General features: G+C 71.4%; 100 protein-coding genes (2 of these 100 running past the window's edge). 51 read left to right on the top strand and 49 right to left on the bottom strand.

Annotated features, from left to right (window positions below; genetic code table 11):
- On the bottom strand, positions 1-2238 hold the 5' portion of the coding sequence (locus BUR99_RS07875) for an ATP-binding cassette domain-containing protein (RefSeq protein WP_074259816.1). 90 nt of this gene lie to the left of the window's left edge; only the first 2238 of its 2328 coding nucleotides appear in the window; it begins with the start codon at positions 2236-2238; its stop codon lies off the left edge, out of view.
- Positions 2239-2359: 121 nt separating this feature from the next.
- Here BUR99_RS07875 and BUR99_RS07870 point away from each other — a divergent pair, with 121 nt between their 5' ends.
- The 3 genes from BUR99_RS07870 to BUR99_RS07860 all read left to right on the top strand — a co-directional run bounded on the left by BUR99_RS07870 (position 2360) and on the right by BUR99_RS07860 (position 5497).
- Positions 2360-3934, top strand: coding sequence for a molybdopterin-dependent oxidoreductase (locus BUR99_RS07870; RefSeq protein ID WP_074259815.1), 1575 nt, complete (start codon positions 2360-2362; stop codon positions 3932-3934).
- Positions 3935-4104: 170 nt separating this feature from the next.
- Entirely contained in the window at positions 4105-4449 is a 345-nt protein-coding gene (locus tag BUR99_RS07865; RefSeq protein WP_074259814.1) for a PadR family transcriptional regulator, read from the top strand.
- A 1-nt stretch (position 4450) separates the two neighbouring features.
- Positions 4451-5497, top strand: a complete 1047-nt coding sequence (locus tag BUR99_RS07860; RefSeq protein ID WP_074259813.1) for a hypothetical protein — start codon at positions 4451-4453, stop codon at positions 5495-5497.
- A gap of 35 nt (positions 5498-5532) precedes the next feature.
- Here BUR99_RS07860 and BUR99_RS07855 read toward each other — a convergent pair whose 3' ends face one another.
- Genes BUR99_RS07855 through BUR99_RS07845 form a run of 3 tightly spaced genes read right to left on the bottom strand, consistent with a single transcriptional unit; the run spans position 5533 to position 8770 of the window.
- Positions 5533-5904, bottom strand: coding sequence for an HNH endonuclease (locus tag BUR99_RS07855; RefSeq protein ID WP_084183811.1), 372 nt, complete (start codon positions 5902-5904; stop codon positions 5533-5535).
- A gap of 50 nt (positions 5905-5954) precedes the next feature.
- Complete coding sequence (locus BUR99_RS07850; protein ID WP_074259812.1) at positions 5955-7739, bottom strand: amidase; 1785 nt, start codon at positions 7737-7739, stop codon at positions 5955-5957.
- The gene (locus BUR99_RS07845) at positions 7736-8770 is read right to left on the bottom strand and encodes an agmatine deiminase family protein (RefSeq protein ID WP_074260292.1); all 1035 of its coding nucleotides are present in this window, start codon (positions 8768-8770) and stop codon (positions 7736-7738) included. Before BUR99_RS07845 ends, BUR99_RS07850 begins: the two co-directional genes overlap by 4 nt.
- A gap of 112 nt (positions 8771-8882) precedes the next feature.
- Here BUR99_RS07845 and BUR99_RS07840 point away from each other — a divergent pair, with 112 nt between their 5' ends.
- Positions 8883-9521: a TetR/AcrR family transcriptional regulator gene (locus BUR99_RS07840; RefSeq protein WP_074259811.1), complete on the top strand. Its 639-nt coding sequence runs from the start codon at positions 8883-8885 to the stop codon at positions 9519-9521.
- Positions 9522-9673: 152 nt separating this feature from the next.
- Entirely contained in the window at positions 9674-13267 is a 3594-nt protein-coding gene (locus tag BUR99_RS07835; RefSeq protein WP_074259810.1) for a TM0106 family RecB-like putative nuclease, read from the top strand.
- A 112-nt stretch (positions 13268-13379) separates the two neighbouring features.
- Here the strand turns inward: BUR99_RS07835 and BUR99_RS07830 are convergent, their stop codons facing one another.
- Positions 13380-13856, bottom strand: a complete 477-nt coding sequence (locus tag BUR99_RS07830; protein WP_234980788.1) for a PPOX class F420-dependent oxidoreductase — start codon at positions 13854-13856, stop codon at positions 13380-13382.
- A gap of 45 nt (positions 13857-13901) precedes the next feature.
- The gene (locus BUR99_RS07825; RefSeq protein ID WP_074259809.1) at positions 13902-14333 is read right to left on the bottom strand and encodes a YdeI/OmpD-associated family protein; all 432 of its coding nucleotides are present in this window, start codon (positions 14331-14333) and stop codon (positions 13902-13904) included.
- A 69-nt stretch (positions 14334-14402) separates the two neighbouring features.
- Between BUR99_RS07825 and BUR99_RS07820 the strand changes: the two genes are divergently transcribed.
- Positions 14403-14678, top strand: a complete 276-nt coding sequence (locus BUR99_RS07820; RefSeq protein WP_074259808.1) for a glutaredoxin family protein — start codon at positions 14403-14405, stop codon at positions 14676-14678.
- Positions 14679-14832: 154 nt separating this feature from the next.
- Positions 14833-15444 (top strand): hypothetical protein, encoded by a 612-nt coding sequence (locus BUR99_RS07815; protein WP_074259807.1) that lies wholly within the window; start codon positions 14833-14835, stop codon positions 15442-15444.
- Here BUR99_RS07815 and BUR99_RS07810 read toward each other — a convergent pair.
- Positions 15387-16388: an LLM class F420-dependent oxidoreductase gene (locus BUR99_RS07810; RefSeq protein ID WP_074259806.1), complete on the bottom strand. Its 1002-nt coding sequence runs from the start codon at positions 16386-16388 to the stop codon at positions 15387-15389. The two genes, BUR99_RS07815 and BUR99_RS07810, sit on opposite strands and share 58 nt — an antisense overlap.
- A 134-nt stretch (positions 16389-16522) precedes the next feature.
- On the opposite strand from BUR99_RS07810, the gene BUR99_RS07805 reads away from it, so the two are divergent.
- The gene (locus BUR99_RS07805; RefSeq protein ID WP_074259805.1) at positions 16523-16870 is read left to right on the top strand and encodes a hypothetical protein; all 348 of its coding nucleotides are present in this window, start codon (positions 16523-16525) and stop codon (positions 16868-16870) included.
- 85 nt (positions 16871-16955) lie between these two features.
- On the opposite strand, the gene BUR99_RS07800 is transcribed toward BUR99_RS07805, so the two are convergent.
- A complete protein-coding gene (locus BUR99_RS07800) occupies positions 16956-18140 on the bottom strand; it encodes a baeRF11 domain-containing protein (protein ID WP_074259804.1) in 1185 nt (394 codons plus the stop codon).
- Positions 18141-18244: 104 nt separating this feature from the next.
- Positions 18245-19687, bottom strand: a complete 1443-nt coding sequence (locus tag BUR99_RS07795; protein WP_234980787.1) for an FAD-binding oxidoreductase — start codon at positions 19685-19687, stop codon at positions 18245-18247.
- 301 nt (positions 19688-19988) lie between these two features.
- Between BUR99_RS07795 and BUR99_RS07790 the strand changes: the two genes are divergently transcribed.
- Both BUR99_RS07790 and BUR99_RS07785 read left to right on the top strand, forming a co-directional pair.
- Complete coding sequence (locus tag BUR99_RS07790) at positions 19989-21059, top strand: LLM class flavin-dependent oxidoreductase (protein ID WP_074259803.1); 1071 nt, start codon at positions 19989-19991, stop codon at positions 21057-21059.
- A 162-nt stretch (positions 21060-21221) separates the two neighbouring features.
- Entirely contained in the window at positions 21222-22979 is a 1758-nt protein-coding gene (locus BUR99_RS07785) for a PHP domain-containing protein (protein ID WP_074259802.1), read from the top strand.
- Positions 22980-23040: 61 nt separating this feature from the next.
- On the opposite strand, the gene BUR99_RS07780 is transcribed toward BUR99_RS07785, so the two are convergent.
- Positions 23041-23280 (bottom strand): PLDc N-terminal domain-containing protein, encoded by a 240-nt coding sequence (locus BUR99_RS07780; protein ID WP_074259801.1) that lies wholly within the window; start codon positions 23278-23280, stop codon positions 23041-23043.
- 221 nt (positions 23281-23501) lie between these two features.
- Between BUR99_RS07780 and BUR99_RS07775 the strand changes: the two genes are divergently transcribed.
- Positions 23502-25871 carry an arylsulfatase gene (locus BUR99_RS07775; protein WP_074259800.1) on the top strand — a complete coding sequence of 790 codons (2370 nt, stop codon included), beginning with the start codon at positions 23502-23504 and terminating at the stop codon, positions 25869-25871.
- Positions 25872-26044: 173 nt separating this feature from the next.
- Here BUR99_RS07775 and BUR99_RS07770 read toward each other — a convergent pair whose 3' ends face one another.
- Complete coding sequence (locus BUR99_RS07770; protein ID WP_074259799.1) at positions 26045-26461, bottom strand: hypothetical protein; 417 nt, start codon at positions 26459-26461, stop codon at positions 26045-26047.
- Positions 26462-26672: 211 nt separating this feature from the next.
- Here BUR99_RS07770 and BUR99_RS07765 point away from each other — a divergent pair, with 211 nt between their 5' ends.
- The 3 genes from BUR99_RS07765 to BUR99_RS07755 all read left to right on the top strand — a co-directional run bounded on the left by BUR99_RS07765 (position 26673) and on the right by BUR99_RS07755 (position 32035).
- Complete coding sequence (locus BUR99_RS07765; RefSeq protein WP_074259798.1) at positions 26673-28463, top strand: ABC transporter ATP-binding protein; 1791 nt, start codon at positions 26673-26675, stop codon at positions 28461-28463.
- A complete protein-coding gene (locus tag BUR99_RS07760) occupies positions 28460-29356 on the top strand; it encodes an energy-coupling factor transporter transmembrane component T (protein WP_234980786.1) in 897 nt (298 codons plus the stop codon). The genes BUR99_RS07765 and BUR99_RS07760 overlap by 4 nt, the downstream gene beginning before the upstream one ends.
- A gap of 198 nt (positions 29357-29554) precedes the next feature.
- Positions 29555-32035, top strand: a complete 2481-nt coding sequence (locus tag BUR99_RS07755) for an N-acetylmuramoyl-L-alanine amidase (RefSeq protein ID WP_159440963.1) — start codon at positions 29555-29557, stop codon at positions 32033-32035.
- Between the two features lie 67 nt (positions 32036-32102).
- Here the strand turns inward: BUR99_RS07755 and BUR99_RS07750 are convergent, their stop codons facing one another.
- A complete protein-coding gene (locus BUR99_RS07750) occupies positions 32103-33065 on the bottom strand; it encodes an FKBP-type peptidyl-prolyl cis-trans isomerase (RefSeq protein ID WP_074259796.1) in 963 nt (320 codons plus the stop codon).
- Positions 33066-33244: 179 nt separating this feature from the next.
- Between BUR99_RS07750 and BUR99_RS07745 the strand changes: the two genes are divergently transcribed.
- From BUR99_RS07745 to BUR99_RS07735, 3 genes are all read left to right on the top strand, one after another.
- Positions 33245-34060 (top strand): class I SAM-dependent methyltransferase, encoded by an 816-nt coding sequence (locus tag BUR99_RS07745; RefSeq protein WP_074259795.1) that lies wholly within the window; start codon positions 33245-33247, stop codon positions 34058-34060.
- Positions 34061-34130: 70 nt separating this feature from the next.
- Positions 34131-34949: an alpha/beta fold hydrolase gene (locus BUR99_RS07740; RefSeq protein WP_074260288.1), complete on the top strand. Its 819-nt coding sequence runs from the start codon at positions 34131-34133 to the stop codon at positions 34947-34949.
- A 4-nt stretch (positions 34950-34953) separates the two neighbouring features.
- Positions 34954-35730 (top strand): helix-turn-helix domain-containing protein, encoded by a 777-nt coding sequence (locus BUR99_RS07735; protein ID WP_074259794.1) that lies wholly within the window; start codon positions 34954-34956, stop codon positions 35728-35730.
- Between the two features lie 4 nt (positions 35731-35734).
- Here the strand turns inward: BUR99_RS07735 and BUR99_RS07730 are convergent, their stop codons facing one another.
- A complete protein-coding gene (locus tag BUR99_RS07730) occupies positions 35735-36577 on the bottom strand; it encodes a sulfurtransferase (RefSeq protein ID WP_074259793.1) in 843 nt (280 codons plus the stop codon).
- A 244-nt stretch (positions 36578-36821) separates the two neighbouring features.
- On the opposite strand from BUR99_RS07730, the gene BUR99_RS07725 reads away from it, so the two are divergent.
- The 5 genes from BUR99_RS07725 to BUR99_RS07705 are packed head-to-tail and all read left to right on the top strand — an operon-like array spanning position 36822 to position 42703.
- A complete protein-coding gene (locus tag BUR99_RS07725; protein WP_074259792.1) occupies positions 36822-38012 on the top strand; it encodes an ABC transporter substrate-binding protein in 1191 nt (396 codons plus the stop codon).
- 10 nt (positions 38013-38022) lie between these two features.
- Positions 38023-38892 carry a branched-chain amino acid ABC transporter permease gene (locus BUR99_RS07720; protein WP_074259791.1) on the top strand — a complete coding sequence of 290 codons (870 nt, stop codon included), beginning with the start codon at positions 38023-38025 and terminating at the stop codon, positions 38890-38892.
- 1 nt (position 38893) lies between these two features.
- Positions 38894-40894, top strand: coding sequence for a branched-chain amino acid ABC transporter ATP-binding protein/permease (locus BUR99_RS07715; RefSeq protein WP_074259790.1), 2001 nt, complete (start codon positions 38894-38896; stop codon positions 40892-40894).
- Positions 40891-41595, top strand: a complete 705-nt coding sequence (locus BUR99_RS07710; protein ID WP_074259789.1) for an ABC transporter ATP-binding protein — start codon at positions 40891-40893, stop codon at positions 41593-41595. Before BUR99_RS07715 ends, BUR99_RS07710 begins: the two co-directional genes overlap by 4 nt.
- Before the next feature lie 40 nt (positions 41596-41635).
- Positions 41636-42703 (top strand): hypothetical protein, encoded by a 1068-nt coding sequence (locus tag BUR99_RS07705; RefSeq protein ID WP_074259788.1) that lies wholly within the window; start codon positions 41636-41638, stop codon positions 42701-42703.
- A 24-nt stretch (positions 42704-42727) separates the two neighbouring features.
- Here the strand turns inward: BUR99_RS07705 and BUR99_RS07700 are convergent, their stop codons facing one another.
- Positions 42728-43336, bottom strand: a complete 609-nt coding sequence (locus BUR99_RS07700; RefSeq protein WP_074260287.1) for an ankyrin repeat domain-containing protein — start codon at positions 43334-43336, stop codon at positions 42728-42730.
- A gap of 389 nt (positions 43337-43725) precedes the next feature.
- Here BUR99_RS07700 and BUR99_RS07695 point away from each other — a divergent pair, with 389 nt between their 5' ends.
- From BUR99_RS07695 to mnhG, 6 genes are read left to right on the top strand one after another with little or no spacing between them, the layout of a single operon-like run.
- Positions 43726-46776 carry a Na+/H+ antiporter subunit A gene (locus BUR99_RS07695; protein ID WP_074259787.1) on the top strand — a complete coding sequence of 1017 codons (3051 nt, stop codon included), beginning with the start codon at positions 43726-43728 and terminating at the stop codon, positions 46774-46776.
- Entirely contained in the window at positions 46773-47279 is a 507-nt protein-coding gene (locus BUR99_RS07690) for a Na(+)/H(+) antiporter subunit C (RefSeq protein WP_074259786.1), read from the top strand. The genes BUR99_RS07695 and BUR99_RS07690 overlap by 4 nt, the downstream gene beginning before the upstream one ends.
- Complete coding sequence (locus BUR99_RS07685) at positions 47276-48856, top strand: Na+/H+ antiporter subunit D (RefSeq protein WP_074259785.1); 1581 nt, start codon at positions 47276-47278, stop codon at positions 48854-48856. The genes BUR99_RS07690 and BUR99_RS07685 overlap by 4 nt, the downstream gene beginning before the upstream one ends.
- Positions 48853-49455 carry a Na+/H+ antiporter subunit E gene (locus BUR99_RS07680; RefSeq protein ID WP_074259784.1) on the top strand — a complete coding sequence of 201 codons (603 nt, stop codon included), beginning with the start codon at positions 48853-48855 and terminating at the stop codon, positions 49453-49455. The genes BUR99_RS07685 and BUR99_RS07680 overlap by 4 nt, the downstream gene beginning before the upstream one ends.
- On the top strand, positions 49452-49724 hold the full coding sequence (locus BUR99_RS07675; protein WP_084183902.1) for an MrpF/PhaF family protein: 273 nt from the start codon (positions 49452-49454) through the stop codon (positions 49722-49724). The genes BUR99_RS07680 and BUR99_RS07675 overlap by 4 nt, the downstream gene beginning before the upstream one ends.
- On the top strand, positions 49721-50074 hold the full coding sequence (gene mnhG, locus BUR99_RS07670; protein ID WP_074259783.1) for a monovalent cation/H(+) antiporter subunit G: 354 nt from the start codon (positions 49721-49723) through the stop codon (positions 50072-50074). Before BUR99_RS07675 ends, mnhG begins: the two co-directional genes overlap by 4 nt.
- Before the next feature lie 127 nt (positions 50075-50201).
- Here mnhG and BUR99_RS07665 read toward each other — a convergent pair whose 3' ends face one another.
- Positions 50202-53417, bottom strand: coding sequence for an NPCBM/NEW2 domain-containing protein (locus BUR99_RS07665; protein ID WP_074259782.1), 3216 nt, complete (start codon positions 53415-53417; stop codon positions 50202-50204).
- Positions 53418-53664: 247 nt separating this feature from the next.
- On the opposite strand from BUR99_RS07665, the gene BUR99_RS07660 reads away from it, so the two are divergent.
- On the top strand, positions 53665-54801 hold the full coding sequence (locus BUR99_RS07660; RefSeq protein ID WP_074259781.1) for a hypothetical protein: 1137 nt from the start codon (positions 53665-53667) through the stop codon (positions 54799-54801).
- A 26-nt stretch (positions 54802-54827) separates the two neighbouring features.
- On the opposite strand, the gene BUR99_RS07655 is transcribed toward BUR99_RS07660, so the two are convergent.
- Genes BUR99_RS07655 through paaA form a run of 6 tightly spaced genes read right to left on the bottom strand, consistent with a single transcriptional unit; the run spans position 54828 to position 59621 of the window.
- Positions 54828-55613, bottom strand: coding sequence for an enoyl-CoA hydratase/isomerase family protein (locus tag BUR99_RS07655; RefSeq protein ID WP_074259780.1), 786 nt, complete (start codon positions 55611-55613; stop codon positions 54828-54830).
- 49 nt (positions 55614-55662) lie between these two features.
- Positions 55663-56880 (bottom strand): 1,2-phenylacetyl-CoA epoxidase subunit PaaE, encoded by a 1218-nt coding sequence (gene paaE / locus BUR99_RS07650; protein ID WP_084183804.1) that lies wholly within the window; start codon positions 56878-56880, stop codon positions 55663-55665.
- Positions 56880-57380: a 1,2-phenylacetyl-CoA epoxidase subunit PaaD gene (gene paaD, locus BUR99_RS07645; protein ID WP_074260283.1), complete on the bottom strand. Its 501-nt coding sequence runs from the start codon at positions 57378-57380 to the stop codon at positions 56880-56882. Before paaD ends, paaE begins: the two co-directional genes overlap by 1 nt.
- A gap of 53 nt (positions 57381-57433) precedes the next feature.
- Complete coding sequence (gene paaC, locus BUR99_RS07640) at positions 57434-58321, bottom strand: 1,2-phenylacetyl-CoA epoxidase subunit PaaC (protein ID WP_074260284.1); 888 nt, start codon at positions 58319-58321, stop codon at positions 57434-57436.
- A gap of 5 nt (positions 58322-58326) precedes the next feature.
- Entirely contained in the window at positions 58327-58632 is a 306-nt protein-coding gene (paaB, locus tag BUR99_RS07635; protein ID WP_056011764.1) for a 1,2-phenylacetyl-CoA epoxidase subunit PaaB, read from the bottom strand.
- Entirely contained in the window at positions 58632-59621 is a 990-nt protein-coding gene (gene paaA / locus BUR99_RS07630; protein WP_074259779.1) for a 1,2-phenylacetyl-CoA epoxidase subunit PaaA, read from the bottom strand. The genes paaB and paaA overlap by 1 nt, the downstream gene beginning before the upstream one ends.
- A gap of 117 nt (positions 59622-59738) precedes the next feature.
- On the opposite strand from paaA, the gene paaI reads away from it, so the two are divergent.
- The 3 genes from paaI (at position 59739) to BUR99_RS07615 (ending at position 62226) form a co-directional block, all read left to right on the top strand.
- Positions 59739-60149 carry a hydroxyphenylacetyl-CoA thioesterase PaaI gene (paaI, locus tag BUR99_RS07625; protein ID WP_074259778.1) on the top strand — a complete coding sequence of 137 codons (411 nt, stop codon included), beginning with the start codon at positions 59739-59741 and terminating at the stop codon, positions 60147-60149.
- Positions 60150-60247: 98 nt separating this feature from the next.
- Entirely contained in the window at positions 60248-61513 is a 1266-nt protein-coding gene (gene paaK / locus BUR99_RS07620; RefSeq protein WP_084183900.1) for a phenylacetate--CoA ligase PaaK, read from the top strand.
- 83 nt (positions 61514-61596) lie between these two features.
- Entirely contained in the window at positions 61597-62226 is a 630-nt protein-coding gene (locus BUR99_RS07615; RefSeq protein WP_143231535.1) for a TetR/AcrR family transcriptional regulator, read from the top strand.
- 7 nt (positions 62227-62233) lie between these two features.
- On the opposite strand, the gene BUR99_RS19925 is transcribed toward BUR99_RS07615, so the two are convergent.
- Positions 62234-62614: a hypothetical protein gene (locus BUR99_RS19925; RefSeq protein WP_143231534.1), complete on the bottom strand. Its 381-nt coding sequence runs from the start codon at positions 62612-62614 to the stop codon at positions 62234-62236.
- Between the two features lie 430 nt (positions 62615-63044).
- On the opposite strand from BUR99_RS19925, the gene BUR99_RS07605 reads away from it, so the two are divergent.
- A complete protein-coding gene (locus tag BUR99_RS07605; protein WP_074259775.1) occupies positions 63045-65171 on the top strand; it encodes a RecQ family ATP-dependent DNA helicase in 2127 nt (708 codons plus the stop codon).
- A 21-nt stretch (positions 65172-65192) separates the two neighbouring features.
- Here BUR99_RS07605 and BUR99_RS07600 read toward each other — a convergent pair whose 3' ends face one another.
- From BUR99_RS07600 to BUR99_RS19920, 8 genes are all read right to left on the bottom strand, one after another.
- The gene (locus BUR99_RS07600; protein WP_074259774.1) at positions 65193-65537 is read right to left on the bottom strand and encodes a hypothetical protein; all 345 of its coding nucleotides are present in this window, start codon (positions 65535-65537) and stop codon (positions 65193-65195) included.
- Positions 65538-65679: 142 nt separating this feature from the next.
- On the bottom strand, positions 65680-67770 hold the full coding sequence (gene paaZ / locus BUR99_RS07595) for a phenylacetic acid degradation bifunctional protein PaaZ (protein ID WP_074259773.1): 2091 nt from the start codon (positions 67768-67770) through the stop codon (positions 65680-65682).
- Between the two features lie 11 nt (positions 67771-67781).
- Positions 67782-68651: a 3-hydroxyacyl-CoA dehydrogenase family protein gene (locus tag BUR99_RS07590; RefSeq protein WP_074259772.1), complete on the bottom strand. Its 870-nt coding sequence runs from the start codon at positions 68649-68651 to the stop codon at positions 67782-67784.
- Complete coding sequence (locus tag BUR99_RS07585; protein ID WP_084183801.1) at positions 68648-69472, bottom strand: enoyl-CoA hydratase/isomerase family protein; 825 nt, start codon at positions 69470-69472, stop codon at positions 68648-68650. Before BUR99_RS07585 ends, BUR99_RS07590 begins: the two co-directional genes overlap by 4 nt.
- Positions 69472-70668, bottom strand: a complete 1197-nt coding sequence (locus tag BUR99_RS07580) for an acetyl-CoA C-acyltransferase (protein ID WP_074259771.1) — start codon at positions 70666-70668, stop codon at positions 69472-69474. The genes BUR99_RS07585 and BUR99_RS07580 overlap by 1 nt, the downstream gene beginning before the upstream one ends.
- A 137-nt stretch (positions 70669-70805) precedes the next feature.
- Positions 70806-71888 carry a hypothetical protein gene (locus BUR99_RS07575; RefSeq protein WP_074259770.1) on the bottom strand — a complete coding sequence of 361 codons (1083 nt, stop codon included), beginning with the start codon at positions 71886-71888 and terminating at the stop codon, positions 70806-70808.
- Between the two features lie 110 nt (positions 71889-71998).
- Positions 71999-74458, bottom strand: a complete 2460-nt coding sequence (locus tag BUR99_RS07570) for a DEAD/DEAH box helicase (RefSeq protein ID WP_074259769.1) — start codon at positions 74456-74458, stop codon at positions 71999-72001.
- A gap of 246 nt (positions 74459-74704) precedes the next feature.
- The gene (locus BUR99_RS19920; RefSeq protein WP_143231533.1) at positions 74705-75421 is read right to left on the bottom strand and encodes a collagen-like triple helix repeat-containing protein; all 717 of its coding nucleotides are present in this window, start codon (positions 75419-75421) and stop codon (positions 74705-74707) included.
- A 163-nt stretch (positions 75422-75584) separates the two neighbouring features.
- Between BUR99_RS19920 and BUR99_RS07560 the strand changes: the two genes are divergently transcribed.
- From BUR99_RS07560 to BUR99_RS07535, 6 genes are all read left to right on the top strand, one after another.
- Positions 75585-76100: a GNAT family N-acetyltransferase gene (locus BUR99_RS07560; protein ID WP_074259767.1), complete on the top strand. Its 516-nt coding sequence runs from the start codon at positions 75585-75587 to the stop codon at positions 76098-76100.
- 31 nt (positions 76101-76131) lie between these two features.
- On the top strand, positions 76132-77148 hold the full coding sequence (locus tag BUR99_RS07555) for an alpha/beta hydrolase (RefSeq protein WP_143231532.1): 1017 nt from the start codon (positions 76132-76134) through the stop codon (positions 77146-77148).
- A 111-nt stretch (positions 77149-77259) separates the two neighbouring features.
- Positions 77260-78351, top strand: coding sequence for a YihY/virulence factor BrkB family protein (locus BUR99_RS07550; protein WP_074259765.1), 1092 nt, complete (start codon positions 77260-77262; stop codon positions 78349-78351).
- Positions 78352-78433: 82 nt separating this feature from the next.
- A complete protein-coding gene (locus BUR99_RS07545) occupies positions 78434-79753 on the top strand; it encodes a sensor histidine kinase (RefSeq protein ID WP_143231531.1) in 1320 nt (439 codons plus the stop codon).
- Positions 79750-80421 (top strand): response regulator, encoded by a 672-nt coding sequence (locus BUR99_RS07540; protein ID WP_074259764.1) that lies wholly within the window; start codon positions 79750-79752, stop codon positions 80419-80421. The genes BUR99_RS07545 and BUR99_RS07540 overlap by 4 nt, the downstream gene beginning before the upstream one ends.
- A gap of 107 nt (positions 80422-80528) precedes the next feature.
- On the top strand, positions 80529-81959 hold the full coding sequence (locus tag BUR99_RS07535) for an acyltransferase family protein (RefSeq protein ID WP_159440962.1): 1431 nt from the start codon (positions 80529-80531) through the stop codon (positions 81957-81959).
- On the opposite strand, the gene BUR99_RS07530 is transcribed toward BUR99_RS07535, so the two are convergent.
- Complete coding sequence (locus BUR99_RS07530) at positions 81899-82696, bottom strand: ABC transporter permease (RefSeq protein ID WP_074259762.1); 798 nt, start codon at positions 82694-82696, stop codon at positions 81899-81901. The two genes, BUR99_RS07535 and BUR99_RS07530, sit on opposite strands and share 61 nt — an antisense overlap.
- Positions 82693-83442: an ABC transporter ATP-binding protein gene (locus BUR99_RS07525; RefSeq protein ID WP_074259761.1), complete on the bottom strand. Its 750-nt coding sequence runs from the start codon at positions 83440-83442 to the stop codon at positions 82693-82695. Before BUR99_RS07525 ends, BUR99_RS07530 begins: the two co-directional genes overlap by 4 nt.
- 80 nt (positions 83443-83522) lie before the next feature.
- Here BUR99_RS07525 and BUR99_RS07520 point away from each other — a divergent pair, with 80 nt between their 5' ends.
- Entirely contained in the window at positions 83523-84068 is a 546-nt protein-coding gene (locus BUR99_RS07520; protein WP_074259760.1) for a helix-turn-helix domain-containing protein, read from the top strand.
- Between the two features lie 30 nt (positions 84069-84098).
- Here BUR99_RS07520 and BUR99_RS07515 read toward each other — a convergent pair whose 3' ends face one another.
- Positions 84099-85166 (bottom strand): YeiH family protein, encoded by a 1068-nt coding sequence (locus BUR99_RS07515; protein ID WP_084183797.1) that lies wholly within the window; start codon positions 85164-85166, stop codon positions 84099-84101.
- 70 nt (positions 85167-85236) lie between these two features.
- Here BUR99_RS07515 and BUR99_RS07510 point away from each other — a divergent pair, with 70 nt between their 5' ends.
- The 3 genes from BUR99_RS07510 to BUR99_RS07500 all read left to right on the top strand — a co-directional run bounded on the left by BUR99_RS07510 (position 85237) and on the right by BUR99_RS07500 (position 88149).
- Entirely contained in the window at positions 85237-86172 is a 936-nt protein-coding gene (locus BUR99_RS07510) for a LysR family transcriptional regulator (protein ID WP_074259758.1), read from the top strand.
- 124 nt (positions 86173-86296) lie between these two features.
- Positions 86297-87637 carry a MinD/ParA family ATP-binding protein gene (locus BUR99_RS07505; protein WP_234980785.1) on the top strand — a complete coding sequence of 447 codons (1341 nt, stop codon included), beginning with the start codon at positions 86297-86299 and terminating at the stop codon, positions 87635-87637.
- Positions 87638-87672: 35 nt separating this feature from the next.
- Positions 87673-88149, top strand: a complete 477-nt coding sequence (locus BUR99_RS07500) for an ASCH domain-containing protein (protein ID WP_327077886.1) — start codon at positions 87673-87675, stop codon at positions 88147-88149.
- Positions 88150-88189: 40 nt separating this feature from the next.
- Here BUR99_RS07500 and BUR99_RS07495 read toward each other — a convergent pair whose 3' ends face one another.
- Positions 88190-88786 carry a DUF1349 domain-containing protein gene (locus BUR99_RS07495; protein WP_074259757.1) on the bottom strand — a complete coding sequence of 199 codons (597 nt, stop codon included), beginning with the start codon at positions 88784-88786 and terminating at the stop codon, positions 88190-88192.
- A gap of 213 nt (positions 88787-88999) precedes the next feature.
- Here BUR99_RS07495 and BUR99_RS07490 point away from each other — a divergent pair, with 213 nt between their 5' ends.
- A complete protein-coding gene (locus tag BUR99_RS07490; protein WP_074259756.1) occupies positions 89000-89599 on the top strand; it encodes an antibiotic biosynthesis monooxygenase in 600 nt (199 codons plus the stop codon).
- A 32-nt stretch (positions 89600-89631) separates the two neighbouring features.
- On the opposite strand, the gene BUR99_RS07485 is transcribed toward BUR99_RS07490, so the two are convergent.
- Both BUR99_RS07485 and BUR99_RS07480 read right to left on the bottom strand, forming a co-directional pair.
- Positions 89632-90282: a DedA family protein gene (locus tag BUR99_RS07485; protein WP_074259755.1), complete on the bottom strand. Its 651-nt coding sequence runs from the start codon at positions 90280-90282 to the stop codon at positions 89632-89634.
- 97 nt (positions 90283-90379) lie between these two features.
- The gene (locus BUR99_RS07480; protein ID WP_074260277.1) at positions 90380-91141 is read right to left on the bottom strand and encodes an IclR family transcriptional regulator; all 762 of its coding nucleotides are present in this window, start codon (positions 91139-91141) and stop codon (positions 90380-90382) included.
- A 194-nt stretch (positions 91142-91335) separates the two neighbouring features.
- Here BUR99_RS07480 and hutH point away from each other — a divergent pair, with 194 nt between their 5' ends.
- The 4 genes from hutH to hutI all read left to right on the top strand — a co-directional run bounded on the left by hutH (position 91336) and on the right by hutI (position 97659).
- Entirely contained in the window at positions 91336-92925 is a 1590-nt protein-coding gene (gene hutH, locus BUR99_RS07475) for a histidine ammonia-lyase (RefSeq protein WP_074259754.1), read from the top strand.
- Between the two features lie 133 nt (positions 92926-93058).
- On the top strand, positions 93059-94558 hold the full coding sequence (locus BUR99_RS19585) for a M23 family metallopeptidase (protein WP_143231530.1): 1500 nt from the start codon (positions 93059-93061) through the stop codon (positions 94556-94558).
- A 126-nt stretch (positions 94559-94684) separates the two neighbouring features.
- Positions 94685-96364: a urocanate hydratase gene (hutU, locus tag BUR99_RS07460; RefSeq protein ID WP_074259753.1), complete on the top strand. Its 1680-nt coding sequence runs from the start codon at positions 94685-94687 to the stop codon at positions 96362-96364.
- Positions 96361-97659 carry an imidazolonepropionase gene (hutI, locus tag BUR99_RS07455; protein WP_234980784.1) on the top strand — a complete coding sequence of 433 codons (1299 nt, stop codon included), beginning with the start codon at positions 96361-96363 and terminating at the stop codon, positions 97657-97659. Before hutU ends, hutI begins: the two co-directional genes overlap by 4 nt.
- A gap of 25 nt (positions 97660-97684) precedes the next feature.
- Here the strand turns inward: hutI and BUR99_RS07450 are convergent, their stop codons facing one another.
- The 7 genes from BUR99_RS07450 to BUR99_RS07420 form a co-directional block, all read right to left on the bottom strand.
- Positions 97685-97942 (bottom strand): DUF6510 family protein, encoded by a 258-nt coding sequence (locus BUR99_RS07450; protein ID WP_074259752.1) that lies wholly within the window; start codon positions 97940-97942, stop codon positions 97685-97687.
- Positions 97942-98757 carry a ferredoxin reductase gene (locus BUR99_RS07445; protein ID WP_327077885.1) on the bottom strand — a complete coding sequence of 272 codons (816 nt, stop codon included), beginning with the start codon at positions 98755-98757 and terminating at the stop codon, positions 97942-97944. The genes BUR99_RS07450 and BUR99_RS07445 overlap by 1 nt, the downstream gene beginning before the upstream one ends.
- Positions 98754-99344, bottom strand: coding sequence for a sulfite oxidase-like oxidoreductase (locus tag BUR99_RS07440; RefSeq protein ID WP_074259751.1), 591 nt, complete (start codon positions 99342-99344; stop codon positions 98754-98756). The genes BUR99_RS07445 and BUR99_RS07440 overlap by 4 nt, the downstream gene beginning before the upstream one ends.
- A 49-nt stretch (positions 99345-99393) precedes the next feature.
- The gene (locus BUR99_RS07435; RefSeq protein WP_074259750.1) at positions 99394-99954 is read right to left on the bottom strand and encodes a SixA phosphatase family protein; all 561 of its coding nucleotides are present in this window, start codon (positions 99952-99954) and stop codon (positions 99394-99396) included.
- Between the two features lie 191 nt (positions 99955-100145).
- Positions 100146-100637, bottom strand: coding sequence for a SixA phosphatase family protein (locus BUR99_RS07430; RefSeq protein ID WP_074259749.1), 492 nt, complete (start codon positions 100635-100637; stop codon positions 100146-100148).
- 47 nt (positions 100638-100684) lie between these two features.
- Entirely contained in the window at positions 100685-101617 is a 933-nt protein-coding gene (locus BUR99_RS07425) for an arginase family protein (protein ID WP_074259748.1), read from the bottom strand.
- Positions 101618-101698: 81 nt separating this feature from the next.
- Positions 101699-102697 (bottom strand): NAD-dependent epimerase/dehydratase family protein, encoded by a 999-nt coding sequence (locus tag BUR99_RS07420; protein ID WP_074259747.1) that lies wholly within the window; start codon positions 102695-102697, stop codon positions 101699-101701.
- 194 nt (positions 102698-102891) lie between these two features.
- Here BUR99_RS07420 and BUR99_RS07415 point away from each other — a divergent pair, with 194 nt between their 5' ends.
- Positions 102892-105207, top strand: a complete 2316-nt coding sequence (locus BUR99_RS07415; RefSeq protein ID WP_084183787.1) for a heavy metal translocating P-type ATPase — start codon at positions 102892-102894, stop codon at positions 105205-105207.
- Positions 105208-105264: 57 nt separating this feature from the next.
- On the opposite strand, the gene BUR99_RS19910 is transcribed toward BUR99_RS07415, so the two are convergent.
- The 5 genes from BUR99_RS19910 to BUR99_RS07385 all read right to left on the bottom strand — a co-directional run bounded on the left by BUR99_RS19910 (position 105265) and on the right by BUR99_RS07385 (position 109822).
- Positions 105265-105942, bottom strand: coding sequence for a DUF6226 family protein (locus BUR99_RS19910; RefSeq protein WP_143231529.1), 678 nt, complete (start codon positions 105940-105942; stop codon positions 105265-105267).
- Positions 105861-106607, bottom strand: coding sequence for a hypothetical protein (locus BUR99_RS07400; RefSeq protein ID WP_143231528.1), 747 nt, complete (start codon positions 106605-106607; stop codon positions 105861-105863). Before BUR99_RS07400 ends, BUR99_RS19910 begins: the two co-directional genes overlap by 82 nt.
- Positions 106608-106799: 192 nt before the next feature.
- On the bottom strand, positions 106800-108683 hold the full coding sequence (locus tag BUR99_RS07395; RefSeq protein ID WP_200802702.1) for a glycoside hydrolase family 15 protein: 1884 nt from the start codon (positions 108681-108683) through the stop codon (positions 106800-106802).
- Between the two features lie 156 nt (positions 108684-108839).
- A complete protein-coding gene (locus BUR99_RS07390; RefSeq protein ID WP_084183785.1) occupies positions 108840-109487 on the bottom strand; it encodes a DUF305 domain-containing protein in 648 nt (215 codons plus the stop codon).
- Complete coding sequence (locus tag BUR99_RS07385; RefSeq protein ID WP_074259742.1) at positions 109484-109822, bottom strand: heavy-metal-associated domain-containing protein; 339 nt, start codon at positions 109820-109822, stop codon at positions 109484-109486. Before BUR99_RS07385 ends, BUR99_RS07390 begins: the two co-directional genes overlap by 4 nt.
- 181 nt (positions 109823-110003) lie before the next feature.
- Here BUR99_RS07385 and BUR99_RS07380 point away from each other — a divergent pair, with 181 nt between their 5' ends.
- A complete protein-coding gene (locus BUR99_RS07380; protein WP_074259741.1) occupies positions 110004-110435 on the top strand; it encodes a YciI family protein in 432 nt (143 codons plus the stop codon).
- A 9-nt stretch (positions 110436-110444) separates the two neighbouring features.
- The gene (locus tag BUR99_RS07375) at positions 110445-111776 is read left to right on the top strand and encodes an RNA polymerase sigma factor (RefSeq protein ID WP_074259740.1); all 1332 of its coding nucleotides are present in this window, start codon (positions 110445-110447) and stop codon (positions 111774-111776) included.
- A 42-nt stretch (positions 111777-111818) separates the two neighbouring features.
- Here BUR99_RS07375 and BUR99_RS07370 read toward each other — a convergent pair whose 3' ends face one another.
- On the bottom strand, positions 111819-114016 hold the 3' portion of the coding sequence (locus tag BUR99_RS07370; protein WP_074259739.1) for an efflux RND transporter permease subunit. 1366 nt of this gene lie beyond the right edge of the window; only the last 2198 of its 3564 coding nucleotides appear in the window; its start codon lies off the right edge, out of view — the gene reads right to left on this strand; it ends in the stop codon at positions 111819-111821.

Here is a 114016-nt window from a genome sequence, read left to right as displayed (position 1 = left end):
GAACACGATGCGACCGCCGTCGCGCCCCGCGCCCGGACCGAGGTCGATGATCCAGTCGGCGTGCGCCATGACGGCCTGGTGGTGCTCGATGACGATGACCGAGTTGCCGTCGTCGACGAGCCGGTCGAGCAGCGCGAGCAGCCTGTCGACATCGGCGAGGTGCAGGCCGGTGGTCGGCTCGTCGAGCACGTAGACCGAGCCCGACTTCGCCATGCTGATCGCGAGCTTCAGTCGCTGGCGCTCGCCGCCCGAGAGGGTGTTGAGCGCCTGGCCGAGCCCGAGGTAGCCGAGCCCGACGTCGGAGAGGCGCTGCAGGATCGCACGAGCCGGCTTCTCGGTGAGGTACTCGAGCGCGGCGTCGACCGAGAGCGCGAGCACCTCGGCGATGTTCAGTCCGTTGAGGCGGTACTCGAGCACCTCGGCGGTGAACCGCTTGCCGCCGCACTCCTCGCACACGCTCGAGACCGTCGACATCGGCCCGAGCTCGACGAAGACGAGCCCGATGCCCTTGCAGTTCGGGCAGGCGCCCGCGGAGTTCGCGCTGAAGAGCGCGGGCTTCACGCCGTTCTCCTTCGCGAACGCCTTGCGGATCGTGTCGAGGAGGCCCGTGTAGGTCGCCGGGTTCGATCGGATCGAGCCGCGGATCGGCGACTGGTCGACGACGACCACCTGATCGTGCTTCGGCACGTTGCCGTGGATGAGCGACGACTTGCCCGAACCGGCGACGCCGGTGACGACGGTGAGCACGCCGAGCGGGATGTCGACGTCGACGCCGGTGAGGTTGTGCTGGGTGGCGCCGCGGATCTCGAGCGCGCTCGAAGCAGTGCGCACCTCGTCGCGGAGCTTCGCCCGGTGGTCGAGGTGCCGGCCGGTGAGCGTGTCGGAGGCGCGCAGGCCAGGAAGGTCGCCTTCGAAGCAGATCTGGCCGCCGCGCGAACCCGCACCCGGGCCGAGGTCGACGATGTGGTCGGCGATCTCGATGACCTCGGGCTTGTGCTCGACGACGAGCACGGTGTTGCCCTTGTCGCGCAACTGCAGCAGCAGCCGGTTCATGCGCTGGATGTCGTGCGGGTGCAGACCCACCGTCGGCTCGTCGAACACGTACGTGACATCGGTGAGCGACGACCCGATGTGGCGGATCATCTTGACGCGCTGGGCCTCGCCGCCCGAGAGGGTGCCCGAGGCGCGGTCGAGGCTGAGGTAACCGAGGCCGATGTCGACGAAGGAGTCGACGTTCTGCCGCAGGTTGCCGATGAGCGGCCCAACGCTCGGGTCGTCGATGTCGGCGAGCCAGCCCGCGAGGTCGGAGATCTGCATCGACGAGGCATCCGCGATGTTGATGCCCTTGATCTTCGACGAGAGGGCCTCTCGGTTGAGTCGCGCGCCGCCGCACTCGGGGCAGGCCGTGAAGGTCACCGCGCGGTCGACGAACGCGCGGATGTGCGGCTGCATTGCATCGCGGTCTTTGGAGAGGAGGCTCTTCTGCAGCTTCGGCACGAGGCCCTCGTAGGTCATGTTGATGCTCTGCACCTTGACCTTCGTCGACTCCTTGTAGAGGAAGTCGTGCAGCTCGGCCTCGGTGTAGTCGCGGATCTTCTTGTCGGGGTCGAGGAAGCCCGACTCGGTGAAGATGCGCACCATCCAGCCGTCGGCCGTGTAGCCGGGGATCGTGATGGCGCCCTCGGCGAGCGACTTGTCGCGGTCGAAGAGCTCGTCGAGGTCGAGGTCGTTGACCTCGCCGGTGCCCTCGCACCGCGGGCACATGCCCGCCGGCACGTTGAAGCTGAAGTGGAAGCTCGGGCCGACGTAGGGCTGGCCGAGCCGGGAGAACAGGATTCGGAGCAGCGCATAGGCGTCGGTCGCGGTGCCGACGGTCGATCGGGAGTTCGCGCCCATGCGCTCCTGGTCGACGATGATCGCCGCGGAGACGTTGCGCAGGCTGTCGACCTCGGGCCGCGGCTGCGTGGTCATGAACGACTGGATGAACGTGGAGTACGTCTCGTTGATGAGCCGCTGCGACTCGGCCGCGATGGTGCCGAAGACGAGGCTCGACTTGCCGGAGCCCGAGACCCCCGTGAAGACGCTGAGCCGGCGCTTCGGAATGTCGAGCGAGATGCCCTTCAGGTTGTTCTCGTGCGCCCCGCGCACCTCGATGACGTCGTGCGCATCGGCGATGTGCCGGTCGGCGCCGCGCTCGTCGGCACGGCGCTCGCTGATGGTCTGATCGGTCGCGGTCATTCGGCTGCTCCCCTCGTCGCGGGCGCCCGCCCGCGACTCACGATTCTGACATGTGGCGGTGACATCCGGCAGGGCGGATGTCTCGCAGGTCGCAGCGGCCCGACGAGCGTACGCTGTGCGCATGCCCGAGACGCGCGGCCCCGCCAGAGGATGGGTGCTGCCCGCCGCGGCGGGCGTGGCATCCGTCGCCCTCGGGCTCGGCGTGGGCCAACTGGTCGCGGCCGTCGTGGCACCCGCTTCGAGTCCCGTCGTGGTCGTCGGCTCGTTGCTCATCGATCTCGCGCCACCTTGGGCGAAGGACACCGCGATCGCGCTCTTCGGCACCGCCGACAAGGCCGCCCTGCTCGTGGGCATCGGGCTCGTGCTGCTCGCCGTCGCCGGCGCGGCCGGGGTGCTCGAGGCACGGCGACCGCCGTGGGGCATGGTCGTGGTCGGCGCCGTCGGCGTCGTCGGCGCGGTCGCCGCAGCGAGCCGGGCGAACGCCTCGATGCTCGCGATCGTGCCCTCGGCGGTGGCGGCGATCACGGCGATGCTCGCACTGACCTTCCTGCTGCGAAAGCTCGCCCCAGCACCCGATGCCACCACCGACGCCACCACCGCACCTGATACGGCACCGACCACGGCATCCGTCGACCGTCGCCGCTTCCTCGGCTGGGCGGGCGGCGCGGTCGCGATCGGGGCGCTCGCCGCCCTCGGGGGCTACGCCCTGCAGGCCGGCGCCCGGGCGATCACCGCCGTACGGGACGCGATCCGGCTGCCGACGGCCGCGACCACGGCGTCGGTGCCCGCCGGCGCCGAGCTCGGCATCGACGGCCTCACTCCGGTCGTCACGCCGAACGCCGAGTTCTACCGCATCGACACCGCCCTCGCCGTTCCTGCGGTCGACCCCGCCGACTGGAGCCTGCGCATCCACGGCCTCGTCGATCGCGAGGTCACGCTGACCTGGGACGAACTCCTCGCCCTCCCCCTCGAAGAGAGCATCACGACCCTCGCGTGCGTCTCGAACGAGGTCGGCGGCACGCTCATCGGCAACGCCCTGTGGCTCGGATACCCGATCCGCGAGCTGCTCGCCCGCGCCGGCCCGTCGGCCGATGCCGACATGGTGCTCTCGCGCAGCATCGACGGGTTCACGGCGTCGACCCCGCTCGAAGTGCTGCAGGACGACCGGAACGCCATCCTCGCCGTCGGCATGAACGGCGAGCCGCTGCCCACCGAGCACGGGTTCCCGGTGCGGATGGTCGTGCCCGGGCTCTACGGCTACGTCTCGGCCACGAAGTGGGTGGTCGACCTCGAGGTGACGCGGTTCGACGCGGCATCCGCGTACTGGACCGATCGCGGCTGGAGCGAGCGCGGACCGATCAAGCTCTCCTCACGCATCGACGTGCCCCGGCAGGGTCAGTCGGTCTCCCCAGGTTCGGCGGTGCTCGCGGGCGTCGCCTGGCATCAACACGTCGGCGTCGCGGGCGTCGAGGTGCGGATCGACGACGGCGAGTGGCGCCCCGCCGAGCTCGCGACGGCGATCAACGACGACACCTGGGTGCAGTGGAAATACGACTGGCCGGATGCCGCGGCGGGCTCGCACTCCGTTCGGGTGCGCGCCCTCGGCGCCGACGGCGAGGTGCAGACCGCCAGTCGGCAGGGCGTCGTGCCCGACGGTGCCACGGGCCTCGACGAGGTCACGGTCGAGGTCCGCTGACCCGCACCGCACCCATCGACCGGACCGTCGAAACGTCGCAGATGGCGAGCCCACGGGCCTGAGGGTCGCCATCTGCGACGTCTCGATGCTCGGTCGCGGTGAGGCACCAGCCCGAAGGAATCGCTCGCGATATCTTGACCTACTGTGTGGGTCTATGTAGTGTGAGCCGCATGGTAGAGGGACGCCCCGAGCAGTCGGGCAAGCTCGAGCAGGATCTGCGCAAGGGCGTGCTCGTGCTCGCGGTGCTCTCGCAGTTGCGCGCGCCGCAGTACGGCTACTCGCTGCGCCAGGCGCTCGCCGAGCGCGGCATGCCGATCGAGGAGGGCACGCTCTATCCGCTGCTCCGCCGCCTCGAGGGGCAGGGGCTGCTCGCCTCCGAGTGGCGCATCGACGACGGGCCGCCCCGTCGCTACTACACGCTGAGCCCAGAAGGGGCCGAGAGCTACCGCGACCTGACCGCGGCATGGGGGTCGCTGACCTCGGTCGTCGGTCGACTGTTGAACGAGGAGAGCTGAGATGGATCCCGACGTCATCATCGAGAGCTACGTGAGCAACGTCGTCAGTCGACTCCCGCGCCGTCAGCGCGCCGATGTCGGCTTCGAACTCCGCTCGCTGCTGCGCGAGGAGCTCGCGGGGCGCGCCGAAGACGCCGGTCGGCCCGCCGACGAGGCCATGGCGATGGCGCTGCTCGGGGACTTCGGCCGCCCGCAGGAGGTCGCCGACCGCTATCGACCGGCGGGTTTCACGATCATCCGTCCCGCCGATGCACCGCAGTTCGCGTGGATCGCGCTCGGCGGCGTCGCACTGCAGTGGGCGATCACGCTCCCCGCCGCCTACCTCGACCCGAGCATCGCGATCTGGGCGGCCTCCGCCGGTGTCGCGGGCGCGTGGTGGGCTCCGCTGCCCGCCTGGTGGCTCACGTGGGGACTCGGCGCCTTCTGGTGGCCGGGCTTCCTGATCACGATCACGATCATCGCGAGCGCGATCCGCCACCGCCGGCGCGGTGAGCAGGAGTCGCCGGCAGGATCGGCCGCGCCCACGGAATGGGCCGCAGAGCCCGCCCCGGCCGCGACGTCGACTGCAGCGCGACGGATCCCCCCGCAGGTACTCGACCGTGACCGCGTCAACCGGCCGGGCCTCGTGCTCGCACTCGCGTTCTGGATGCTCGGCGCCACCGTGCTGATCGCGCTGCCCTGGCTCCCCCAGCTCGCGCCGGACCTGCCGCAGCCGCTGCTCGACGCCTTCGCGTTCGACCCCGAGTTCCTGCAGTGGCGGGCGCCGTGGGTGCTCGTGCTCTGGGCCGTGAGCTTCGCGGTCGTCTTCGCGGAGCTCGTGGCCGGGCGGTCCACCCGTACGACCCGACTCGTCTCCGTCGTAGGCGGTGCCGCCTGGCTGGTGCTGCTGACCTGGTGCCTCGCGGCCGGGCCGATCTTCACGGCACCCGCCACAGACGGCGTGGTGCGCCTCTGCCTCGTGGGCATCATGGTCATCACGGCGATCGACCTCATCGTCACGCTCCGGCGGGGGGTCATGCCGATGCGCGAGCCGGTCGTGGGCGGCTGAGAGCGGCGCACGAGCGGCCCGTGGCGTGCGGGCAGTCAGTCCGCCGCGGCATCCTCTGCAGGGAATTGCAGCGCCAGCGCCGCGCCGACCTCGTAGTGCCGCAACAGGAAGGCGCGCTCGTCGAGCTTCTTGCGCCGCATCCACGACGTGACCTCGTCGTTGGACTTGCTCGCGTTGCACGACCCGCAGGCCGGCACGACGTTGCCGAGCGTGTACCTGCCTCCGCGCGAGATGGGCTGCACGCAGTCGCGTTGCAGCGGCCGATCGCTCGCGCCGCAGTACGCGCACCCCTGCCACTCCGCCGTGAGCGCGGCCCACTGCTCGTCGCTGAGGTCGTGCGTGTGCAGCGCCATGCGACGCTTGCGCCGACGTGCGTAGACCGCCGTCCGGCTCCGACTGACCGCCATGGCGTCAGACTAACCCGGGCTGCGGCGAGCCTCGGCCCGCCGCGCCCGGTTCAGAGGCGCGGCGTGCGCGGCGGCGCGATGCGGCGCGGTGTCGCGGTCGGCAGCGCCTCGAACGCCGCGGCGAGCGCGAGCAGCGCCGAGTCGTCGTAGGCGCGTCCGGCGAAGGTGAGGCCCACCGGCATCCGGATGTCGCGCATGAGCCCCATCGGCACCGTGACGGTCGGGATGCCGAGGTGGCGCGGCACGATGTTGCCGTTCGCGACCCAGACGCCGTTGCGCCAGCCGAGATCGGCGGATGCCTCGTTCACGTCCATGTCGGCGGGGCCGACGTCGGCGACCGCGGGGAAGGCGACGGCGTCGAGGCCGAGGCCGTCCATCCACTGCTCGAGGTCGATGCGACGCGTCGCTTCAAGACCGCGGAGCCCGGCCTCGAGTTCGGGCATGTCGGCGAACGTCGCGCCGGGATTGGCGCGCGCCCATTCGGGGTACTCGGCGATGTCGTCCTCGAAGCCGTCGTACCGGTCGGGCAGTGCGCCCTCGGGCTGCGGGAAGATTCGATCGCCGTCGACGTCGGCGAGCGCATGCAACGAAGGGTCGCCGTTCGCGTCGAGGAAGTCGTTCCACGCCCAGGCCGAGAGGTCGACGATCTCGCGGCGCAGGTACTCGGGGCTGACGAGTCCGCGGGTGTCGATCGTCGGAGCACCGGGCCGGTCGCCCTCGTAGTTCGACACGACGGGGAAGTCGACGAGCACGACCTCGGCGCCGGCGGCCTCGAGATCGCGGCGGGCCGCCTCCCAGAGCTCGATCACCGAGGCGCGGGTTTCGATGCGCTGCCCGGTCGCGCCGCCGATGCCCGGCGTGCGGCCGGGCTCGGCGGTGCCGGCCTCGGGGTCGGCGTTCACGTACATGCGCGGCACGCCGATGCGGGTGCCCGCGAGCGATCGGGAGCCGGTCAGGTCCGCATACGCGACGGGCCGAACCGCGGATGCCGCGGGGATCTCGATCCACGGCTGCACCCGCCAGAAGTCGCCGCGCGGGTCGGCGTCGTCGGCGACGATGACGTCGAGCACCTCGAAGAGGTCGGCCATGGTGCGGGTGTGCGGCACGACGACGTCCATCGTGGGAACGAGCGGCCAGTTTCCCCGCACCGAGATCACGCCGCGCGAGGGCGTGTAGGCGCAGAGCCCGTTGTTCGAGGCGGGCGCGCGGCCCGACGACCAGGTCTCCTCGCCCAGCCCGAAGGCCGCGAACGACGCCGCGGTCGCAGTGCCGGATCCGTTCGAGGAGCCCGAGCCGAAGGCCGCGGTGAGGTACTCGGCGTTGTACGGGCTCTCGGCCCGACCGTAGACGCCGCGCTGCATGCCGCCGTTCGCCATGGGCGGCATGTTCGTGAGGCCGATGAGCACGGCCCCCGCGCCGCGCAGGCGCTCGATCGTGAAGGCGTCGCGCTGGGCGACGAGGTGCTCGAACGCGGGCGAGCCCGCCGCCGCGGTCAGGCCCTCGGCGAGGTAGCTGTCCTTCGCGGTGTACGGGATGCCGTCGAGCGGGCCGAGGGTCTCGCCACGCGCCCGGCGGGCATCGGATGCCTCGGCGTCGGCGCGAGCGCCGGGGTTCATCACGACGAGCGCGTTGAGCGCGGTGGGCGCGCTGTTCCCTGAGCCTGTCGAACTGTTCCCTGAGCCTGTCGAGCTGTTCCCTGAGCCTGTCGAAGGGCGATCGAACGCCGCGATGCGCGCGAGGTAGGCGTCGAGCAGCTCGACCGCCGTGACGCGACCCGACTCGAGCGCGGCACGGAGCTCGGCGATCGAGGCCTCGACGACGTCGAACCCGCTCATCGAGCGACCGCCGGCTGCTGCTGCGTGATGCAGTGGATGCCGCCGCCGCCGGTGAAGACCTGCCGCGCGTCGACCGTCACGGCGCGCCGGCCCGGGTAGGCCGCCTCGAGGATCTCGCGCGCCGCGGCATCCGCTTCGTCGTCGCCGAAGCCGCACGCGATGATGCCGCCGTTCACGACCAGGTGGTTGACGTAGCTGTAGTCGACGAAGCCCTCGTGATCGCGGATGACCGAGGGCGCCGGCAGTTCGGTGACCTCGAGGATGCGGCCCGCGGCATCCGTCGACTCCGCGAGCAGTGCGACGATCTCGCGGGTGACCTCGAAGTCGGGGTGCTCGGGGTCGCGCTGCGAGTGCACGAGCACCTGGCCCGGCGACGTGAGGGTCGCGACGATGTCGACGTGCCCGTTCGTGCCGAGCTCGTCGTAGTCGCGGGTGAGGCCGCGCGGCAGCCACACGGCCTTCGTCGCCCCGATGGTGCGTGCCATCTCGGCCTCGACACGTCGCTTGTCGGCGTAGGGGTTGCGGCGGGGGTCGAGCTGCACGGTCTCGGTGAGGAGCACGGTGCCCTCGCCGTCGACGTGGATGCCGCCGCCCTCGTTCACGAGTGCGCTCGAGACGAGCTCGGCGCCGACGCGATCGGCGATGAATCGGGCGTGCTCGCCCGACTTGTCCCAGCGCGCCCATTCCGGTGCGCCCCAGCCGTTGAAGGTCCAGTCGACCGCGCCGAGCACGCCCGGGCGCTCGTCGTCGACGACGAAGGTGGGGCCGTGGTCGCGCATCCAGAACTCGTCGACCGGGCATTCGACGATCTCGACCTCGGGGTCGAGCAGCCGTCGGGCGTTCTCGAGCTCGCTCGGGTCGACGAGGATCGAGACGGGTTCGAACGCGACGATCGCGTTGGCGACCGCGGCCCAGGCGGCGAAGGTGCGCTCGACGCCTCCGGGGGTCTCGTCGGCGACGTTGTCGGTGACCGGGAACGCCATCCAGGTGCGTTCGTGGGGTGCGGTCTCGGACGGCATGCGCCAGCTCATCGGTTCCTCCGTGCGTCGCGTCGGTGCGTCGGCCGTGCCGAGCGGCATCCGTCGTTCTTATATTGATCAAATGATCAACAACTGACCCGACGGTACATAGACTGGGCGCACCATGTCAAGCACGCCACGCAAGCGCGCCGAGCGCAAGAGCCCGGCAGAGCGCCGAATCGAGATCGCCGCCGCGGCACGGACGCTCGCCCTCGGCGAGGGCCTCGCGGCCGTGACGCTGCGCGCCGTCGCCGCCCGCGCGGGCGTGACGCCGGCCCTCGTCGCGCACTACCAGCCGAGCATGGACGCCCTCATCGCCGAGACGTTCGACGCGATCGTCGCCGTCGAGATCGAGGAGGTCGGCGCGCTCGTCGCCGAACAGTCGACCCCGCCGGAGCGGCTGTCCGCCCTCATCGGCACGTTGCTCGACGGCTCGCGCGAGGACGTCACGGTCGTCTGGGTCGAGGCCTGGGCGCTCGGCCGGCGCAACGAGTCGCTCGCCGCGAGCGTGCGGCACCGCATGGACGCCTGGCAGTCGGTCATCGTGGGCGTCATCGACGACGGCGTCGAGTCCGGCGACTTCGAGCCCGTCGACGCGGCCGCCGCCGCGTGGCAACTGCTCGGCATGATCGACGGCCTGAATGCGCAGGCGCTCGTGCGCTGGGACGGCGCCGGTCGGCGCGACGCGCTGACGACTCGGAGCGTCGAGGGCCTGCTGGGGCTGCGGCCGGGCGTTCTGCAGGTTGAGCCTGTCGAAACCTGAGCCTGTCGAAACCTGAGCCTGTCGAGACCTGAGCCTGTCGAACTCCGGTCTCGACACGCTCGACCCGCAGCATCGATGCACGCTCCTCGACCGCGAACGCTGATGTCGGCGGCCCCGGATAGCGTGGGACCACGACGACCCGAAGGAGCCCGATGTACCTGGTTGACGGTTCGGTCGTCACGAGCGCGAGCGACCTGAAGAAGGCCTCCGAGTGCGAGTTCGCGTTCCTCCGCGCGCTCGACGCGAAGCTCGGCCGCATCGAGAAGGTGCCCGACCCCGAAGACGCGATGCTCGAGCGCTCGGGCCGGCTCGGCGACCAGCACGAACTGCGGGTGCTCGACGACTACCGCGCCGCACTCGGCGACGGCGTCGTCGAGATCGAGCGCCCCGACGTGCGCGACCCCGCCGCGGTCGCCGCCGCCGTCGAGGCGACGCAGGCCGCGTTCGCGGCCGGCGCCCCCGTCGTCTTCCAGGCGACCTTCGCCGACGAGGGCTTCATCGGCTTCGCCGACTTCATCGTGCGCCAGCCCGACGGCCGCTACCTCGTGCAGGACTCGAAGCTCGCCCGCAGGGCGCGGGTCACCGCGCTGCTCCAGCTCGCCGCGTACGCCGAGCAGCTCGAGCGCACCGGCGTGCCGTGCGCCGACACCGTCGAGCTGCTGCTCGGCGACGGCACGACGAGCGTGCACCGTCTCGACGACATCGCCCCCGTCTACCGGCTTCGCCGCGAACGACTCGAGCAGATCGTCGCAGACCGGCTCGCCGAAGACGGCCCCGTCGAGTGGGGCGACCCGCGCTACGCCCTCGACGGGCGCTGCCCCACGTGCGACCTCGAGGTGCAGGCCCACCGCGACGTGCTGCTCGTGGCCGGCCTCCGGGTCACGCAGCGCGCCGCCCTGCACGACGCGGACATCACGACGATCGACGAGCTCGCGGCATCCTTCGGGCCGGTGCCCGGCGTGCTCGACGCGACGATCGAGAACCTGCGGGTGCAGGCGCGACTGCAGCTCGAGGCAGAGTCGGCAGAGCTGGAAGCGGATGCTTCAGGGCTGCGCTCCCCCGACGACCCGCCGCTGCCGCCGCCCGTCGTCGTGCGCGACGCCGCGTCGCTCGCCGCGATCCCCGAGCCTGACGCCGGCGACCTGTTCTTCGACTTCGAGGGCGACCCGCTCTACACCGAGGGCGCGGCCGACGACTGGGGTCTCGACTACCTCTTCGGCATGGTCGACAACGACGAGCAGTTCACGCCGCTCTGGGCGCACTCCTTCGCCGAAGAGCGGGTCGCGCTCGTGCAGTTCCTCGAGCTCGTGAAGCTCCGTCGGGCCGCCCATCCGCACCTGCACATCTACCACTACGCGAGCTACGAGCGCACGCACCTGCTCGCGATGGCCGCGCGACACGGCGTCGGCGAGGCCGCCGTCGACCAGCTGCTCGCCGACGGCGTCTTCGTCGATCTCTACCCGATCGTCAAGCGCGCGGTGCGGGTCGGCAGCCGCTCCTACTCGATCAAGAAGCTCGAGCCGCTCTACATGGGCACCGAGCTGCGCGAGGCCGACGTGAAGTCGGGCGGCGACTCCATTCTCGAGTACGTGCGTGCACGTGAGCTCGCGTCGACCGGTGAGACCGACCCGGTCACGGGGCTCTCCGGTGCGGCGGCCGCTCAGTTCGTGCTCGACGACCTCGCCGACTACAACCGCTACGACTGCGTCTCGACGCTTCGCCTGCGCGACTGGCTGCTCGGGCTCGCGCGCGACGCCGGGGTCGACCCCGTGCCCGAGTCGCTCATCGTCGAGGCGGCCAAGGCCGCGGGCAAGGTCTACGAGCCCACGCCCCTCGCCGTGCACCTGCAGTCGATCGCCGGCCCGCCCGACGACCCCGATCGAGACGCCGACCACACCGCGCTCGCCCTCGCGGCGGCCGCGATCGACTATCACGATCGCGAGGCGAAGAGCTTCTGGTGGTCGCACTACTTCCGCGTCGAGCAGCCCCTCGAGGCGTGGGAGGACCACCGCGACGTGCTCGTCGTCGACCCGGCACGGTCAGCGGTGGTGCAGCGCTGGTACCGCGAAGACCATCACCGCGTCGACCGACGGCATGTGCGTCTGCGCGGCCGCATCGCCCCTGGGTCGAAGTTCAGCGTCGGCGGCGAGCCGATCGCGCTCTACGAGCCGCCGGCGCCGTTCCCGAGCCATTCACTGCGGCCCGGGTCTCGGGCGTGGCACTCGGTGAAGGTGCTCGAGGTGTTCGACGACGGTGTGCTCATCGAGGAGACCGCGGTCGCCGGGGTCGCCTGGCACGAGCTGCCGTTCGCCCTCGCGCCCGGCACACCTCCGCAGGCCGGCCGCCAGCAGGGGGCGATCCTCGAGTGGGCGCAGCACCTCGAACGCGCCTTCCCGCGCTGGCCCGCGAACCCCTCCATCGATGTGCTGCGCCGCATCCCACCGCGCACACGCAGCGGCGCCGGACTCGTACCGCTCGGCGCCGACCACGACTACGTCGCCGCCGTTGCCGCATCGCTCCGCGACCTCGACGACTCGTACCTCGCGGTGCAGGGCCCGCCGGGCACCGGCAAGACCTATCTGGCCTCCCACGTGATCACCGAGCTCGTCGGCCGGCACGCGTGGAAGATCGGCGTCGTCGCCCAGTCGCACGCCGTGGTCGAGAACGTGCTCGACGCCGTCGTGCGGGCGGGTCTCGATCCCGAGCTCGTCGCGAAGGCCCCGAAAGACGCGAAGGAGCCCGGCGACCACGGGTACACCTTCATCCCGAAGAACGGCGTCGCCGAGTACACGGCGGCGCACGAGACCTCCGGATACGTCATCGGCGGCACCGCATGGGACTTCTCGAACGACAACCGGGTGCCGCGCGGCTCACTCGACCTGCTCGTCATCGACGAGGCGGGCCAGTACTCGCTCGCCTCGACCATCGCCTCCGCCGTCGGCGCCCGCAACCTGCTGCTGCTCGGCGACCCCCAGCAGCTGCCGCAGGTGAGTCAGGGCAACCACCCCGAACCCATCGACACCTCGGCGCTCGGCTGGATCACCGATGGCCACGACGTGCTGCCTCCCGAGTTCGGCTACTTCCTCGCCGAGAGCCGGCGCATGCACCCCGCCGTCGCCGAGCCCGTGTCACGGCTCTCCTACGAGGGCGAGCTGCACTCCCATCCGGTGGCCTCGAAGCGTTCGCTCGACGGTGTCGCCCCGGGTCTCACCGCCCTGCCGATCGAGCATTTCGGCAACACGACCTCCTCGCCCGAAGAGGCGCTCGCGGTCGTCGACCTGGCGCGCTCGCTGCTCGGGCGCGACTGGGTCGAAGCGGCTGCCGGGTCGGCGGCGGCTTCGGTCGGGTCGACGCAGGGCGCGGCATCCGCTCGCCCGCTGGGGCAACGCGACCTCATCGTCGTGACGCCCTACAACGCGCAGCTCACCGAGGTGCGCGCCGCGCTCGACGCGGCCGGCCTCACCGAGGTGCCGGTCGGCACGGTCGACAAGTTCCAGGGCCAGGAGGCGGCCGTCGCGATCGTGTCGCTCGCCGCATCCTCGGCGGCGGCCGCGCCGCGCGGCGTCGAGTTCCTGCTGCTGAAGAATCGACTGAACGTGGCGATCTCGCGGGCGAAATGGGCGGCGTACCTGCTCTACTCACCCGGGCTGCTCGACGCCCTGCCGTACACGCCCGATGGAGTCGCGCAGCTCAGCGCGTTCGTGAGGCTCGTCGGCGACCCGGTGCTCGCTCCCGTGCGCGGCTGACGGCGATCCGGTGCTCGCTCCGTGCGCGGCTGACGGCGGCTCGGAGCCGCAGCCCGGCGTGACGTGACGGCTCGGAGCCATGGCCGCGCGTCGCGGCGCTCCGGTGCGTTCCTCAGTCGCCGAAGGCGAGCCGGGTGCCGCCGACCCGGTCGGCCGTGAGCCGCACCACGACCCGTCCCTCGGCGACCGCCTCTGCGAAGAACGCGGCGGGGTCGGCCGGACGCAGCTCCGCAGCGAGCATGCCGAGCAGTTCCCGACCGACGTCGTCGCCCGGCTCCTGGGTCGGTGCCGACACCTCGGCCAGCCCCTCGAGCGTCGCGTACGACCACGGGTCGTCGCCCGAGACGTGCAGCGTCGCTCTGGGATCACGTCGGAGGTGGGTCGCCTTCAGCCGGGTGGCGGTGGTCGAGAAGCGCGCAGTCCGCTCCGACGGGTCCCACGCGTAGAGCATGGTGGCGAGGTGCGGCTGACCGTCGCGCTTGAGCGTGGCGAGCACGCCGAACCGCTGTGCAGCGAGCAGCTCCGATGCCTCGGTCTCGGTGAGGGGGACGGGTCCGGCGTTCGTCGTCATGGTGAGGTGAACCGGCATCGGCGCCCGAGCATTCCGTGTGCGTCAGGCATGCGTCATCGCGCGTCACCCGGTGAGCTTCGCCACGATGCCGTCGATGCGCCGCTGCCGGGTCTCGGCCGCCTTCGCGCCCTCGACCGCGGTGACGTGCGCCTGCTTCGCGCTCGGCGAGAGCGCGTCGAACGCCGCACGCGCGCCGGCCGTCTCGAGTGCGGCGGCGAGATCGTCGGGCACCTCGACCGTGCGCGGCGCCGTGTCGAGCTCGAGGTCGACGACGATCGGGTCGCCGCCGCCGATGCCGGTCGCCGCCCGCTTGTCGGAGCTGAACGAGATCATGAACCGCCCGCCCATCACCGCGACCGTGCTGCGGTACTCGTAGCCGTTCACGTTCACGACGACGGGCGGCTTCTTGCCGGCGCCGAGCGCCTCGATCACCTCGGGCGGCACCTCGATGCCCGTGTTGTTGCCGACCTGGGACATCGTCGTCTCGAATCGCATGCGCCCGAGTCTGCCACTGCCCTGCCGTCCCTGGGAATAACTGACAGGGTACCCACGTAGGTTATTGGTATGACTTCCCCTGCCACTGATCTGAACCCCGCCCGCGTCACGATGTACGGCGCCGAGTGGTGCAGCGACTGCCGCCGCTCGAAGCGACTGCTCGACGCGCGGGGTGTCGACTACGACTACGTCGACCTCGAGACCGTCGCCGACGGCGCCGACCGCGCCAAGGCGATCAGCGGCCGCACGCAGATCCCCGTGGTCGTCTTCCCCGACGGCACGCACTTCACCGAGCCGACCGACGCCGAGCTCTCGGCGAAGCTCGACGAGGCACTCGCCGCGTAAGCAGCGCATGAGCGAACGGGCGCCAGGCGTTCGGATCGCGTAACAAACGGGCTCGGTGCTCGCACCGGGCGTAGAACTGAGTCATGCCTCCGACCACCGACCCGCTCGCGGACCTCGGACACCGAATCAGCGACCCCGCGACGGCGGGCGGCCGATGACGCTCACGCGCATCCTGCCGACGCTGCGGCGTTCGATCCCCGACCCCATCTCGATGGACCGGTGGCCCGAGGCGACCATCGCCTCGACGACCGACCTCTCCGTGGGCGGCGTCTCGCTCCTACGGCTCGCCGAAGTGTGCGGCACGCCGGCGGTGCACCTCGGCCGGGCGGTCGAGCCGGGCACCGGCGGTCGTCTCGCGTCGGCCACACTGCACACGGGTGTCGTCGTGGTGCGGGTGCTCGAGGCATCCGCCCAGCGCGGCCTCGAGCGCGCGATCGTGATCGATGGCGATCTCACGGAGCTCGACCCGGCGTGGGCTGAGGCACGGCTCATCGGGCGCGCCTCGGTGGCACGCGCGGTGCCGACGACGCTGACGGCGCCGAGCGGATGCTCCGCACTCGCGCCGATCGCATTGCCCGGTGACCTCGGCGCCGGCGACCTGCTCGCGCTGCCCTACACGGCCGTCACCGACGACGCGGGCGTCGCCCGGCCCGCGAGCGGATGGCGATCGGTCGCGCAGACGAGCGACCTGGCCCGCGAGGAGTCCGCCTATCGCAGCGCCGGCACGACCTCCGCAGCGAAGAGCTCGAGCCCCGACCGGTCGTAGGCCGCCTCGGGGAAGTAGTGGATCGCGTAGCCGAGACCCAGCTCGCGGCGCTCGGCGAGCTTCGCGGCCACCTGCGACGGCGTTCCGACGGCGGCGTTCGGCGAGTGGTAGTTCTCCGCCATGAGCGTCGCGGCCTTCTCGGCGCCGAGGAACGGGGTCAGCCGCGCCTCGATGACCGCGAGGCGCCGCGCGACATCCGCTTCGTCGACGCCGACGACCGTGTTGAAGTTCGACGACCGGGTGATCGCCTCGAAGTCGGTGCCGAGGTTCTCGCAGTGCGCGCGCAGCACCTCGCTCCGGTGCGTGAACTCCTCGGGCGTGCCGGTGAAGTTCGTGTACGACGCGTACTTCGCCGCGATCTTCAGCGTCACCTTCTCACCGCCGCCGGCGATCCAGAACGGGATGCCGCCCGGCTGCACCGGCTGCGGCTGCACGATCGCACCGTCGACCTGGTAGTACGTGCCGTCGAGCGTCGCCGAACCGGTCGTCCACGCCTGGTGCATGATCTCGACGCCCTCGCGAAGGCGCCCGAGGCGCTCGGGGATCGAGGGGAAGCCGTAGCCGTAGGCGCGCCACTCCTGCTCGTACCAGCCGCCGCCGATGCCCATCTCGAGGCGTCCGCCCGAGACGTGGTCGACCGTCGCGGCGACCTTCGCGAGGTAGGCGGGGTTGCGATAGCTCATGCAGGTGCACATCTGGCCGATGCGAACGCGCGACGTCGAGGCGGCGAACGCGGCCATGAGGCTCCACGCCTCGTGGGTCGCCTCGGTCTGCGAGGGCACCGGAGTGGTGTGGAAGTGGTCGTAGACCCACATCGACTCCCACACCGAGTCGGGCGCATCGGCGTGCTCGGCGAGCGAGTGCATCGTCTGCCAGTGCTGGGCCGGGTCGATGCCGACGAGGTCGTAGCGCCAGCCCTGGGGAACGAACATTCCGAATCGCATGGCTTCCACCATAGGGTCGGCCGGGCCGTCGGCCGAGCCGTGGGCCGAGCTCGCCGATCTCCGTGGGGCCCCCGCCTTCGAACTCAGCGCCAGCACTGAGGCAGGCTCATGTTCCGCCCGCTACGTTCGGACGAATGAACGGACTGCAGCACTGCGAATACTCTGCCGCCGACTTCGAGGCGACCGTCATCGAAACCACCGACACCCGACTCATCCACGTCTCCGGCTACGGACTCTGCGCGAGCAACGGGTGGACCCTCCAACTCGTCGCCGCGAACCCGGGCGTCGTACCCCACCCCGAGAGCCTCTGGCTCGAGATCCGCGAGACCCCGCCGACGAGCGACGCACCCGCCCGAGTGCTCACCGAGACCAGCGTCGAAGCGATGATCGAAGACGCCCACGCGAAGCAGGTCGTCATCCGCTTCCGCTGGCGCGAGGGGTTCGTCCTCCCGCTCCACGAGCGGGTCGGCGCCCTGCGCTGACCGAGCGGATGCCGCGGGAGATCACCCGAGCGGAGCCCCCGGCTCGCGTGATCTCCCGACTCGAGCGGAGACCCCGCTCCCCCGGCTACGCCAGGGCGAACCTCAGCTCGGCCATCGCCGGTCCCGACCAGACCGTGCCGTCGAGGTCGTCGCTGCGCACGGTGACGACCTTGCCGCCCTTCGACATCACGAGCAGCGCGAGCTGCGGCAACAGGTCGCCGGCGTGCGTGCCGTCGCTCAGCTGCTCATCGGCGCCGTGCCCGCTCGCGAACTCGATCGCACCGGACTGCCGGTCGAGCGTGCCGTTGACCGAGGTCGTGAAGTCGAACCAGAAGACCTCGACCGCGCCATCCGCCGCCTCGCGCGCGATCGCGGCGAGGTCGCGTTCGACCCGGCCCGCCGTACCCTCGGTGAGCTGGCGCAGCGCGCCGTCGGCCTCGGCGACGTTCAGCCGCCCGAGCTGCACGCGCAACGCCTCGTCGATCTCGGCGGCGCCGAGGCGATCGGGCGCCCCGGGCACCGCCACGACGCGGCGTCCGTTGCGGATGCGGTCGATGAAGAGGCTGAGCAGGGGTTCGGCGGCGAAGACGAAGAGCGGCACGCGGTCGTCGGGGTCGCGCTGCATGAGCTCGTGCCGCGTGGCGTCGGCGACGCGCTTCGCGTAGAGCTCGAAGAAGGCCTTGCGGCGTTCGTCGCCGCTCACGCCGCGGTCGCCGTGCTTGCCGCCGCGCGGCTTGTCGTCGTTCTCGGGGTCGCGGTTGATGGCGTCGTCGAGGCTCTTGTCGTGCGACTCGTCGACGTCGAGGCGCGCAGCCCGATCGGTCGGAGTCGCATGCCACAGCGACCACTCGTTGGCCGACAGGGTGATCGCGAACGCCTCCTGGTCCTGACTCGGTGCCCGCAGCAGCTGACCGAGGGTGAAGTGCGAGCCGACGTGCACGGCGTCGTCGAGCCGGTTCGGCAGCACGAAGACCTCGCTGAACCCGGGAGCGACGAAGATCGCGATCGACCGGGCGAGTCCGGCCCAGATCTGCTGGTCGCCGATCACGGCGTCGCGCTCGCGGCGGAGCGCCTCGAGCTCGGCGTTCGCGGCGCCCGACGCCTTCACGCGTTCGATCGCCTCGTCGAACGAGCTCTTCACCGCCACTTCGGCGCGCTCGCGCTCGCTCACGACGGGCGAGGTCGACGCGTAGATCGTGATCGACGGATGATGCAGCCCTGCAAGCGCGGTGAAATCGGCTGCGGTGGGCAATGCGTAATGTACGGTCATCGTTCCTCCCCCAAGGTCGTGCGACGACGATGTCGCTCGCACCCCAGCCTATGAAGGCCGGGGCCCGAGCGACAGCCCCCAACTCACCCGATGGGGTGGTTCGATCACCCGATGGGGTGGTTCGAACGAATCACACCAATCGGATCGACGGCCCGCTTGACCGCACGCAACCGCTCGAGATCGTCGCCGAAGAACCGTTCGGCGGGGCGGGCGTGCTCGGCGAAGTTCAGGTAGTCGCTGCCCGCAGCCCACGGCTCGACGGCCGACAGCAGCCGGGCGAGCGACGCGGCGAGCGCCTCGCCGTTGTCGGGCAGAGCGATGCCGACGCCGAACAGCAGGAAGCCGGCATCGAACCCGGCGGTCACGCCCGGCTGCGGCGTGCCATGAACGGATGCCGCGGCGCGCGCGACGCCCGGATCCATCATGCCGCCGAGGTGGCGGATCTCGGCGGAGAGCAGCACCGACGAGGCATCCGGGCCCACCGCGTCGACGAAGGCGCGGATCGCGGCAGGGGTCAGTTCGGCGAGCAGCATGCCGTCGCCGAGGCCGGGGACGGGCTGGGGCGGATCCATGTGCAGCTGCAGCAGCTCGGCCGAGGACTGCGGGTGCACCGTGTCGACCTCGGGCGCGAGGGCGCGGAGCGGTGCGATCAGCTCGTCGACCCGGGCAGGGTCCTCCTGCATCGCGACCTCGACGACGACGAGCGAGCGTCCCGAGAGGAAGGGCGGCAGTTCCGGCATCGGCGGCAGGCGCAGCACGCGGGCGGTCGAGGTGACCGAGGTCGGAATGCCGTCGATCCACTCCGACCAGGCGGTGAACACCTCGGCCGTGCGCTCGATCGGCCAGAGCAGCATGCCGGCGCTCAGCGCGGGCACCTCGAAGAGTCCGAACTCGAGTGCGGTGACGACGCCGAGGTCGCCGCCGCCGCCGCGGAGCGCCCAGAACAGCTCGGCCTCGTGCTCGGCGTCGACCCGGCGCGCCCCGCCGTCGGCCGTGACGACCTCGATCGCGACGACGTGGTTGGCGGCGAGTCCGTGCGAGCGGGCGAGCCAGCTCACCCCGCCGCCGAGCGTGTAGCCGACGACGCCGACGTCGTGGGCGGTTCCGGCGAGCGCGGTGAGCCCGAGCGGCGCGACGGCGGCGACGACATCGCCCCACTGGGCACCTGCCTCGACGCGGGCGATGCGCGACTCCGCGTCGATCTCGACGCCCCGCATCTCGTGGGTGCGCAGCAGGATCACGCCGGCGAGCCCGTCGTTCGCCGCGAGCGGGCCGGCGTTGTGGCCGGTGGCCTGCGGCGCGACGGCGAGGCCGAACTCCGCCGCCGCACGCACGGTGTGCGCGACGTCGTCGGCGGTCGCGGCGACGACGATCGCGGCGGGGTTCTGGTCGACGGCGAGGTTCCAGGCCGAGCGGGCCTCGTCCCACCCGGGGTCGCCGGAGATCAGCACGCGACCGGCGATGCGGTCGTCGAGGAGTGCGAGTGCCTCGCGGAGCGAGAGCGTGGCGGAGTCGGTCGTTGCGGCCGACGGCACGGGGGTGTTCACGGATGCTTCCTTTCGGGATCGTCGCGGGCCCATGCGCGCCCCACGGGGCGGCGCTCCGACGGCCGCACTGGTCTCAGGCGGCGCTCGCAACGAGAACCCATCCAATTTCGGCGTGGTCTCCCCCGCGTCAGTGGTCGCCCTCCGATCGTGTCAGTGGCAGCACCCACCCTCCATGGACCCAGGTCGCCGGTCGCGCAGCTTCAGGGAGCGTCTGCTGGTCGAGCTCGTCGAGACCCGGTTTCGACGAGCTCAACCCGCAGCCACCGGAATACCGCGCACCGCGCCCCGGTTGCCGTGAGGGATGACTTCCTCACCCCGCCTCTCCGTGCTCGACCTCATCCCGGTGCGCACCGGCCAGACGAGCGCAGGTGCGCTCGCGGCATCCGTTCGCCTCGCGCAATTCGCCGATCGCCTCGGCTTCACCCGCTACTGGTTCGCCGAGCACCACAACATGCCGGCCGTCGCCTCGACGACGCCGCCGGTGCTGATCGCGGCGATCGCGGCGAAGACCGAGCGCATCAGGGTCGGCTCGGGCGGCGTCATGCTGCCGAACCACGCCCCGCTCGTCGTCGCCGAGCAGTTCGCGGCGCTCGAGGCGTTCGCCCCGGGCCGCATCGACCTGGGCATCGGCCGTGCCCCCGGCAGCGACCCCGTCATCACCCAGCTGCTGCGCATCTCGGGGCCGACGGCCGACGTCGACCGGTTCCCCGACCACATCGCCGACATCCTCTCGCTGCTCTCCCCCGACGGAGCCTCGCTGCGGCTCACGAGCGGCCGCGAGTACGCGATCACGGCGACTCCAGCGGCGACGGATGTCCCGACGCTCTGGCTGCTCGGATCGAGCGACTACTCGGCGAAGCTCGCCGCGTCGCTCGGCCTGCCGTACGTCTTCGCGAACCACTTCTCGGGCGAGGGCCTCGAGCGGGCGCTCGAGCTCTACCGCACCGAGTACCGGCCGAGCGAGGCGCACCCGGCACCCGAGACGTTCCTCACGGTGAACGCCTCGGTCGCCCCGATCGCCGAAGAGGCACGCGCCCGGGCACTGCCCCAGATGCACTCGATGGCGCGCCTGCGCACCAACCGCCCCATGCGCCCGCTCGAGACGGTCGAGGAGGCGCTCGCCGCCCCCGCCGACTCGGTCGGCGACGAGCTCATCGCGGCCATGGAGCAGCGCTGGATCATCGGTGACCCCGCGGCCGCGGCATCCGAACTGCGCACCCTTGCTGCGCGCCACGGCATCGACGAGATCATGCTCGCGCCCATCGGCGGCAGCTACGACGGCGAAGCCCTCGACGCGACCCCCGGTCGGGAGCAGACGCTCGAGCTGCTCGCGAACGAGCTGCTCGCGAACGACGCCTCCGCTGCGGGCTGACCGGCGCGCCGCGCCGCTCCCTCGCCATGGGTGACACGGCTCCGTTTTCGTTCGCGCGCCGGCCGACCGGGTGCAGCGCTTCGTCAACCGCGCGTTCTCCTGGCAGCCATCTGCCGCTCCTACCGTACGGGCGTCCCCCGACGACTGGAGCAGCGAACGACCATGTGCGACCAACACCCCACTGACTGCACGACCCCCCACGACGCCGACGCCGAGCTCGCGCGACTCGGCTTCTCGCGCCGCGACATGCTGCGCACCGCGGGCATCGTGCTCGCTGCCGGCGCGCTGACCGGTGCGCAGTCCTTCGGTGCGGGAGCGGCCCCCGCAAGCGCCCTGGGAGCGACGCGCGGCGGGTCGGACGACCCCGCGCTCACCTGGCTCGTCGGCGACCACCACGTGCACACGCAGTTCAGCCACGACGCGAAGTACCGCCTCATCCAGCAGCTCGACGCTGCCGAGCGCTACGGCGTCGACTGGCTCGCCTTCACCGAGCACGCGAACTTCTCACACGCGGAGCGGGGCGTGTTCTCGTCGCTCGAGCAGATCCAGCAGGAGCGCGACGCCCGCGAGCTGCTGATCTTCCAGGGCCTCGAGTGGTACATCCCCGCGGCCGAGCACGGCTCGGTGCTCATCGCACCCGGGCTCGACTCCGCCCGCGTGCTGCGCGCGTTCGAGCTGGCGTGGGACGGCAAGCTCAATCGCTGGGAGCGACCGGCGGATGCCGCCCAGCAGGCCGAGTGGGAGCGCCGCGCCGCCGAGGCGATCGCCTGGCTCGGCGCCCAGAAGCGCAGCGGCGTCATCGAGGACGCCGTCGTGCTCGCGAACCATCCCCTGCGACTCGGCATCGACTCTCCGCACGAGCTGCGGGCGTGGCGCGACGCCGATCCAGAGATCATGATCGGCATGGAGGGGGCGCCCGGCGCCCAGGGCTCGGCGATCAGCCAGAACACCCGCGCGGGCGACCAGCGCGGCGAGTACACCAACGCGCCGCGCGCCGACAGCTGGCCCGGGTTCCCGGCCGACGCCTACCGCCCGTACGGCGGCTTCGACTGGGCGACCGCGACGGTCGGCGGCCTGTGGGACGCGATGCTCGCCGAGGGCAAGCCGTTCTGGATCACGTCGAACTCCGACAACCACCTCACCGTCAAGGACACCTGGGTGACCGGCGCCTACCCGGCGGGCGAGCCGTACGCGAGCCTCCCGAACGAGTTCGATCGGTGGGCGGTGCTCGGCAAGCGGCCCGACCCCGTCGACACCGGTGTGCCGCAGGGCGGCAGCGACTTCTGGCCCGGGCAGTTCTCGCGGTTGCACACGGGCGTCACGACCCGGAGCTACACGGGGGTGCTGCAGGCGATGCGCCTCGGCCGGATGTGGGTCGACCACGGCCACCTGCTGAGCGGATTCGACGTGCGCGTGCGCGCGACGATGCCCGGCAAGGGTCGCGGCCGCGGCAACGGTGCCGGCGACGGTTGGGGCAATGCGGCCGGTGTCGGCGCGACGCTCGGCGGCCGGGTCGCGGCCCGTCGCGGGCAGGACGTCGAGGTGACGATCACCGTCACGACGACGCATTACGCGAACGCCGCGGGCATCGTGCCGCAGCTCGCGCACGTCGACCTCGTCGCGGGTCCGGTCACCGGGGCCGCAGCAGACCCCGATGTCGTGCGCGCCCCCGAGACCCGGGTCGTGCGACGGTTCGACACGACGACACGGCGCGGCACGTTCACGCTCACGCACGTGTTCGAGGAGGTCGACCGGCCGTTCTACGTGCGGTTCCGAGGCAGCGATGGCAAGCGCCAGGGCGCCGGGTACCACGGCGCCGCGGTCGACCCCGGCGGCCCGCTGCGCCACGGCGACGGCGAGGGCGACCCGTGGCAGGACACCTGGTTCTACGCGAACCCGGTGTTCGTCGACGTGCGCTGACCCACTGCGAGCGACAGCGGCGGTTCGGCGCCGCTGTCGCTCCCACGTCGCCCGGTTCCCCTCAGGCGAGCATCGGCTGGTCGCCGCCTCGACGCGACGACATGCCGCCGCCGCGCATGATCAGGTACACGATCGAGCCGACGAACGGCATCACGATGAGGAAGGCGACCCAGGCCGCCTTCGCCCAGCCGCTCAAGCTGTGGTCCCGGAAGATGTCGACGATCAGCACGACGAAGATGCACAGGCACGCGATTCCGACGTAGACCCAGAAGAACACGGTCAGGTAGTCCCAGAACGACATGGCCGCTCCCTTCCCGAGGTTTCGGCGGCGGTCGTGGACCGGGGGCCCGTGCCGCATTGCGGTCAGTCTCATGCTGGACGACCCGGTCGACCGATCGCATCACGTGATCTGGGTGATTCGGCGCGAGAGGGCCTTCGGTACGGTGACCGGGTCACGCGGCCTCGTCGTGCGACCTCGACGGCGGCATCGGGATGCCGCATCCGCACGACTTGGGGGAAGTCATGAAGCCAGATCGCCACGCCCGAACGATGCTGCCGATCCCCGACCGGCCGCCGCACGGGCTCACGACCTACGATGCGAAGGATCCGGACACCTCGTATCCGCCGATCGAGCCGCTGATGCCGCCCGACGGCGCACCGAACGTGCTCGTGATCCTCATCGACGACGTCGGCTTCGGCGCGTCGAGCGCGTTCGGCGGCCCGTGCGAGACGCCGAACTTCGAGAAGCTCGCCGCAGGCGGCCTGAAGTACAACCGCTTCCATACGACGGCGCTCTGCGCTCCGACGCGTCAGGCCATGTTGACCGGTCGCAACCATCACTCCGTCGGCATGGGCAGCATCACGGAGACCGCAACGTCGGCGCCCGGCAACAGCTCGCTCCGCCCGAACACCAAGGCGCCGCTCGCCATGACGCTGAAGCTCAACGGCTACTCCACCGCGCAGTTCGGCAAATGCCACGAGGTACCCGTCTGGCAGAGCTCGCCCATCGGACCGTTCGACGCCTGGCCCTCGGCCGGTGGCGGCTTCGAGACGTTCTACGGGTTCATCGGCGGTGAGAACAACCAGTGGGATCCGGCACTGTACAACGGCACCACGCCAGTGGAGCCGCCGAAGACGGCCGAGGAGGGCTACCACCTCACCGAAGACCTCGCCGACCACGCCATCGGCTGGATCCGCACGCAGAAGGCGCTCGCACCCGAGAGGCCCTTCTTCGTCTACTTCGCGCCCGGTGCCACACACGCGCCGCACCACGTGCCGAAGGAATGGCCCGAAAAGTACGCCGGGCGCTTCGCCGACGGTTGGGACGCCCAGCGCGAGACCACCTTCGCGCGCCAGAAGACACTCGGCGTGATCCCGGCCGACGCCGAGCTCACCCCCAGACACGCCGAGATCCCGGCGTGGGACGACATGCCCGACGACCTCAAGCCCGTGCTCGAACGACAGATGGAGGTCTACGCCGGATTCCTCGAGCACACCGACCACCACGTCGGCCGGGTGCTCGACGCGATCGAGGCGCTCGGGGTCATGGACGACACCCTCGTCTACGTGATCATCGGCGACAACGGGGCATCCGCCGAGGGCACCGTCAACGGCGCGTTCAACGAGATGGCGAACTTCAACGGCATGGCCGCCCTCGAGACACCCGAGTTCATGCGCTCGAAGATGGACGAGTTCGGGTCGCCGAGCTCGTACAACCACTACGCGGTCGGCTGGGCCTGGGCGATGGATGCGCCCTTCCAATGGACGAAACAGGTCGCCTCCCACTGGGGCGGCACCCGCAACGGCACGATCGTGCACTGGCCGAACGGCATTTCCGAGGAGGGCGGCCTGCGTTCGCAGTTCACGCACTGCATCGACGTCGCACCCACCATCCTCGAGGCGGCCGGGCTCCCCGAGCCGACCATGGTCAACGGCGTGCTGCAGTCGCCCATGGAGGGCACCTCGATGCTCTACTCCTTCAACGACGCGGATGCCGCGGAGCGCCACGACCTGCAGTACTTCGAGATGTTCGGCAACCGGGGCATCTACCACAAGGGATGGAGCGCGGTCACGAAACACCGCACGCCATGGGAGATGGTCGGCGGCACCGTCCCGGCCTTCGACGACGACGCGTGGGAGCTCTATGACGGCGCCGCGGGCGACTTCAGCCAGGCGCGCGACCTGTCCGCCGAGCACCCCGAGCGCCTCCACGAACTGCAGCGGCTGTGGCTCATCGAGGCGGTCAAGTACAACGTGCTTCCGATCGACGACCGCACCGGCGACCGACTGAACGCCGAGCTCGCCGGCCGGCCGACGCTCATCCGCGGGACGTCGCAGCAGTTCTTCCCGGGCATGGGGCGTCTCTCCGAGAACAGCGTCGTCAGCATCAAGAACAAGTCGTGGTCGGTGACCGCCGAGGTGGACGTGCCCGAGGGCGGCGCAAGCGGGGTGCTGATCGCCCAGGGCGGCCGATTCGGCGGATGGACGTTCTACCTGCACGAGGGGCGCCCGACCTTCTCCTACAACCTGCTCGCCATCTCCTCGTTCGTCACCCGCGCCGGCCACGCCGTTCCGCCCGGCACCCACCAGGTGCGCATGGAGTTCGCCTACGACGGCGGCGGACTCGCCAAGGGCGGGGATGTCACCCTGTACATCGACGGTGACGCAGTCGGCACCGGACGGGTCGAGGCCACCCAAGCCATGATCTTCTCCGCCGATGAGACAACCGACATCGGCTTCGAGTCCGGTACGACCGTCAGCCCCGACTACACGGCCGCCACCAGCCACTTCACCGGGCGCATCTCGTGGGTGCAGATAGATCTCGGCGACGACGACCACGACCACTTCATCGACCCCGATGAGCGCCTGCGGGTCGCCATGGCGCGGCAGTAGTCCCTCGGTTTCGACAGGCTCAACCCGCAGGATTCTGCTGGTCGAGCCTGTCGAGGGTGTCTGTCGGTCGAGCCTGTCGAGGGTGTCTGTCGGTCGAGCCTGTCGAGACCTCGGTTTCGACAGGCTCAACCTGCAGGATTCGAGCTCGGTTTCGACGAGCTCAACCCACAGGACTAGGCCGCGAGGCCGAGCCGGCGCAGGTCGTCGCCCGAGGCGCGGTACTCGTCGCCGTCGGCGATCGTGAGTTCGCGTGGCACGCGCGCGCCGTTCTGCACCTTGGCGTCGCAACCGATGCTCGCGTAGGGGCCGACGACGGCATTGCGTCCGACGACCGCACGGCGACCGATGTGGGCGTTGACGCCCACGACGGCGCGCTCGGCGACGATGGCGTCGCCCTCGACCCAGCCGCCCGGGCCGATCTGGGCGCCGCGCTGCACCTCGGCACCCGAGTCGACATAGGCCGTCGGGTCGACGAACGCGGTCGGGTCGACCTTGGCCGTCGTGGCCACGAGGCCCCGGCCGTTCACGTGCTTGCGGTAGCGACGCAGGATCCCGGCTTCGTCCTCGAACTCGACGTAACTGATGCCCACGTTCTCCTCCTTCCGGGGTGGTGACTCCACACCCGAACACTGGTACAACACCCCAGCTGACCGGGGAATTCCCGGCAGCGGCAACCCTCGAGCGCGCGCACCGGCGCGAACGCAGAATGGGAACATCCAGCGTGCATGGTTAGGCTTTCCTAAGCACTACGGATGCCGCGTCGCGGGCCGTCCGACCACTTCATCTCGCCCAGGCCCAGCCATGCCCCCAGCACCCCTGCTCGACCTCGACCACGTGAGCATCCGCCACGAGGGCGCGGACGTCGCAACCCCCGTCGACGTCTCGTTCCAGGTCGCCCGCGGCGAGGTCGTGCTGATCCTCGGCCCGAGCGGCTGCGGCAAGTCGACGCTGACGCTCGCGCTCGACGGCCTCGTGCCCCACGCCGTGCCCGCCGCCCTCGAGGGCACGGTGCGCGTTGCCGGCCTCGACACGAGCGAGCACCCCGTCGGCGTGCTGAGCGAGCACGTCGCGATGGTGTTCCAGGATCCCGACGCGCAGATCGTCACCGGCACCGTGCTCGACGAGGTGTGCTTCGCGCCCGAGAACCAGCTCGTCGAGGCATCCGAGGTGCTCGAACGCGCCGAGCGCGCACTGAAGCTCGTCGGCCTCTGGGACCGCCGCGCCGAGAACCCCGACACGCTCTCGGGCGGCGGGCGGCAGCGCCTCGCGATCGCGTGCGCGCTCGCGATGGCCGCACCGGTGCTCGTGCTCGACGAGCCGACGGCGAACCTCGACCCCGCCGGCATCGACGAGGTCTACGCGGTGCTCCGCGAGCTCGCAAGCGAACGCGACCACGCGGTCGTGCTGGTCGAGCACAACCTCGACGCGGCCGTCGACCTCGTCGACCGGGTCATCGTGCTCGACGCGAGCGGGCGCCTCGTGATCGACGGCCCCGCCCGCGAGGTCCTGCGCGAGCGCGCCGACGAACTCGTCGCCCTCGGGGTCTGGCTGCCGGTCTCGACGCTCGCGGCGATGCGGCTGCGCGACGCCGGCATCGTGCTCGACCCGCTCCCCTTGACGCCTGCAGAGCTGGCCGAGGCGCTCGACGCGCAGCCCTCGCTCCCGGCCCCGCTCAGCGAATCGTCGCCCGTGCGATCGACCGCGCTGTCACCCCGGCCGACGCTTTCGATCGGTCCGGCGACCGGGTCGACCGGTGCGATCGCCGTCATCGGCGAGACCGCGATCCGGGCCCGCGACCTCTCGGTGCGCCGCGGCGGGCGCCGCGGACCGATCGTCGTCGAGGGCGTCGACCTCGACGTGGCGGCCGGCGACTTCCTCGCGATCGTCGGCACGAACGGCGCGGGCAAGACCTCGCTGCTGCAAGCGCTCGCCGGCGTGATCCCCGCGCCTCGAGACACCGTCGACGTGCTCGGCGTCGACCCGGCACGGTGCGCCGCCCGCGAGCGCGCCCGGCGCATCGGCTTCGTCTTCCAGAACCCCGAGCACCAGTTCATCGCTCCGACGGTCGCGGAGGAACTCGCCCAGGGCCTGCACCTGCAGGGCGTCTCCGAGGCCGACGCCGTACCGCAGGTCGAGGCCATGCTGGCGCGCTTCGGCCTCGAGGCGCTGCGCGACCAGCACCCGTTCCTGCTCTCGGGCGGCCAGAAGCGGCGCCTCTCCGTCGGCACGGCGCTCATCGCCGGCGCACCCGTTCTCGCCCTCGACGAACCGACGTTCGGGCAGGACCGGGCGCGCGCTTCAGAGCTCCTCGACATGCTGCGCGGCCTCAACGACGACGGCACCACCGTGCTCGTCGTCACCCACGACCTGCAGCTCGTCGCCGACTACGCGAGCCACATCGCCGTGATGGACAGCGGTCGCCTCCTCGGTGTCGGCCCCACGGTCGAGGTGCTCGCGGGCCCGCTCGTCGAGCAGGCGGGGCTGCGCCACCCGCCGCTCGCCCGGGCCACGCGCGGTCTCGCGCGGCACGCCGACTGGCATTCGATCACGCGGATGTCGCAGCTGCCCGTCTCCTCGAAGGGCGCGTCGTGAGCGCGGCCGGCGAGGGCGGCGCCGTCACGCCCGAGGTGTCGGCGACGCCTGCCGACGGGAGCGGGGCGCACGCGGCATCCGCTGCGCTCGACCCCTTCGCCGAGCACCGCACGCAGCGCCCGTCACGCTTCCTCTACGCCCTGAACCCGCTCGCGAAGCTCGCCGCACCGGTGCCGGTCATGGTCATCGTGATGTTCAGTCGGGGCATCGCGCTGCCGCTCGCCTTCATCGTGTTCGCGGCGGCGGTGCTGCTCATCGGCGCCCGGCTGTCGGGGCGGGCGATCGCAGCGCTGCTCCTCGGCATCCCGATCGCCGCGCTCGTGCTCGGCGTCACCTTCGGCGTGTGGATCGACCCGTCGAGCGTGGCGGGCCACCCCGCGGCATCCGTCACCCTGATCTCGATCGGGGACTGGGACTTCACGCTCGCCGCCTACCTCGTGGGCTTCGCGACCGGCCTCCGCATCCTCGCGATCCTGCTGCTCTCGCTCATCGCGGGCGTCACGTCGACCGGCACCGAGTTCGTGCGGTCGATGGTGCAGAACCTGCGGGTGCCCTACCGCCTCGGCTACACCGCACTCGCGGCGCTGCGGTTCGTGCCGCGCTTCGGACACGAGCTCGAGATCATCCGGGCCGCCCACCGGGTGCGCGGCACGGATGTCGGGCGCGGGCCGGTCGCGGCCGTGCGACGTGCGGTCGGCTACATCGTGCCGCTGCTCGCCTCGGCGATCCGCCACGCCGAACGCGTCGCCCTCGCGATGGACGCCCGCGCCTTCGGTGCGCACCGCACCCGCACCGAGCGGCACTTCTCGCCGTGGCGAGTGCGCGACACGGTGTTCGTGGCGTGCTTCCTCGCGGTGAGCATCGTCATCGCCGTGCTGACCTGGGGTCGCTGAGCGCTCCGGCGAACGACGAAGGGCTGGACGGCCTGGCCGACAGACCACCGCCACAGTCCTTCAGTGCGCGAATTTACGTTACGTATACGTTTCACCCCTTCCCTTTCCCACGTCGAGAGCATTAGCCTGTGGCGCGGCGACTAAGCCGTCTCATCAACCACTGAAGGGATGTCGAGCGAGTTGATACGAAACGTAATCTTGAAACGAGGTGTCCCGATCGGGGCACTGGCCCTGCTGCTCGCCGTTCCAGCCACCGTCGCGACGAGCGCGGCCGCCGAAACACCGGCCTGCGGCTCAGTGCTCGGTACCGACAGCCTCCCGGCTGCGTTCGCCGCCGCATCGACGACCTTCGACGTGCCCGAGGATCTGCTGGCGGGCCTGTCGTATACGCAGTCCCGATGGGACGGACACGACGGCACCGTCAGCGCCGACGGCGGATACGGCATGTTCAACCTTCTCGACCACGCCCCGACCCTCGAGCGCGGCGGCACCGCGACGGACTCGGAGCGCGAGGGCGCGTCGCCCCTCGACCGCGCCGCGGAGCTGACCGGACTCGACGAATCGCTGATCATGGCCGACGACGCGGCCAACGTGTGCGGTGCGGCCGCCCTGCTCGCCGATTACGCCGGCCCCGAGGCTGACGCCGACGTCCCCGCCTCGTACGCGAGCGCGATCGACCGGTTCAGCGACTCCGACCGGTTCTCGGAGCGCGTCTTCGCGACGATCCGGGCCGGCGCCGAACGCAAGCTCGCCGACGGCACGTCGGTGGCGCTCGCGGCCGACCCGACCCTCGTCCAGACCGCGACCGCCGAGAACGATCCCGGCACCGACTGCCCCGCGGGCCTCGGGTGCGAGTGGATCGAGGCGCCCTACGCGAAGTCCGACCCCGCCGCCCCCGACGACACCGGCTCCTACGGCAACCACGACCTCGCCGACCGCACGGGCGAGGGCGGCCCGACGATCGACTACATCGTGATCCACGGCACCGAAGGCTCGTACTCGACCACCCTCAACCTCGTGCAGGACCCCGACTACCTGGCCTGGAACTACACGCTCCGCTCGTCCGACGGGCACGTGGCGCAGCACCTGGACCCGAAGGACGTCGGCTGGCACGCCGGCAACTGGTACGTGAACATGCACTCGATCGGTCTCGAGCACGAGAGCTACGCCGGCACATCCGGGTGGTTCACCGAGGCGATGTACCAGTCCTCCGCCGCCCTCGTGAAGCACCTCGCGGGCGAGTACGACATCCCGCTCGACCGCGCGCACATCATCGGACACGACCAGATCCCTGGCACGGTCAACGGCAACACCGCGTCGCAGCACTGGGACCCGGGCCCTTACTGGGACTGGGACCACTACTTCGAGCTCCTCGGTGCGCCGCTCGGCGGCGCCGCCACGACCGACGTGCAGGCCGGCGACCTCGTCTCGGTCGTCGCAGGTTCGGCCGACAACGTGCAGACCCTGACCGGGTGCAGCTACCGAGACGCCACGACCGGCGCCGCGACGACCGGCTGCGCGACGGACACCCGGGTCAACTACGTGGATGCGTACGCCGCTCCGAGCACGACCGCGCAAAAGGCGACGGACCCCAACCAGAAGACGAGCGGCTCGCAGCTCGTCTCGAACGTCGCGAGCCGGATCACCTCGGGCGCGCCGCTCGTGGTCGTCGCGACCGACGGTGAATGGGTGCAGGTCTCGTGGGCCGGTGCCGACGTCTGGGTGCGCAACCCGGCAGCCGCCCCGGTGCTGCGTCTGACGACGGCGGCGACGCTGGGCAACGCGGGTGCAGCGCCGGTGTCCGTCTACGGCCGCGCCTACCCCGAGGCCGAGGCCTACGCCGGCACCGACGTCGGCGTGCAGGGCATCTCTGCGCTCGAGGCCACGATCGCCCCAGGTCAGTCGTACGTGGTCGCCGACGACGAGGTCGCCGCCGACTACTACAACGCGCTCACCTTCGACGGGAGCATCCCGGGCGACCGCACCGACGTCGTCGGCACGACCGACTACGACCAGCTGTGGTTCGCGCACCGGTTCGTCTACGCGAAGGCGTCGGAGCTCGCCCTCCGCACGGCCGAGCAGAACCGGAACGCCGTCGAGGGCACCGGGGCGCCGACCGTCTCGGGCTCCGCTCGTGTGGGCTCGCGGATCGAGGCCACGACCGGCACCTGGTCGCGCAGCAGCCTCACCGGCTTCGTCTACCAGTGGCTCGCCGACGGCACGCCGATCGACGGTGCCACGGAGTCCTCGTTGACGCTCACCCCGGCCCTCGTCGGCAGCGACCTCTCGGTGCGCGTCACCACGGCAGACCCCGTGTTCGCCGTCGTGGCGCAGGAGTCGACCGCCACCCGGGTCCAGCCGGGCACGATCGACGAGCTCCTGGCTCCGAAGGTCGCCGGCAGAGCGAGCGTCGGCCGTACCCTGACCGTCGACACCGGCGCCTGGTCGCCTGAGGGCGAGGTCGCCGTGCAGTGGCTCCGCGACGGCGAGCCGGTGCGCGGTGCGACGAAGACCGAATATCGGTTGAACGGCCACGACCTGCGTCACCACGTGTCGGTGCGCATCACGGTCACGGCCCCGGGCTACGCCTCGAAGACGGTCGTCACCGATGCCGTGCGCGTCACCGCGGGCACGGCGCCGCACGGGCACGGCGGACACGGCGGGCACACGCTCGGGTAGCCGAGCGCTCCGGCGAACGACGAAGGGCCGGACGGTCTCCCGTCCGGCCCTTCGTTGCGAGCTGATGCTACTGCGGGGCTTCGGTGCCCTCGATCTCCACGAGGAAGACGAGGGTCTGTCCGCCGAGCTGGTGCGCCGCGGCATCCGTGCCGTACGCGTACTCCGGCGGGATCGTGACGATGAGCTTGGTGCCGACCTTCTGGCCGACGAGGGCGGCGCCGAAGCCCTGGATGACGCCGTCGGTCGTGAACGTCGACGGCGTGCCTCGGGTGTAGCTCTGGTCGAAGATCTCACCGGTCGTCCAGCTGATGCCCTGGTACTGCACGGTGACGCTGTCGCCGGCCTTCACCGTGTCGCCGTCGCCCTCTTCGAGCACCTTCATCTGCAGTTCGGTCGAGGGCTCGGTGTCGGGCAGGGTGACCGTGGGCGGCTCACCCTCGGCGCCGAACTTCACCTCGGGCACGTTCTCGGTCCACTTGCCGGGCTTCAGCGGCTCCTGCACCTCGACGACGTCGATGACGATGACGACCGTCTCGCCGGCCGCGACGCCGATGCTCTCGTTGCCGGTTTCGCCGTAGAGCGTCGCCGCGGGAGCGACGGTCACGGTGCGCGAGCCGACGGGCACGCAGTCGATGCCCGCGAGGAACGACTCGAAGACCTGCTCGTCGCCGACCTTGATCGTGGTCGGCTGCGAGAAGAGCGTCTTGCCGGTCGTGCCCGAGAACGCCGTCACGACGACGTTCATCGGGTCACCCGACGCGGTCTCGTCACCGTCGCCCTCGATGGCGACCGTGCGCTCGAGCTCGTCGGCCTCGAGCGGCATGGTGAACGTGGCGGTCGGCGTTCCGGCGAACTCGCCCTCGACCTTCACGCCGTCGCTGAGCTCTCCGGCCGTGACGTCCATGCACTCCGCAGCCGCGTCGGGCGTCTTCGTCGCTTCGGGCTCCGAGCCGCTGGCACAGCCGACGAGGAGCAGGGCGGTCGCGGAGGCGAGCGCGAGGGGCGCGGCACGGCGCATGGCACGGTTCATGGGAGGACGACTCGTTTCGGTCAGGGTTGGAATCCCTCCAGTCTGCACCGTTCGGCTTTCGATTGGCTGAGTCCATGGTCACGGAATCTGCACGATCCGCGTCGCGCACCCTGCGCGACATAGCAGGGCGAGCCGCCGCAATCCGCGCGATCAGCGCTGATCAGGGCCACAATGGGCGGATGGGGGACAAGTTGGGGGAACCTGATCTCGCTGGAGGATTCGCGGCTGCGGCCGCGGCATCCATCGAGCTCGACGACGCGCTGTGGAATCCGATCTCGACCGCGGCGGTGGCGAGGGCGCATCCGCGGTTCGACGAGCTCGTGCTCGACGCCTGCTGCGGCGACGGCGCATCCGCACTGCCGACGGCCGAGCTCGTCGGACCCGGCGGTGTCGTCGACGCGGTCGACTTCGCCGAACCGCTCGTCGACGCGGCACGCGAGCGAGCGGGCGAGCGGATGCCGCAGCTCCGGCTGCACGTCGCCGACGTCACGACGTGGGAGCCCGCCGGCTACGACCTCGTGCAGTGCGTGCTCGGGGTCTTCCACTTCCCCGACCTCGACGCCGGCACGCGTCACCTGATCGAACGTGCACGGCCGGCCGGACGGGTCGCGATCACCGTGTGGGCGCGCGGCGCGTTCGATCCGCTGCCCGAGCTGCTCGCCGAGGCGCTGCCCGACGGCGGCGCATCGCTCGACGCCGCCGTGCCTCGTGCCGCGGGCCTCGAATCGATCGACACGGCGGGCAGCCTCGCGCAGTGGCTCACGGGGCTCGGCCTCGCGGGCGTGCGGGCGCACGCCGTGCAACGGCACCTCGATCTGACGCCCGAGCTGTTGTGGCCCCTCGTCGAGGGCACCGCGCTGCGATTCATGCTCGGCGGCCTCGGCGCCCCGGCGGTCGAGAAGGTGCGCAAGCGCTTCCTCGCGGCGGTCGAGGCGCGCGACGTGCCCTCCGTCGACGTGACGACGCTCATCGCGATCGGTCAGCGTCCGGCATAGGCGTGTCGATCTCGAACACGTCGAAATCGCGTGTTGACCTTGACCTAAGGTCACGGTGCAGGCTGACGATATGAACACGACGAAGGCAACGACAGCAACCGATTCCGACACGACCTGGACCGGCATGGTGCCGGTCGACGACACGGCCCTGGCGGTTACCGACACCGGTGGATCCGGCATCCCCGTGGTCTACCTGAACGGCTCGTACGCCTCGAAGCGGCACTGGCGGCGCGTCATCGCCGACCTCGGTCCGGGCCTGCGCCACATCACCTTCGACGAGCGGGCGCGCGGCGGGTCGAAGCAGTCCGCCGACTACTCGTTCGAGGCATGCGTGCGCGACATCGACGCCGTCCTCGAGGCGAGGGGTGTCGACCGGCCCCTGCTGGTGGGCTGGTCGTACGGAGCGCTGCTGGGCGTGCACTGGGCCAGCAGGAACCCGGATCGCGCGGTGGGCGTGGTGGGCGTCGACGGCCCCTACCCCGTCGGCTGGACCGACGAGGCCGGCCACGACGAGATCCGGAAGGTGTTCCGCCGGATGAAGCCGATGATGCCGTTGGTTCGCCCGATGGGTCTGGCGGCGCGGTTCTCCGCCGAGACGCATGCGGATCTCGCCATCGAGTCCCACCTGCTGCACGCTGCCGTCGGCCCGATCCTCGACGGCCTGACCGTCCCGGTGCGGTATGTCGTCGCTTCCGGCGAGGCCGTCGGCAGCCGTGACGACCTGCAGGAGCAGATGCGCAAGGCCCTCGACCCGCTGCTGGCCAGCAACCCGAATCTGAAGGTGAGCGCGAAGGTCTCCAGCAACCACGGGAGCATCCTTCGGAAGGACTCCCCCGCCGTCGCCGCAGCCGTGCGCGAGGTCGTCGCCCTCGAGCGGCAGGGTCGTTGACCGCATGATGGGCGGACTCGCGATCGGGCAGGCGGCGGCATACGCCGAGGTCACGGTGAAGACCGTGCGGCACTACCACCGGCTCGGGCTGGTGGACGAACCCCGACGAGACAGCTCCGGGTACCGGCGCTACGGATCGGAGGAGCTGCTGCGGCTGGTCCAGGTTCGGACTCTGGCGACCGCCGGTGTGCCGCTCGCCGAGATCGGTGCGCTGCTCGACGCCGACGCCGGGCAGTTCACGGCCGCCATCGCCGACGTCGAGCGACGGTTGAACGATCGGATCACGGATCTGATCGCCCGTCGCGACACGCTGCACCGGCTCGCCGACGGCGACCGGGCGTTGCTGCCCGATCGCGCGTGCGCGGTGCTCGACATGATGCGCGATCTCGGGTTCGATGCCGAGTACGTCGCCGGTCAACGCGAGGGCCTGGTGCTGGCCCGGGCGCTGCTGCCGGGCGGCTTCGACGGCTTCCTGACCCAGCTCGAACTGCGGCTCGACGACGCCGGCTACGTCGAACTGACGAAGCGCGGCTGGGAGGCGGAGGGATGGGACCAGAACGACCCGCGCATCGAGGAACTCGCGATCGCCACAGCCGACCTCTACCTCGCCAACCCGTCCCTGATGGGGGATCCCGACATCATGCGCGCTTGGATCGAAGCGTCGACCAAGTACGCGCTGATCAACAACCACGGCGAGGTTCAGGCGCCGATCTCGACGAAGCTGACCGCACTGACCGAGGCCAGGCTCCGGGCCGCGGGCGTGCCCGTGCCGCGCGAGTGAACCGCTATTCGACCGGCGAGACTCCCGTGGCGACCGGGCGGGTCTCGTCGTTCGACCACTGGCTCCATGAACCGGGGTAGAGCGCCGCGCCGATGCCGGCGATCGCGAGTGCGGCGACCTCGTGCGCCGCGGTGACACCCGATCCGCAGTACGCGGCGACCGGCACTCCCCCGGTGACGCCGACGCCCGCGAAGTGCTCGCGCAGCTCCTCTGCCGACTTGAATCGGCCGTCGGCGTCGAGGTTCTCGCCGCTCGGCGCCGACCGTGCGCCCGGGATGTGCCCGGCCCGCGGGTCGATCGGTTCGACCTCGCCGCGGTAGCGCGGCGCACCTCGGGCGTCGAGCAGCACGCCCGTGGCCGGGAACGCGGCGGCCTCGTCGATGTCGACCACCGGCATCCCGCCGAAGTGCGCGGTCGCGTCGCCGGGCTCGGGCACGACGTCGCCGGTGTCGAGCGGATGCCCCGCCTCCCGCCATGCGGCCAAGCCGCCGTCGAGCATGCGCACGTCGGCCACCCCGGCATGCCGGAGCAGCCACCACGCCCGTGCGGAGGACTGGTTGCCGAGGTCGTCCATCACGACGACGACGTCGCCGTCGCGCAGGCCCCAGCGTCGCATCGCGCTGGTGAAGGCCCCCTCGGTCGGCAGCGGGTGCCGCCCCTGTCCGGCCAGGTCGTGGTCGGCGAGCTCGGCGTCGAGGTCGACGTACACGGCACCGGGCACGTGGCCTGCACGGTACGCCTCGGTGCCGTCGGGCTCCGCGAGCGACCAGCGCACGTCGAGCACGACGGTGAGCTCCCCCGAGGAGAGACGGGCGGCGAGCTCTTCGGCGGTGATGAGGATCGGCATGACTCCATCCTGCCCCGCCCGCGGCACGCCGACCAACGGGCGAAATGCTCAGCGCTTACGACACGGATGCCGTTCCGCACAGGCGATCTGCCCGCAACATCCGTGCCTGCATTGCAGAACGACGTCTTGCGGATGCCTCCTTACGCACCGTATCTTCGAGGGTGTTGAAATAGTGACCGAATGGTCGGTCATGAATCCCTACTCAATGACGAGAACCCGTGAGGGCTCAAAGGAGAGTTCACCCATGCACCGTGCGCAGCGCCGTCTGCTCCTCCCCGCCGCGGTCGCGGCATCCATCGCACTCGCCCTGACCGGGTGCGGCGCCTCGAACTTCGGTGGCGACTCGGGCGATTCCGCCTCCGAAGAGGGCCCCATCAAGATCGGCGCCGTGCTCGACATCACGGGTGTCGGCGCGAACCTCGGCGTGCCCGAGCAGAACACGCTCAACATGCTCGCCGAACAGCTGAACGCCGAAGGCGGCATCGACGGCCGCGAGGTCGAGCTCATCATCAAGGACAACCAGTCCACCGAAGACGGCGCGGCCAAGGCCACGACCCAGCTCATCGAGAACGACGACGTCGACCTCATCATCGGCTCCTCGCGCACCGGCCCCTCGCTCGCGATGCGCCCGCTCGTCGAGGCCGCACAGGTGCCGACGATCTCGGTCGCCGCGAACGCCGCGATCGTCGACGGCTCCGAGTGGGTCTTCAAGACCGCGCAGAACGACCTCGTCGTGCTCGAGCGCATCCTCGATGACGCCGCTTCGAAGGGCTACACCAAGATCGCGCTCGTGCGCGACGCCACCGGCTTCGGCGAGGGCATCGCCGACATCATCACCGAACTCGGCGAGGAGCGCGGAATCACGCTCACCGCGACCGAGTCGTTCGAGCCCAGCGCGACCGACTTCACCGCGCAGATGACGAACATCCGCGCGGCCGACGCCGACGCAGTCATCATCTGGGGCATCACCCCGTCGGCCGGTCTCGCCCAGGCCGCCTACGTGCAGCTCGGCGTGAACAAGCCGGTCTACCAGTCGCACGGTGTCGCCAACGACGCGTTCTTCGAGGCCGCCGGCCCCGCAGCCGACGGCGTCATCGCCCCGATGGGTCGCCTGCTGGTCGCCGACGAGCTCAGCGACGACGACCCCCAGAAGCCGGTCATCGACCAGTTCATCGCCGACTACACCGAGGAGTTCGGCAGCGCGCCCTCGAGCTTCGCGGGTCACGCCTACGACGCCTGGCTCGTCGGCACGAAGGCCCTCGAGTCCGCAGGCACCGAGCCGCAGGCGCTCCGCGACGCGATCGAGTCGACGGCCGACCTCGTCGGCATCTCGGGCATCTTCACGATGACCCCCGAGAACCACTCGGGCCTCACCGCGGACGCGCTCATCATGGCGCTCGCCGAGGGCGGCCGCTGGACCCTCTACGAAGAGTGAGCGGCATCCGTTGATCGACTTCCTCCAGCTGACGGTGGCAGGGCTCTCACAGGGGTCCGTGTACGCCCTGCTCGCCGTCGGCCTCATCGCCACCTACACGGTGCGGCACGTCGTGAACATCGCCCAGGGCGACTACGCGACGCTGGCCGGCCTCGGCAGCATCTCGCTCGTCACGGCCGGCCTGCCGCTGCCCGTCGCCATCCTCATCGCGCTCATCTCGGTGACGCTCGCCTCGGTGCTCATCGAGCGACTCGTCATCGCGCGCGTGAAGAACCTGACGACGCTCGTCTCGATCATCCTGACCCTCGGCGTCTCGACGCTGCTGCAGGCGATCATGCTCCTCATCTGGGGTGCGGAGGCGAAGCGCCTGCCGGCCTTCCCCGGCAGTGACCTCACCCTCGGGGGCGTCAGCATCCGCTCGCAGGAACTCTGGATGCTCGGCGCCCTCGTGGTGGTCGGCGGCGGCGTGCTGCTCTTCTACGAGAAGACCCGCTGGGGCAAGGCGCTGCGCGCCAGCGCCGAGCAGCCGGTCGCGGCCCGCATCGTCGGCATCTCGCCGGCTGTGGCCTCCGTCATCGCCTTCGCGATCGCCGGATTCGTGGGCGCGACGGCTGGCGTGGTCAGTTCGCCGATCTACCTCTCGATCTGGTCGGGCGGCCTGCTGCTCGGCCTCAAGGGCTTCGTGGCGGCGGTGCTCGGCGGGCTCGTCTCGTTCCGGGCGGCGATCGTCGGCGCGCTGCTGCTCGGCATCATCGAGTCGTACGTCGCCGGCTACGTGGCATCCGGTTGGAAGGACGCGGTCGCGTTCTTCATCCTCATCATCGTGCTGATCATCCGACCGGCCGGCCTCGTGCTGCGCCCGAACGCCGTGAGGGTCTGAGATGTCCTACCTGAACAAGGCCGCCATGCGGTCGAAGACCGGCTTCTGGCCCAACAACCGCGGCACGATCCTCGGCGTCGCGGCGTTCGCGGTGGTCATCGCGATCATCCCGTTCACGGCGAGCTCGTCGATGATGAACATCGCCGTCTTCTCGATGATCTTCGCGCTGCCCGCGATCGGCCTGTCGCTGCTCATGGGCCTCGCCGGCCAGGTGAGCCTCGGCCAGGCGGCGTTCTTCGCGATCGGCGCGTACACGCACGCGATCCTGCTGCAGAAGTTCGAGATGCCCGGCCCCGTCGCCGCGGTCGGCGGGGTCGCCGCGGCGATGCTCGCGGCGCTCCTCATCGGCCTGCCGATGCTGCGCTTGCGCGGCCACTACCTCGCGCTCGCGACGCTCGGGCTCGGCTTCATCGTCATGATCGCCGTGCGCGAGTGGGAGTTCACCGGCCGCACGACGGGCATCTACGGCTACGGCCGGCCCGAGGTCTTCGGAATCCCGATCGACAACAACGGACTCTTCTTCTGGTTCGTCGCGCCGTTCGTGCTCATCGGCCTCGTGCTCGCGCTGAACCTCACCCGTTCGCGGGCGGGCCGGGCGCTCTCGGCGGTCAACGACTCCGAGCTCGCCGCCGAGTCGCTCGGCGTGAACACCTACGCCCTGCGCGTGAAGGTCTTCACCCTCTCGGCGGGCTTCGCGGGCCTCGGCGGCGTCTTCTACGCCTACCAGGTGCAGATCGTCTCACCGCAGGTCGCCGAGTTCCACGTCTCGGTCGAGCTGCTGCTGATGGTCGTGCTCGGCGGTCTCGGCTCGGTCTGGGGCGCCGTCGCCGGCGCGTTCATCGTGGAGCTCCTCTCCGAGGGCCTCCGCGACCTGATCCCCGCCATCATCCCGGGCGCGACGGGCGAGGTGCAGCTCATCGGCTACGGCCTGGTGCTGATCCTCGTGATCATCCTGCTGCCGGGCGGTCTCTACCAGGTCGTGAAATCGGCCTGGGCAGCCATCACGAGACGGCGAGCGGATGCCTCGGCGAAGCGCTCCCCCGTCATCGCCGCCGCCGACGACGACGGCTCGGGCGAGGTGCCCACCCGCGCGTTCGGCGGACTGCCGAGCGAGACCACGGCCGGCGACGGGCTCGACGAGGTCGCGGATGCCGCGGCATCCGATGCCCGGATTCCGACCGTCTCGACGCCGGTGGCCGCCGGCGAGCCGATCCTCGAGGTGTCGGGGCTCACGAAGCGCTATGGCGGCGTGGTCGCCGTCGACGACGTGACGCTCACGGTGCCCGCCGGGCAGATCATGGGCCTCATCGGCCCGAACGGCGCGGGCAAGACGACGTGCTTCAACATGATCACGGGCGCGATCGCGCCGACGTCGGGCACGGTGCGCTTCCTCGGCGAGGAGATCCAGGGCCGCAAGCCGCACGTCGGTGCCGAGGCCGGGCTCACCCGCACGTTCCAGAACCTGCAGGTGTTCTCGTCGACCGACGTCGTCGGCAACGTCTACATGGGTCGCTACCGCAAGGGCCGGGCCGGCATCCTCCGCGGCATGTTCGGGCTCCAGGGCCGCGAGCAGTACGCCCACGAGGAGATCGCCCGCGACATCCTCGACTCGATGCGCCTCGGAGACGTCGCTGGCCTCGCCGCCGGCGACCTGCCGTTCGGCCGTCAGCGCATGATGGAGGTGTGCCGCGCGCTCGCCGCCGAGCCCGCGCTGCTGCTGCTCGACGAGCCCATGGCCGGACTCTCGGGCAGCGAGCGCGAGCTGCTCGCGCAGCTGCTGCGGTCGCTGCGCGACGCCGGTCTCACGATCGTGCTCGTCGAGCACGACGTCGCACAGGTGATGGCGCTCGCCGACTCGGTCGCGGTGCTCGACGACGGCGTGCTCATCGCGCACGGCGACCCCGAGTCGGTGCGCAACGATCCGGCGGTCATCGTCGCCTACCTCGGCACCGATGCCGAAGAGGCCGAGGCCGAGCTCAAGGAACTGGAGGACCAGTCATGACCCTCGCCGTCGAAGGCCTCGACGCGGGCTACGGCAAGCTCGCGATCCTGCACGAGGTGAGCCTCTCGGTCGCACCCGGTGAGATCGTGACCGTCGTCGGCTCGAACGGCGCCGGCAAGACGACGCTCCTGCGTGCGCTCAACGGCCTGATCCGTCCGACCGCCGGCGCCGTGACGATCGACGGCGTCGACATCACGGGCAAGCCGACCGAGAAGATGGCGGCGCTCGGACTCACCCACGTGCCCGAGAACCGCCTGTGCTTCCCGACGCTGTCGGTGCGCGACAACCTCATGCTTGGCGCCTGGAGCCGCGGCGGCAAGGGCGACCTCGCGGCCGTGCTCGAGCTCTTCCCGCGGCTGCAACCACGGCTCGGTCAGGCGGCGGGCACGCTCTCGGGCGGAGAGCAGCAGATGGTCGCGATCGGCCGGGGCCTCATGGCCGCGCCGAAGGCGATCATGCTCGACGAACCGTCGATCGGGCTCGCGCCGAAGGTCGTCGCCGAGATCATGAAGGTGCTCACCGAGCTGCGCGGGCGCGGCATGGCGGTGCTGCTCGTCGAGCAGAACGTGCGCGCCTCGTTCGGCATCGCCGACCGTGCCGTGGTCATGCAGCGCGGCCGCGTCGTGCTCGAGGGCACGCCGGCGGAGCTCGTCGAGCTGCCCGAGGTGCGCAACGCCTACCTCGGCGGCGCGGCGGCGTGACGTCGGCTGAGCGGCACCGCGGCGGTTAGGCTTCCGGGTCATGGGCACACGGACCACGATCCGCATCACCGCGACCGGGATCATCGCCGCGGTCGCGCTCTCGCTGCTGACGGCGTGCTCCTGGGGTCCGGAGAGCGCGGCAGCCGGTGTCCAGCGCGCGCTGTTCGGACTCCCCGGTGTGAAGTTCGCGAGCGCGAGCGTGAACGGCAACGGCGTCACCTCGGATTTCGGATGGGATGCCAGGGTCACCATGGAGCCGAACGCGGAGGACGACCAGTACGTGGAGGTGGTGCGGGTCTGGAATGAGCATTCCGCAGGCGGACGCTCCGAGAACGAGACGACACTCATGGTCGAGGCGATCGGCGAGTACGACCGTGTGCCGAGGTTCGAGATCGGCACGGGCGTCGACGATCGCACCGCCGTCTTCGAAGCCGAGCGGTGGCGAGCGCTCGTCGACGACTTCGAGCGAGTCCACGTCGTGCTCGAGCACGACTGGCGGGCAGACGAGCCCGGGTTCCGGCGGACCGTGCGGGTCGACGGTTCGTACTCCCCCGAGCAGCAGGCCGCGCTCGTCGCCGCGTTCAACGACGAGTACGAGCGCCAGCCTGCTCATGCGGCATCCGAGACGTCGATCGAGCTCCGTCCCGGTGGGACCCTCCCCGGCGGGGCGACCTGGGTCGATCTCCCCATGCCGAACGAGCAGATCGAGCAGGTCGCCGCGTTCCAGGCGCCCTTCGATCGGGCCCGACCCCTGGGCGGATCCGTGTTCAAGTTCGAGTGGCTGACGCCCACGGAACCCTACGACGGCGAGGCGCCCGAACCGCAGGAGCTGACGGTGGCGATCCGTCTCACCGACCTCTCGCCCGACGAACTCGCACCCGGCGAGTGGGAGAGCCGGTTCCGCGAGACGGCGAGGTGGCCCATCATGCTCGACTTCGCAGACGCGGTGCCCGCTGACGCTGTCGGACTGAGTGTCGTGATCGGAGACGCTCGGATCAACGCCTCGGACTGCGCCCCCGACCCCGATGACCCGGTGAGCGCCGGGCTGTGGACCGACTGGCGGAAGCGCGTCGGCATGCCGCCCGATGGGCGCTGCGACACGCCCTGACCGGGCATCCGCCGTTCTGCATGTTCAGCCGAGCAGCGCGACGATCTCGTCGTAGTCCTTCGCTCGGGCGTGCTGAAGCGGGGTGACCCCGTCGCGGTCGGCGATCGAGCGGTCGGCCCCGCCTTCGAGCAGCACGCGCACCGTCTCCTGGTGACGCGGGCCGCCGTCGCCGAGGATGACGGCCTCGAGCAGCGACGTCCAGCCGAGGTTGTTCACGTGGTTCACGTCGATGTCGGTCTGCAGCACGCGCTGCAGGTACTCGACGTGGGCGCGCTCGCCCGCCGGGATGACCGAGATGCCGCCGTAGCGGTTGACGATCGTGAAGTCGGGGTTCGCGGGCAGCAGCACCTCGGCCATCGCGACGCTTCCGGTGACGCCGGTCACGAGCCACGGGGTGTCGTGGCGGTCGTCGAGCGCGTCGGGGTCGGCACCGGCGGCGACGAGCAGCTTCGCCGCCTCGACGTGATCGCCGGTGACGGCGAGCAGCAGCGCCGTGCGCCGTCGCTCGTCTCGGGCCTCGAGGTCGGCTCCCGCGCGGATCGCGAGGTCGACCGTCGCCGTGTCGCCGGCGGATGCCGCACTCAGCAGGGTTCCGTCGGGGTCGGGCAGCTGGGGTGCAGGGGTCTCGGTCATCTGGACATCCTCTCGTGATGGCGGGGTCGGGGGCAGGTCGGTCGCTCGCGACGGCGCGTCGGTCTGCGCGCTGCACCCCGCGACCAGCAGCGAACGCCACGGATCTCGGCACTCATCTCGGGCACCGACGACCTCGAGGTCGTCGGCGAGGCGCGCCACCTCGCGACGACGCCCCTGCGGAGTTTCGGAGCTTTATCGAGCTTTATCGAGATTGCATAAAGGTCTCGAGCTGCCAGCGGTGCACAGATGCCCTCATGCCGCTGAGCGCACGGTGGCAAGCAACGATGTCCCCTTCCCCGCCTCGATTCCGCTCTCGGCATACAACACGCCTCGGGCGCGGAACAGCCTGCCGATAAACTGAGCGAACGGTGCGAGCGCGAGGAGGGTGAATGATCTTCAGCCTCGCCCTGTTCGGTGCGCTCGCCCTCGTCACGCCGCTGCTCACGAAGTGGCTCGGGCGCCGCGTGTTCGCCGTCATCGCGTTGCTGCCCGCCGCGGTCTTCGTACTGCTGCTCACCTGGATGCCCGGCGTGCTCGCCGGCACCCCGGTCGTCGAGATCGTGCCGTGGATCCCGACCCTCGACATCGCGCTCAGCTTCCGTCTCGACGCCCTCGCGCTGCTCCTCGCCCTCATCGTCACGGGTGTCGGCGCCCTCGTGCTGCTGTACTGCATGCACTACTTCGCCGACGACGAGCCCGCACTCGGGCGATTCGCGGCCCTCCTGCTCGCCTTCGCCGGCGTCATGTTCGGCCTCGTCACCGCCGACGACGTGTTCATCCTGTTCACGTTCTGGGAGGCCACGAGCGTGCTCTCGTACCTCCTCATCGGCCACTACACGGGCCGCAAAGAGAGCCGCGGAGCCGCGCTGCAGGCGTTGACCGTCACGACCTTCGGCGGGCTCGCGATGCTCGTCGGCCTCGTCATCCTCGCGGTCGACGGCGGCACGACCTCGCTGTCCGAGCTCGTCGCGCACCCCGTCACCGGCGCGGCCGGCGAGTGGGCGATCGCGCTCGTGCTGCTCGGCGCGATCTCCAAGAGCGCCCTCGTGCCGTTCCACTTCTGGCTGCCGGCCGCGATGGCCGCACCCACGCCGGTGAGCGCCTACCTGCACGCCGCCGCCATGGTGAAGGCGGGCGTGTATCTCGTCGCGCGCCTCGCACCCGGGTACGCCGATCTCGACGTGTGGCATCCGATCGTCATCGGGCTCGGTGCGCTCACGATGCTCGTCGGCGGCTGGCGCGCGCTCCGCCAGTACGACCTGAAGCTCCTGCTCGCCTACGGCACCGTGAGCCAGCTCGGCTTCCTCGTCATGGTCACGGGCTTCGGCACCCGCGACGCCGCACTCGCGGGCGTCACCCTGCTGCTCGCGCACGCCCTGTTCAAGGCGACCCTCTTCCTCGTGGTCGGCATCGTCGACCACGCCGCGGGCACTCGCGACTGGCGCAAGCTCTCGGGCGTCGGCCGACGTATGCCCGTGATCGCGACGATCGGCATCGTCGCCGCGGCATCCATGGCGGGCGTGCCGCCGCTGCTCGGCTTCGTCGCGAAGGAGGCGGTGTTCTCCGCCTTCCTCGAGGCGGTCGCCGCTGGCGACGGATGGGCATGGGTCTCGCTCATCGCGGCCTTCGCCGGTTCGGTGCTGACGGTCGCATACTCGGTGCGCTTCGTCTGGGGCGCCTTCTACTCCAAGAAGGATGTCGCGGACTGCGCGCTGCACGCCCCGAGCCCGGCGATCGCGGTGGCGCCCGGCCTCCTCGCCGCCGCCAGCCTCGTCGCGGCGTTCGCGATCCCGTTCATCGAGCCGCTGCTCGCGGCGTACGCCGACGAACTGCCCGGCAGCCACGACTACCACCTGGCCCTCTGGCACGGCCTCGAGCCCGCCCTCGCGATCTCGGCCGTCGTCTTCGCCCTCGGTGCACTGCTCGTGTGGGGCCGCCAGCGGGTCGCCCGCCTGCAGGCCGCCGTGGCGCCCGTGCTCGACTCCGCCCGCGGCTACCTCGGCATCGTCTCGGTCGTCGACCGGGTCGCCGCGACCGTCACCACCACGATCCAGTCGCGCGGCCTTCCCGGCTACCTCGCGATCATCGTCGCGGTCTTCATCGGCGGTCTCGGCACGCTCTCCATCCTGAACACCTCGTGGCCGAGCGAGATCCGGCTGTGGGACTATCCCGCGCAACCGTTCCTGGCCTTCGTCATGGCAGTCGCCGCGATCGCAGCGGCCACGGTGCGCCAGCGCATGACGGCGGTGCTGCTCGTGAGCGTCACGGGCTACGGGCTCGTGCTGCTCTTCGGCATGTCGGGCGCCCCCGACCTCGCACTCACGCAGGCACTCGTCGAGACGATCGTGCTCGTCGTCTTCGTGCTCGTGCTGCGGCGCCTGCCCAAGCAGATCGCGCAGCGCAATCCGCCGGTGCACAAGCTCGCGCGCGGCATCATCGGCGCCCTCGCCGGCATCGTCATGGGCGTGCTCGGCCTCGTCGCCCTCGGCGCCCGCATCGAGCCGACCATCGCCGAGGGCCTGCCCGCCCTCGCGATCGAAGCGCACGGCAAGAACATCGTGAACGTCATGCTCGTCGACATCCGCGCGTGGGACACCCTCGGCGAGATCTCGGTGCTCGTCGCGGTCGCCACCGGTGTCGCGAGCCTCATCTTCGTCTCGGGCCGCACGGGCGGCGCGCCCCGCCTCGACCACGTCGAGGGACTCGTGAACCGTCGCGACCGACTGCGGCCGGTGCCCGAGCCCGCGTGGTCGATCCGCGCCCCGCGTACGAGCCTCGCCGACACCGCCGGCGAGACGGATGCCGCGGGCGAGGCCGCCGAGACCAGACAGACCTGGCTCCTGGCCGGCCGCACGATCTCGCCGCGCAACCGCTCGATCCTCATCGAGGTGCTCGTGCGCCTGCTCTTCCACCCCGCGATCATCGTGTCGGTGTTCCTCCTCTTCGTCGGGCACAACGCCCCGGGCGGCGGCTTCGCCGGCGGCCTGCTCGCGGGCCTCGCCCTCGTCGCGCGCTACCTCGCCGGTGGCCGGTACGAGCTCGGTGAGGCGGCGCCGGTCGACGCCGGCAGGCTGCTCGGCACGGGCCTGCTGCTCGCCGCGGGCACCGCCGCGGGTTCGCTGCTCTTCGGCGGCCCGGTCTTCGAGTCCGCCTGGTTCGAGACCGAGGTGCCCCTGCTCGGCACGATCTCGATCGGCACCTCGACGCTCTTCGACATCGGCGTCTACCTCGTGGTCGTCGGCCTCGTGCTCGACATCCTGCGTTCGCTCGGCGGCGAGGTCGACCGTCAAGAGGAGCGTCAGACCGCCGACGACGGCGACGGCGACTTCACGACCGGCGACGGCGAGGGCGCTGCCTACCGCGAAGGCGTCGAGCACGCCGACGGCGCCGAGTACAGCGGCGGCGCCCGCCTGCCGAACCCCGAGGAGGCCCGCCGATGACCGCCTCACTGACCCTCGTGGTGCTCATGGCCGTGCTCTTCGGCGCGGGCGTCTCGATCATGCTCGAGCGCAGCCTCACCCGCGTGCTCATCGGCTTCCTGCTCGTCGGCAACGCCGTCAACATCCTCATCTACCTCATGAGCGGGGCGCCGGGGCTCGCGCCCATCCTCGGCGAGGGCGTCGACCCCGACACGATCTCCGATCCCCTTCCGCAAGCCTTCGTGTTGACGGCGATCGTCATCAACCTCGGCATCACGGCGTTCATGCTCGCGCTGATCTACCGTTCGTGGTGGCTCGCGCAGCTCGGCGCGAAGGGCGACCTCGTCGACGACGAGGAGGACATGGTCGAAGACGCCGAGGAGGCGGCCGACCTCATCCGCAGCTCGGCGGCCGACGACCAGGCCATCCAAGACCTCATCGATGCCAGCGACGAGGAGCCCGACGAAGGCCTCGAGCTCGAGGCATCCGCTCGCGACCGAGACGATGAGGAGGGCAGGCCATGACCGCCGTGCTCGTGCCCCTCGTCGTGCTGCTGCCGCTGCTCGGCGCGGCCGGCGCCCTGATCCTCGGCCGCCACCGCCGCGCCCAGATGGCGGTGAGCCTCGGCGTGCTCGCCGCGGTCACCGTGATCGCCGCGGTGCTGCTCGTCTCGGTCGACGCGAACGGCCCGGCCGTCGTCTACGTCGGCGGGTGGGATGCCCCGTGGGGCATCACCCTCGTCGTCGACCGCCTCTCGGCGATCATGCTCGTCATCTCGGCGATCATGCTGCTCGTCGTGCTCGTGTACTCGGTCGGGCAGGGCATCGCCGACCAGCATCGCGAGACGCCGGTGTCGATCTTCCACCCCTCGTACCTGATCCTCTCGGCGGGCGTCTTCAACGCGTTCATCGCGGGCGACCTGTTCAACCTCTACGTCGGCTTCGAGATCCTGCTGTCGGCGAGCTACGTGCTGCTGACGCTCGGCGGCACCGGCGAGCGCATCCGCGCGGGTGTCACGTACATCATCGTGAGCCTCGTCTCGTCGCTGTTCTTCCTGAGCGCGATCGCCCTCGTCTACGGCGCGACCGGCACGGTGAACATCGCGCAGCTCTCGGTGCGCCTCGCCGAGCTGCCCGGCGAGGTGCAGCTCATGCTGCACCTGCTGCTGCTCATCGCGTTCGGCATCAAGGCGGCGGTCTTCCCGCTCTCGTTCTGGCTGCCCGACTCCTACCCGACGGCACCGGCGCCGGTCACCGCCGTGTTCGCCGGCTTGCTCACGAAGGTCGGCGTCTACGCGATCATCCGCACCGAGACGGTGATCTTCACCGAGAGCGACGTCACGGTGCTCCTCATGGTGATCGGCGGGCTCACCATGCTCATCGGCATCCTCGGCGCGCTCACCCAGGCCGACATCAAGCGATTGCTCTCGTTCACGCTCGTGAGCCACATCGGCTACATGATCTTCGGCATCGCGCTCGGCACCCAGCTCGGCTACACGGCGACGATCTACTACGTCGTGCACCACATCACGGTGCAGACGACGCTCTTCCTCACCACCGGTCTCATCGAACGGTTCGGCGGTGCGACCTCCATCAACCGGCTCGCTGGGCTCCTGAAGGCCTCGCCGCTGCTCGGCGTGCTGTTCTTCATCCCTGCCCTGAACCTCGGCGGCATCCCGCCGTTCTCGGGCTTCCTCGGCAAGACCGGGCTGTTCCTCGCGGGCGGTGAGGAGGCCGCGGCCGACCCCGCGAACGCCTGGCTCGTCTGGATCGTGATCGCCGCGGGCGCCATCACCTCACTCATCACGCTCTACGCGCTCACCCGCTTCTGGAACATGGCGTTCTGGCGCGGCCGACGCGAGCTCGAGGGCTACGAGTCGGTGCTGCTCGGTTCGGTGCTCGAGGCCCCAGAGGGCGCCACGGTCACCGCGACCCGCACCACGCCGGTGCTCATGGTCGTCGCGACGAGCGCGCTCGTCATGCTGACGGTCTGCCTCACGGTGTTCGCCGGCCCCCTCTTCGAGCTCACCGGGCGTGCCGCGGCCGATCTGCTCGATGCCGGCGCCTACGTCTCCACCGTCTTCCCTGGAGGCATCCGATGACGCATGCTGCGACGGATGTCTCGCGCTGGCGCTCGGTCTGGCGGCAATTGCCGCTGCTCGTCGCCCTCGTCTTCCTGTGGGTGTTCCTCTGGGATCAGGTGACCGTGCTCACCGTGGTGACCGGCATCCTGCTCGCGATCGGCGTGACCCGGGTGCTCTACCTGCCGCCCGTGCTGCTGAGCGGCCGGTTCAACCCGTGGCGGGGCCTGCTGCTGGGCCTGCGCATGATGTTCGACGTCACCGTCGCCTCGCTGCAGGTCGCAGTGCTCGCGATCGACCCGCGGTGGAAGCCGATGAACTCGATCATCGCCGTGCAGCTGCTGACCCGCTCCGATCTCGTGACCACCCTGACCGCCGAGGCGATCTCGGTCGTGCCGGGCACCGTCGTCGTCGACATCGACCGCGAGCGGGGCCTGCTCTACCTGCACGCCCTCGGCACACGCACCCGGGCCGACATCGATCGGGTGCGTCGCGATGTGCTCGGCACCGAGGAGCGCATCGTGCTCGCCATCGGCACTCACGCGCAGGCCGTCTCGGTGCGCGAGGCCCGTCGCGAACGCCGGGCGCTCCGCTCGCAGACGAAGGGAGCCGGCTCATGACCTTCATGCAGATCGTCAGCCTGCTGGCAGGCATCATGTTCGGCATCGGCGCGCTCGCCGCCGTCTACCGCATCATCCGCGGCCCCTCGATCCTCGATCGGGCCCTCGCGACCGACGTGCTGCTGGCCATCGCGATCTGCGCCCTCGGCGCCGAGATGGCGATCAACAAGCACACCGACACCCTCGTGGTCATGCTCGTGCTCGCGATGTTCGCGGTCGTCGGCTCGATCTCGATCGCGCGGTTCATGGCGAAGCAGGATGCCTCATGAGCGCCGCCGAGATCGCCGTCGGACTCCTCATCCTGGTGAGCGCGTTCCTCTCGATGGCCGCGGGCATCGGCATCGTGCGGTTCCCCGACGTGCTGACCCGACTGCACGCCGCGACGAAGCCGCAGGTGCTCGGGCTCGCGACCGTGCTCGTCGCGATCGTCGTGCAGGTGCCGACCTGGGGTGTGCTCACGACCGTGGTGCTCGTCATGACGTTCCAGCTGCTCACCCAGCCGATGACCGCGCACATGCTCGGCCGCTCGGCCTACCGCAGCGATCACGTGCGCCGCGATCTCCTCATCGAGGACGACCTCGATCGCGACATCGCCGAGCACGACCAGACGGGTCGCTGAGCCGAGCACGATCGCTGCGGGCTCCGCGGCCACTCGCGTGTCGGTCGGCGGGGCGGCGAGACGACGGGGCGGCGGGGCGGCGGGGCGGCGAGCACCGTGTGCCCACCGCCCCGCCGTCCGGGACCCGCTACCCCAGCGAGCGGATGCGGGCGTCTCCCCAGTCGGCGTGATCGCTGTTGTTGCTGCCGTCGGCGTCGGAGGCGCGGAGGGTCAGCTCTCGCACGCCGAGTACGTCGAGCTCGATCGCCTGCACCGGCGAGGTCGCGCGCATGACGCCGCTGTCGTAGACCACGACGCCGTCGGCGAGCACCTGGAACACGATCGAGGCCGGCGACTGCGCGGATGACGCGTCGTCGACGCCCACCATCGCCGAGAACGACGCATCGGTCGGGGCGAGGGCGAACACGATCTCGCTGTTCGCGTGGGCCCCGAGGCCCTTCGCGAAGCTCTGACCCTCGATGCGCAGCGTCCCGCCGCTGACCGAGCGATCTCGGCCGATCGTGCCCCACCCGGTCGTCGCGGAGATCCACTCGCGGTCGCTGAGGTACGAGACCACCTCATCGGGCGAGGTCACCTCGTCGACGGTGGTCGCCTGACCGGTTCCGAGTTCGTTCGCGGCGGCGACCCGATAGCGGTACGGCCCTCCCGAGGCATCCGTGTCGACGAACGAGGAGCCGGCGACGCCCGAGGCGAGCTCGACGAAGTCGTCCGACCCGGCCGGCGCCCGCCAGACGACGCTGCTCACGGCGTCCTCGGCGGGCTCCCACAGCACGACCACCTTGTCGCCCGAGCGGTACGCCTCGACGCCGGCCGGGGCCGCAGGCGCCGCGGTCGGCTTCGTGCGGAACGAGCGCGTCTCGCTCGCTGCGAGGCGCTGCCCGGTGGCGGAATTCACGGCGGTGACCGACCAGAAGTAGCGGAGACCCGGCTGGAGCTCCTGCTTCAGGCGCACGGAGGTGCCGCGGACGGTGCGGTCGGCGACGACCTCGGTCAGTGCGCGGTCGCGAGCCACCACCACCCGGTACTCGTCGGCGTTCCCCGAGCGCTGCCAATCGAGCTTGGGGGTGGTCGCGACGCGCACCGCCTCGTCGGCCGGTGCGGCGAGCCCGAACTCGGCGGGGTGGGTGAGGATGGTGTCGCCGTGCTGCTGCTCGCGGAGCGCTCCCTGCGCCCGGAACTCGACCGACGCGCCGACGGGGAGGTCGACGGTCAGCTCGCTGACCGCGCGGCCGTTGAGGTGTCGCAGCTCGGGCTTCGTCTTCTCGCCGTCCACGACGATCCACTTCCACCCGCCGTCGAATCGCACCGTGGTGGTCAGCGGCTGAGGTCCCTCCTCATGCGTCACGACCGTCGAGGTGCGTCCCTCGTGACGGACGCCGAAGCGGTGCTCGCCGACCGCGACGTGGTCGAGCTCGAGCCACGGCAGCGCCTCGGGCAGGTGCGACTCGACCGCGACCGCGTGCTCGGGCGCGTTCGGGTCGACGCCGGCAAGGCCTTCGACCGTCTGCGACACGAGCGTGAAGCTGGTCTCGGGGTAGTCGCCGTTCACGCCCTGCTGCGAGACCACGTGCGGCTCGTGCAGGTGGGAGACGATGTCCTGCATCCAGGCGTAGGCCTCGGCGTCACGCCCGTACTCGAACAGCGCATCCGGCACGTAGGTGAGCGCCTCGATGTTCTCGGGGCGGTCCTCGGCGAACATCCGGTCGAGATACGGCAGGAATTCGTAGCTGCGCTTGGCATCGGGGTCGATGAGCTTCTTGATCGCCTCGAACGCGCTCGGCTCGCGCCCGAATCCGAGCACGGGCTCGCCTTCGCCGTTGCGCGCTCGCACGTATTCGGCCTGCGCGTCGGTGACGCCCCACTCCTCGTTGAAGTAGCGCTGCAGCTCATCGGCCTTCGTCGTGAACTCGTCGGCGAGGGCCTGCTCGCCCTTGGCGCCTGCCATGGAGGCGAAGGCCCGGTAGGCGGCGTACTGCGAGGCGATGCCGTCGCCCGCCTCGATCGCCTCGACGCCGGGCCGTTCGTCATAGCTCGCTGCGCCGGCGAAGATGCCGCGGCCGGTGCCTTCGGCGACGCCGTTGGGGATGCGCGCATCGTGCAGGGCGACGAAGTCGGTCACCGCCTTCGAGTAGTACTGCCAGAGCACCGGGTCGTCGAGATAGTCGGCATCGCCGGTCCAGCGGTACTGCTCGGCGGCCTCCTCGACGAGCTCGAACACGGCGGGCACCTCGCGCACGAAGTTCTCGTCGCTCTTGTAGTCGATCGTGTACGGGCTGCCGTCGAAGTTGAGCGCCCAGAGCGGGTACCACTTCCGCGATGCGTTCGCGGTGGCCGCGAACGCGGTGAGCATGGACTTGTTCTCGGCTTCGAGGCCGAGCAGGTGGGCGCCGCTCGCCTGGTGCACGAAGTCGCGCGAATAGAACGCGGTGCGGTGGGCGTACCCTGCCCAGTAGGAGGGGATGTAGTCCACCCGGGTCGGGCCGGGGGTGTCGCCGTTCACGTTGATCGGACCGGACTTGCCCGTCTGCACGTGCTGCCGGGCGCGCCACTTCGACCAGTTGAACGCGTCGGTGAGTGCCTGGTCGGCGCTCTGGATGACGATGCCCTTCGGTTCACGCACGACGGTCACGGTCCACCGCGTCTCGGCTCCGTCGCGATCGCGCACGGTGAACTCGACCGGTTCGCGGTAGTCGCGCGGTGCACTCGGGTCGGGGAGCATCCTGGCGCCGTCGGCGAGCTCGACCGTGGCCGCGAGGCTCGTGAGATCGCGGTCGTACGGCACCTGGAGGGAGATGGTCCCGGCCTCCGCGTCGATCGACGTCGGGCCCTGCTGGCCGGCGATCGCGAACGCGTCGACCACGCGGATGTCGCGGGTCATGTTGACGTCGTCGATGTTCGTCCATTCTGTTCCGCCGGTGAAGAACACCTGCACGTCGGCGCCCGCGGGGAGGTCGACGCCGGGCAGGCTGTAGAGACGGTAGCCGGCCGCGCTCGGCAGATCGAGCGAGGCGATCACACCGTTCGCGTCACGCAGCCCGAAGACTCCGCCGGCCCCGCCGGTCGCCACCCACGCCTCGGCGCGGTACTCGCCGTCGGTCGGCACGGCGAGGTCCTGCGAGATCGAGTTCGCGTCCCCGTCGTCGAGATAGGCGAGCGCGGATCCGGAATGCGGGTTGTTCGTCGCGATGCCGGCACCGCCGGCGAACACCCAGGGCGCGGCGCCGAGTTCGAATCCGCCGTTGACGAGCAGTGACGCCTCGGCGGCGGCCGCGGGCGCCGAGCCGAAGGCGATGCCCGCCGCGATCACCGCGCCCGCGGTGATCGCGGCGACGGCGGAACGCACGCCTCCGCGCGCCGCACGATACTCGGTCCCGCTCCGTCGGGATGGACGATGTGGTCGTGCCGGCATGACTCTCCCTCGAGTGATGATCTGCTGATTTCCAACAATATTCTGCAAATTTGCCAAGTTACCGTCGGATGCTAGCAGAGGGCCCGTCCCGAGGGGAAGGTCTCCGAAGCGACCGACAGTGACACCGAACCGCGAACGCCCAAGCCCTCCGGCCGCCCGCCCGCACCGGTACGATCTGCGGATGAGCGAGAGCCGGCCCACGACGACCGCGAGATTCGACCCCGCCCCGCTCCTGGATCCGGTCGATCACTCCGCCGTGCGGGAGTACGAGGTCCGCAACGGCTTCCGGCCGGGCGGCGGCGGCGGCGTCCCGTGGTACGGCGTGCTCCTCGGGCTCGTCCTCGGCGGGTTCGCGGCACTCATCGTCGCCCTGCCGCTTCTCTTCGTCGTGATGCTCGTCGACGGCGTGCTCGAGGCCTCCACCGGCGTCGGGCTCCCCGGCGAAGTGGTCTTCCCGCTGGCCTTCGCCGGTGCCGCGACGATCATCGCGAGCTTCGCCTGGTACGCGGTGAAGTCATCCCGTCTCGAGGGCGAGGCCCGCTTCCGGGTCAGTCGATTCGCCGCCGCGAACGGGCTCGAGTTCGTGCCGCGCATCGCCGAGCCCGCGGCACCCGGCATGATCTTCGAGCACGGCAGCGATCGCGTCGCGAGCGAGATCGTGCGCCTGTCGCAGCCGCGGGCCGTCGAGATCGCGAACTACCGGTACGTGAAGCAGACGACGAAGACGCACGAGACGTTCCGCTGGTCGTACCTCGCGTTCACGCTCGATCGCGCGCTGCCGCACATCGTGCTCGACGCTCGGAGCAACGACTCGAAACTCCTCGGCTCGAATCTGCCGAACGCGCTCGCGACCGCGCAGCAGCTCTCCCTGGAGGGCGACTTCGACCGGCACTTCACGCTGCACTGCCCCGAAGGATACGAAGCCGACGCCCTCTACCTGTTCACACCCGACATCATGGCCCGGTTCATCGACGCCGGCGCCGGTTTCGACGTCGAGATCGTCGACGACCGGCTCTATCTCTACTCGAGCGGATCTCGCGCGTTCTCGAGCGACGACCCGGCGATGTGGGAGTGGGTCTTCTCCACCGTCGACGCACTGAACGCGAAGCTCGAGCGGTGGGAACGCTGGCGCGACGAGCGGCTCGCCGAGCCGAGCTCGGCCGTCGCGCAGCCTCCCGGCCCGCTCCCCGCGATGCCCCGCGGCGTCGCTCCGCAGGGTCGACGGCTGAAGCAGCGCATCCCGCTGCTCGCGTTCCTGCCGGTCGTCGTCATGGCCGGGATCTGGTTCTGCATCCCGCTGCTCGATTCCCTCGGGTGAGGCAGCCGAGAACCCGCCCGCCGGACTCAGCTGCGCCCGCTGAAGACCGGCTTCCGCTTCTCCTGGAACGCGGCGAAGCCCTCGCGGTAGTCGGCGGTGTCGCAGAGCGCGGCCTGCGCGCGGTTCTCCTCGGACATCGACGCCCAGAGCCCGAGCCGGTCGTCGCGGAGCGCCGCGACGAGGCGCTTCGAGGCGACGAACGCCTGGGTGGCCCCGGATGCCGCGGCGCGGGCCGCGGCGCGGGTGGCATCCGTCACCTCGTCGGCGGGGAACACCTGCGAGAACAGGCCCGCCGCGACCGCCTCGGCGCCCGACATGAGCCGGCCGGTGACGATGAGGTCCATGGTGCGATGCGCGCCGAGTCGTTCGACGAAGAGGGTGTGCCCGCCCGAGTCGAGCGTCGCCCCGAGGCTCGCGAACGGCGAGCCGATCTTCGCGGTGTCGGCGACGTAGACGATGTCGGAGGCGATGAGCAGACCGAGGCCCACGCCGAGGCACGCGCCGTGCGCGACCGCGAACGTCGGCACGGCGATGCCGGCCATGCGCTGCAGGAGCGGCTCGACGAGTCCGCCGAGGTAGCCGAGCACGTCGTCCTCGCGGGGGTCGACGCCCGAGATGTCGCGGCCGGCGCAGAACGCGCGCCCCTCGCCGCGCAGCACGAGCGCACGGATGTCGCCGGTCTGCGCCATCCGCTCGGCCTCGGTGTAGGCGGCGGCGAGCTCGCCGATCGCCGCTTCGTCGAGCGCGTTGAGCTTCTCGGGGGCGTTCAGCACGACCTCGGCGACGCCGTCGGCCACGGTGAGTTCGATCATGATGCTCCGTTCCGCAGGTCTCCGTCGACCCGTTCGCAGGGTATCGGCGTCAGACGTCGTAGTCGACGACGACGCGGTCCGACTTGGGGTGCGACTGGCACGTGAGCACGTAGCCGCGTTCGAGCTCGTCGGGCTCGAGGGCGTAGTTCTCGGTCATCGCGACGCTGCCCTCGATCACGCGCGCACGGCAGGTGCCGCACACTCCCCCGGCGCAGGCGAACGGCACGTCGGCCCGCACGCGCAGCGCCGCGTTCAGGATCGACTCGTTGGCGCTCACCGGGCTGTCGACGGTCGACGACAGGCCGTCGAGCGTGAACTCGATCGCGACCGTCGGCTCGCCACGCTCGACCACCACGGGGCGGCCGTGTCGCGGCTCGACCCGGTCGGCGTCGGTCGTGAAGAGCTCGTAGCGCACGTGCTTGGCCGGCACGCCGCGCGCCTCGAGGGTGTCGCGCGCGAGCTGCACGAGCTCGAACGGCCCGCAGAGGAACCACTCGTCGACCGTCTCGGGCCGGATCAGCACATCGAGCATGCGATCGAGCTTCTCGCCGTCGATGCGCCCCGAGAGCAGAGGTGCGGTGCGCTGTTCGCGCGAGAGCACGTGGTGCAGGGCGAGGCGCGACGGGTAGCGGTCCTTCAGCTCGGCGAGCTCCTCGAGGAACATCACGTCGAGCGTCGAACGGTTCGTGTAGACGAGCTCGAACTCGGATGTCGCGGAGCGCGCCAGCACCGTGTGGGCGAGCGCCATGAGCGGGGTGATGCCCGACCCGGCGGCGATGCCGACGATGTGCTTGCCGTCGAGCGCGTCGAGGCTCGAGGTGAAGGTGCCCTGCGGGCTCATCACGTCGAGGGTGTCGCCCGCGACGAGCTCGGTGTTCGCCCACGTCGAGAACTGGCCGCCCAGGTCGCGCTTGATCGCGACCGAGACGCTGCCCCGCACGGGCGGACGGCAGATCGAGTAGCTGCGACGCAGCTCGTGCCCGTCGAAGTCCTTGCGGAGCGCCACGTACTGGCCGGGCAGGTACGTGTAGTCGTCGGCGAGCTCGTCGGGCACGGCGAAGGTGACCTCGACGGCATCGGCCGTCAGCGGGCGCACCTCGGCGACCTCGAGCGAGTGGAAGCGGGCGCGGTGCCGCTTCGCCGCTTCGTTCTTGGACAGGGATTCGCCGCCGACGGTGCTCTGCAGGAACGCCGAGGCGACCGCGGCATCGGGCGTCGCGGCATCGGGCGTCGGGGTCGCCGTCGACCCCAGGTTGCGGGCGGCCATCAGAGCACCTTGAAGTAGTCGAAGGGCTCGAGGCAGTCGCGGCACTCGTAGAGGGCCTTGCACGATGTCGAGCCGAAGCGGGCGAGTTCGCGGGTGTTGAGCGAGTCGCAGCGCGGGCACTTCACGGCGAGCTGCACGCGCACGGGGCCGGCCGGGCGTGCGGCCGCGTTGCCGCTCGGCGCCTGGATGCCGTACCTGCGCAGCTTCTCTTTGCCGGCGTCGCTCATCCAGTCGGTGGTCCACGCGGGGGCGAGCACGAGGTCGACGCGCACGTCGTCGTAGCCGGCGTGCGTGAGCGCGAGCAGCACGTCGTCGCGCATGGCGTCGAGCGCGGGGCATCCGCTGTACGTCGGGGTCAGCTGCACGCGCACGGCTCCGTCGTCGCCGATCTCGACCGACCGCAATACGCCGAGGTCTTCGATCGTGAGCACGGGGATCTCGGGGTCGGTCACGGTCGCTGCGACCGCCCACGCGCGCGCGGCGGCGGGGTCGCTCGGCACCGGCCGGGCGACCGAAGCGACGGATGCCTCGGCGCGCTGCGCCACCGCCGCGGTCACCACGATGCTCCGGGGTGCGCGCGGGCGAGCACCTGCATCTCGGCGAGCAGCGGTCCGATGTGCTCGGTGTGGCTGCCGGCTCGGCCTCCGCCCGAGGCGATGAACGCGGTGCGGCCGGTCGGGCGCTCGAGCACGGCTTCGGCGAAGACCTCGTCGATGACGGCGTCGAACGCCGGGCGCAGGGTCGACGGCAGCACGGCGACGCCCGTCGCGGCGAGCCGCTCGACGAGCGCGTCGTCGACGAACAGCTCGTCGACGTACGGCCAGGTGTCGGCGATCGCGAGGAGCATGCGGCGACGCGACTCCTCGGTGCCGCCCGCGAGGCGCAGCACCCACTGGGTCGCGTGGTCGCGGTGGTAGTCGACCTCCTTCACCGACTTCGCGGCGATCGCCGCGAGCGTCGGGTCGGTCGAGTCCACGAGCCGCGAGTACAGCTCGAACAGGTAGACGGATGCCGCGAGCTGTCGCGCGATCGTGTGGCCGAAGTCGCCGTTCGGCTGCTCGAAGAGCCAGGCGTTGCGGAACTCGGGCTCATCGCGCCAATAGGCGAGGTCGTCTTCGCTGCGGCCGCTCGCAGTGCCGGCGTAGTGCAGCAGCGAACGCGCGTGCCCGATGAGGTCGAGGGCGATGTTGCCGAGCGCGACGTCCTCCTCGAGCTCGGGCGCGCGGGCGATCCACATGCCGAGCTGCTGGGCGAGCACGAGGGCGTCGTCGCCGAGCCGCATCGCGTACTCCGCGGCATCCGCCGAGGCCACCGCGGTGCTGCCGTCGGCCGCGGTGCCCGCGAGCTCGTCGGCGAGCGCGAGGCGATCGACGGAGACGTCGCCGTGGACGTCTTCTGCAGGTTGAGCCGGTCGAAACCCTTCGACGGGCTCAGGGCGCATGCCGCTCACAGGTGCTTCACCCCTTCGCTCTTCGTGTAGTAGACGGCGTGACGGTAGTTCTTGCCGGCGGGGCTCTCGAAGAAGGCGCCCTTCGCGTCGGGGTCGCTCGTCGTGATCGCGTCGGCGGGCACGACCCAGATCGAGATGCCCTCGTTCCGGCGCGTGTAGAGGTCGCGCGCGTTGCGCACGGCCATGTCGGCGTCGGGCGCGTGCAGCGAGCCGACGTGCACGTGGCTCAGGCCGCGGTTGGCGCGCACGAAGACCTCCCAGAGCGGCCAGGCCTCGGTGCCGATCTCACCCGGTGTCGACATCACGCCACCGCCCCTGCTGCGGCGAGCGCGCGCTCGGACTGCTTGCGGGCGTACTCGTGCGCCGCCTCGCGCACCCACGCGCCGTCTTCGTGGGCCTCGCGGCGACGGCGCAGGCGCTCGGCGTTCGCCGGGCCGCGGCCCGCGAGCACCTCGTTGAACTCGGTCCAGTCGATCTCGCTCATGTCGTACTCCCCGGTCTCCTCGTTGAATCGCAGGTTCGGGTCGGGCAGCGTCACGCCCATGACCTCGGCCTGCGGCACGAGCATGCCGACGAAGCGCTGGCGCAGCTCGTCGTTCGAGAAGCGCTTGATGTTCCACGCCATCGACTGCGCCGAGTTCGGCGACTGGTCGTCGGGCGGGCCGAACATCATGAGCGAGGGCCAGTACCAGCGGTTCACCGCGTCCTGCGCCATCTCGCGCTGCGCCTCGGTGCCCTGCATGAGTTCGAGCAGGATCTCGAAGCCCTGCCGCTGGTGGAACGACTCCTCCTTGCAGATGCGCACCATCGCCCGGCCGTACGGGCCGTAGGAGGCGCGGCAGAGCGGCACCTGGTTGCAGATCGCGGCGCCGTCGACGAGCCATCCGATCGCACCCATGTCGGCCCAGGTCGGCGTCGTGTAGTTGAAGATCGAGGAGTAGCGGGCCTTGCCGGCGATGAGCTGCTCGGTCATCTCCTCTCGCGTGATGCCGAGGGTCTGCGCCGCGGAGTAGAGGTAGAGCCCGTGGCCCGCCTCGTCTTGCACCTTCGCCATGAGGATCGCCTTGCGCTTCAGGCTCGGCGCGCGCGTGATCCAGTTCGACTCGGGCTGCATGCCGATGATCTCGGAGTTGGCGTGCTGCGAGATCTGGCGGATGAGCGTCTTGCGGTACGCGTCGGGCATCCAATCGCGCGGCTCGATGCGGGAGTCGGCGGCGATGAGGTCGTTGAACCGGGCCTCCTCCACGGAGAGCTCCGGGTCGACCACGCTGAGGTCTGCTGGAGAGGTCATCGTCGACTCCTGTGTCTCTGGACTCGGCATTACTAACCGATCGTTCAGTTAGTATATGCTCAACTCGAGCGCCGCAGCAACGGCGCGCGAACGGATGAACTCGATGAGGAGCTTCACATGGCGGATGCCGCGACCACTTCCACCCGCGCGATGATGCAGCGCGACCAGGCCTCCGCAGCGCTCGGCATGGTCATCGAGCTCGACGAGCCGGGCCACGCGGTCGTCTCCATGCAGGTTCGCGACGACATGACCAACGGCTTCCACATCACCCACGGCGGGTTCGTCTTCACGCTCGCCGACACGGCGTTCGCGATCGCCTGCAACGAAGACGACACCATCACTGTCGCCGCCGGAGCAGACATCACCTTCCTGAAGTCGACGGTCGTCGGGCAGACCCTCACCGCCACCGCCGTCCGCCGCGCACGCAGCGGCCGCACCGGCCTCTACGACGTCACGGTCGTCGACGAACAGGGCGACGCCGTCGCCGAGTTCCGCGGCCGCTCGATCTCCACCAACCGCACCATCTGACCCCGCCACCAGGAGCCCCCGTGTCGACGACGACCACCTCCCCCTCCATCTCCGGCCTCGCCCCAGCGGCACTCGCAGACCTCGACCCCGAAGAGCGGATGACGCGCGCCGAGGTCGAGGCGCTCCAGCTCGAGCGCCTGCAGCAGACCGTGCAGCACGCCTACGACAACGTGCCCCTCTATACGAGGAAGTTCGACGAGGCGGGAGTGCACCCCCGCGACATCCGCTCGCTCGCCGACGTCGTGAAGCTGCCCTTCACGACCAAGGAGGACCTGCGCCAGACCTACCCGTTCGGCATGTTCGCCGTGCCGATGGAGCAGGTCGCGCGCATCCACGCCTCGAGCGGCACCACGGGCCGGCCGACCGTCGTGGGCTACACGAGGGGCGACCTCGACCGCTGGGCGACGCTCATCGCCCGCTCGCTGCGCGCCAGCGGCATCCGCCCGGGCATGAAAGTGCACAACGCGTACGGCTACGGGCTCTTCACCGGCGGCCTCGGCGCGCACGGCGGCATCGAGAAGCTCGGCGCGACCGTCATCCCGATGTCGGGCGGGCAGACCGCACGGCAGGTGCAGCTCATCCTCGACTTCGAGCCCGACGCGATCCTCTGCACGCCGAGCTACCTGCTGACGATCGCCGACTGCATGGTCGAGCAGGGCGTCGACCCCCGCTCGACCTCGCTGAAGGTCGCCGTGCTCGGAGCCGAGCCGTGGACGAACGAGATGCGCCACGAACTCGAGCAGCGACTCGGCATCGACGCGCTCGACATCTACGGCCTCAGCGAGGTCATGGGCCCCGGCGTCGGCAACGAGTGCCTCGAGACGAAGGACGGGCCGCACATCTGGGAGGACCACTTCCTGCCCGAGATCATCGACGGCGACACGGGCGCCCAGCTCGCCGACGGCGAGATGGGCGAGCTCGTCTTCACCTCGCTCACCAAAGAGGCGTTCCCGGTCATCCGCTACCGCACGCGCGACCTCACGCGACTGCTGCCCGGCACCGCCCGGCCCGGCATGCGCCGCATCGAGAAGATCACGGGTCGCAACGACGACATGATCATCCTGCGCGGCGTGAACCTCTTCCCGACGCAGATCGAGGAGATCGTGCTCGGCATCGAGCAGCTCACCCCGCACTTCATCCTCGAGCTGCGCCGCACGGGCACGATGGACGACATGACCGTGCGCATCGAGCGCCACCCCGACCTCTCGGTCGAGGTCTGCCAGGCCGCCACCGTCGTGCTCGCCAAGCGCATCAAGGAGGGCATCGGATCGACCGTCGCCGTGCAGCTCGAAGAGCCCGGCACCCTCCCCCGCAGCGAGGGCAAGTACAAGCGGGTCTACGACCTGCGCGGTTCTGCGGGTTGAGTCTGCCGAAACCAGCCGCCCGGGTCGGGTTTCGACCGGCTCAACCCGCAGAGACCGGCGCAGAGGGTGCGAAGATGATGGCGATGTCAGAGAACGGTTCACTTCGACGGGGGCGCCCCGGGTACGACCAGCAGGGGATCCTCGAGGTCGCCATCGCCGCGTTCAACCAGTACGGCTACGACGCGACCTCGATGGGCGTGCTCGCCGATCGGCTCGGCCTGTCGAAGTCGGCGATCTACCACCACTTCGCGTCGAAGGACGAGATCCTCGAGCGCGCGCTCGACGACGCCCTCAGCGCCCTCGAGGGCGTGCTGGGCGACACCGCAGCCACGCAGGGCCGTGCCGCCGATCGGCTCGAGGCGGTGCTCGCCGGCGCCGTGCACGTGCTCGTCGAGAAGCTGCCGTCGGTGACGCTCCTGCTGCGCGTGCGCGGCAACACCGAGGTCGAGCGGCGTGCGCTCGCCCGTCGGCGAGCGTTCGACCGGGCGGTCACCTCGCTCGTCGAGGAGGCGCAGACCGAGGGCAGCCTCCGCTCCGACATCGACCCCAGCGTCGTCGCACGCCTGGCGTTCGGCATGATCAACTCGATCGTCGAGTGGTACCGCCCCGGCGGCAAGGAGGACGCCGACCGGCTCGCCGGCGACGTGATCGCCATCGCCCTCGACGGGCTGCGCATGCCGACCTCGAACCGCGTCGACGAGCTGCTCGGCTGAGTCGAGTTCAGTCGACGCTGCGCATGCGATCGCTGCGGGCGAGGAACGTCGCCGCGACGATCGTCACGATGCACAGCACCGCCGGGCCGATCGTCTTGCCGATGTCGCCCTGCACCGCGCCGATGAACGAGTCGATGCCCTGCACGATGGTCATCGCCACCGCGATGATGAGCAGACCCGCGTCGGACCGGAACATGGGCGAGACGAGCGCCATCACGACGAGCGCGACGCTGCGCGAGGTCGCGTACAGCGCGTCGCTCGCCTCGAGTCCGCCGTCGATCACGGCGATCACGGAGTAGGTGACGCTCACCCCCGCGCTGATGACCGTGACCGCGTAACAGATCCAGAAGGCCGCACCACGGGCGGCGGTGCGCGTCGTTTCGCTCATGGGTTCAGGGTGGACGGCGAAGCGGCGTGCGTCAAGCATCATGCCGCGGGGCGCGGCATCCGGTTCGTCAGGTGCCGGCGGGATGCCGCGTGGCGCGGTGCTCGACCGACCGCCGCTGCCGGCCCTTCGGCCGTTGCAGCGGCTCGACCCTCGACTGCTACGGCAGCGGCGGCCGCTTTCCGCGCGGCGTTCGAGCACCACCCTGCGGCGCTCGAGTTCGTCGGCGATGCGCTCGTCGTTCGCTGCGAGGAGATGGGGGAACGTGATTTCCGAGATCAACATGTGTCTGCTCCTGTGTGTCTGAGTCGAGACTCCTCGCTAAGGCGGGGGCGGGACATCCGGAGATCGCCCTATTCCTCGCCGGGGCATCTGAGGTGGCTGGGAGCCGGCTGCTCAGCCGCTTGTCGGTCGCGTGCGCCAGAGTGGGGGGATGACCCTCGCAGCGCCGCCCGCCGACACCCGTTCCGCCGCGCTCGCCGCCCTCCGGGAGCTCGTGGGGCGTGACGACGCCGAGTTCCACGACGGGCAGTTCGAGGCGATCGAAGCCCTCGTCGAGGGCCGCCGCCGTGCGCTCGTCGTGCAGCGCACCGGGTGGGGCAAGTCGGCGGTGTACTTCGTCGCGACGCTGCTGCTGCGCCGGCAGGGCGCGGGGCCGACCGTGCTCGTCTCGCCGCTCCTCGCCCTCATGCGCGACCAGATCGCGGCCGCCGAACGTGCGGGCGTTCGGGCCGTGGCCATCAACTCGACGAACGCGCACGAGTGGAGCGATGTGCTCGCCCAGCTCGACCGCGATGAGGTCGACGTGCTGCTCGTCTCCCCCGAACGGCTCAACAACCCCGCGTTCCGCGAAGAGCAGCTGCCGGCACTCGTGCGGCGCATCGGCATGCTCGTCGTCGACGAGGCGCACTGCATCAGCGACTGGGGCCACGACTTCCGCCCCGACTACCGACGGCTCCGCGACCTCATCTCGCAGATGCCCGCCGAGGTACCGGTGCTCGCGACGACCGCGACGGCGAACAGCCGGGTGGTCGCCGATGTCGCGGAGCAGCTCGGCACGGGCGCGGCCGACGACGAAGCCGCCGCCCCCGAGGTGCTCACGATCCGCGGGCCGCTCGCCCGGGCATCTCTGCGACTCGGAGTGCTGCGCCTGCCCGATTCGCCGAGCCGCCTCGCGTGGCTCCTCAGCCACCTCGACGACCTGCCGGGTTCGGGCATCATCTACACGCTGACCGTCGCCGCCGCCAACGACACCGCGCGCCTGCTGCGCGAACGCGGGCACGAGGTGCGCGCCTACACGGGCCAGACCGACACCGACGAGCGCACCGAGTCCGAAGGCATGCTGAAGCGCAACGAGGTGAAGGCGCTCGTCGCCACGAGTGCGCTCGGCATGGGCTTCGACAAGCCCGATCTCGGATTCGTGCTGCACCTCGGGGCTCCGTCGTCGCCCGTCGCGTACTATCAGCAGGTCGGCCGTGCCGGCCGCGCGAGTGAGAGCGCCGACGTGCTCCTGCTCCCCGGCACCGAAGACGCCGCGATCTGGCACTACTTCGCGACCGCGTCGATGCCCGATCAGGAGCGGGCCGAGCGCGTCATCGGCGCCCTCTCCGACGTTCCCGTCTCCACCCCCGCCCTCGAGGCGATGGTCGACATCCGCCGCACCCCGCTCGAACTGCTGCTCAAGGTGCTCGACGTCGACGGCGCAGTGCGCCGGGTGCAGGGCGGCTGGGTCGCGACCGGCATGCCGTGGGTCTACGACGCCGAGCGCTACGAGCGCATCGCCGCCGAACGGCTCGCCGAGCAGCAGCACATGATCGAGTACGAGCAGACCGACGGATGCCGCATGGAGTTCCTCCAGCGATCGCTCGACGACGACACGGCGGCGCCGTGCGGGCGGTGCGACAACTGCGCGGGCGTCTGGTTCCCACGTGAGATCGCGGCATCCGCCACGGCAACCGCCGCCGAATCACTCGACCGCGTCGGCGTGCCGATCGAACCGCGTCGTGCATGGCCCACGGGAGCCGACCGTCTCGGCGTGCCCGTCAAGGGGCGCATCGCGCCCGCCGAGCAGGCGAGCGAAGGCCGGGCGCTCGCGCGGCTGACCGATCTCGGGTGGGGCGGCACGCTGCGCGAGCTGTTCGCCGCGGGTGCGCCCGACGCCGCCGTCTCGCCGCAGGTGCTCGCCGCGTGCGTGCGGGTGCTCGCCGACTGGGGCTGGGCCGAGCGCCCGGTCGCGGTCGTGGCGATGCCGTCGCGCTCGCGCCCGCTGCTCGTCGACTCGCTCGCCCGAGGCCTCGCCGGGGTCGGGCGACTCCCCTACCTCGGCGCCCTCGAGTTCCGGGGCGGCGGGCCGACCGGTCAGCCCGGCGGCAACAGCGCGTTCCGGCTCGCCGGACTCTGGGATCGCTTCTCCGCCGACAACCTCGACGTGCCGGCCGGCGGCGTGCTGCTCGTCGACGATCAGGCCGACAGCCGCTGGACCCTCACCATCGCCGCGCGCGAGCTGCGTCAGGCCGGTGCGACCGAGGTGCTGCCGTTCGTGCTCGCGCTGCGGGGCTGATCCGGCGCCGATGCCGGTGGATCAGCCGATCGATGACACGAGCTGTATCAGGAGCACCACTGCGGCGATCACGCTGACGACACCGACTCCGAGCACGACGAAGCGTCGCGCCCAGGCCGCGAGCACGATCGCGACGACACCGAGGATCACCGCGAACGGAAGCACGAGCATCGAGAGGAACAGCCCTGCCATGAGGACCCAGCCGAACGCCTCGAGATCGCCGGCCTCGATCGCATCGAGCAGTGCGAGTATGCCGACCCCGATCCAAGCGAGCGCGACCAGCACGACCGCGGCGATTGCGAGACCGATCGCCCATCCTCCTGCTGTTCGGGACGCGCGCGACGGGCGTTCGGGAGCGATCGTCATGTCGCGGAGTCTAGCGAGCGTGCTCTCACGGCCGTTCGGAACCGACTCCGGCGCTTCAACCCCGTCCCGAGGCGACCGGCTGCGAACGCACGGATGAGCCGCGAGCCCGTCGTCGGCCATGCGAGATCGGGAGTGCCGAGCGCTAGGCGGTCGCCGGCGCGAGCTCCTTCGCCACGAGCGTGAGCACGTCGTACGACGCCACGAGTTCGTCATCCTGGTTGCGCAGCACCGCGTCCCACCGCACCTCGCCGTACTCGTCGGTCTCGCGCGGCGTGATCTGCTTCGCCGTGAGCTCGACGCGGATCGAGTCGCCGGGCGACACCGGCGTCACGAAGCGCAGGTTCTCGAGCCCCGAGTTGGCGAGCACGGGCCCGGGCGCCGCGTCGACGAAGAGGCCGGCCGCCCACGACACGAGCAGGTAGCCGTGAGCGACCCGGCCCGGGAAGAAGGGGTTCGCCGAAGCCGCGGCCTCGTCCATGTGGGCGTAGAACGTGTCGCCCGTGAAATGCGCGAACGTCTCGATGTCCTCGAGCGTCACCGTGCGCGACGCGCTCACGACCTGGTCGCCGATCTTGAGCTCGGCGAGCGACTTGCGGAACGGGTGCACGCCGCCGGGCTGCGACGCCGCGCCCGCGTGCCACACGCCGGTGAGGGCGGTGAGCATCTCGGGCGAGCCCTGCACGGCGGTGCGCTGCATGTGGTGCAGCACGGCACGGATGCCGCCGAGTTCCTCGCCGCCGCCGGCGCGACCGGGTCCGCCGTGCACGAGGTTCGGCAGGGGCGAGCCGTGGCCGGTCGACGAGCGGGCGTCGTCGCGATCGAGGAAGAGCACGCGGCCGTTGTACGCGGCCATGCCCGTCGCGAGCGCCACGGCGACCTCGGGGTCGTGGGTCGCGACGCTCGTCACGAGCGATCCGCCGCCGCGGGCCACGAGGGCGGCGGCCTCGGCGATGGTGTCGTAGCCGAGGATCGACGAGACCGGGCCGAACGCCTCGACCTCGTGCAGCGCGGGGCTCGAGGCATCCGCGAACCACAGCAGCATGGGCGCGACGAAGGCACCGTCGGATGCCTCGCCGGTGGCGCCGTCGGCGAGGGTGACCGCCGGGGCATCCGTCGAACCGATGACGAGCTCGCCGCCACCTGCTTCGAGGCGCCCGACCTGGCGGAGCACCTCGTCGCGCTGCGCGATCGAGGCGAGCGGGCCCATCGTGACGCCCTCGGCGCGCGGGTCGCCGACGACGACGCGCTCGGCGATGCGGGCGCGCACGGCGTCGATGACCGCGTCGACGGATGCCGCGGGCACGATCGCCCGGCGAATGGCCGTGCACTTCTGGCCCGCCTTCGTCGTCATCTCGGCGACGAGCTGCTTCACGTAGGCGTCGAACTCGGGGGTTCCGGCCACCGCATCGGTGCCGAGCACGCTCGCGTTGATCGAGTCGGTCTCGCTCGTGAACCGCACGCCGCCGGTCTGCACCGAGTCGTGCGCACGCAGCTTCTCAGCGGTCGACGCCGAACCGGTGAAGGCGACGAGGTCGCCGAGGCGCAGGTGCTCGAAGAGCGTCGGCACGCCGCCCGAGACGAGCTGCAGCGAGCCCTCGGGCAGGAGGCCCGACTCGACGAGGATGCGCACGAACGCCTCGGCGAGGTAGCCGGTGGGCGTCGCGGGCTTCACGAGCGTGGGCACGCCGGCGAGGAAGGCGGGCGCGAACTTCTCGAGCGAACCCCACACCGGGAAGTTGAAGGCGTTGATCTGCACGGCGACGCCGGGCAGGCGCGTGTAGATGTGGCGGCCGAGGAACGAGCCGTCCTTCGAGAGCTGCTCGACCGCGCCGTCGACGTAGACCTTCGAGTTCGGCATCTCGCGACGCCCCTTCGAGGAGTACGTGAAGAGCACGCCGATGCCGCCGTCGATGTCGACCCAGGAGTCCTGCTTCGTGGCGCCGGTGCGTGCGGAGAGCTCGTACAGCTCGGCCTTGCGCTCGGTCAGCACGAGCGCCATCTGCTTGAGCAGCACGGCGCGCTGGTGGAAGGTGAGCTCGCCGAGTGAGGCCTGCCCGACGGTGCGGGCGTACTCCAGCGCCGCGCCGAGGTCGAGCCCCTCGGTCGAGACGCGGGTGACGACCTCGCCGGTCGAGGCGTCGCGCACCTCGGCGGCGTCAGCTGCGTCGTGAGCCTGTCGAAGGGCGGGCGTCCACCACTGGCCGTTCACGTAGCTCGGCAGGATCGTGTTCATGGGTGTTCCTTTCACGGGGCGTCCCAGAGGTAGAAGCCCTCGCCGGTCTTGCGGCCGAGCTTGCCCTCGGCGACCATGCGGCGCAGCAGCGCGGGCGGGGCGAAGCGCTCGCCGAGCGTCGAGGAGAGGTACTCGGCGATGCCGAGTCGCACGTCGAGGCCGACGATGTCGGTCAGGCGCAGCGGGCCGACGGGATGCTTGTAGCCGAGGGCCATCGCGGCGTCGATGTCCTCGGCGGAGGCGACGCCCTCTTCGAGCATGCGGATCGCCTCGAGCCCGAGCATGACGCCGAGTCGCGAGGAGGCGAACCCCGGGGCATCCGCGACGACGATCGGGGTCTTGCCGATCGCGCGCACCCAACTGCGGGCCTGCTCGACGAGCGGCCCCTCGGTCGCGTCGCCGCGCACGATCTCGACGAGCGTCGACGCGGGCACGGGGTTGAAGAAGTGCGTGCCGAGGAACCGCGACGGGCGCTCGAGCAGTGCCGCGAGCTGGTCGATCGAGATCGACGAGGTGTTCGACGCGAGTGCTGCGCCCGGCGCGAGCACGGCTTCGACGCGGGTGAGGGCGTCGATCTTCAGCTCGAGGTCTTCGGGCACCGCCTCGACGACGAGGTCGCAGCGGGCGAAGTCGGCGACGTCGGTCGAGGTGGCGAAGCGAGCGGCGATCGCCGCCTCGTCGTCGTCGGCGGTGCCGCGCGCGACGGATGCCGCGACGGAGTCGAGCACCCGGGTCGAGGCCGCCGTAGCGGCCGCGGCGTCGCGTTCGACCACGGTGACGCGCGAGCCGGCGAGCAGGAAGGCGTGCGCGATGCCGGCGCCCATGCGCCCGCCGCCGAGCACGCCGACGTCGGCCGGAGCCCCGGTGTCGGTCTCGTTCACTTCTGCTTCCTCTCGAGGAACTCGGTCATGCGGCGGAACTTCTCGGGGCTCTCGAAGAGCACGGCCTGCTCCTCGAGGTCGACGGCGGGGTGCGCGTCGCGCGGTGCGCGGAACACCCGCTTCGTCGCGATCGTCGCCGCACGGTCGTTGCGGGCGATGCGATCGGCGATCACGTGCGCGGCGGCGAGCAGCTCGTCGGCGGGGTGCAGTTCGCTGACGAGCCCGATCTCGAGCGCCTCGGCCGCGGTGACCGTGCGCCCCGTGAGCAGCAGCTCGATCGCACGGGCGTCGCCGACGATCTCCTTGAGGCGCCAGCTCGCGCCGGCGGCCGCGATGATGCCGAGGCCCGTCTCGGGGTTGCCGATCTTCAGCGCAGGCGTCGCGATGCGGATGTCGGCCGCGTACGCGAGCTCCGCGCCGCCGCCGAGCGCGTACCCGTCGAGGGCGGCGATCACGGGCATCGGCAGCAGCGCGAGGCGCACGAAGGCGTTCGCGTTGATGCCGGCGCGCGCGTCATCCGCTCGCCGTTCGCGAAGCTCGGCGATGTCGGCGCCCGAGGCGAAGACGCCGCCGGCGCCCGCGAGGATGAGGGTGCGCGGGATCGCCTCGAGCTCGGCGCACAGCAGGTGCAGCGCGTCGATCGTGGCCTGATCGATGGCGTTGCGCTTCTCAGGCCGGTTGAGCGTGGCGATCACCCGGTCGTCGCGGCGCTCGACGAGGAGCGGACTGCTGCTCGCTGAGCCTGTCGAAGCGCGGCTCCCTTCGCTCCCCAACGGCACGGCCGCCGTGGCCCCAGGCTCAGGGCGCACATCGTCCCCCATCAGACGCGCTCCACGATGAGCGCGCTGCCCTGTCCGACGCCGACGCACATGGTGGCGAGTCCGTAGCGCGACTGCTCGCGCTCCATGCGGCCGAGCAGCGTCACCACGAGTCGCGAGCCCGATGAGCCGAGCGGATGCCCCAGGGCGATCGCTCCCCCGTCGGCGTTCACGCGCTCGGGGTCGAGACCGAGGCGGCGCATCGACGCGATCGACTGGGTCGCGAAGGCCTCGTTGAGCTCCACCGAGCCGATGTCGTCGAGGTCGATGCCCGAGCGTTCGAGGGCCTTCTCGGTCGCGGGCACCGGGCCGAGGCCCATGATCTCGGGCGGCAGCCCGGCCGACGAGCCGACGACGACCCGGGCGCGCGGCGTGAGCCCGTAGCGCTCGACGGCCGCGGCGCTCGCGACGAGGATCGCCGAGGCGCCGTCGTTCAGGGCGCTCGAGTTGCCGGCGGTGACGACCGATCCGCCGTGCACCACCGGGCGCAGCCCGGCGAGCGCCTCGAGCGTGGTCTCGGGGCGGGGCCCCTCGTCGACGAGCACCTCGCCGCGGTGCGTCGGCACCCCGACGATCTCGGCCTCGAAGCGGCCCGCGGCGATCGCCGCCGCGGCGCGCTGCTGGGATCGGAGCGCGAAGGCGTCGGCCTCCTCGCGGGTGATGCCGTCGATGCGGGCGACCTCTTCGGCCGTCTCGGGCATCGAGAAGGTCGCCTTGTCGCGGGCGACGAGCTTGGGGTTCGGGAAGCGCCAGCCGATCGAGGTGTCGTAGGCCGCGCCGGGCTTGGCCCATGCACGATCGGGCTTGGCCTGCACCCACGGGGCACGGGTCATCGATTCGACGCCGCCGGCGATGATGAGGTCGGAGTCGCCCGCCCGGATCGCCTGCGCGGCCATCGTGATCGCCGACATGCCCGAGGCGCAGAGCCGGTTGACCGTGATGCCGGGCACCTCGTCGGGCAGGCCCGCGAGCAGCACCGACATGCGGGCGACGTTGCGGTTGTCCTCCCCGGCCTGGTTCGCGCCGCCGAGGATCACCTCGTCGATCGCGCCGAGCTCACCGGCCTGGTCGAGTCGGGTGCGACGCACGAGTTCGCCGACGACGAGCGCCGCGAGATCATCGGGCCGAACGCCGGCGAGGGCTCCGCCGTAGCGGCCGACGGGCGTTCGCACGCCGCCGACGAGATAGGCCTCCGCCATGGTCCACTCCTGACTGCACTGTCATCCGCGGCCGCAATTCCCGACCGAACGTTCAGGAAGTAAGTATGGCAAACGGATGCCCCGCCCGCCACTCGTCGCGCCACCGCGCCTCAGTCGGCGAGCACCGGCTCGGCGACTCAGCCGGCGAGTACGAGCTCGGCGTACCGCACCGTCGCGTCGGCGGCGGCGCCGATCGAGTACCCGGCGCCGTCGTGCGAGAAGACCAGGGTGCAGTACTTGGCGCCGTCAGTGCAGTCGGTCACCGCGACATCCCCGCTGACCATGCCGGCGAGCGGGACCGGCGCGAGCAGTGCGGCGCCGTCGGCTCGCGCCGCGAGTTCGGCGACGAGGGCAGCCGCTCCGGGACCGATCTCGAGGGTCGGCGCAGCGCCGGGGCCCCGACATCCGACGAACCCGGCGAGGTGGCGGGCCGCGTCGTCGAACCAGACCTGCTCGGGGAGCGTGGCGCCCGTCGTGCTCCACTCGGCCAGGGTGCCGTCGATGGTCTCGATCTCGGCAGCGGGCAGCACGGACTCGCAGTCGACCTGCTCAGTCGGGCTCGCAGTGCCGAGCCCCGTCGGGCCCGCGGCATCCACCGCCTCGACCGCGGATGCCGCGACGGCGACCACCCCGTCGAGCACCGCCCGAGCGTCCATTCCGGCGAACACCGACTGGTCGGCGTTCCACCCGTCGGGCGTCAGGTTCACCTGGATCCAGGTGTCGCCGACCGGCACCGAGACACGGCATCCGGGGTCGCCGCACGTCGCGAGACCGGGAGCGCCGCCGACATCCCGGTGGTCGGTGTCCTGCGCAGGCCCGTCGCCCATGAGGTACGGCTGCCACAGGGGGCCGCCGCCCGGCAGCACCTCGACCCGGAGGTACCGCCCGTCGGTCGCCCCGTACTCGTCGGGGTTCACCGCCGCCCCCGCCCGCCACGAGCAGTCGAGCCCGCCCGCAGCGGTGACGGCCATCTCTCCGAGACCGGCACGCGGCCACCAGGCTTCGACGAGTTCCGGCGTCGCGCCGTCGACACCGGTCAGCGCTGCAGCCACGAGGTCGGACGACGCGAGGTCATCGCAGGTCAACGCCCCGGCCGGCGCCGTCTCCACGGGCGTCGGCGCCGCGATCGGCGTCTCCGTCGGTGTCGGCGCGGACGCCACGCAGCCACTCAGGAGCAGGACGAGGGCAGCGGCGGCGACACCGCCGGTGATGAGACGCATGGCGCGAGCCTAGTGGCCTCTCGGGCTCTGCGATTCAGGGATGTCCCGGGTGACGACGAAGGCCCGCGTCCACCTGGACACGGGCCTTCGGTCGTTCAATTCGTGCGAGTTCAGCCGGCGAGTTCCTCATCGGCCGCGGCCGACTCGGTCTCGACGATCTCGATGGCCTCCTCGACCTCGATGATCTCGACGACGTCATCGATCTCGATGATCGCCTCAACGGCGTCGAGCGTCTCGACCGCGGCATCGGCCTCGACCGCGGCGGCGCCGCGCTCGAGTTCGCCGGCGAAGTCGTCGCCGAGACGCATGTCGACGAAGTCGACGTCGATCTCGGCCCGGTCGAGCAGCTCGACCATGCGGCGCTGGCGGTTGCGCGGGATGAGCGTGACGACCTGACCGGTCTTGCCCGCGCGGCCGGTACGGCCCGAGCGGTGGAGGTAGGTCTTGTACTCGTCGGGTGCGTCGGCCTGGATGACGAGGTCGATGTCGTCGACGTGGATGCCGCGTGCCGCGACATCCGTCGCCACCAGCACGTTGACCCGGCCGCTCGTGAGCTGCTGGAGGTTGCGCGTACGGCGCGACTGGTTCAGGTCGCCGTGCAGGGCGACGGCACGGATGCCGTAGTCCTCGAGGTGCTCGGTGAGGTCTTCGGCGAACGCGCGGGTGCGGGAGAAGACGAGCGTCTTGCCCTCGCGGTTCGCGAGCTCGGCGACGATGTCGCGCTTCTCGTGGTTGCCGATGACGAACACGCGGTGCTCGATCGTCGACGAGGCCTGGTCTTCACCGGCGACCTCGTGCACGGCCGGGTCGACGAGGAACTCGTCGACGAGCGCCGCGACGCCCTTGTCGAGGGTGGCCGAGAAGAGGAGCTTCTGGCCGCCGTTCGCGGTGTGACGGATGATGCGCTGCACCGGCTCGAGGAAGCCGAGGTCGCACATGTGGTCGGCCTCGTCGAGCACCGTGATGACGACCTCGGAGAGGTCGAGTCGACGCTGCTCGATGAGGTCTTCGATGCGGCCGGGGGTGCCGATCACGATGTCGACGCCGCGCTGGAGCGCACCGACCTGACGCTGCTGCGGCACGCCGCCGTAGATCTGCGTGGTGAAGAGGCCGACGCTCTGCGCGATGGGCTGCACCGTGCGGTCGATCTGCAGGGCGAGCTCGCGGGTCGGCGCGAGGATGAGCGCGCGGGGCTTGCGGCCCATCTGGCGCTTGCCGCCGGCCTTGCCGGACTCGGCCCAGAGCTTCATGAGGCGCTCGACGGTCGGGGCGCCGAAGGCGATGGTCTTGCCCGAGCCGGTCTTGCCGCGGCCGAGCACGTCGCGACCCTCGAGCACGACCGGGATGGTCGCGGCCTGGATCGGGAACGGCGACTCGGCGCCGAGCTGCTTGAGCGCGCTCACGACGTTGCCGCCGAGGCCGAGGTCGGCGAAGCTCACGCCGTCGGCATCGGTCGCCTGGATGGCCTGGGCCTCGAGGCGCTCGAGCACGACGTCGTCGTTCGGCGCGAAGCGGTTGCCCTGCTCCTTGGCCGGGTAGAAGCTCGAGTCGCGGCGGCCCGACTCCTTGAAGCCGGGGCGGTCGACGTCGCGGCGAGGGGCACGGTCGTCACGGTCGTAGGAACGGGCCGGACGGTCGGGGCGGTCGAACGAACGCGCCGGGCGGTCGTTCCGGTCGAACGAACGCGCCGGACGGTCGTTCCGGTCGAACGAACGCGCCGGACGGTCGTTCCGGTCGAACGAACGCGCCGGACGGTCGTTCCGGTCGAACGAACGGGGAGCACGGTCGTCACGGTCGAACGAACGTGCAGGGCGGTCGTTCCGGTCGTTCCGGTCGTTCCGGTCGAACGAACGCGCAGGGCGGTCGTTCCGGTCGTTCCGGTCGAACGAACGGGGGGCGCGGTCGTTGCGATCGTTCGAACGCGGCGCACGGTCATCCCGATCGAACGAACGCGCAGGGCGGTCGTTCCGGTCGTTCCGGTCGTTCCGGTCGAACGAACGCGCAGGGCGATCGTTCCGGTCGTTCCGGTCGAACGAACGGGGGGCGCGGTCGTTGCGATCGTTCGAACGCGGCGCACGGTCATCCCGATCGAACGAACGCGCAGGACGGTCGTTCCGGTCGTTGCGGTCGAACGAACGCGGCGCACTGTCGTTGCGGTCGAAGGAACGAGGTGCGCGGTCGTTGCGATCGTTCGAACGCGGCGCACGGTCATCACGGTCGTACGAACGCGCCGGGCGGTCGTTGCGATCGTTCGAACGCGGCGCACGGTCATCACGGTCGTACGAACGCGCCGGGCGGTCGTTGCGGTCGTACGAGCGGGGGCCCCGCTCGTCACGGCCGTCGCGCTCGGAGCGGTGCGGTGCGCGGCCCGTGGCGACGCGCTCGTCGCGCGACCAACGCTCCTTGCGAGGCTCGTCGGCCTCGGGGCGGTAGCCGCGGTGGCCTTCGCTGCGCGAACCGGGCTTGGACGATCCGGCGCGTGCCGGGCCGCCCTTCGAGCCGCCCTTCGCGTACGAGGGATCGAAGTTCTTGGCGGGCCTGCCGCCTTGGGGCTTCTTGTTCTTGGGCATGGTGACTTCCTGGGTTGTACTCATGTACATGGCAGCGCCACTGCAGGCGCAGCACACTGAGAACCCGGAGCATCGTCGACCGGGGCCGTTCACATACGGTGACTATCCGAGGCCTTTGCCTCGAAACCGGCCCTTTGGACTCACAAACCCATCCGCGCACAGCGCGGTGTCCAGAACCGACTCGGCCACGATACCGGAATCGTCTGGGAAAGTCCCGCACGGGGCATCCGCCCTGTGTCGGGACGGTCAGCCCTCGGGGGCCGGCGACACCTCCGGGGACGGTTCAGTGGCCTCCGTCGTGCCGGAGAGCTCCCACGCCCCGCCGGTGCACTCGTAGAACGTCAGGGTGTCGGTGTCGATGAAGACGTCGCCGTCGGCCGTGCAGGTCTCGGCGGCCGGAACACCCGTGCCCAGCACGACCTGCGTGCCGGGCGCACCCGTCTCGCCCGGAGCTCCCGTCTCCCCGGTCGCACCGGTCTCTCCGGTGGCACCGGTCTCTCCGGTCGCGCCCGGCGCTCCGGCGAGGTTTTCCGCCGCCGACACCCGGATGTTGCCGACGAGCTGCCAGTCGCCGTCCGTGAACAGGTAGACGTCGGCCGTGGTGATGTCGATGTAGACATCGCCGTCGTAGCCCTTGCCGGACTCGGGCGCCCCTGAGCCCGCGCGCACGGCGGACCCGGCCGGGAGGATCTCGGCGATCGCCTCCTCATAGGCGGCCTCGTCGATCTCGGCGGTCGTCGGCGACGGTGTCGCCGCAGCCTCGTTCGCATCGGCCGAACGGGCGAGCGTCGCCCCCAGGAACGACGCAACGAAGGAGAGGAGCACGACCGCGGCACCGACCCAGAGGAGCATCGCGCGGCTCACTCCCGCGGTCTTCGGAGGTGCCTCCGCCGCGACCGCCGACTGCGGCGAAGCGCCGGTCGGTTCCGATGAAGCGTCCTGCGGGTTCCGGTCATCGGTCATTGCGTGCGCCCCTCACGTCTCGCGCTCCGGTCGACCCGTGACGGCACGGTGCAGAGCCGCGTCGCGCCCAGCGTAGCGAGCGCGATCCGCGATCGATCGCGGCACGCGGGCGGGCGGGCCACTTCGAAATCGCTGCGAAACACCCGCGACGTAGGCTCACCGCATGCCGCAGCACCCCGTCCCCGTGACCGTCAGCATCGAAGCGCCCCGCCAGCCCGAGGTCGAGCGGCTGCTCGACGCCAGCACCGCCTTCGCGCAGAGCCTGTACCCGCCCGAGAGCAACTTCCTGCTCGACGTCGCGACCCTCGAGCGGCCCGAGGTCGCCTTCTACGTCGCGCGCGACGGCGAACGCGCCGTCGGCATCGCCGCGCTCGTCGCCGAAGCGGATGCCTCGCGCGGCGAGCTGAAGCGCATGTTCGTCGATCCGGCGGCGCGCGGGCACGGCGTCGCGGCGGCCCTGCTCGAGCGCATCGAGGCGGATGCCGCGGCACGCGGGCTCGTCGAGATCGTGCTCGAGACGGGCGATCTGCACGACGCGGCGCAGGCGCTCTACACGCGCCACGGCTATCGGGAGATCCCGCAGTTCGGCCAGTACGTCGGCGAGGCCCACTCGGTGTGCTTCGCGAAGCCGTTGGTCCCCACGGAGCAAGCGTTTCCACCTGCGGAGAACGTGAGGTAGCATCACTCCACCCCTGAACCCGGAGCCCGGTGTGACCTCGACCCGACGCACAGGCGGCTTCGGCACTCGCGCCCGGCGAGTGGCGTGGGCTGCCGCGGCGACTGCAGCCGCCATCGCGAGCGTGAGCGCGCTCTCGGGCTTCCACGTGCCACTGCGCGAGATCGATCCGAAGGGCGCCGCTGCAGCCAGCGAGGTCGTGACCGCCGAGCTCATCGGCATCCGCACCTTCACGGCGCCCGAGGGCATCACGGTGGAGGCCGACCTCGAATACGGCGCGCGCGAAGACGGCACACTGCTCACCCTCGATCTCTGCATGCCGGCCGGCGCCGAACTCGCCGACGAACTGCTGCCCGCGGTGGTCTCGATCCACGGCGGCAGCTGGGCGCGCGGCGACAAGGGCAACGCCGACTGGCGCAACGTCTGCCTCTGGTTCGCGAGCGAGGGCTTCGTCGCAGCATCCGTCAACTATCGGCTCGTGCCCGACGCCCGGTTCCCCGCCGCGATCGACGACGTCGCGCTCGCGGTCGAATGGCTCCGCGACCCCGCACAGGCCGAGCGCCTCGGCATCGACCCCGGTCGCATCGGCGCCTTCGGAGGATCGGCCGGCGGCAATCTCGCGGCCCTGCTCGGCACCACCGGCGAGGGTCCGCTCGACACCGGCTCCCGGGTCGCGGCGGTCGCCGAGCTCTCGGGCCCGGTCGGGCTCGGCGCTGCTGAGCTCGCTGCCGACGGGGCATCCGGCTGGTTGCGAGGCATCATCGGCGAGTACCTCGACTGCGAGCCCGGCGCGAGCGACGAGCAGTGCGCCCAGGCGATGGACGCATCGGCGGCGAGCTTCGCGGATTCGAGCGATCCCCCCTTCTTCATCGGCCATGCCGAGTCCGAGGTCGTGCCACTCGGACAGTCGGAGCGGTTCGCCGCCGCCCTCACCGCCGCGGGCGTGCCCGCCGAGCTCGCGATCGTGCCCGGCGCCGATCACTCGATCGGCATCCTCGATGCGCAGATGCGGGCCCGGATCGCCGCATTCCTGCACGCACACCTCGACTGAGGGCCGGAGGGCGCACCGGCGCCATGCCCGCTCCGCCGATCGCCGCTCGGCAACCCCCTGTGCCGATGCCTCGGGCACCCGTAGGCTCGGGGCGTCTGCACGGGAGGCATCATGGCCGAACACGATCCATCCGACCGCGAGTCATCCGGCTCGTCCGGCTCCTCCGGCTCGTCCGGCGAAGACTCGCCGATACAGCTGTCGCGCGCCGACTGGCGCATCATCGCCACCCGAACGGTGCACGAGTACCGCATCAACCAGGTGCACGACATCGCGGCGTCCCTCACGTTCTACGTGCTGCTCACGATCTTCCCGGCGCTCCTCGCCCTGCTCGCCCTGCTCGGCATCTTCGGCAGCGCCGAGGCCGTCGTGGCCGATGCGCTGCGGGTGCTCGAGGACCTCGGCGGAGCCGCCGCCGCCGAGGTCCTCCGCGAGCCGCTCGATCAATTGCTGAACGCCTCGCACGCCGGCCTCGCCTTCGCCACCGGCCTGATCGCCACCCTCTGGGCCGCTTCGGGATTCGTCGGCGCGTTCGGCCGTGGCATGAACCGCATCTACCGGGTCGAGGAGGGCCGACCGTTCTGGGAGATGCGACCGGCGATGCTCGCGGTGTCCGCGGTGCTGGTCGTGCTCGGCGCGGTCGCAGCGGCAGGGCTCGTGGTGACCGGTCCGGTGGCCGAGGCGGCAGCCCGCGTGCTCGGTCTCGATGAGGGGGTCGCCTTCTGGTGGGACCTGGCGAAGGTGCCGGTGCTCGCGGCGATCGGCGTGCTCGTCCTGGCGGTGCTCTACTGGGCCGCCCCGAATGTGCGACGCCGGCATCTGCGGTGGTTCAGCATCGGAGCGATCGCGGCCCTGCTCGCCTGGGTCGTGACGACGGCCCTCTTCGCGCTGTACGTCTTCGGGGTCGGCAGCTACGAGCGCGTCTACGGCGTGCTCGGCGGGGTCGTCGCCTTCCTGCTGTGGGTCTGGCTGTCGAACCTCGCGATGCTCTTCGGCGCGGTGCTCGACACCGAGGTCGAACGGGCTCGCCAGCTGCGCGCCGGCATCCCGGCGGAGGAGCGGGTCCGGCTTCCGCTCCGCGACGATCGGGTGATCGCCACGAATCGCGCACAACGCCTGCGTGATGAGCACGCTTCGGCGAGCATGCGCCCCGATGCGGTCGTCGACGGCGTCACCCCGCCGGCCGGGCTCCGGCCGCACGGCTGATCGGCACAGTACCCGCGTAGGGGCGCGAATCGTCCTCGGGAGGGATGCAGCGTCGCGCGACGCGTGATTGGCTGATGGCATCATGGCGCAGACCCATCATCCTGAGCAGAGCCCGGCGGATGCCGCGGCGCAGGTCCGACCCGCGCAGCAGGCCCGACCGGCACCGCGACCGCCTGCGCCGCCGCTCCCGCCCGTGCCCTCGATTCCGGCGGCGCCGGCCCGGCTCGCCCGCATCACGGCCGATGAGCGGCAGTTCCGGGCCTGGATGCTCGTGTCGACCTCGCTCCTCGCCGTCATCCTCTTCGCGGTGTCGGTGCCCCTCGCGGCCACCATCTACGACGTCAACCTCCTCGCCGCGTTCGCCACGAGCCTCGCCCTCGCCGGCGCCCTGCCGCTCGCGGTGCGCTGGCCCTGGGTCGCTGCGAGCGTCTCCGCGGCCGGGCTCCTCGCCTTCGCGTTGCTCACCATGAACTCCGACGGCTGGCCGTGGCCATGGCCGGTCACCTCGATCGTGAGCCAGGGCGTGCTGCTCATCGTGCTCGGCCTCATGTGGGAGTGGCGCCTCGGCCTCATCGCCTGGGGCATGGGGGTCGTGGTGACCCTGCCGTTCGCCTTCGTCGACTCGGGCGCGGCCGCCAGCATGATCACGGGTGCGGCCGTCACGGCACTCGCGTGCGCCATCTCCGTGCTGCTCGCGCAGCGCCGCGTGATCGGCGTCGAGCTCTTCCGCGAGCGCGCGCATTCGGCTTCGGAACAGCAGCGACGCGTGCTCGTCGAGGAGCGCAACCGCATCGCCCGCGAACTGCACGACGTCGTCGCGCACGGACTGTCGATCATCCACGTGCAGGCGACGAGCGCCCCCTACCGGGTCGAGGGGCTGAGCGACGACGCCAAGACCGAGTTCGCCGAGATCGCGGCATCCGCCCGCTCGGCGATGACCGAGATGCGGCAACTGCTCGGGGTGCTCCGCAGCGCCGACACGGCAGCGGAGACCGCGCCGCAGCCCGGGATCGCCCAGCTGCCCGAGCTCGCGGCATCCGTCGAACGCGCCGGCGTGCCGGTCACCCTCACCGTCGACTCCTCCCTGCCCGACGGCGGGCTCGCCGCGACGGCGGCGTACCGCATCGTGCAGGAGGCGCTCAGCAACGTCGTGCGGCACGCCCCCGGCGCACCGACCTTCGTCTCGGTCGAGGTGCTCGCCGACGACCTCGTCGTCTGCATCGACAACGAGACGGCGACGGATGACCCGGCGCCCGACGCCAAGGGCGGCGGACACGGTCTCGTGGGCATCGGCGAGCGCGCGGCACTGCTCGGCGGGCGCGCCGAGTTCGGGGAACGGCCGGGCGGCGGATACCGTGTTCTCGCGACCCTTCCGCTCGGGTCGGACGGAGGCTCGATGTGACGATCTCGGTGCTCATCGCCGACGACCAGGCGATGGTGCGAGCCGGTTTCGCGGCGGTGCTCGCCGCACAGGCCGGCATCGAGGTCGTCGGGCAGGCGGCCGACGGCGACGAGGCCGTGGCCATGGCCCGCGAACTGCGCCCCGATGTCGTCGTCATGGACGTGCGCATGCCGGGCCGCAACGGCCTCGAGGCGACCCGCGACCTGCAGACGCCCCCGCGGTCGAGCGACTACGTGCCGCGCGTGCTCATGCTGACGACGTTCGACATCGACGACTACGTCTACGAGGCGCTGCGGGCCGGGGCGAGCGGGTTCCTCCTGAAGGACGCCACGCCAGAAGAGCTCGTCGCCGCCGTGCGCATCGTCGCCGCCGGCGATGCGCTGCTGGCACCGAGCGTGACCCGCCGCCTCATCGAGGACTTCGCCAGGTCTGCCCCGCCGCCGCGCATCGACTCCACACGACTCTCCGAGCTCACCGAGCGCGAGCGCGAGGTGCTCACCCTCGTGGGCCGCGGGTTCTCGAACACCGAGATCGCCGCGGCGCTCTTCATCGCCGAGCAGACGGTCAAGACGCACGTCTCGAAGATCCTGTCGAAGCTCGGTCTCCGCGATCGCGTGCACGCCGTCGTACTGGCGTATGACACGGGGCTCGTCCAGCCCGGTTCCTGACCCGTACGCCCGTATGAGCCGAAACGGCTCCACAGGGTGATGAACACCTCGGCACCGCGTTCCTAGCCTGCCGTCATGACGGAGATCCCGTTCGGATGGAGGCGGTCATGACCGACGTACAGGCACCCTCGACCGGGCACGGCACCGAGGCATCCGCTCGCCGTTCGCCGGCGGTCGCGCGAGGTTCGGCGGTGGCGCGCGGTTCGGCGGTGGCGCGCGACTCGAGCGTCGACGCGATCCGGGTGGCGCTGCTCGTCGTCGTGTTCGCGTTGCACGCGATGATGGTCGGCGTCAGCATCGGGCCCGACGGTCCGGTGCTCGAGAACGCCCTCGAGGGGCAGTCCTGGTTCGCCGCGGTGAGCTGGGTCGTGCAGATCATGCCGCTGTTCTTCATCGCGGGCGGGTTCTCGAGCTACCTGCACTGGCGTTCGATGCGGGCACGCGGGGCGAGCAGCGCCGACTACGTGCGGGCACGACTCGAGCGTCTCGTGCGGCCCGCCATCGTGCTCGTCGCCGTGGTGGGCGCCGCCCTCGTCGCCCTCTCGCTCGCCGGGGTCCCGCCCGAGATGGTGGCGACGGCGGGCTTCCGCATCGGACAGCCGCTGTGGTTCCTCGGCGTGTACCTCGCGACCTCGGCGCTCGTGCCCCTCATGGTGCGCGCGCACGAACGAGCCCGACTGCTGACGCCGCTCGCCCTGTTCGGAGGCGTCGTCGCGGTCGACGCGCTTCGACTCGCGACGGGACTCGAGGGCCTCGGCTTCGTGAACCTCCTGCTCGTGTGGCTGCTCGTGCAGCAGCTCGGCTTCCACCTCGCGGACGGCACGCTCGACCGTCTCTCCCCCGCCGCGCTCTGGTCGGTCGCCGCCGGCGCGCTCGCCGTGCTCGCGGGGATCACCCTCGCCGGGCCGTACTCGGCCGACATGTACGAGAACCTCAATCCGCCGAACGTGTGCCTCGTGGTGCTCGGCGTCGCCCAGCTCGCGCTCTTCCAGCTGGCACGGCCGCACATCCGTGCCTGGGTCGAGCGAGCGGATGCCTCGCGGCTCGTCTCGGCCGTCGGCGAGCGCGCGATGACCGTCTACCTCTGGCACATGCCCGTGCTCGTGGGGCTCGCGGGAGTGCTGCTCGTGGCCGAACTCCGGTTCGGGCTCGCTCTGCCTGAGCCGATGAGCTCCGGCTGGTGGGCGAGCCGCCCGCTGTGGCTGGGTGCGGCGGCCGTCGTCGTCGCCCTCGTCACGCTCGTGTTCGCCCGATTCGAACGCGGGCGCCGGAGTGCCCGCCCCACGATGCGCCGCACCTCGACCACCGGTACGGCAGCGATCGATGCCGTCTGCGGAGTGGCCGCGGTCGCCGTGCTGCTCGTGACCGGGTTCGGCCCGGTTCAGGCCGTCATCTCACTCGCGCTGCTGACGGTCGCGTTGCGCGGCAGCGCGAACCTCGGCCCGATGCTCGCGAGAGCGACCACGGCGGTGCGGGTTCAGCGCAGGTCGCGGCGCAGTGGGACCGCGATGGCGAGCCAAGCGGCCAGGGCCGCGTAGCCGAGCAGCACGAGTGCTCCCACGAGCGGCGACGTGGTGGATGCCGCGGCGATCGGCAGCTGCTCGGCGATCGCGTCGCTGAGGAAGGTGAAGTCCGTCAGCGCCGCGGTCGCGCCGCCGGGAAGGAACGGATGGATGACGTTGACCCCCGGAACGATCATCAGGATGTGCTCGAGGAAGTAGAAGTACCCGAGCACGATGCCGATCGCGAGCAGCTGGTTGCGAGCGAGCGCGCCGATCGCGACGCCGAGCACCATGTAGACCGCTGCCGCGAAGGCGAGACGCGCGAGCAGGGCGGTGAGGGACGCGAGCGGCACGCCGAGTTCGACCCCCTGCACAGCCGCCCCCGTGATGACGGCGAGACCGGCGAAGAGCGAGGAGACCAGTCCGTACGCGACGCCGAGGGCTCCGTAGACGACGAGCTTCGCGACGAGCACCCGGCCGCGACGCGGCGCCGCCAGGAAGGTCGTTCCGATCGTGCGATGCCGGTACTCGCCGGTGACGGCGATCGTGCCGATCAGCGCCGGCACGAAGAGCAGGAGCCCGCTCATGCCGACGACGATGCCGACGCCCTCGGCGGTGTCGAGCCCGGGAAGCGGCGGGGTCGCGTTCTCGGGGCCGATGAGGGAGAGGAGCCCGGTCAGGCCGCCTCCGCAGAGCGCGGCGGTCACGAGCGACCAGAGCGGAAGCCTGGTGGCGAACAGCTTGGCGGTCTCTCCTCGGAGCAACCGGTTCATGCGCGGATCCCTTCGGTGCCGGTGGGAAGCGGCGAGGCCCCATCCGAGGTGAGTTCGAGGAACGCCGCTTCGAGGCTGGTTCCGTGTTCCGTGAACTCTGAGAGCGGCCCGGTCCACGTCGTGCGGCCGCGGTCGATCAGCACGAGATCGTCGATGCCGTACTGCAGTTCGGTGAGCACGTGGCTCGAGATCAGCACGGTGCCCCCGTCTGCCGCGAACTCGCGGAGGAACGTGCGCAGCCAGACGATGCCGGCGGGGTCGAGCCCGTTCGACGGCTCGTCGAGCACGAGCACCCCCGGGTCGCCGAGCAGTGCCGTCGCGAGCGAGAGCCGCTGCCGCATGCCCGTCGAGAAGCCGCCGACGCGGCGATCGAGGTAGTCGGTCATGCCCGTGAGCTCGGCCACCTGCTCCGCGCGCCCGACGGCGTGCCCACCCAGAGCGCAGTAGCTGCGGAGGTGCCCGCGAGCGGTCATGGCCGGGTGCGCTCCGGCGAGGTCGAGCACGGCCCCGACGGTGCCGGTGGGGTCGGGGAGTTCGGTGTACGGTCGGCCGCCGATGAGCGCGGTGCCCGCGTCGGGGCGCGCGAGTCCGAGCAGCATGCGGAGCGTCGTCGATTTGCCGGCGCCGTTCGGGCCGAGGAAGCCGGTGACGCGGCCGGGCGCCGCGACGAACGTCGCGTCCCGCACGGCCTCGACGTCGCCGATGCGCTTCGCGAGTCCTGAGACGTCGATCTGGGCGGTGATCATGGAGCGGATCCCTTCGGTGGCATACTCGAGCGAGAGCAATGAGAATGTTCTCACCGTGAGAATAATCATCCGGAGGACCGATGCGCAAGCCGTCGCCCATCGCCGACGTCGTCATGCACCCCGTTCGGCTGCGCATCATCCAGCAGGTGGGCACGCGCGAGATCACGACCGCGAGCCTGCGCAGCGCCCTGCCCGACGTCGCCCAGGCCACCCTCTACCGGCACATCGCCGCGCTCGTCGACGCCGACGTGCTCACCGTCGTCGAGGAGCGCCGCGTGCGCGGCGCGGTCGAGCGCACCTTCGCGCTCGGCGAGCGGATGGCGCACGTCGATCACGACGAACTGCTCGAGATGGGCTCGCGTGAACTGCAGCAGGCGTTCCTCACGTTCCTCGCCCATCTCGGCGAGAGCTTCGACCGGGCGAGCGCGGCCGACGATCCGCGGTTCCGCGACTTCCTCGGGTTCGGCGAGACGACGCTGCACGTGACGACCGACGATCTCGCCGTGATCCAGGCAGGGCTCGGCGAGCTCCTCGCGCCGTACCTGGCGGCCGGTGGCGACGGCCGGCGCACGGTCACCCTCGCGACGGCACTCATCCCGACCGACGGCGCCGCCCCTCGAGGCTGAGCCCGCCGAGGATCGGCCGCGCGCTCCGCGTCAGCCGACGATGACGACCCCGGCGAGCGCGACCCCCGCCACGACGAGCGTCGAGGCTCCCGCGAGCGCGAACGGCCGCACGCCGACGCGCCGGAACATGCTGAACCGCACGCCCGTGCCGAGGGCGAACATGGCCGCGGCGAGCAGCACCGTCTGCGCGACGCCCGCTCCCGCCACGACCGGGTCGGGCACCCAACCGAGCGAGCGCACCACGACCATCGCGATGAACCCCACGACGAACAGCGGGATGATCGGCGGTCGCCGGCCCGAGGTCTCGCCGGGCGTCGCGCTCGCCGCGAGCGAGCGGCGACGCTGCACGCTCACGACCGCGAGCACCGGCGCGAGCATCAGCACTCGGGCGAGCTTCACCACGACGGCCACCGCGAGCCCGGTGCCGCCGAGGGCTCCGCCCACCGCGACGACCTGGGCGACCTCGTGGATCGAGCCGCCCGCCCACATGCCGGCCTGCTGCGCGTCGAGGCCGAGGAGAGAAGCGGCGAGCGGGATGAGCGGGATCATGAGCGTGCCGAAGATGACGACGAGGGCGACCGCGGTCACGACCTCCTCCTCCTCGGCCTCGATCACGCCGTCGACCGCCGCGACCGCCGCGGCGCCGCAGATCGAGAAGCCGCACGCGATGAGCAGGCGCTGCGTCGCCGAGATGCCGAGCAGACGCCCGATGAGCAGTGTCGAGGTGATGCCGATCACGACGATCGCGACGACGACGACGATGACGCCGACTCCGAGGTCGAGGATGTCCCCGAGCACGAGTTGCAGGCCCAGCAGCACGACGCCGAGGCGAAGCAGCGGTTTCGCGGCGAACGAGAGCCCCGCCTCGAAGCGCGGCGAGAGCGGCACGGTGTTGCGCAGCAGCACGCCGAGCACGATCGCGATCAGCAGGGCGCTCATGCCGGGCACGAGCAGTGCCGCGGCCATCGATGCGGCGACCCCGGCGGCGGCCAGCCCGAGGCCTGGGGCGAGGCTGACGAGCCGGGAGCGGACCCTCGCCGCCCTGCGGAGCGGCTCCGGTGGGCGGGGCGGTGCGGGGGTCGGTGCAGTTCGGGTCATGCATCCACGATCGCGACCGGATGCCGCGGGCAGTAGCCGCCCGTTCAGCATCGAGGCATATCATGCTGATATGCCCACACGCTGGCCCGACCTCGCGGTGCTCGAATTGCTCGTCGCGATCGGCCGGCACGGCAGTCTCGGGCGTGCCGCACGTTCGGTCGACATGGCGCAGCCGAACGCGAGCCGGGCGATCGCCGGGCTCGAGCGCTCCCTCGGCCTCACGCTCATCGAGCGGCACGCCCGCGGGTCGCGGCTGACCGCCGACGGCGAGGCGATCGCGGAGCTCGCCGGGCGACTCCTCGTCGGCGCCGACGACCTGCTCGCCGCCGCGAGCGCCCGACGCGAGCACCACGAGGTCAGGCTCGACCTCGCTGCGAGCCTCACCGTTGCCGAGTACCTGCTGCCCGCCTGGGTCACCGGTCTCCGGAGCATCCATCCCGGCCTCGACGTGCGCATGCGGGTGGAGAACTCCACGCGGGTGTTCGAACTGCTCGAGGCGCACGAGATCGACCTCGGCTTCGTCGAGTCGCCGGCCGTGCGGCGCGGTCTGCACAGCCGCACGGTCGCGACCGACCGGCTCGTCGTCGTGGCGGCGCCGACGCATCCCTGGGCGCGCCGATCGCACCTCACGCTCGACGAACTCGCCGACACCCCGCTCGTGACCCGCGAGGCGGGCTCGGGCACCCGGTCGACCCTCGCCGACGCGCTCGACGGCAGGACGCCCGCGGAGCCCGCGATGGTCGTGGCCAGCAATGCGGCCGTGCTCATCGCCGCGGCATCCGGAGCGGGTCCCGCCGTGCTCAGCGACCTCGCCACCCGACCGTGGGTCGCCCGCGGCGAGCTCGTCGAGGTCGCCGTCGACGGGCTCGACCTCACGCGGCGCCTGCGAGCGGTCTGGCGTCGCGGCGACGTGCTCTCGGCCCCCGCCGCCGCGTTGCTCAGTGAGCTGTCGCGGGCCCGCGCAGGCGGAAACGCAGGCGGGCGCGCAGGCGGGAACATAGACTGATTCGCGGGGGAACGGCCGGCGACGCGGGAGGGTTCGCGTCCGGCACGGGGCATGCGACGCGATTGCGGCAGCATGCCCGGCGTCCGCTCCCCTTCGACCGACGAACGGCACTTGGGGGAATCTGTTGTCCACTTCGATCAACACGCACGACGGCGTCACCGTCTTCCTGACCTCGGCGACCGAAGCCGACGTGCACGCAGACGGCGCCGTCGTGGGCATCCAGGCGGTCGACGGCGACGCACTGCGCGACCGCGTCGTGGCGTTCGTGCAGGAGCGGGCGCAGCGCCTCGGGATCCCGGCGACCGCCGCCCTCATCGACGACTCCTCGCACTGGACCCTGACCGTCGAGCCCGACGGCCGCGTCACCGAGGCGCCGACGGGCCTCGTGACCGAGAGCTTCGAGCCACGGCCGGCCCCGACCGCGACCCCGACCCCGACCCCGACCGCGACGATCCCGACGATTCCCGCCGCTCCGGTCGCTGCACCCACGGCGGCCGCGGCGCCTGCGGCGACGGCAGCACCCAAGCCGCACCGCCCCACGGTCGAGGACCTGCTCTCGAGCCGGCCCCGCCAGCGCCCGTTGAAGGCGACCATGGGGTGGCAGGGCAGGGTGCGCCGCATGAGCGGCGGTCTCATCTCGCCGAAGCCGAGCGCGACCGAACAGACCCGCCACGACCAGACGAACCGAGTGCAGAAGCGACTCGACGGCCCGCGCACGATCGTGGTGCTGAACCCCAAGGGCGGGGCGCACAAGACCACGAGCACCCTGCTGCTCGCCGCGACGTTCGGCCGGCTCCGCGGCGGCTCGACGCTCGCGTGGGACAACAACGAGACCCGTGGCACGCTCGGCTGGCGCGCGCAGCACACCCCGCACCACCGCACCGCGGTCGACCTGCTGGGCGACCTCGAGCGGTTCGAGAACCCGAGCGTCGCGAGCCTCAGCCAGCTCGACGACTACGTGCGCACGCAGGTCGACGCCCGCTTCGACGTGCTCGCCTCCGATGAGGATGCCGCCGCGACATCCACGATCGACGAGGCCGCGTTCGACCGGCTGCACCGCACGCTCTCGCGCTACTACCGCCTGCTGATCATCGACACCGGCAACAACATGCGCGCCTCGAACTGGGTCGCGGCGGTGGCGGCCGCCGACCAGCTCGTGATCGTCTCGACGGTGCGCGAAGACACGGCGGCGAGCGCCGCGTGGCTGCTCGACGGCCTCGCCGAGAAGGGCTTCGGCGACAAGGTCGACCGGGCCGTCACGATCCTGACCTCGCCGTCGGAGAAGCCCGACCGCGAACTCGAGCAGCGCCTCGCCGACCACTTCGGCGCACTGACCGCCGCGGTCACGACGATCCCCTACGACCCCGCGCTCGTCGACGGCGGCACGATCGACTTCGACTCCCTGTCGGCCGAGACGCACGACGCGTGGCTCAACGCCGCCGCCGTGGTCGCCGACCAGCTCTGAACCCGGGCGCGGAGATGCTGGTCGACGAGCACGGCTTGCGGGAGCGCGAAGTGCCGCTGCACGAGATGGCGCCGGTCGACCGCGACGCCGCCTCCACGATGTGGAACGCCTACTGGCGCGCCCATCCCGACCAGGTCGGTCTCGACGACGTGCCCACCGTCGAGCGGTTCGGCGATCACGCCGAGCTCTCCGATGCGCTGCTCGAACTCGTCATCTCGGGCCGGAAGCGGGCGACGGCCACGCTCGTCAGGGAGTTCGCCGCCGACGGCGTGCCGCTCCCCCGCGTCGGGAGCCACTGGATCGCACTCGGCACGATCGCCGACGCCGACGAGGCCTTCGCGTTCGACGAGGCCGAGGACGACCGGACGCTCGAGGCCTGGCTCGTCAGCCACCGTCGCTACTGGGACCGGGTCTGCGCCGCCCTCGAGATCGACTGGTCCGACGATCTCGAGATCCTCTTCGAGCGGTTCACGGTGGCGTGGCCCGAGGCACGCGGAGCGATCGTCGACTGACGGGCCTGCGCCGCCGCGCAGCCCGCCGCCTCACTCCGGGCTAGGAGCCGTCTCGCAGGTCAGCGGGAACCGCGTCGGTGAACCGGATGCGGTCGAACCGCGCATCGCAGGCTGTTCCCAGCGGTGCCTGCGCGAGAAAGCCGACGACGGGAGCGATGCCCGAGTGCACTCGGAAGAGGCGGACGAAGTCCCAGCGGTCGCCATCCGTCGACGCGTGGAATGCGAATGCCGACCCGACCCTCGCCACCCTGAGGTGAATGGACGACTCCTCGACGATCGTCGAGTTGCAGTCGTCCGAGAAGCCGTTGGTCACCACGCTGACCACCATGGCCTGTCCGGCCGGTGAGTACTCGAAGCACAGCTTCGCCCAGTGGTCCTGGTCGCACCAAAGGCCGAGCGCGCCGGCGTCGAACGTGGAACGCCCGCCGACGACGCGAACGCGCGCGCTCAGGGCGAAGTCGCCCGAGGGCCGGAACCCGAGCATGCTCGCTCGATGCTGCCCGGGGCCGCCGAGCGGGTCGTTGCTCCAATCGACGCCCGCCGCCGCGTGCAGGGCGAGCTCGCCCCCGTCGTCGTCGAAGACCGCACCCGAAGTGCCGTTCGTCCACTCCAGGACCGGCAGACCAGCTACTCGCACGAATGCCCCTTCTCGTCGTCGATGACGACACTAGTCAGGTCGCCGGAGGAACCGGGCGAGCGAACGGCGGGTGACCGTGCGCGAAGCAACCTCGAAACATGGCCCGGCTACACTCGCATTCGGCCCGGACCAGCCCGCCACCAGCGAAACGGTCAATCATCCAGAGTTCCGCGCACACGATCCGCGGGATTCGAGAGCGCCCCGGGGTGGCCCATGCACAACGAACCGATCACCGTCTCGATCCGACGCGAGGTCGACCCCGAGCGCATCTCCGAGGCGACCGCGTGGGTGCAGACCGGCGTGAACCTCGCGGCCAAGTACCCGGGCTTCCTCGGCTCGGGCTGGGTGCGCGCCGGCGAGGCCTCGCAGGTCTGGCACATGCTCTACCGCTTCGCGAGCGAAGAGACCCTCGACGCCTGGGAGCGCTCGGCCGAGCGCACCTGGTGGCTCTCGATGGGCGAGGGCTTCGTGCGCTCGGAGCGCAGCAGGCGTCGCACCGGCATCGAGGGCTGGTTCGACGACCCGGCGACGGGTTCGGTGCCGGCGGCGGATGCCGCGGCATCCGCTTCGGCCGACGAACTGCCGCCCGCGCCGCCGCGGTGGAAGCAGGCGGTGACGATCTGGCTCGGCTTCTTCCCGGTGAACCTCGTGTTCACCCTGCTCGTCACCTCGTTCGTGCCCGGCTGGAACGAGCTCGAGGTGGTCTGGAAGGTGCTCGTCACGACCCTGCTGCTGACGCCGGTCATGACGTTCTGGGCGCTGCCCTTCGTGACGCGCCTGCTGCGTCGCTGGCTCGCTCCCGCCGCCCGCTGAGCGGCGGGCCGCGCTCGCTGCGGCGCTCGCGGTTACGCGGAGGCTTCGTCGGCCACGCGCCGGTGCTCGAGCACCCGGCGCACGACGAGCACGACGAGGGCGATGGCGATGGCGCCGTAGACGACCCAGTCGAGGTACTGCAGGTACTCCTCGAGCAGCGCGTGCTGGGTGCCGAGGGCGGCGCCGATGCCGATGAGCAGGCTGTTCCAGATGCCCGACCCGATCGCCGTGAAGAGCAGGAACCAGGCGAGCGGCATGCGGTCGGCACCCGCCGGCAGCGAGATCAGGCTGCGGACACCGGGGATCATGCGTCCGACGAGCACCGACCAGCGACCGTGCTTGTGGAACCAGGCGGCGCCGCGCTCGAGGTCGGTCAGGCTGACGAGCCGGGTCCAGGCGATCCAGCGGATGGCCCGCTCGAGGCCCACTGCGGCGCCGAGCCCGTAGAGCACGAGCCCGCCGATGACGGAGGCGAGCGTCGACCAGACGATGAGCCAGCCGAGGTGGAGGTCTCCCGCCTGGCTGAGGTAGCCCGCGAACGGCAGGATCACCTCACTCGGGATCGGCGGGATCAGCACCTCGAGGAAGACGAGAACGCCGACGCCGATGTCGCCGAGGGAGGTCAGCACGTCGGCGGCGAATCCGGTGAGGCCGGTGAAGCCGTGGTCGTCGGTCGTCAGCAAGGTCGTGTCTCGGCTCTCGGTTCGGGGTCGATGATCGGCGCGCGGCGGCACGCCCACGCTACCGGCGCAGGTTGCGCGAAAGCTGGGCGGCGCCCGTTCAGCGGGGCGTGCCGATGCGACGGGCGAGCACCGTCGCCGCCTCCTGCACCGCCGACACGTACCGGGCGACGTCCGCGTCGGGCGCGGCATCCGGGTACGTGACCGCCACGGCCGCCGCCGGCCAGCCGACGTGGTCGAGCACGACCGCCCCGACCGAGGCGAGACCGCCCGTGACCTCGCCGTCCTCACCGGCCCAGCCCTGCTCGCGCACGACGGCGAGCACGCGCTTCAGCCGGCCGTAGCTCCAGGCCTCGTCGCCGCCGTCGAGCGCGGGCCGACCGGCGAACGCGGCGCGATCCGGGTAGAGCGCCCGCAACTGCGCCGGCGGCAGCACGGCGAGCATCGCACGGCCCGTCGCGGTGAGGTGCGCGGGCAGCCGCACGCCGACGTCGGTGACGAGCGACGGGCGGCGCGGCGCGCGCTCCTCGACGAGGTACAGCACGTCGCGCCCGTGCAGCACTGCGAGGTGACCGCTCTCGCCGAGGCGGTCGACGAGGGCTGCGACGAGCGGCCGGCCGAGACGGGCGAGGGGCTGCTGGCGCGAGAAGCCGCTCGAGAGCTCGAAGGCGGCGATGCCGAGCCCGTACCGGCGTTCCTCCGGCAGGTGCACGACGAAGCCGCGCTCCTGCATCACCGCGAGCAGGTGGTAGATCGTCGACCGGGGAATGCCGAGCGCCGAGGCGATCGTGGCCGCGGGCACCGGTCCCCGCTGGGCTGCGAGGTGGGTGAGGATCGCGAGCGTCTGGTCGGCCGCCGGCACCTTCGAGCCCGCGCCCTCGAGCTTCGCCGCTCGGCCGAGCGGACGCGTGTCGTCGGTCTGCGGCGTGGATTCCGACAACTGGCGTCCTCTCGGCGACGGGCAACAGCGTAAGCCTACGCCTGCGTCTGGGATACCGGACGGCGACCATCCCATCACGCTTCCCGCGCGCGTGAGGGCGGTGTGGAATCGGAGGTATGAGCAGCAACGTCTCCGCACCCGCGCGCGCCGCGGCATCCGTCACCGTCGGCACCGGCCCCCTCGGCATCGACGACGTCGTCGCCGTCGCACGCCACGGGGCATCCGTCGTGCTCGACCCGGCAGCGCTCGACGGCGTCGCCGCGAGCCGTGCGATCGTCGAGGGCCTCGCCGCCGACCCCGAGCCGCACTACGGCATCTCGACGGGCTTCGGCGCGCTCGCGACCACGTTCATCGCCGAGGACCGCCGTGCACAGCTGCAGGCGAGCCTCGTGCGCTCGCACGCCGCCGGCTCCGGCGCCGAGGTCGAGCGCGAGGTCGTGCGCGCCCTCATGCTGCTGCGCCTCTCGACCCTCATGACCGGCCGCACGGGCGTGCGCCGCGAGACCGCGGAGACCTACGCGGCGATCCTCAACGCGGGCATCACCCCCGTCGTGCGCGAGTACGGCTCGCTCGGATGCTCCGGCGACCTCGCCCCCCTCGCGCACTGTGCGCTCGTGGCCATGGGCGAGGGCGAGGTTCGGGTCTCGACGAGCTCGACCGGCGAGGCCGGTGCGCCGACGGATGCCTCGAGCGCCCTTGCCGCGGCCGGCATCACGCCGCTCCACCTCGCCGAGAAGGAGGGCCTCGCCCTCATCAACGGCACCGACGGCATGCTCGGCATGCTCGCGCTCGCGATCGACGACCTGCGGATGCTGCTCACCACCGCCGACGTCGCCGCGGCGATGAGCGTCGAGGGCCTCATGGGCACCGACGCCGTCTTCGCCGCCGACCTGCACGCACTCCGCCCGCAGCGCGGCCAGGCGATCTCGGCCTCGAACCTGCGGCGTCTGCTCGCCGACTCCCCCATCGTCGCGAGCCACAAGGGCCCCGAGTGCACCCGCGTGCAGGACGCCTACTCGCTGCGCTGCGCCCCCCAGGTGCACGGCGCCGCCCGCGACACGCTCGCGCACGCGGCATCCGTCGCCGACGCCGAGCTCGCGAGCGCCGTCGACAACCCCGTGCTGACGCTCGACGGGCGCGTCGAGTCGAACGGCAACTTCCACGGCGCACCGGTCGCGTACGTGCTCGACTTCCTCGCGATCGCGGTGGCGGATGTCGCGTCGATGAGCGAGCGGCGCACCGACCGCTTCCTCGACCGGGCGCGCAACCAGGGCCTGCCGCCCTTCCTCGCGCACGAGGTCGGCGTCGACTCGGGCCTCATGATCGCGCAGTACACCGCGGCGGGCATCGTCTCGGAACTGAAGCGGCTCGCGGTGCCGGCATCCGTCGACTCGATCCCGTCGTCTGCCATGCAGGAGGACCACGTCTCGATGGGCTGGGCGGCTGCGCGCAAGCTCCGTCGCTCGATCGACGGCCTCTCGCGCGTGCTGGCGATCGAGGTCATGACCGCGGCTCGCGGACTCGCCCTGCGGGCGCCGCTCGTGCCGGGAACCGCCACCGGTGCGGTCGTCTCCCTCGTCGCCGAGACCGGTGCTGTGCCGGGGCCCGACCGCTTCCTCTCCCCCGAGATCGAGGCGATCTCGGGCATGGTTGCGCACGGCGATGTCGTCGTCGCGGCGATGTCGGCGGCCGGCCCGCTCGACTGAGCCGGTTCGCGGTGTGCCCCGAAGAGGGCGCGAGATCTCGGCGTGCAGGTGTTGTGCCGACCTGCCTGCGCTGAGAGACTGAGTGAGATGCCGGCCCCCGAAGCCGACGTCTGAACGGAACCCTATGTCGCTGATGCAACGATTGCCCGGCCAGAGCCGCCCGTTCCGCGTGCACCGCACTCGGCCCGACGGACTCGCGGTGGCCGCGGCAGCGGCCGTCATCGTGCTCGGCATCTCGGGGATCAGTTCGGCATCGGCCGAAGAGGTCGTCGCGACCGACGCGACGGTGGCGACCTCCGAGACCACCGACACGGGTGCGGCGACGACCGACACGGGGGCGGCGACATCCGATGAGACGGCCGAGGGCACCGAACCCGCGCCTTCGCCCGAACCCTCTCCCGAACCTTCGACCGAACCGACGCCGACTCCCGAGCCGACGCCGGAGCCGACTCCGACGCCCGAGCCCACGCCGACGCCGACACCGACGCCGACACCGACTCCGACCCCGACTCCCCAGCCGACGCCGACACCCACACCGACACCGACCCCGACACCCACACCGACTCCGACGACCAAGCCGACGCCGCCCGCCGCACCGGTCGCCACCCCGCGCGCTCCGCTGCTCATCGGCAGCGGACCGTACGCCCGCATCTCCACCGGCCGCGACCCGCAGCTCAGCTCGCTGCTCGGAGCACGGACCGCACTCGATCGGGCGACCGCAGCCCTGCGCACGGCCGAGGCCGAACTCGAGACGGCTCGATCCACCCAGGCCGCAGCACGCGCCCTGGCGACGCAACTGCAGGAGCAGGCCGAGGAGGCCCGCGCCGACGCCGACGCGGCCGGCGCTGCCGCATTCGCCGCCTCGCGCGGCGGCGACACCTCGCTCACGTCGATGGCTGCCGCGTTCGGCTCGGGCAAGGACCTGCTCGCCGGTCTCGGCGGCGTCGCACGCGTCGACCAGATCACCGGTGACGCCGAGAAGCTGCAGAAGATCGCCCAGAAGCGCTCCGATGAGGCCGACGTGGCCGAGCAGCGCGCCGCAGACGCCTGGGCCGCCGTCGACGCTGTGCCGGTCGATGCGGCCGAAGCCGCGGTCGCCGCCGCGGAGCGCGGCGTGAAGTCGGCCCGCTCGGATCTCTCCGGGCTGCGCTCCCGCGTCGCCGCCTCGAGCGTCTCGCTCATCGACTCCCTCCCCCGCGACGCCGGGCAGCTGAGCGACCAGGGCTGGGCCCCGCCGGTCTCCGGCGCTCAGACCGACGGATTCGGCCCCCGCCCGAACAAGCCGCTCGCAGGCGTGAACGAGTTCCACCGCGGCACGGATGTCGCATCGAGCTGCGGCTCACCGGTCTTCGCCGCCACCGGCGGCATCGTCGTCGAGGCGCGCGCGAGCGGCAGCTACGGCAACTGGATCCTGCTCGAGCACGGCGCCGGCGTCTCGACCGGGTACGCGCACCTCTCCGACGGTGGCATCCTCGTGAGCCCCGGCGACAAGGTCGCAGCCGGTCAGCTCATCGGCACCGTCGGCAGCACCGGCGCATCGACGGGCTGCCACCTGCACTTCGAGGTACGGCTCGACGGCACCGCCGTCGACGCTGTGCCCTTCATGGCGGCCCGCGGCATCCAGCTCGGCTGACTCGCCGGGCACGGAGAGTTCTCCCCGACCGGTCAGCGGCGCGCACCCGGCACCTCGTCTGGCATCCCAGACAGCACGCACGCGACATCCGTTGTCGGCGACCCCTCGGTGCGCGAGCATCGGAACATGACCGACGCACCCATCGCAGCACCCGCCGGCCCCCGCACCGTTCGCGCCGCACGAGGCACCGAGCTCACCGCGAAGAGCTGGCAGACCGAGGCGCCGTTGCGCATGCTCATGAACAACCTCGACCCCGAGGTCGCCGAGCGCCCCGACGACCTCATCGTCTACGGCGGCACGGGCAAGGCCGCCCGCAACTGGGAGTCGTTCGACGCGATCGTGCGCACCCTCGAGGGGCTCGAGGCCGACGAGACCCTGCTCGTGCAGTCGGGCAAGCCCGTCGGCGTGTTCCGCACCCACGAGTGGGCGCCGCGCGTGCTCATCGCCAACTCGAACCTCGTGGGCGACTGGGCGACGTGGCCCGAGTTCCGGAAGCTCGAGCAGCTCGGCCTCACCATGTACGGCCAGATGACCGCCGGCTCGTGGATCTACATCGGCACGCAGGGCATCCTGCAGGGCACCTACGAGACCTTCGGCGCGATCGCTCGCGCCCGATTCGACGGCACGCTCGCCGGCACGCTCACCCTTACCGGCGGCTGCGGCGGCATGGGCGGCGCACAGCCCCTCGCCGTCACGATGAACGAGGGCGTCGTGCTCATCGTCGACGTCGACGCGACGCGCCTGGCGCGCCGAGTCGAGCACGGCTACCTCGACGAGATGACCGACGACCTCGACGACGCGATCGCCCGTGTGCTCGCTGCGAAGGAGTCGCGCACGCCACTGAGCGTCGGGCTCGTCGGCAATGCCGCGACGGTCTTCCCCGAACTCCTCGCCCGCGGCGTCGCGATCGACATCGTGACCGACCAGACGAGCGCGCACGACCCGCTGTCGTACCTGCCCGAGGGCGTGAGCGTGGCCGAATGGCACGAGCTCGCGGCATCCGACCCCGAAGCCTTCACCGACCGCGCCCGTGCCTCGATGGCCAAGCAGGTGCAGGCGATGGTCGAGTTCCAGGACGCCGGCGCAGAGGTCTTCGACTACGGCAACTCGATCCGTCGCGAGGCCGAGCTCGGCGGCTACGAGCGCGCGTTCGCGTTCCCCGGGTTCGTGCCCGCCTACATCCGCCCGCTCTTCGCCGAGGGCAAGGGCCCGTTCCGCTGGGCGGCGCTCTCGGGCGACCCGGCCGACATCGCCGCGACCGACAAGGCGATCCTCGAGCTCTTCCCCGAAGACGAGCACCTGCGCCGCTGGATCACGCAGGCCGGCGAGAAGGTGCACTTCGAGGGCCTGCCCGCTCGCATCTGCTGGCTCGGCTACCAGGAGCGCCACCTCGCCGGGCTGAAGTTCAACGAGATGGTCGCCTCGGGCGAGCTCAGCGCGCCCGTCGCGATCGGCCGCGACCACCTCGACTCGGGCTCGGTCGCGAGCCCGTACCGCGAGACCGAGGCCATGGCCGACGGCTCCGACGCGATCGCCGACTGGCCGCTCCTGAACGCCCTGCTCAACACCGCATCGGGCGCGACCTGGGTCTCGATCCACCACGGCGGCGGCGTCGGCATCGGCCGCTCGATCCACGCCGGCCAGGTGATCGTCGCCGACGGCACGCCGCTCGCCGCCGAGAAGATCGCACGCGTGCTCGTGAACGACCCGGGCACCGGAGTGATGCGCCACGTCGACGCGGGCTACGACCGTGCCGTCGAGGTCGCTCGCGAACGCGGCCTGCGCGTGCCTATGCTCGAGGCATGAGCGACGGGGGCGCCGCGGGGCGCATGCTGCTGACCGGCATCGGCGAGCTCGTCACGAACGACCCGTCGCCCGATCGCGAGGCCGGCCCGCTCGGCATCGTGCGCGACGCCGCCGTGCTCGTCGAAGACGGCCGCATCGCGTGGGTCGGCAGTGCGACGCACGCCGACGAGCACCTCGACCACCGGGCCGAACGCGAGGACCGCCGCGAGGGCGACGAGCACCGTTCCATCTGGGACGCCGAGGTCGAGGTCGTCGACGCCGGCGGCCGCGCCGTGATCCCCGGCTTCGTCGACAGCCACTCGCACCTCGTCTTCGGCGGCGACCGCGCCGCGGAGTTCGCCGCACGCATGGCCGGGCAGCGGTACGAGGCCGGCGGCATCCGCTCGACCGTCGCGGCCACGCGCGCCGCGAGCGACGACGAGCTGCGGACACGGCTGGCCGGCTTCGTGGCCGAACTGCATGGCCAGGGCACCACGACGTTCGAGATCAAGTCGGGCTACGGCCTCTCGGTCGCCGACGAGGAGCGACTGGTGCGGCTCGCCCGCGAGGTCACCTCCGAGGTCACCTTCCTCGGCGCCCACGTCGTGCCGTTCGAGTTCCGCGAGGACCCGGCGTTCGGCGGCGACGCCGATCGTGCCGCCGAGGCCTACGTCGACCTCGTCGTCGGCGAGATGCTCGACGCCTGCGCGCCGCACTCGCGCTGGGTCGACGCGTTCTGCGAGCGCGGCGCGTTCACCGCCGAGCAGTCGCGGCGCGTGCTCGCGGCCGGCGCCGCCGCGGGGCTCGGCGTGCGGGTGCACGGCAACCAGCTCGGCGAGGGACCCGGCGTGCAGCTCGCGGTCGAGCTCGGCGCCGCCTCGGTCGACCACTGCACCTACCTGAGCGATGCGGATGTCGCGGCGCTCGCGTCATCCGACACGGTCGCGACGCTCCTGCCGGGCGTCGAGTTCTCGACCCGCCAGCCGTATCCCGATGCGCGCCGGCTCATCGACGCCGGGGTCGCGGTCGCCCTCGCGAGCGACTGCAACCCGGGCTCGAGCTTCACGAGCTCGCTGCCGTTCTGCATCGCCGTCGCCGTGCGCGACATGGGCATGACCCCGGCCGAGGCGCTCTGGGCGTCGACGGCGGGCGGCGCAGCGGCGCTCCGGCGAACGGACGTCGGCGCGATCCGCCCCGGCATGCGCGCCGACCTCGTCGAACTCTCGGCGCCGAGCCACGTGCACCTCGCCTACCGGCCGGGTGTCCCGCTCATCGGGCGCGTCTGGAAGGACGGCGCGGTCGTCGCAGGGGCGTGAGACCGAGGCATCCGCTCGCGGACGCTCAGCCGCGCGGAACTTCGATCGCGCTGATGCCGCTGAGCCCGATCCACGCGCGGTCGGCCGTCTCGACGAGGGTGGCGAGCACCTGGTCGCACTCGCTGCAGCGCACGACGGTGCCGGCGCCGCTGCGATAGACCATCGTTCGGGCGAGCTCGCCGACGGCACCGCAGCCGCTGCACCGCGCGATCGCGGTGGTCAGGTCGAAGCTGAAGAACTCGGCGAGCGGGCCGGCCAGGGCGTTGCCGTCGACGTGCTGCATCACGTGCCTCCGTATCGCTCGGTGCGGATCGATCGCGCGTCGTGTCCGAGTTCGACGAGCCAGTCGGCGACGCGCTCGACGAAGCCCGTCGACCCGCAGACGAAGACGCGCGGCCGCTCAGCGGCGGGGATCACGGCCGCCTCCAGCACCTCTCGCGTGATGCGCGCCGGCGGCGTCGGCCACCCTGCGGGCGAGCGGCGCGTGTAGACGAGGTCGAGCTGCAGTGCTGCGGATGCCTCGGCGAGGCGCCGCAGCTCGTCGGCGAAGTAGACGTCGTCGGGGCTGCGCACCGAGTAGAGCAGCCGGAACGACGTGAGGTCGTGTGCGGCGCCGTGCGCCTCGGCCATGGCGTAGAGCGGCACGACACCCGAGCCCCCGGCGATGAGCTGCACCGGGCGGGCCTCGCCGGCCGCGGCGGCGTCCGCGGCATCCGGCGCCCACACGAAGAACGCACCGAGCGGCCCGTGCACCTCGAGCATGTCCCCGGCCCGCACCTCGTCGACGAGGTAGGGCGAGACCTCGCCGTCGGGCAGCTTGTCGACGGCGATGGTCACGCGCGTGCCCGCGCCCGACGACGCGATGGAGTACGAACGGGTCGCGGTGTAGCCGTCGGGCGCGGTGAGGCGAACGTCGAGATGCTGGCCGGCGGCGTTGCCGGGCCATCCGTCGACCTCGAGTTCGATGCGCGAGGCGTTCGGCGTCTCGCGACGTGTCGAGGCCACGGTCGCGACATGCCAGCCGGAGCGCGGCACGGCGAGCAGCGCGGCGCTCGGCGCAGGCGCCGGTGCCGTCGTTCCGGTCGCGGCGTCGCTCACCAGTAGCGCTCCTCCGTCCACGGATCCCCGTGGAGGTGGTAGCCGTTCTGCTCCCAGAATCCGGGCTCGTCCTGCTCCATCATCACGAGGCCGCGAACCCATTTGGCGCTCTTCCAGAAGTAGAGATGCGGCACGAGCAGCCGTGCAGGCCCGCCGTGCTCGGGCTCGAGCGGCTCGCCGTCGAACTCGAACGCGACCCATGCCTTGCCGTCGAGCAGCTCGTCGAGCGGCACGTTCGTCGTGTAGCCGCCGTAGCTGTGCGCCATGACGTACTCCTGCTCGGTCTCGACCTGCTCGAAGAGCGTGTCGAGCGAGACGCCGCGCCAGCTCGTGCCGAGCTTCGACCAGTGCGTGACGCAGTGGATGTCGGTGTCGACGTCGTCGATCGCGAGGGAGGTGAACTCGTCCCAGTTCCAGCGGTGCACGCTCGACTCGGTGCGGATCGTGAACTCCCACTCGGCAGTGTCGACTTCGGGCGTGGGCCCCGCAGAGAGCACCGGGAAGTCCTGCACGAGGGTCTGACCGGGTGGCAGCCGTTCGTCGCGCTCACGACTGCACCCGCTGAACCCCCTGGTGATGAACGACATCTCGTTCTCCTCCCGTTGGCATCGACACTAGTGACGCCGGGGGCTGCTGTCACCGGTTCCGGTCGTGCGAACGGTCGGGTGCGTCGAACGTCACCCCGATCGGCGGTGCGGCGACGTTGCCCGTGCTCGTCGCGGCGCGCACGTCGGCCCACGATGCCGCCTCGAAGGTGAAGACGGCGACGGCCGCCGTCGACATCGCCTCCGCGGTCTTCGAGAACCGGGTCGCGAGTTCGGTCATCTCGGGGTTGTGACCGACGAGCATCGCGACCGCGAGTCGGTCGTCGAGCGAGCGGATGACGCGGAGCATCGTCTCGACGGACGCGGCGTAGAGGCGCTCGTCGGCGATGATGCGGCGGGCCGGGGTGCCGAGTTCACCGGCGACCAGCGCCGCCGTCGACCGTGCGCGCTCCGCGGTGCTCGTGATGATCACGTCGGGCTCGATGCCGCGCTCGAGGAGTCGTCTGCCCATGCGCGGCGCATCCTGCCGGCCGAGATCGTTCAGCGGGCGGTCGTGATCGACGAGACCTGGCGAGTCCCAGCTCGACTTCGCGTGGCGCATGAGCACGAGGGTCTTCACGGTGCGTCCTTCCGTCGGGTCGGTCTCGCGCATGCCCTGCTCAGTGCAGGGCGATGCCCGCGGCGACCTCCAGCATGCAGAATGCCGCCAGTCGTACGGTACGCCCGTCCGGCGCATCCGGGGTGGCATCGACGTCGGCGAGGTCGACGAACGCCGAGATGCCACCACCCGATCCCCGCAGTGATCGTCAGTCGTCACCGCACGCGCCACCGGCGGGCGTGCCGTCACCGATCGTGAGCAGGGGCCTCGAACAGCACCTCGACCGGCGCGGCAGCGCCGACCTCTGCCCAGTCCGCGACGTCGAAGCGGAACTCGGCGACGGCGCAGGTCGGCATCTCGGCGATCTCATCCGAGAGTCGGGAGGCGAGCTCGCCGATCTCGGGGTTGTGGCCGACCAGCATGACGGTGGCCGACTCATCGTCGAGGGCCCGGACGATGTCGAGCAAGCCCTCCGGGGAGGCGCCGTAGAGACGGTCGTCCTCCAGGATCCGGCCGGATCCGAGGTCGAGCGCCTGGGCGAGGATCTCCGCCGTCGAACGGGCGCGCACCGCCGTGCTCGTCACGATCATGTCGGGAACGACGCCACGCTCTCGCAGTCGCGCACCCACCCTCGGCGCATCGCGCCGACCGCGATGGTTCAAGGGGCGCTCGTGGTCGGGAAGCGTCTGGTCGCCCCAGCTCGACTTGGCGTGCCGCACCAGCAGGAGTGTCTTCATGGTTCCGTTCCCGTGTTCAGCGTGTGCGTCTCGATCGAGGCACGCTGTCAGCGTAGGGCGATTCCCGCAGCGACCTCCAGCACGCAGAGCGCAGCGAGCCGCACGGTTCGACCGTCGGGGGTATCTGCGGTGGCGTCGACCTCGGCGAGGTCGACCGACTCGACCCGGGCGTCGGCGCCTGCCGCCCGCGCCGCCTGCCGCAACTCGTATGCGGAGATGCCCCCCGGCACCGATGCGGGGCAGCCGGGAGCCACCGCTCGGTCGCACACGTCGACGTCGAGATCGACATGGATCGGGCCGCCGCCCGAGCCCGCGAGCTCGAGCGCCTCGGCGAACACGTCGGACATGGGGCGACGATGCAGCTCGTCGCGGTGCACGACGGTGATGCCGGCGTCGCGGGCGCGGTCGGCGTACTCGCGGGAGTTGACGAAGTCGGCGATGCCGATCTGCACGATGCGGCGGCCGTCGAGACCCGCTTCGAGCAGTCGGCGCACGGGCGAGCCGTTGCTGACGCCGTCGCGCAGGTCGTAGTGGGCGTCGAGCGTGATGAGCCCCGCCGTCTCGAGCCGCTCGCCCCAGACTCCGAGCGCGACGGGCGAGGTCAGCGAGTTGTCCCCGCCGAGCGCGACGACGGTGCCTGCTCGGGCCGATGCAGCGGCGACCGCAGCGCGAACCCGCGCTTCGCCTTCAGGCCCGTCGGGTTCGCGGACATCGCCCGCGTCGGCGAACACGAGGTCGTCGAGCGAACGCGCGTCGCCGCGGCGGCCGCGGTCGGCCATGATCGTCGGGCTGTAGCGGCGCAGCGCCGCGCGGATCGCCGCGGGCGTCGCGTGGGCACCGGTCGGCGAGAGCGAGGTGCTGTGGGCCGGCACCCCGAGCAGGGCGAGGTCGGCCCGCGCCCCGGCGCCGAGCGCGTCGAGCGACGGCCAGTCACCGGCCCGTGGCCAGAGTGGATCGTTCGGAAGTGCAGCGGTGCCCATGGTCAGACGCTAGCAATGGCGGATGCCGCGGGCCGAGGCATCCGCCGATACCCGTGTCTGCGATACCGGACGCTCGCGTCGCTACTCGATCGACGAGCCGCGGAGCGCGTCGAGCAGCTCGCGCTCGCGATCGGCGCTGAGCCCGGCGCCGCGCTCGCGACCCAGCCCCTGACTGCGTTCCCACTCGAGGATCTCCTGGAGCAACCGGTCGAGCGGGCGCAGGCGCAGGCCCGCAGCGAGCGCTGCGGCGTTCGAACGGTCGAGGAAGGCGCTCCACTCGGGGTCGATGATCCAGAGCGGCAGCGACTCGGGGCCCGACCACTCGGCGACGCCCTGCTCGGCGAGCCACTCCGGCGAGACGGCGACGACCTCGCCCTCGTGCCCGCCGATCGCACGCGAGCGGTCGAGCCAGTCGCCGAACGTGGTGCGCTCGCCGACGGCGTTGTACGCACCGGCGAGCCCTCGATCGATCCCGTCGAGCGTGAACGCCACGAGATCGTCGATGTGGATCGCCTGCACGGCGTCGTCGAGGATGTCGGGCACGAGCATCGGATCGTCGCTGCGAGCGGCGCGTGCCACCCAGTAGCCGCCGCGGCCCGACGGGTCACCGGGTCCGACGATGAGGCCGGGGCGGACCACGAGCAGCCGATCGCCGAGGGCGTCGCGATACGCCCCCTCGATGGCGGACTTCGCCTCGCCGTACGTCTCCGCGGTCGACTCGTCGCCCTCGAGCGGCGGCATGAGCTCGGCCGACTCGTCGGCACCGGGTTCGTTCTGGGACGCGTAGACGTTGCCCGAGGAGACGAAGGTCCAGTGCCGGGCGTGCGGCGCCAGGTCGTGGGCGGCGTGACGTGCGAAGCCGGGCTGCCTGGTGACGTCGATGACGGCGTCCCACTCTCGGTCGGCGACGGCGTCGTAGGCGCCGGGCTCCGCGCGATCGGCCGCCACGAAGGCAGAGCCTTCGGCCGCCTCGCCCGCCTCCCCTCTCGCGAGCGAGGTGACGGCGTGCCCGCGACGCAGCGCCTCCCGGGCGAGTTCACGGCCGAGCCACTGGGTACCGCCGAGGATCAGGATCTCCATGCCGCCATCACAGCACGATGCGGATGTCGCGCGCGCCCCTGTTCTCGATCCGCGAACCCCGCGACATCCGCTGCTACCGTCGAAACAGTTCGTTCCGGCCCGGGAATAGTTCGGGCGAACAGACGTTTCCACCTGATGACAGATACCCCCTCGGGGTATAGGCTCGACTCGAGCTTGACGACGGAGGAAGATCGATGAGCACGACTCACGGCGGACGACACGAACACGACGAGCATGCCGGGCACGCGGGGCACGACACGAGTGCGCAGGACGCCGGGCACCAGCACGCGCCGGCGGCGACTGCGCCCGACCCGCACGCGGGGCACGACATGAGCGCGCACGACCCGCACGCCGGCCACGACATGAGCGGTCACCAGGGCCACGACCTGAGCAGGCACACGGCGCAGGATCCGCACGCGGGGCACGACATGAGCGCGCACGACCCGCACGCCGGCCACGACATGAGCGGGCACGGCGGCCACGGCGACCACGTCGGCCAGTTCCGCCGCCTGTTCTGGATCATGCTCGTGATCGCCGTGCCGACCATCGCATTCAGCCCGATGTTCGCCTCGATCCTCGGCTACTCGCTGCCCGACAACCCCGTGATCCCCTGGATCTCCCCGGTGCTCGGCACGGTCATGTACTTCTGGGGCGGCAAGCCGTTCCTCACCGGCGCCTGGTCGGAGCTGAAGGCGCGCAAGCCCGGCATGATGCTGCTCATCGGCCTCGCCATCACGGTCGCGTACTTCGCGTCGCTCGGCGCGAGCCTCGGCCTGCTCAGCCACCACCTCGACTTCTGGTGGGAGCTCGCGCTCCTCATCGTGATCATGCTGCTCGGCCACTGGATCGAGATGCGCTCGATCATGCAGGCGTCGAGCGCCCTCGACGCGCTCGCGGCCCTGCTGCCCGACGAGGCCGAGCGGGTGGTCTCGACGGGCTCGGCCAACGGGGTTTCGACAGGCTCAACCAGCAGCCTCGCAATCGAGACCGTCTCCCCCTCGGAGCTCTCGGTCGGCGACATCGTCATCGTGCGCCCCGGCGGCCGCGTACCCGCCGACGGCGAGGTCATCGACGGCACCGCCGCGATGGACGAGTCGATGATCACGGGTGAATCGTCGACGGTCGCCCGCGGCCCCGGGGCGCACGTCGTCGCCGGCACGGTCGCGACCGACACCGCGATCCGCGTGCGGGTCGGCGCGGTCGGCGACGACACCGCCCTCGCGGGCATCCAGCGCCTCGTCGCGCAGGCGCAGGCCTCGACCTCGCGTGCGCAGCGCCTCGCCGACCGCGCCGCCGGCTGGCTCTTCTGGTTCGCGCTCGGCGCCGCGGTGATCACCGCGATCGCCTGGACGCTGCTCGGCGACCCCGACGACGCCGTGATCCGCACGATCACCGTGCTCGTGATCGCCTGCCCCCACGCCCTCGGCCTCGCCATCCCGCTCGTCGTCTCGATCGCGACCGAGCGTGCGGCGAAGGGCGGCGTGCTCGTCACCGACCGCCTCGCGCTCGAGACGATGCGCACGGTCGGCGCGGTGCTCTTCGACAAGACCGGCACCCTCACGAAGGGTGAGCCTGCCGTGACGGATGCCGCGGCCGCACCCGGTCACGACCTCGACGAGGTGCTCGTGCTCGCGGCATCCGCCGAGGGCGACTCGGAGCACCCGCTCGCGAAGGCGATCGTCGCCGATGCCGCCCACCGCGGTCTCACGACGCGCGCAGCGCAGGGCTTCGAGGCCTCGGCCGCGATCGGCGTCCGCGCGGCGGTCGACGGCCGGGCCGTGCAGGTCGGCGGCCCCGGCATGCTCGAGCGCGAGGGCCTCGCGCCGCTCGCGGCATCCGTCGCCTGGGCCGAAGCCGGCTCGACGGTGCTGCACGTGCTCGTCGGCGGCGAGGTGGCCGGCGCCATCGCGCTGGCCGACGAGATCCGGCCCGAGTCGAAGGAGGCGGTCGACGCGCTCCACGCGCTCGGCGTGCAGGTCGTGATGATCACGGGCGACGCCGAGCCGGTGGCCCGCACGGTCGCCGCGCAGCTCGGCATCGACCGCGTCTACGCGGGCGTGCGCCCCGAAGACAAGGCCGCGAAGGTGCAGGAGCTGCAGCACGAGGGGCTCTCGGTCGCGATGGTCGGCGACGGCGTCAACGACGCCCCGGCGCTCGCGCAGGCGAACGTCGGCATCGCGATCGGCGCGGGCACGGATGTCGCGATCGCCTCGGCCGGCGTGATCCTCGCGTCGAGCGACCCGCGTTCGGTGATCTCGGTCATCGAGCTGTCGCGGGCGAGCTACCGCAAGATGTCGCAGAACCTGTGGTGGGCGGCCGGGTACAACCTCGTCTCGGTGCCGCTCGCGGCGGGCATCCTCGCCCCGATCGGGTTCGTGCTGCCGATGTCGGTCGGTGCCATCCTGATGAGCCTCTCGACCGTCATCGTCGCGGCGAACGCGCAGCTGCTGCGCCGCCTCGACCTCCGGCCCGAGGCCTCGACCCGGGCAGTGCTCGAGCGGGCGAGCTGAGGCGCGTCTGCTGGTTGAGCCTGTCGAAACCCCTCCTCGGGGTGGGTTTCGACAGGCTCAACCCGCAGGGCGGTGCGGCCATGCCGCCCACGCGCGGCGCGGGCCGAACGGGCCGGAGCCGCCGCCCTCGCTCGACCCGCGCTCGGTGCGGAACGACTCCCAGCCGCCGGATGCCTCGGCGAAGCCGCCCGACACGACGGCGTCGACGTGCTCACGCGCCGACCTCACCAGATCGGCCACGTGCTCGTCGCACGCGTCGCATCCGCAGACCGGCAGCGTCAGCCTCGTGAACTCGCCGACTCCGACGACGACGCCGGGGAACGAGGTGAGGCCGATCGTGATCGGCGCCGCGTCGCTCCTGCGCGGCCGCAGCCTGATCCCCGTGACGACCTGGACGCCCTCCGTGAGCCACCCGTCGAGGGCCGGCTCGTCGTCGCGCTCGACATCGAACTCCGCTTCGAGATCATCGGCGAGCGCCAGCGCGAAAGCATGCAGCGGGCGGTAGCGCTCGGTGTCGCCGACCCGACTGTAGGCCTCCTGCGGCGGGCCGTCGGCGCCCCACCGGCCGGGCTCGACCGGCAGCTCGTCGACGCGCGACGCCGCGCCGCGCCGCGGCGGCTCGAAGGCACGGCCGGAGCCGGGGTCTCCGTCGATCAGCCATCCTCCCGATCCACGAGCCCCGTCATGATCGCGGTGTCGGGGTCCACACAGGCCTCCTCGAGGGCGGCGTCCCATTCGGGGTCGTACATCGCCCGGTCGTTCGACGGGAACCAGCCCTGCTCCGGCCACTTCGCCACGAACTCGTCACGCGGTGGAGCCGGTGCCACGTCGATGGCGTTCTCGGCCAGGCACGGGCCGTAGTACTCGGTGAGGTAGTCGTAGATCCAGCCGAGCTGCTCGGCGTTCGGCGGCGCTGACGTGCGCTTCTCCGGATGCGCGACCCGGCAGGAGTACAACGCGATCGCCTCCTCGACCGTCGTCGTCGACGTGCCGATCGAGACGACGGGGCCGTCGGGGTCGGGGCCGGTGCGGCCCTCGTCGATCGGCAGTCCGGCGGCCTCGAAGCAGGCCCGCGTCACGTCGACGCGATTCTCGTCGGTCACGTACGCCTCGAACGCGACCTCGGGCCGCACCGCATCGGGATAGGTCGCCAGCACGGTCTGCCAGCCGCGGTCGGCCTCCGCGAGACGCGCGGCCTCCACGTCGGCCTCCGTGAACGGGTCGCCCGCCGGCCAGGGTGCGAACTCGGGCATCGGGATGGTGACGACCTGCGCCGCGGCATCCGTCGGCTCGGGGGTCGCCGTCGCCTCGTCGGCCCCCGCGCTCGCACTCGTGCAACCGGTCATCGCCGCCAGCATGACCAGCGCTGCAACCGCCACGGATCCCTGACTTCTGCGCATGCGCGCACCTCCGCCGCGAACCTAACAGGGCGATGCGCGGCGGCGCCAGAGCCCGCACTGCGGGTTGAGCTTGTCGAAACCCGGCCCCGGGGGCGGTTTCGACAGGCTCAACCCGCAGAACCCGACAGGCTCAACCCGCAGAACCCGACAGGCTCAACCCGCAGAACCCGACAGGCTCAACCCGCAGAGCGCTCAGACGTACTCGAGCAGCTTCTCGATCATGATGATGCGCCGGGCAGCCTCGATGAGCGCGAGGTGCGAGAACGCCTGCGGGAAGTTGCCGAGGTGCTGCCCGGTCTCGGTGTCGAGCTCCTCGGCGAGCAGGCCGAGCGGCGAGACGACGTGCAGCAGCTTCTCCATGAGCGCGTGGGCGCGTGCGCCCTCGCCGATGATCGTCAGCGCCGACACGAGCCAGAACGAGCAGATGAGGAACGTGCCCTCGCGACCCGTCAACCCGTCGTCGGTCTCGTCGGTGCGGTAGCGGAGCGCGAACCCGTCTTCGGAGAGCTCGTCGGCGATCGCGAGCACGGTCGCGCGCAGTCGCTCATCGTCGGGCGGCAGGAACCCGTAGATCGCCGCGAGCAGAGCGGATGCGTCGAGCGCATCGGTGCCGTAGTGCTGGCGCAGCACGCCCCGCTCGCTCACTCCCTCGGCGAGGATGTCCGCCGCGATCTCGTCGGCGACCCCGCGCCAGCGCACCGCCGACTCGGCGTCGGCCACGACCGCGGCGAGCTTCGAGGCGCGGTCGAGCGCCACCCAGCACATGATCTTCGACGACACGTAGTGCTGCGGCGCCCCGCGCGCCTCCCAGATGCCCTGGTCGGGCTCGCGCCAGGCGGCCGTGGCGCACTCGGCCTGCGAGCGGATGAGCGGCCAGAGCGCGCGCGGCACCCGCTGGCTGCGGTGGGCGTGCATCAGGATCGCGTCGAGCACGGCGCCGTACAGGTCGTTCTGACGCTGCGCGAACGCGCCGTTGCCGGTGCGCACGGGCCGGGCGCCCTGGTAGCCCGTGAGGTGGTCGAGCGTCGTCTCGGTGAGGTCGCGTCGCCCGTCGATGCCGTACATGATCTGCAGCGAGCCGTCGTCGTTGGCCTCGAGCCCAGAGAGGAACTCGACGAACTCGTCGGCCTCCCAGTCGAGGTCGAGGTAGTGCAGCGCCTGCACGGTGAACGACGAGTCGCGGATCCAGTTGTAGCGGTAGTCCCAGTTGCGCTCCCCGCCCGGCGTCTCGGGGAGCGAGGTCGTGAGGGCGGCGACGGTCGCCCCCGTCGGCATGTAGGTGAGCCCCTTGATGGTCAGCGCCGAGCGCTCGAGGGCCTCGCGCCACGGGTGGTCGGGGATCGTCGCGTCGCCGAGCCAGTCGCGCCAGTACGTCGTCGTCGAGTCGAGCTCGGCCGCGGCCTCCTCGACCGTCGCGGGGCCGGCGAGGTCATCGGCCCACGAGAGCGAGCAGAAGGCCCGATCGCCGGCGTGCAGCGTATGGCGCGCGCGAACGTGACCGCCCTGCACGCCGAGCAGGAGGTCGGAGCGCAGGCGCAGCGACATCCCCCCGCCGCTCGCGGTCGCTTCGTGCTCGTCGTCGGCGTCCCACTCGGCGCCGACCCTCCCGTAGTCGAAGACCGGCTCGCAGAGCAGCTCCATCTCGACGTGCCCGTCGAGGCACGTCACGGTGCGCACGAGGCAGTGCGCGGCATCGTCGTCGGCGGGCGCCCGGGTATGCGGAGTGGTCGTGTCGGGCTCCGATCGCGAGACGATCGTGAGCGCGTCGCGCACCTCCGCCCAGCCGGTCGGTGTCTTCCACGTCGTCACGAGCACGTTGGTGCCCGGCTCGTACGCGCGAGCCGAGGGCGCATTGACGTCGAACGGGCCGAACCGGAAGTAGCCGGCCTGCCGGTCGAGGATCGTCGCGAACACGCTCGGGGCGTCGAACCGCGGCGGGCAGAGCCATCCGATCGTGCCGTCGGGCGCGACCAGGGCACCGGTGTGGCAGTCGGAGAGGAACGCGAAGGAGGCGATCGGCGGGAAGGGCGACCGGGCGACGGCGCCCCGCATCTGCGGAGCCCGCCCGCCGGTCACGATGCCTCCGGTGACGGTTTCCGGGCGGGCCGGGTCATGCCGTCGACATCGGTGTCTGTGCGTTCCATGGGGCCTCCGAGCACGGTGGGTCACGGGTGGGGGCCGCGCCGCCGTCGCCGCCGCGTCGTTCCCCCACCTCGACCGTAGCCCTTCGGGTCACCCTTCGAGCAGCGCCTGCATCCGTTCGATCTCCGCCGTCTGGGTCGCGACGATGGCCTCGGCCATCTCGATCGCGCCCTCGTGCGAGCCGCTCGCGAGCTGCTCCTCGGCCATCTCGACCGCACCCTCGTGGTGCTCGATCATCTGCTCGAGGAAGAGCTGCGATGCGGTGGCCGCATCGGCGGCTTCGAGCGCGGCGAGCTCGTCGCCCGTCAGCATGCCGCTCATCCCGTGGCCGCCGCCGGGCATCTCGCGCGGGGCATCCCACTCGTCGAGCCACGCCTCGAGCTGGGCGATCTCGGGGCCCTGCGCCGCCTCGATCTCCTCGGCGAGCGCGGCGACCTCGGGGTCGAGCCCCGCCTTCGCGAGCACGATGCCGCTCATCTCGAGCGCCTGCTCGTGGTGCGGGATCATCATCTGCGCGAACATGACGTCGGCCGCGGTGCCGGCGCCCGCGGGCGCCTCGGTCTCGGTCTCAGTCGTCGAGTGGCCGTCGTGGCCGCCGCCCGTGGCGCCGCCGGCGTTCGCGGCGCAGCCCGCGAGCGCGAACAGCCCGGCGACTCCGAGGGCGATGCCGGGCAGGGTGCGTGCGATGCCGCGGCGTCGCACGGTCGCACGAGCGCCGGCACGAGCCCCGGCGCTCATCGCTCCGCCACCCGGTATCCGGCCTCCTCGACGGCTGCGGCGATCGCAGCGTCGGAGATGGGAGCGCTGCTGCGCACCGTCACGCCGGAGACGCCGCCGTTGACGAGCTCGACCTCGACGGCGTCGACGCCGTCGATCGCCGTGAGCTCCTGGGTCACGTGGGCGACGCAGCTGCCGCAGGTCATGCCCGCGACGCCGAAGCTCGCCTCGACGAGCGAGGCGTCGACTGCGGTACCGGCGGGAGCCGAGGCATCCGTCGTCGTGTCGATCGCGCAGCAGGAGCACCCGCCGCCGTCGAGTTCGATCTCGGTCCTGCCTTCTGGTGCGAGCGTCATGGTTCGATCCTTTCGTCGGTCGCCACCACTATACCCCCCTAGGGTATTAAGGACGCAAGTCCCGACCACGTGACAGCATGAGTGGAAGAAATTCTCGGAGCGATGTCGATCCGGCCGTCGCCCGTTCGACGCCAGAGTGAGGCGGGCACTTCGGCCCCCTCCCACGAAGGAGAGAACGACCATGAAGTACATGCTGATCATGCGCTCGAACGACGCGGCGGTCGAGGACTACGAGAACCTCGACTTCACCGAGGTCATCGCCGCCATGGGCGCCTACAACGAGTCGCTCATCAAGGCGGGCGTGCTGCTCGGCGGCGAGGGGCTGACCGATGCGAAGGACGGCTTCGTCGTCGACTTCGACTCGACTCCCCCGGTCGTCACCGACGGCCCCTACGGCGAGACCAAGGAGCTCTTCAACGGCTTCTGGATCATCCAGGCCTCGAGCCCCGAAGAGGCGGCCGAGTGGGCCAAGCGCTGCCCCCTGGGTCCGGGCTCGAAGCTCGAGGTGCGCCGCGTCACCGAACTCGAGGACTTCCCTCAGGACAACGAGTGGATCCAGAAGGAGGCCGGCTGGCGTGCAGAGGCCGAGGGTCGCCTCGGCACCGCGAACTAGGTCGACACCATGACCGAGACGGATGCCCCGGGCACGGGCGAGCGGTCGGCTGACGCTGCAGCCGACGCCGCGGCCGACCGCGCCCGGCGCGCCGTCGCCGCCGTCTGGCGCATCGAGTCGCCCCGCATCGTGGCGACGCTCACGCGGTTCGTCGGCGACGTCGGCCAGGCGGAGGACCTCGCGCAGGAGGCGCTCGTCGAGGCCCTGCGGCAGTGGCCGGCCGAGGGCGTGCCGAACAACCCCGGCGCGTGGCTCACCGCGGTCGCGAAGCGCCGGGCGATCGACGGATGGCGCCGCCGCGAGCGGCTCGACGAACGCTACGCCGCGCTGGCCCGCGACCTCGAGCAGCAGGGCGCCGAGGCATCCGACACGTTCTGGGACCCCGACACCATCGACGACGACGTGCTGCGGCTCATCTTCGTCTCGTGCCACCCGGTGCTCTCGCGCGAGGCGCAGATCGCGCTCACGCTGCGCATCGTCGGCGGCCTCGGCTCGGAGGAGATCGCGCGCGCGTTCCTCGTGCCGACGGCGACCGTGCAGCAGCGCATCGTGCGGGCCAAGAAGACCCTCGCGGCGGCCAAGGTACCGTTCGAGGTGCCCGAGCCCAACGAGTACGCCGAGCGCCTCGGCTCGGTGCTCTCGGTGCTCTACCTGATCTTCAACGAGGGATACCTGCCCGCAGCGGGCGACCAATGGGTGCGACCGGATGTCTCGGCCGAGGCCCTCAGGCTCACCCGCATGGTCGCGGGCCTCATGCCCCGCGAGCCCGAGGCCCAGTCGCTCGTCGCCCTCATGGAGTTCACCGCCTCCCGCTTCGCGGCACGCACCGCCCGCGACGGCACGCCGGTCCCCCTCGACGAGCAGGACCGATCCCGCTGGGACCGCGCGCAGATCGGGCGCGGCCGGGCGGCGCTCGCACGCGCCGACGCCATCGGCCGCGGACGCGGGGCGTACGGGCTGCAGGCGGCGATCGCCGAGTGCCACGCGGTCGCGCCATCCGTCGACGACACCGACTGGGCGCGCATCGTGCTGCTCTACGAGGCGCTCGGGCGGCTCGCGCCGTCACCCGTGGTCGACCTGAACCGTGCGGTCGCGGTCGCGATGTCGACCGGGCCGGCGAGCGCGCTGCGCATCGTCGACGAACTCGTCGCGAACGGCAGGCTCGCGGGCTACGCCCCGCTGCCCGCTGTGCGCGGCGAACTGCTGCGCCGGCTCGGCCGCACCGACGAGGCGCGGCGCGAGCTCGAGACCGCCGCGCGGCTCACCGGCAACGAGCAGGAGCGGGCCTCGCTGCTCGCGAAGATCGCCGCGCTCGCGCCGCCGGCGCCGCCCGCGGGCTAGGCCTCGAGACCGGCCCGCGACCTCATCGCTCGGCCGCCGGCGTCAGACGCCGCCGGGCGCGTCCCCGTCGCCGTCGTCGTCGGCATCGGATGCCTCGGGCTCGACAGGCTCGGCAGGCGCAGCAGTCTCGGCCGGCCCAGCGGGCGCGGCAGGCGCAGCAGTCTCGGCCGGCCCAGCGGGTGCGGCGGGCGCGACAGGTCCAGCGGGCGCGGCAGGTGCCGCAGCGGCACCGGCGACGGCGAGCGCCGGCACCGGGGCATCCGTCTCGCCCGCAGCCTTCGCCGCCCGCTTCGCCCGGCGCCGCTCACGCCCGCCCTCGACGATGTTGTAGAGCACCGGCAGCACGACGAGTGTGAGCGCGGTCGACGACACGAGGCCGCCGATCACGACGAGCGCGAGCGGCTGCGAGATGAAGCCGCCGTGCCCGGTGATGCCGAGCGCCATCGGCAGCAGCGCGAAGATCGTCGCGAGCGCCGTCATGAGGATGGGGCGAAGACGACGGGAAGCGCCGTGCACGAGGGCGTCGCGCACGTTCATGCCGCGATCTCGATACTGGTTCACGAGGTCGACGAGCACGATCGCGTTCGTCACCACGATGCCCACGAGCATCAGCACGCCGACGAGCGACGCGACGCCGAGCGGCACGCCCGAGATGACCTGCAGCGCGATCGCACCGGTCGCCGCGAACGGCACCGACACGAGCAGCAGCAGCGGCTGCAGCAGCGAGCGGAACGTCGCGACCATCACGATGTAGACGATCAGGATCGCCGCGAGGAGCGCCAGGCCGAGCTGCGAGAACGACTCCTGCTGGTCGGCGCTGACGCCGCCGATCGACGCGGTCGTGCCGGCGGGCAGCTCGACCGAGTCGACCGCGGCGGCCACGGCCCCGCTCGCCGTGCCGAGGTCGTCTCCCGCAGGAGTCGCCGAGACGGTCGCGCTGCGGAGGCCCTGCACGGTCGTGACGGATGCCGGTCCGTCGACGTTCTCGACGGTCGCGAGCGTGTCGAGCCGCACGAGGCCGGCGGGCGTCGGCACCTCGAGGGCCGAGAGCTCCTCGACCGTCGCCGGGGCGTCGTCGGTCGTGAGGTAGATCGTGAGGGTCTTCTCGTCGATCACGACAGTGCCCGCGCGTTGCGGCTGCATCGCGGCGGAGACGAACCCGCCGAGGGCGACCTCCGAGTAGCCGGCGGCTGCGGCATCCGCTCGGTTCACCTCGACGGCGACGTACGGCTGGGACTCGGCCAGGTTGGAGGTGACCTGCGCGAGCGAGTCGATGCCGTCGAGTTCGTCGACGACGGCGTCGGTCGCCGCCTGCAGGTCCTCGGCGTTCGAGGCGGTGATGTCGACCTCGATGTCGCTCGAGGCGCCGAAGCCGCTCGAGGCGGCGAGGGTGACCTCGCCGACGTCGTCGAGCGAATCGAGGTCGTCGCGCACGCTCGCCTGCAGGGCGTCCTGATCGGCGTCCTCGTCGGTCGTGACCGAGTACGTGATCGTCGCGCCGCCGCCGCCGAACGCCGCGGTGAGGCCGCTGCCCGAACCGATCGAGGTCTGCACGGTCTCGACGCCCTCGGTGTCGCGGATCGCCTGCTCGACGGGCTGGGACGCCGCGTCCATGGCGTCGAGGCTCGTGCCGATCGGCAGCTCCTGCGTCACGCGGAAGGTGTTCTGCCCCGAGGAGCCGAGGAAGTTCGTCTTCATGAGGGGGATCATGGCGATGGTGCCGCCGAGCACGAGGCCGGCGACGACGAGCGTCACGACACCGTGCTTCAGGGTCCACTCGATGATCGGCAGGTAGCCGCGCTGGAGGCGCGAGGGGTGCTCGAGCTCGTCGGCCGGCGCGACGGGCTTCGGCTGCACGGCCGTCGCGGTCCGGGCGGCGGCGCCCGCGCCCGACTTCGCCGGGAGACCCGTCGACCCCGTCTCGTCTCGGAGCTCGGGGGCGAGCCAGACGTCGTCGACGAACGCGGCGGCCGCGATCTCGGCGTCGTCCTCGTGCTTGGCGAGCTTCGCGGGCTTCAGGAACCAGTACGCGAGCACCGGCACGATCGTGAGCGAGACGAGGAGCGAGGCGACCAGGGCGATCGTGACCGTCAAGGCGAACGGACGGAACAGCTCGCCCGTCACTCCCTCGACGAGCGCGAGCGGCAGGAACACCGCGACCGTGGTGATGGTCGAGGCGGTGATCGCGCCGGCGACCTCGCGCACGGCGTGCACGATCGTCGCGGCCTTGTCGACGCCCT

This window comes from Agromyces cerinus subsp. cerinus, assembly GCF_900142065.1.
Taxonomy (GTDB): Bacteria; Actinomycetota; Actinomycetes; order Actinomycetales; family Microbacteriaceae; genus Agromyces; species Agromyces cerinus.
This window is presented reverse-complemented; position numbering and strand designations above follow the sequence as displayed.

Coding starts and splice junctions, on each gene's coding strand:
- BUR99_RS07525 (WP_074259761.1), bottom strand. CDS start 83,442: ATGATCACCGCCCAGATCGACGTCTCAGGACTCGCGAAGCGCATCGGC.
- paaK (WP_084183900.1), top strand. CDS start 60,248: ATGACGCGCGCCGAGGTCGAGGCGCTCCAGCTCGAGCGCCTGCAGCAG.
- paaC (WP_074260284.1), bottom strand. CDS start 58,321: ATGCGCCCTGAGCCCGTCGAAGGGTTTCGACCGGCTCAACCTGCAGAA.
- BUR99_RS07805 (WP_074259805.1), top strand. CDS start 16,523: ATGAACGGACTGCAGCACTGCGAATACTCTGCCGCCGACTTCGAGGCG.
- BUR99_RS07530 (WP_074259762.1), bottom strand. CDS start 82,696: ATGAACCGGTTGCTCCGAGGAGAGACCGCCAAGCTGTTCGCCACCAGG.
- BUR99_RS07420 (WP_074259747.1), bottom strand. CDS start 102,697: ATGGAGATCCTGATCCTCGGCGGTACCCAGTGGCTCGGCCGTGAACTC.
- BUR99_RS19910 (WP_143231529.1), bottom strand. CDS start 105,942: ATGGGACGCCGCCCTCGAGGAGGCCTGTGTGGACCCCGACACCGCGAT.
- BUR99_RS07750 (WP_074259796.1), bottom strand. CDS start 33,065: ATGAACCGTGCCATGCGCCGTGCCGCGCCCCTCGCGCTCGCCTCCGCG.
- BUR99_RS07840 (WP_074259811.1), top strand. CDS start 8,883: ATGTCAAGCACGCCACGCAAGCGCGCCGAGCGCAAGAGCCCGGCAGAG.
- BUR99_RS07835 (WP_074259810.1), top strand. CDS start 9,674: ATGTACCTGGTTGACGGTTCGGTCGTCACGAGCGCGAGCGACCTGAAG.
- BUR99_RS07700 (WP_074260287.1), bottom strand. CDS start 43,336: ATGACCGAGACCCCTGCACCCCAGCTGCCCGACCCCGACGGAACCCTG.
- BUR99_RS07800 (WP_074259804.1), bottom strand. CDS start 18,140: ATGACCGTACATTACGCATTGCCCACCGCAGCCGATTTCACCGCGCTT.
- BUR99_RS07400 (WP_143231528.1), bottom strand. CDS start 106,607: ATGCGCAGAAGTCAGGGATCCGTGGCGGTTGCAGCGCTGGTCATGCTG.
- BUR99_RS07615 (WP_143231535.1), top strand. CDS start 61,597: ATGTCAGAGAACGGTTCACTTCGACGGGGGCGCCCCGGGTACGACCAG.
- BUR99_RS07830 (WP_234980788.1), bottom strand. CDS start 13,856: ATGCCGGTTCACCTCACCATGACGACGAACGCCGGACCCGTCCCCCTC.
- BUR99_RS07865 (WP_074259814.1), top strand. CDS start 4,105: ATGGTAGAGGGACGCCCCGAGCAGTCGGGCAAGCTCGAGCAGGATCTG.
- hutU (WP_074259753.1), top strand. CDS start 94,685: ATGACCGACGCACCCATCGCAGCACCCGCCGGCCCCCGCACCGTTCGC.
- BUR99_RS07655 (WP_074259780.1), bottom strand. CDS start 55,613: ATGATCGAACTCACCGTGGCCGACGGCGTCGCCGAGGTCGTGCTGAAC.
- BUR99_RS07710 (WP_074259789.1), top strand. CDS start 40,891: ATGACCCTCGCCGTCGAAGGCCTCGACGCGGGCTACGGCAAGCTCGCG.
- hutH (WP_074259754.1), top strand. CDS start 91,336: ATGAGCAGCAACGTCTCCGCACCCGCGCGCGCCGCGGCATCCGTCACC.
- BUR99_RS07860 (WP_074259813.1), top strand. CDS start 4,451: ATGGATCCCGACGTCATCATCGAGAGCTACGTGAGCAACGTCGTCAGT.
- BUR99_RS07515 (WP_084183797.1), bottom strand. CDS start 85,166: ATGACCCGAACTGCACCGACCCCCGCACCGCCCCGCCCACCGGAGCCG.
- BUR99_RS07715 (WP_074259790.1), top strand. CDS start 38,894: ATGTCCTACCTGAACAAGGCCGCCATGCGGTCGAAGACCGGCTTCTGG.
- paaA (WP_074259779.1), bottom strand. CDS start 59,621: ATGACCTCTCCAGCAGACCTCAGCGTGGTCGACCCGGAGCTCTCCGTG.
- BUR99_RS07450 (WP_074259752.1), bottom strand. CDS start 97,942: ATGCAGCACGTCGACGGCAACGCCCTGGCCGGCCCGCTCGCCGAGTTC.
- paaE (WP_084183804.1), bottom strand. CDS start 56,880: ATGGCCGCCCGCAACCTGGGGTCGACGGCGACCCCGACGCCCGATGCC.
- BUR99_RS07870 (WP_074259815.1), top strand. CDS start 2,360: ATGCCCGAGACGCGCGGCCCCGCCAGAGGATGGGTGCTGCCCGCCGCG.
- BUR99_RS07440 (WP_074259751.1), bottom strand. CDS start 99,344: ATGTCGTTCATCACCAGGGGGTTCAGCGGGTGCAGTCGTGAGCGCGAC.
- BUR99_RS07550 (WP_074259765.1), top strand. CDS start 77,260: ATGGCCGAACACGATCCATCCGACCGCGAGTCATCCGGCTCGTCCGGC.
- BUR99_RS07815 (WP_074259807.1), top strand. CDS start 14,833: ATGACGCTCACGCGCATCCTGCCGACGCTGCGGCGTTCGATCCCCGAC.
- BUR99_RS07850 (WP_074259812.1), bottom strand. CDS start 7,739: ATGAGCGGGTTCGACGTCGTCGAGGCCTCGATCGCCGAGCTCCGTGCC.
- BUR99_RS07560 (WP_074259767.1), top strand. CDS start 75,585: ATGCCGCAGCACCCCGTCCCCGTGACCGTCAGCATCGAAGCGCCCCGC.
- BUR99_RS07775 (WP_074259800.1), top strand. CDS start 23,502: ATGAAGCCAGATCGCCACGCCCGAACGATGCTGCCGATCCCCGACCGG.
- BUR99_RS07585 (WP_084183801.1), bottom strand. CDS start 69,472: ATGGGGGACGATGTGCGCCCTGAGCCTGGGGCCACGGCGGCCGTGCCG.
- BUR99_RS07385 (WP_074259742.1), bottom strand. CDS start 109,822: ATGACGCTCGCACCAGAAGGCAGGACCGAGATCGAACTCGACGGCGGC.
- BUR99_RS07575 (WP_074259770.1), bottom strand. CDS start 71,888: ATGCGTCTCATCACCGGCGGTGTCGCCGCCGCTGCCCTCGTCCTGCTC.
- BUR99_RS07730 (WP_074259793.1), bottom strand. CDS start 36,577: ATGCCGATCCTCATCACCGCCGAAGAGCTCGCCGCCCGTCTCTCCTCG.
- BUR99_RS07435 (WP_074259750.1), bottom strand. CDS start 99,954: ATGCGCGAGACCGACCCGACGGAAGGACGCACCGTGAAGACCCTCGTG.
- BUR99_RS07790 (WP_074259803.1), top strand. CDS start 19,989: ATGACTTCCTCACCCCGCCTCTCCGTGCTCGACCTCATCCCGGTGCGC.
- BUR99_RS07545 (WP_143231531.1), top strand. CDS start 78,434: ATGGCGCAGACCCATCATCCTGAGCAGAGCCCGGCGGATGCCGCGGCG.
- BUR99_RS07415 (WP_084183787.1), top strand. CDS start 102,892: ATGAGCACGACTCACGGCGGACGACACGAACACGACGAGCATGCCGGG.
- BUR99_RS07510 (WP_074259758.1), top strand. CDS start 85,237: ATGCCCACACGCTGGCCCGACCTCGCGGTGCTCGAATTGCTCGTCGCG.
- BUR99_RS07690 (WP_074259786.1), top strand. CDS start 46,773: ATGACCGCCTCACTGACCCTCGTGGTGCTCATGGCCGTGCTCTTCGGC.
- BUR99_RS07820 (WP_074259808.1), top strand. CDS start 14,403: ATGACTTCCCCTGCCACTGATCTGAACCCCGCCCGCGTCACGATGTAC.
- BUR99_RS07680 (WP_074259784.1), top strand. CDS start 48,853: ATGACGCATGCTGCGACGGATGTCTCGCGCTGGCGCTCGGTCTGGCGG.
- BUR99_RS07380 (WP_074259741.1), top strand. CDS start 110,004: ATGAAGTACATGCTGATCATGCGCTCGAACGACGCGGCGGTCGAGGAC.
- BUR99_RS07810 (WP_074259806.1), bottom strand. CDS start 16,388: ATGCGATTCGGAATGTTCGTTCCCCAGGGCTGGCGCTACGACCTCGTC.
- BUR99_RS07825 (WP_074259809.1), bottom strand. CDS start 14,333: ATGCGATTCGAGACGACGATGTCCCAGGTCGGCAACAACACGGGCATC.
- BUR99_RS07705 (WP_074259788.1), top strand. CDS start 41,636: ATGGGCACACGGACCACGATCCGCATCACCGCGACCGGGATCATCGCC.
- hutI (WP_234980784.1), top strand. CDS start 96,361: ATGAGCGACGGGGGCGCCGCGGGGCGCATGCTGCTGACCGGCATCGGC.
- BUR99_RS07605 (WP_074259775.1), top strand. CDS start 63,045: ATGACCCTCGCAGCGCCGCCCGCCGACACCCGTTCCGCCGCGCTCGCC.
- BUR99_RS07520 (WP_074259760.1), top strand. CDS start 83,523: ATGCGCAAGCCGTCGCCCATCGCCGACGTCGTCATGCACCCCGTTCGG.
- BUR99_RS07535 (WP_159440962.1), top strand. CDS start 80,529: ATGACCGACGTACAGGCACCCTCGACCGGGCACGGCACCGAGGCATCC.
- BUR99_RS07845 (WP_074260292.1), bottom strand. CDS start 8,770: ATGAGCTGGCGCATGCCGTCCGAGACCGCACCCCACGAACGCACCTGG.
- BUR99_RS07740 (WP_074260288.1), top strand. CDS start 34,131: ATGAACACGACGAAGGCAACGACAGCAACCGATTCCGACACGACCTGG.
- BUR99_RS07390 (WP_084183785.1), bottom strand. CDS start 109,487: ATGAGCGCCGGGGCTCGTGCCGGCGCTCGTGCGACCGTGCGACGCCGC.
- BUR99_RS07765 (WP_074259798.1), top strand. CDS start 26,673: ATGCCCCCAGCACCCCTGCTCGACCTCGACCACGTGAGCATCCGCCAC.
- BUR99_RS07660 (WP_074259781.1), top strand. CDS start 53,665: ATGAGCGAGAGCCGGCCCACGACGACCGCGAGATTCGACCCCGCCCCG.
- BUR99_RS07695 (WP_074259787.1), top strand. CDS start 43,726: ATGATCTTCAGCCTCGCCCTGTTCGGTGCGCTCGCCCTCGTCACGCCG.
- BUR99_RS07675 (WP_084183902.1), top strand. CDS start 49,452: ATGACCTTCATGCAGATCGTCAGCCTGCTGGCAGGCATCATGTTCGGC.
- BUR99_RS07855 (WP_084183811.1), bottom strand. CDS start 5,904: ATGGCGGTCAGTCGGAGCCGGACGGCGGTCTACGCACGTCGGCGCAAG.
- BUR99_RS19925 (WP_143231534.1), bottom strand. CDS start 62,614: ATGAGCGAAACGACGCGCACCGCCGCCCGTGGTGCGGCCTTCTGGATC.
- paaZ (WP_074259773.1), bottom strand. CDS start 67,770: ATGAACACGATCCTGCCGAGCTACGTGAACGGCCAGTGGTGGACGCCC.
- BUR99_RS07425 (WP_074259748.1), bottom strand. CDS start 101,617: ATGGGCACCGCTGCACTTCCGAACGATCCACTCTGGCCACGGGCCGGT.
- BUR99_RS07375 (WP_074259740.1), top strand. CDS start 110,445: ATGACCGAGACGGATGCCCCGGGCACGGGCGAGCGGTCGGCTGACGCT.
- BUR99_RS07600 (WP_074259774.1), bottom strand. CDS start 65,537: ATGACGATCGCTCCCGAACGCCCGTCGCGCGCGTCCCGAACAGCAGGA.
- paaB (WP_056011764.1), bottom strand. CDS start 58,632: ATGTCGACACCGGGTGAGATCGGCACCGAGGCCTGGCCGCTCTGGGAG.
- BUR99_RS19585 (WP_143231530.1), top strand. CDS start 93,059: ATGCAACGATTGCCCGGCCAGAGCCGCCCGTTCCGCGTGCACCGCACT.
- BUR99_RS07780 (WP_074259801.1), bottom strand. CDS start 23,280: ATGTCGTTCTGGGACTACCTGACCGTGTTCTTCTGGGTCTACGTCGGA.
- BUR99_RS07580 (WP_074259771.1), bottom strand. CDS start 70,668: ATGGCGGAGGCCTATCTCGTCGGCGGCGTGCGAACGCCCGTCGGCCGC.
- BUR99_RS07430 (WP_074259749.1), bottom strand. CDS start 100,637: ATGAAGACACTCCTGCTGGTGCGGCACGCCAAGTCGAGCTGGGGCGAC.
- mnhG (WP_074259783.1), top strand. CDS start 49,721: ATGAGCGCCGCCGAGATCGCCGTCGGACTCCTCATCCTGGTGAGCGCG.
- paaI (WP_074259778.1), top strand. CDS start 59,739: ATGGCGGATGCCGCGACCACTTCCACCCGCGCGATGATGCAGCGCGAC.
- BUR99_RS07490 (WP_074259756.1), top strand. CDS start 89,000: ATGCACAACGAACCGATCACCGTCTCGATCCGACGCGAGGTCGACCCC.
- BUR99_RS07735 (WP_074259794.1), top strand. CDS start 34,954: ATGATGGGCGGACTCGCGATCGGGCAGGCGGCGGCATACGCCGAGGTC.
- BUR99_RS19920 (WP_143231533.1), bottom strand. CDS start 75,421: ATGACCGATGACCGGAACCCGCAGGACGCTTCATCGGAACCGACCGGC.
- BUR99_RS07725 (WP_074259792.1), top strand. CDS start 36,822: ATGCACCGTGCGCAGCGCCGTCTGCTCCTCCCCGCCGCGGTCGCGGCA.
- BUR99_RS07685 (WP_074259785.1), top strand. CDS start 47,276: ATGACCGCCGTGCTCGTGCCCCTCGTCGTGCTGCTGCCGCTGCTCGGC.
- BUR99_RS07745 (WP_074259795.1), top strand. CDS start 33,245: ATGGGGGACAAGTTGGGGGAACCTGATCTCGCTGGAGGATTCGCGGCT.
- BUR99_RS07570 (WP_074259769.1), bottom strand. CDS start 74,458: ATGCCCAAGAACAAGAAGCCCCAAGGCGGCAGGCCCGCCAAGAACTTC.
- BUR99_RS07785 (WP_074259802.1), top strand. CDS start 21,222: ATGTGCGACCAACACCCCACTGACTGCACGACCCCCCACGACGCCGAC.